This window comes from Pseudomonas sp. HLG18 (genome assembly GCF_051903985.1).
In the GTDB taxonomy this organism is placed as follows: Bacteria; Pseudomonadota; Gammaproteobacteria; order Pseudomonadales; family Pseudomonadaceae; genus Aquipseudomonas; species Aquipseudomonas fluorescens_BT.
In genome coordinates, this window is the sequence record NZ_CP195831.1 from 4,266,945 (window position 1) to 4,380,312 (window position 113,368).

Genomic DNA, 113,368 nt, shown 5'->3' on the forward strand with positions numbered 1-113,368 from the left:
AGCAGCCAGGGTAAGTGGCGTAGCAGGCTATTATTATTTTTCATTTTATTATTCCAGCCAGGGTGGACAAGAAAGACAGCCACCCCGAGTTTAGCGCTGTTGGCGCCAAAGGCCATACCCCGACATTGGTCGGACGCCCTGCCTGACTGGCAACACTCGACGTGGCGGGTCTATAGTCAGCGAACCGTCCAGAGGATTGCGCCATGAGCGAGCACCCGTCCGAGCGCCGCCGCTTCAAACGTATCGCGTTCCATGCCAGAACCGAATTGAGCCAGGGCGAGTACATCTGGCCGGTGAATCTGATCGACCTGTCGCTCAAGGGGCTGTTGATCGAGCGACCCGAGCCCTGGCTGGGCAATCCCGAGAAGGATTTTTTCGTCGACATTCATCTGAGCGAGGATGTGCACATCGAGATGGATGTGCAACTGGCTCATGAAGATCACGGCCAGCTCGGTTTCGTGTGTCGGCATATCAGCCTGGAGTCGATTCAGCGCCTGCGTCGCCTCATCGAACTCAATCTGGCCGACGAAACCGAACTGGAACGCGAGCTCGCGGCGCTGATTGACGTCTGATCACTCGAACAACGAGTCCAGCGCCTGCTCCAGACGCGTCACCGCAATGATCTGCAAACCCGGAGGCGCTTCCTTCGGGGCATTGCCCTTGGGCACGATCGCGCGCTTGAAGCCGTGCTTGGCGGCTTCCTTCAATCGCTCCTGACCGCTTGGCACCGGGCGCACTTCGCCGGACAGGCCGACCTCACCAAATACCAACAAGTCATGAGGCAACGGACGGTTGCGCAGGCTCGACATGACGGCGGCCATCAGCGCCAGATCGGACGCGGTTTCCAGCACCTTCACCCCGCCGACCACGTTGAGGAACACGTCCTGATCGTGGGTCGGAATGCCGCCATGACGGTGCAGCACCGCCAGCAACATCGCCAGACGATTCTGATCCAGCCCCAGGGTCACCCGGCGCGGGTTGGCAAGGTGGCTGTCATCCACCAGCGCCTGAACTTCCACCAGCATCGGCCGAGTGCCTTCCCACGTTGCCATCACCACACTGCCCGGGACTTCTTCCTGAGCGCGTGTGAGAAAAATCGCCGAAGGGTTGGAGACTTCTTTCAGACCCTTGTCGGTCATGCCGAACACGCCGAGTTCGTTGACCGCGCCGAAACGGTTTTTTACCGCCCGCAGCAGGCGCAACCGGCCATCGGACTCGCCTTCGAAATACAGCACGGTATCGACCATATGTTCCAGAACACGTGGCCCGGCCAGTGCGCCTTCCTTGGTCACGTGGCCGACCAGGAAAATCGCCGTGCCGCTTTGCTTGGCGTAACGCACCAGCAATGCCGCACTTTCACGCACCTGGGACACGCCGCCCGGTGCCGATTGCAGTTGTTCGGTGAAGATTGTCTGGATCGAGTCGATCACCATCACCTTGGGTTTTTCCTGGCGGGCAGTGGCGATGATGGTTTCGATACAGGTTTCGGTCATGACCCGCAGTTGATCCTGCGGCAAGCCAAGGCGACGTGCGCGCATCGCGACTTGTTGCTGGGACTCTTCACCGGTGACGTACAGCGCCGGCATGGTCTTGGCGAGGTTGCACAGGGTCTGCAAAAGGATCGTCGACTTGCCGATACCGGGATCACCGCCGATCAACACCACCGAACCGTCCACCAGACCACCGCCGAGCACCCGGTCGAGCTCGCCGGAGGCTGTGGAAAAACGCGGGATCTCTTCGATGCTGACTTCGGCCAGGGTCTTGATTTGCGCCTGTTGCCCCGCCCAGCCAGTGCGCCCGCTCGGGGCGGCGGCACCGCCGCTCTCGACCATGGTTTCGGTCAGGGTGTTCCAGGCGCCGCATTCGCCGCACTGCCCGGCCCACTTGGGAAAGGTTGCGCCGCACTCGGTGCAGCCGTACATGCGCTTGGCCTTGGCCATCTGAACCCCCGGCAAAAACCGCGATGATAACGCAGCTGTCGCCGATCAGCGCGGCGCGGCGGTACGGATTTCCCCGCTGGCCAGACGTGCGGCGCTGTTGCCCAACGGATCCTCTGTGTTCAGATCGGCGCCTCTTGCCTTGAGGGCTTCGAGCATTTCCGCGCGCTTGAACAGCCCGGCGTACATGGCCGCCGTCTGGCCGGCATCATTACGCTGATCCGGGTTGCACCGGGTAGCCATCAGACGCCGGGCAATCTGTACCTCTCCCTTGAAGATCGCCCCCATCAGGGCTGTGTTGCCACGCTGATCCCGGGCACAGGCATCGGCTCCGGCAGCCAGCAGCTTGTCCACAACCTCGCCCTCGCCGTGATACGCCGCCAGCATCAGTGCGGTGTAACCCTTGGGATCGCGCGTATCCAGCGAATAACCTGCCTCGATAAACGTATCGAGCATGGCGACATTCCCCTCCCTTGCAGCGTTGAAATAGTAGTCCTGCAGTTGCGCCTTGAGCGCCGCTGAATCCTGTTCGGCCGGTGCGGCAAGGGCCGCGAACGACAGACAGCCCAGCAACAGCGAAAGATAAATGCGCATGAGTCGCCTCCTTGTAAGGTGCGAGGCCCGTCACGGGCCTCGCGGTGCCTCTCAGTCGACCAGTTTTGCCGCCAAAGCCTTGACCCGGCCAAGGTCCCCCTTGGCCACCTTGGTCACACCGGCGCCATACTCCGGATCGGCCTTGTAGAGGAAAGACAGGATGATGTGCTTGCTTTCATCATCGGTGCTCGCCAGCGAACCGCCAAAGCTCTCGATCAGATCCTGACGTTCCTTCTTGCTGAAGGATCGATACAGATCACCGGCTTGCTTGAAGTTCTGCTCGCGCTGGATCTTCGCCTGCTGAGTGCTGCCTTGCAGGGACGACTGGCTATACCGTGCGCCTTGTGGCTCCTCACGCGGATGCAGGCGGCTCGGCTGGTAGTTAACGCCCGTGCTGCTGGCGCCGAAGTTCATCGCCCCATCCTGATTACCATTGTTCACCGCTACCTTTGGAGCGTTGACGGGTAATTGCAGGGCATTGGCACCCAGGCGATACATTTGAGTATCGGCATAAGAGAACACTCGACCTTGTAACAAGCGATCTTCCGAAGGTTCGATACCGGGAACAACATTGGCAGGTGCCATGGCAACTTGCTCAGTTTCCTGGAAGACATTCGAAGGGTTACGGTTCAACACCATTTGTCCAACTTTTCGCTCAGGAACATTGGGCCAGATCTTGGTTGCATCCAATGGATCGAAATCAAACTTGGACAAATCTTGCGAATTCAGAACTTGGACGTACAAGTCCCACTTCGGAAAATTGCCTTTACTGATATTCGCTACCAGGTCATTGGTCATATGACTGTAATCCTGACCCTGAACTTTTACGACTTGTTGCGGATCGAGATTCCTGATCCCCTGCAAACTTTTCCAGTGAAACTTCACGTAATGCACTTCGCCCTTGTCGTTGACCAACTTGTAGGCATGTACACCATTACCGTCCATCTCCCGATAACTGGCTGGCGTCCCTGAGTTGGAATACAGCTCGGTCAAAGTGCGGGTGGCCTCAGGGACATGGGAGAAGAAGTCGAAGCGACGGGAGTCATCATCAAGGTTGGTGCGCGGGTCCGGCTTGAACGCATGCACCATGTCCGGGAACTTGATCGCATCACGGATGAAGAACGTCGGAAAGTTGTTGCCCACCAGATCCCAGTTTCCGTCGGCGGTGTAGAACTTGGTCGCGAAGCCCCGCGGGTCGCGCAGGGTTTCCGGGGAGTGGTTGCCGTGCACTACGGCAGAAAAACGCACGAACACCGGCGTTACCTGCCCGGCGGCGAACACTTTGGCCTTGCTCAGATCGCTGAGATCGTTGGTTACAGTGAACGTGCCGTGAGCACCGGTGCCACGAGCATGCACGACGCGCTCGGGAATGCGCTCGCGGTCGAAGCGCTGCAGCTTCTGGATCAGTTGCACGTCCTGCAACAGCACCGGGCCGTTGGCACCGGCGGTTTGCGAGTTCTGGTTGTCGCCCACCGCTGCACCGTTATCCCGGGTCAGGGGCGCGGCGTGCACGGAAAAGGTCAGCAGGCTGGCGGCGAGTACGCCAAACGTACGGCGATGGGGAACAGCCCCGAGGCCAAGAGTGGAATTCATTTTCAGGCTCCTCTGTTTTTTGAGGCGCATCCAGGTGCGCCAGACAGAGGCTAGAAGCTCGATCAGCCAAACATAAATAGAAAGATCGTAACGCGATGATTGATTAATTTTTCTTCCAGATCAGCGGCTTGCAGCGTATTTCGCGCGCGATTAGTGGCACTTTGCAAACTAATGGCGAATCGATGTGTCGATAAATGCGGGCATTGTAAGAAGGTGTTTCGCGCAGGACGCGTTTTGCTGATTTACACTGCTGACACCAAACTCATCTGTAACAAGGAAATAACTATGGGCGTGCTTAGCGAGTTCAAGGCCTTCGCGGTCAAAGGCAATGTGGTCGACATGGCCGTCGGTATCATCATCGGCGCGGCCTTCGGCAAAATCGTTTCATCGTTTGTCGGTGACGTGATCATGCCGCCAATCGGCCTGCTGATCGGTGGGGTGGACTTCAGTGACCTGGCAATAACCCTGAAAGCCGCCGAGGGCAGCGCCCCTGCAGTCGTGATGGCCTACGGCAAGTTCATTCAGAGCATTCTGGACTTCGTCATCGTCGCGTTCGCGATTTTCATGGGCGTAAAAGCCATCAACCGCCTGAAGCGCGAAGAGGCCGTGGCACCTACCCTGCCACCGGTTCCGACCAAGGAAGAAGAGTTGCTGGGCGAGATACGCGACTTGCTCAAGGCCCAGAACAACCGGCCTTGAAGACTGAAACGGCACCCGAGGGTGCCGTTTCTTTACCAGTAGTTTTCCACCGCCACCTGCCCTGGCCGACGGGTCAGGCTGAGGCTCATGCCTCGTTGCTTGAGCAAGGCCCGAGTGTCATCGATCATCTGCGGATTGCCACACAGCATGACCCGAGAATGGAGCGGATCAAGGTTGACCCCGGCCGCGCGCTCCAGCTCACCGTTTTCAATCAGGGTGGTGATACGCCCGTTCAGGGCACCGGCATGCGACTCACGCGTCACGACCGGGATGAACTGAAACTTGTGCGCGTATTCGGCCAGGTAATCGCGCCGCGTGAGTTCGCCGATCAGCTGTTGATAAGCCAGTTCCCTGGCTTCCCGCACGCTGTACACCAGGATGATTCGCTCGAATCTTTCCCAGACCTCGAAATCCTGCAAAATCGATAGAAATGGAGCCACACCGGTGCCCGTGGATAACAGCCAGAGGTCGCGGCCATCGATGAAACGATCCAGCGTCAGATAGCCGAAGGCCTGGCGATCCACCAGCAATGTATCGCCCGCCTTGAGCCGGCTCAGCTCACTGGTGAACTCCCCGCCGGGTACCACGATGGAAAAGAATTCAAGGAACTCATCGAATGGCGAAGACACCATGGAGTAGGCCCGCCAAACCGTGCTGCCGTCATCCTTGGTCACGCCGAGCCTGGCAAACTGCCCGGCACGAAAGCGAAAGCCCGCGTCTCGGGTCGTACGCAATGTAAACAGGCTGGACGTCAGTGGTCGTACATCGATCAAGGTCTGGCGGCTGATTTTTTCTGCACTGGCGGTCATCGGTACCTCCCTGGGCCAAGGTCACAGTGTCCCGCAATAAAGCCCAATAAAAAACCGGACAATTAGTAGTGGTTAATGACGCAAATAACTACTGGCACAATGACATAGTTCAATTCTTGAAATTATGATCTGCATTTAATGATGCATAGGCGGCTAATCACAAACGACTAATTATCTCCAATCTAAGAGCGAAAAATTCCAAACACTTATGCAGGAAGCGTCCTACACTCGTTTTCGTGCACGAATATTGGATCCAAAATCGCACCCCAGCGAAAAATATCGGAGAATCTTCAAATGGAAATTTGGAAGGAGTCGCAGATAAAGCAGCTGACATTTGCCACGAGAATTGATACTGCTTACCCGATTCTGCTGACATTTGCCAAAAACATAGGCTTCCAGTTCTGCGGCATTTCAATCACTTCACCTGATCGAAATACACTGCAAAAGCCCTTGCGCTTCAATAACTACCCTCCAGCCTGGAATAAACAATATGAGGAGGAAAGCCACTGGGAGTTTGATCCGGTAGTCACACACTGCACTCGCTCAATGCTCCCCATTTCCTGGAGCAAAGAGTTATTTTCAAAAACACCACAGTTGTGGAAGTCGTTAAAGGACCAGGGACTGGAGCACGGCTGGTCGCAATCCTTTCATCACGAAGAAAGCGGTCTGTGCAGTATCCTCAGCCTGGCCCGGCCTCACTGCCCGATCACTTCGATCGAGTTGTACGAGCATTTTGGCTACATGCTCTACGTCACCCGCCATCTGAGCGAACTCTTCGCCAGTACGCTTCCTTCACGGCCCGAGAAGGCTCGACCGCCTCGCCTGTCTGCACGAGAGGTCGAAGTGCTGAAACTCTGCGCCTGTGGCAAGACAGCTTATGAAACCGCGAGAATCCTCAGCCTGAGTGAGCGCACCGTGAACTATCACGTGCAGAACGTGATCGTGAAAATGAACGTCTGCAACAAGATCTCTGCAGTCATTGCCGCCGCCAAGGCGGGGATCATCTAGTCGGGATCACCAAAAACAACCAAGTAATGCCGTCGAAAAAAAAGTACCATTTACGACCTTCCTGAGTGATGACGCCAAACTTCGCGCCGCTGTTCACCTGGACGGTTCCGCCGCACGACACTCAGGGCCGCGGTACACCCGTTGATTACCCAGAGTCCCCGCCCCATGCCTTTGCTCGATACGCCCTTCGCCCAGCTTGATCTGATCCGCCAGCCCGAACAGCAGAACGAACCGCTGCAAGCCTTCGACGCAGCCGACGAATACCTGCTCAATCATCTGGCCGAACAGAATCTGCCGGCGGATACCCGAGTATTGGTGCTCAACGACAGTTTCGGAGCGCTGGCCATCAGCCTCTCAGGCAAAGTGCAGGTCAGCACCAGCGGAGATTCGTTCCTGGCGTTTCAGGGCCTGGAAAAAAACCTGTTGCGCAATGGCCTGGCGTTCGATGCACTGCGCGGCACGCCAGCCAGCGAGCCGCTGGTCGGGCCATTTGACCGGGTGCTGATCCGTGTCCCGAAAACCCTGGCGCTGCTGGAGGAGCAACTGATTCGCTTGCAGGGCCAACTGGCCCCCGGCGCGCAAGTGGTGGCAGCGGCGATGGTCAAGCATTTGCCCCGTGCCGCCGGTGATTTGCTGGAACGCTACATCGGCTCGGTTCAGGCTTCGCTGGCAGTGAAGAAGGCACGATTGCTGATCGCCACGCCCGAGACCAAGGCCCCCGCCGTCTCGCCCTACCCGACCCGCTATCGCCTCGACGAGCCGGCCATCGAACTGCTCAACCACGCCAACGTGTTCTGCCGTGAAGGGCTGGACATCGGCACCCGCGCCTTCCTTCCGCACCTGCCGAAAAACCTCGGCTCAGCGCGAGTCGCGGATCTTGGCTGCGGCAATGGCGTACTGGCCATTGCCAGCGCCCTGCAAAACCCCGATGCGCATTACACGCTGGTGGACGAGTCGTTCATGGCCGTGCAATCCGCTGCCGAAAACTGGCGCGCGGCGTTGGGCGAGCGGGATGTAATCGTGCGCGCCGGTGACGGCCTGGCCGGACAGGAAGCGCAGTCGCTGGACGTAGTGTTGTGCAACCCGCCGTTCCACCAGCAACAGGTGGTCGGCGACTTCCTCGCCTGGCGCATGTTCCAGCAGGCCCGCGAAGCGCTGGTGGTCGGTGGTGCGCTGTACATTGTCGGCAACCGTCACCTGGGTTATCACAGCAAGCTGGCGCGGCTGTTCCGGGGTGTCGAGCAGGTCGCGGCCACACCGAAATTCGTGATCCTCAAGGCGCGCAAATAATCCGGGCAAAAAAAACCCTCCGGTCGGAGGGTCAAAAGTCCGTGCCGCAAGGCAGCGGGATGGGAAGTCTCAGTGCGTGGTCAGGCCTGCGGCGTTCATGAACATGCGCATCAGGCTGGCGACGATGAACAGTGCTCCGACGCTGCCGACCCAGATCATCGCCAACCAGCCGAGCCGCTGCCACAGCGGCTTTTTTTCGGCTTCTTCAATGTCGTGCAGGGAATGTTTGCCGGTCATGCTTTCATCCTCCAGTTGAGGGAGATGGCGCCGCTACCGGCGCCATCGTGATCACCACTAGTGATAACCGTCTTCATGGGTGACCTTGCCGCGGAACACGTAGTAGCTCCAGAAGGTGTAACCCAGGATGAACGGGATAATGAACAGCGTGCCCACCAGCATGAAGCCCTGGCTTTGCGGAGGCGCGGCGGCGTCCCAGATCGAGATCGACGGCGGTACGATGTTCGGCCACAGGCTGATGCCCAGACCGCTGTAGCCGAGGAAAATCAGCACCAGGGTCAGCAGGAACGGCATGTAGTTGGCATTGCGTGCCACTGCGCGAATCAGACCGTACATCGTCACCAGCACGAGGATCGGCACCGGCATGAACCAGAACAGGTTCGGCATGCTGAACCAGCGTGTCGCGATTTCCGGGTGGGCCAATGGCGTCCAGAGGCTGACGACACCGATCACCGCCAGCAGCACGAAGGCCAGCGGGCGTGCCAGGTCATGCATCTGCTCTTGCAGCTTGCCTTCGGTCTTCATGATCAGCCAGGTGCAGCCGAGCAAGGCGTAAGCCACCACCAATGCAGCGCCGCAGAACAGCGTGAACGGCGTCAGCCAGTCCAGTGAACCGCCGGCGTATTGCCGGTTGACCACAGGCAAGCCGTCGATGAACGCGCCAAGCGCCACACCCTGGAAGAACGTCGCCGCCACCGAACCACCGATGAACGCCTTGTCCCACAGGTGACGCTTGTCGTCTTTGGCCTTGAAGCGGAACTCGAACGCCACACCGCGGAAGATCAGCCCGATCAACATGAAAATCAGCGGCAAATACAGCGCCGACAACACCACCGAATAGGCCAGCGGGAACGCGCCGAACAACGCAGCGCCCCCCAGTACCAGCCAGGTTTCATTGCCGTCCCACACCGGGGCGACGGTGTTCATCATCACATCGCGGTCGGTCTTGCCGGGGATGAACGGGAAGAGAATCCCGATCCCTAGGTCGAAACCGTCCATGACCACGTACATCATGATCCCGAAGATGATGATCACGGCCCAGATCAGCGGAAGATCAATACCCATGACTCAAATCTCCTTGGTCAGGCTGCGGTCGTGTTCGGCGCCATCGTCGTCGGCAGCGGACAACGGACGGGCCGGCGTGCGTTTCTGGCCAGGACCACCCTCGTTGGTTTCCTTGCCCTCGTCGGTCTTCGGCCCTTTGCGCACCAGACGCATCATGTAGCCCAAACCCGCACCGAACAGTGCGAAGTACACCACCACGAACATGATCAGCGTGATGCTCATCTGCATGAAACTGTGGTTGGAAGACGCATCCGCCGTGCGCATCAGCCCGTAGACCACCCATGGCTGACGACCGATTTCAGTGGTGAACCAGCCCGCCAGAATCGCGATCAGACCGGACGGTCCCATCCACAACGCCAGATACAGGAACGGCCGCGATGTGTAGAGCGTGTCACGCTTGCGCAGCCACAGGCTCCAGAGACCGGTGAAGATCATCAGGAAGCCGAGGCCGACCATGATCCGGAACGACCAGAACACGATGGTCGAATTCGGCCGGTCTTCCGGCGGGAATTCCTTGAGCGCCGGGACTTGCTTGTCCAGCGAATGGGTCAGGATCAGGCTGCCGAGGTACGGGATCTCGACGGCGTATTTGGTCTTTTCTTCCTTCATGTCCGGCCAGCCGAACAGGATCAGCGGCGTCGCTTCGTTACCGACGTTTTCCCAGTGACCTTCGATCGCGGCGATTTTCGCCGGCTGGTGCTTGAGGGTGTTGAGGCCGTGGAAGTCGCCGATGACCGCCTGGATCGGTGCGACGATCAACGCCATCCACATTGCCATCGACAGCATGGTGCGGATCGCCGGGTTGTCCTTGCCACGCAGCAGGTGCCAGGCGGCCGACGAACCGACGAAGAACGCGGTTGCGACGAATGCCGCCGTCGCCATGTGCATCAGGCGATAGGGGAATGACGGGTTGAAGATGATTGCCAGCCAGTCGGTCGGGATCACTTGGCCGTTGACGATCTCGAAGCCCTGCGGCGTCTGCATCCAGCTGTTGGAGGCAAGAATCCAGAAGGTCGAAATCAGCGTGCCGATGGCCACCATGACCGTGGCGAAGAAGTGCAGCTTGCGCCCGACCTTGTTCCAGCCGAAGAGCATCACTCCGAGGAAACCGGCTTCAAGGAAGAACGCCGTGAGCACCTCGTAGGTCAGCAAAGGCCCTGTGACGGAACCTGCGAAGTCCGAGAAGCGGCTCCAGTTGGTGCCGAACTGGTAGGCCATGACCAGCCCCGAGACCACGCCCATGCCGAAGTTGACGGCAAAGATCTTCGACCAGAAATGGTAGAGATCGCGGTAGGTGTCGTTGCCGGTTTTCAGCCACAGGCCTTCCAGTACCGCGAGATAGCTCGCAAGACCGATGGTGATTGCCGGGAACAGGATATGGAACGAGATGGTGAACGCGAACTGGATTCGGGCGAGATCTAGTGCCTCTAAACCGAACATAAGCTTTCCTCTATCAGATAACGGTTCCAAGGCTGGCGGCCTTGAACCACTGCCCCCACGGGTATGGAGTGCGGCGAACTCGGATTCGTTCTTCTTTTTACAGGCATCGCGACGCAGGGAGTCTGCCGACGGATCACCGATCAGTTCCGCGAAGGGTCTTGATCTGGATCAATCAACGTAGAAAGAGTAGTCCCATTTCCGACGGGGAACCGCGTGGTCTTTTGCCGCGTGACAAGTTGCCTCACAGGCCTGGCAACGCCCCGAAATACATCCTTGGCCAGATCTGTTGTCCGGATACCGAAAAATCGATGTCTGGCTAACTAATTTTTTTGTTATGGCAACTTTCTGTTACAGACTGGTGATAATCTCGCGATTCCCCTCGATCAAGACCGGCCCGCAGATGCCCAGCCAAGAGCCCTTGCTGTTACGCCACCACCGTCCCTTTCTTGCGTTCTGGTTTGCCCGGATCTTCACCGCCAGCGGTTTTCAGATGCTCACCGTGGCGATCGGCTGGAACCTCTATCAACTGACCGGCAACGTGCTCGATCTTGGGCTGGTCGGGCTGGTGGAGTTCGCGCCGCGGGTACTGTTCATGCTGCACACCGGCCACGTTGCCGATCGCTACGATCGGCGCAAGGTCGCGGCGATCTGCCAGTCGCTGCAGGCCTTGATCGCCCTGGCACTGGCTATCGGCAGCGCTACCGATCAGGTCACCCGGGAAATGATCTTTATCCTGGCGTTCCTGCTGGGCGCCGCGCGCTCGTTCGAGATGCCGACCACCCAGGCGCTGCTGCCGAGCATCGTGCCCAGTGTGCTGTTCCCACGGGCGGTCGCCGCCGCGCAGTCCGCGCAGCAATCGGCCACCATCGTCGCCCCGGCCCTTGGCGGTCTGCTTTATGCCTTCGGCAGCGTCTGGGTGTATGGCCCGACCGTCGTTCTGTACGTCATCGCCTGCACACTGATGCTCAATCTGCCCGCGCGACAGACCCCGCTGAACAGAGGCAAGGCGACACTGGATTCGTTGTTGGCGGGGGTCCGTTTCATTCGCAGCCGCCCGGACATTCTCGGGGCGATTTCGCTGGACCTGTTCGCGGTGCTGCTCGGTGGCGCTACGGCATTGTTGCCGGTGTTCGCCAAGGACATTCTGCTGACCGGTCCATGGGGCCTGGGGTTGCTGCGTTCGGCGCCGGCGGTCGGGGCGTTGATGATGTCGCTGTTCCTGGCGCGCTTTGCCGTCGAGCGAAACGTCGGACGGGTGATGTTCACTGCCGTCGGTGTATTCGGTGTGGCTACCATCGCTTTCGGTCTGTCGACGTCGTTCTGGTTCTCACTGGCGGTATTGGTAGTGCTGGGCGCGGCGGACATGATCAGCATGGTGATCCGCGCCTCGTTCGTGCAACTGGAAACCCCGGACGAAATGCGCGGCCGGGTCAGCGCGGTGAACGGCCTGTTCATCGGCGCCTCGAACCAGTTGGGCGAATTCGAATCCGGCCTCACCGCCCACTGGTTCGGCACCGTGCCGGCGGTGGTGATGGGCGGGGTCGGCACGCTGGTGGTGACCGGAACCTGGATCAAACTGTTCCCGACCCTGGCCAACCGCGACCGGATGCATGTGCCGGTGGAAGAGGTGAAGGCCTAGCTACACGGGCTCCACCAGCGGGGCCATCCCCCAAGCACAAATAGCTCGAAAAGATGCGGTACATAGATACCGCATTGAGTGTAATGTATCGCCTTACACTCGCCGCATGATCAAATCCTTTCAGCACAAAGGCCTTCGCGGCTTCTATGAAACCGGTTCGACTCGCGGGATTCGTGCCGATCACGCCAAACGGCTGTCGCGCATGCTGCAGTTCATGGATCGCGCAGCGGCTCCCGGGGATCTGGACCTTCCCGGTTGGCGTCTGCATCCACTGAAAGGGGAGCTTTGCGAGTACTGGTCACTCAGTGTGTCCGGGAACTGGCGGGTTATCTTTCGATTTGCAGGTTCGGATATCGAACTGATCGACTATCTGGATTACCACTGACAGGAGGCAGGCTCATGCCCATGCACAACCCGCCACACCCCGGTGAAACACTGCTGATGGACGTATTGCCGGAACTTGGGATCAGCGTGACCGAATTGGCTCGGCATCTTGGATTCGCTCGTCCTCACCTTTCCCGTGTTTTGCACGGGCATGCGCCGATCAGCCCGGATCTGGCCGTGCGACTGGAACGCGCGGGGATTGGCAAGGCTCGCATGTGGCTAGGCGTTCAAACCGATTACGACCTTTGGCAAGCCGAGCACCGTGAGCAGCCAGCCATTCAACCAATCGCTGCTCACGCCTGACCTTCTCAGGCCAGCAACTCCCCCGCCACCTTCGCTCTAACGGCCTTGCCCGCCAGTTGCTCGACCAATGTCAGCGCAAATGCCAGCGCGGCGCCGGAACCCTGGGCGGTGATGCAATTGCCGTCGACCACCACCGGTTGATCAACAAAGGTGCAACCGGAGAGGTTATGGCTGGTGACGGGCAGGCAGGTCATGCGGCGTTGACGTAATACACCGAAGCTTTGCAGGGCGACCGCCGGGGCTTCGGCGATGGCGGCGAACAGGCGTCCGGCGCTGGCCTGGTCCTTGAGCAATTGTTGCAGAGGCTGGTGCGCGGCAAGATGTTGTGCGCCGACCGCTCCGCCGGGCAGGACGATCAGGTCGAAGGTCTGGGCCAGCACATCAATGAGCATGCCGTCGGCGGTCAATCGCGTGCCTCGGGCGCAGGTCAGCATGCGCCGGCCCTCAATGCTGGCCGCTACCACTTCGACGCCGGCCCGGCGCAGCACGTCGATCAGGGTCACGCTTTGCAGATCATCGATGCCCTCGGCGAGGGTAATCAGGGCTCTAAAGGTCATGGGCGCTTTCCGCTGGGTGATCTTTAAAGCGTAGTCAGCTTTGCCCTGCCCTGTTCGCGGCAGCCGTTACTTGATGTAAAGCTGGGTCGACATCGTGTTGCGCGGGGCGTTGATCGATGTATTGCTGAAGGTAAAGGTGCCTTCCTGACGGGCCGCCAGATCGAAGGTATACAGCGAGCCGACGGTTTTGCTGCCGGGCGTGCACTCGGTCAGATTGCCGTTATCAAAGGCACACACCGGGCTTCGCGTGCCGTTCACTTCAAAGCCGTCCAGTGCCGCTTGCGGCTGGCTCTGGCCATAGCCGATTTCCAGCACATAAACCTTGATGCCCGGCGCGCTGTGATCGCAGCGGGTCTGCACCTGACCATCGGTAATGTCTTCGAGCCCGCAGGACGCCGACTGAACCTTGATGACTTTCACCTCGCTCAATGGCGGTGCCGACGCCGCGAGTGCCGCCGGTACACCGGCCAGCAGCAAGGCCATCAGTCCAGCGGTCTTCATCCAACCCTTGCTCATGCGATCCATCCCCGAAAAAACAGCGCGCAGTATGGCGTACTTGGCCGTGGTGCAAAACTTCGCCGACGATCGATACCAACATCCGCCATATTCCTCACGCTGCTGGTATGATGCGCGGCTTTTTCCGGCCCACCACAATTTTCCAGGCGCTTGCGACGGTCTGTGCTTTGCTGTTGAGGTCGATACATTCACGGCGCCACGCGCGCCACGGGGAGCAGACATGCTGGAAAGGCTGTTTCAACTCAAGGCACACAACACCAACGTGCGGACCGAGATTCTGGCGGGCGTCACGACCTTCCTGGCCATGGCCTACATTCTGTTCGTCAACCCGAGCATCCTCGGCGAGACCGGCATGGACAAGGGCGCGGTGTTCGTCGCCACGTGTCTGGCAGCCGCCATCGGCTCCACGGTCATGGGTCTGATCGCCAACTACCCGATCGCCCTCGCACCCGGCATGGGCCTGAACGCCTTCTTTACCTACACCGTCGTGCTGCACATGGGCCACACCTGGCAGGTAGCGCTGGGCGCGGTGTTCATTTCGGCCGTGTGCTTCTTCCTGCTGTCGATCTTCCGCATCCGTGAATGGATCATCAACAGCATTCCGCTGCCGCTGCGTTCGGCGATTGCTGCCGGTATCGGTCTGTTCCTGGCACTGATCGCTCTGCACAACGCCGGCATCGTGGTCAGCAACCCGGCGACCATGGTTGGCCTCGGTGATCTGAAGCAACCGGCACCGATCCTCGCGACTCTCGGTTTCGCCCTGATCGTTGCCCTTGAAGCCCTGAAAGTGCGCGGCGCGGTGCTGATCGGCATTCTCGCGGTGACCATCGTTTCCATCGTGATGGGCTTCACCCCGTTCGGCGGCGTGACGTCGATGCCACCTTCGCTGGCCCCGACCTTCCTGCAACTGGACATCAAAGGCGCGCTGGACATCGGGCTGGTCAGCGTGATCTTCGCCTTCCTGTTCGTCGACCTGTTCGACAACTCCGGCACCCTGATCGGCGTCGCCAAGCGCGCCGGCCTGATGGGCAAGGACGGCCACATGCCGAAAATGGGCCGTGCGCTGATCGCCGACAGCACCGCGGCCATGGCCGGTTCGCTGCTGGGCACATCGACCACCACCAGCTACATCGAATCCGCAGCGGGCGTCAGTGCCGGGGGCCGCACCGGCCTGACCGCCGTCGTCGTTGCGATTCTGTTCCTGCTGGCGTTGTTCTTCTCGCCACTGGCATCGAGTGTTCCGGCCTTCGCCACCGCGCCGGCACTGCTGTTCGTCGCCGTGCTGATGACTTCGGGCCTGGCGGAAATAGACTGGGAAGACATCACTGTCGCCGCGCCGGTCGTGGTCACCGCCCTGGCGATGCCATTCACCTATTCCATCGCCAACGGCATCGCCTTCGGCTTCATCGCCTGGACTGCGATCAAACTGCTGTCCGGCCGCGCCCGTGAGCTGAACCCGGCGCTGGTGATCCTGTCGATTCTGTTCGTGATCAAGCTGGGTTGGTTCAACGCATGACTTTTGATTCCCAGGCCTACGCCGCACAACTCGAAGACAAGGTCACGCGCCTGCGTGACCTGCTGGCCCCGTTCGATGCACCGGAGCCAACGGTGTTCGACTCGCCGCTGCAGAACTTCCGCCTGCGCGCCGAATTCCGCCTGTGGCGCGAGGCCGGTGAACGGCATTACGCGATGTTCTCCCAGGACGACAAACGCACGCCGATCCTGATCGAAGAGTTCCCGATCGCCAGCCTGCGCATCAACCAGCTGATGCCGCAATTGAAAGCGGCCTGGCAGGCCAGCGCGGCGCTGAGCCACAAGCTGTTTCAGGTGGAGTTTCTGACCACCCTGGCCGGCGACGCGATGATCACCCTGTGCTATCACCGTCCGCTGGATGAGCACTGGCACGCGGCGGCCACCCAGCTGTCGGCGGATCTGGGCGTCAGCATCATTGGCCGCTCCAAGGGCAAACGCGAAGTGCTCGGCCTCGATTACGTGGTCGAGAAGCTCGACGTCGGCGGCCGCACGTTCAGCTATCGCCAGCCGGAAGGTGCGTTCACCCAGCCCAACGGCACCGTGAACCAGAAGATGCTCAACTGGGCATACGAAGCACTGGGCGATCGCAGCGACGATCTGCTGGAGCTGTACTGCGGCAACGGCAACTTCACCCTGCCACTGGCAACCCGCGTGCGCAAAGTGCTGGCCACCGAAATCAGCAAGACCTCAGTCAATGCCGCACTGAGCAACCTGGCCGAAAACGCTGTGGATAACGTCACCCTGGTACGTCTGTCCGCCGAAGAGCTGACCGAAGCCCTGAACGAAGTTCGCCCGTTCCGCCGCCTGCACGGCATCGACCTGAAAAGCTACGAATTCGGCAGCGTGTTCGTCGACCCGCCACGGGCCGGCATGGACCCGGACACCTGCGAACTGACCCGTCGCTTCGACAATATCCTGTACATCTCCTGCAACCCGGAGACTCTGGCGGCCAACATCGCCCAACTGCACGACACGCACCGCATCACCCGCTGTGCGTTGTTCGACCAGTTCCCGTGGACCCACCACATGGAATCCGGCGTGTTGCTGACTCGCCGTTGACGGCAGATGCCAGAGACAAGAAAGCCGTCCTGACCGACGGCTTTTTTGTGCCTGTTCATGACGCAGGATCAATCTTGCGCGGGCGCCCACCCTTCCTGCCGTTGGCCCGGGCAGCTTCAGCTTTCGCAGTGCTGCTCTGGCGACCGTTGCGCGAAGCGATCACCGAGGCGGCCATGGCCATCAAGGGCTGACTGGCCGAGATCATGCCGGCGATGGAAATCTGCAGGTCCTTGCCGTCGTGGCAGAGCGCGGTGCCGGCAAAGCCGACGTTCAACCTGTTGAAGTCTTCAGGTTCGAAATCATCGAATTCCCGGTAGAGATTCACCGGCAGCAATACGCCGCTGTCGTCCTCGAAGTGAATCACCAGGCATGGTTTCTGAAAGGCCACCGACACGGCTTGCAGGCTGCTGCGGCGACGCAGCCCTCCCCGCTCAACAGCTTCATCGAGGCGCTTTTCCGTTACCGGTCGATCAGCATGCAAACCGGCCTTTACTGTTTTCATAGTTCGATCTCCACACCTTCCTGAGCACCAACCAGGGCCAGCAGGGTTTTGTTTTCTTCTGGTTCGTAATATGCCGATCCGATTCTGAAGGTCGCTCTGGTGACTTCGCGCATGACCGCCACTTCGTTCGAGTCCCCGTCCCACCATTGGTTATCGAGACAGGCAGTCTGCAGACGAGTCCACCAAATTCGACGGGCCCGCCGCAGATGAACAGTTTCACGCAGCGATTGGCGCAGCCCCTCAAGCACTGCAATCGGTGGCCGACGCGAAAGGGGCACCACATCCCATAACTCCACGCCGTTGTGCCAGAAGCTGAATTTGAAACGGGCACTCCATGCACCTGAATCTACGTGCGCATGGGGCGGACAATGTTCGTCTCGCAACATGATCACCACCGACAATCCCTTGTAACTGCACACTTTCATGCTAACCCATCCGTTAGGTTAAAGAGTTTCGAAAACTGCCATTCCCTGACAATTCCGACCATCGGCATTGCTGCCTCAAATGGTCAGTACGTTTTCGAGCCTAGTGCGGGATTCAGGAAAGCCCTGGGCAAAATGGTAAGCAGTTCTTTCGCACCGGCCGCGCATTTGCTACATACGAAGATTCATTCCCCGGTGTAATCAATCATGCAGCGACACTTTGACGATCTTCAGCTGGGCAGCATCGAGTTGTTTTGCCTGGCTGCCGAGTGCGGCAGCTTCACCGGCGCGGCGCAGGCGGCTTCGGTGACGCCGGCAGCGGTGAGCCGCTCGGTGTCACGCATGGAGGAACGCCTGGGTGTACGCCTGTTTGCACGCACCACCCGCAGCGTGAAACTGACCGACAGCGGCCGACGCTACTACGAAGAATGCAGCCAGGCGCTGGCGCAACTGGTCGAGGCGCAACGGGAAGTCATGGGCCAGCAGCAGGAACCGTCCGGCACCTTGCGTATCAGTATTCCCACGACTTACGCCCATCATCGGATCCTGCCGCTACTGCCCGCGTTTCGTGCGCGCTTCCCACAGGTGAAGGTCGACATGCACATCAGCAATCGCAACATCGACTTCGTCGGCGAGGGCTACGACATGGCGATCCGCGTGCGAGCGATTCCCGATTCCGGTCTGATCGCCCGGCATCTGGAAGATGCGGCGCTGGTGATGGTCGCCAGCCCCGACTACCTCAAACGCGCCGGCACGCCGCAGACCCTCGAAGACCTCGAACAGCACGAATGCATTCAATACGAACTGCCCAGCAGCGGGCGGCGGATCACCTGGCTGTTTTACGACGAGGACGCGCCACGGGAAATCCTCGCCGAGGGCAATTTCTGCTGCTCGGACGATGTGCTCGGTGGCGTGACCCTGGCCAAACATGGCGCCGGGTTGTTCCAGACCTATCGCTTCATTGTCGAAAAGGAACTGGCCGACGGCTCGCTGGTGGAAGTGCTCAAACCCTACAGCGGACGCTCGCGACCGTTCACGTTGCTGTACCCGCAAAATCGCCACATGCCACTGCGTGTCAGGGCTTTCATCGATTTTCTGGTCGAGCAGTTGCCGCAGTGAATTGCACCAGTGTTCGATCACCGCACACAAAACCGGGCCGTCGATGCAGAGCAATTGATTAAAGTAACCAGCTAGTACAATTTAACTCCACAAGCCGAAACCCTCGGCCCAAGCCAAAAACAATAAGTGGAGTTTGTCCCCATGCCCCCTATCGTTCTGGTGCTCAACGGCCCGAACCTGAACCTGCTCGGCACCCGTGAACCGGCCACGTACGGTCACGAAACCCTGGCCGACATCTCTGCCCTGTGCGGGCGCGCCGCCGAAGAATTCGGCCTGGCCGTGGAGTTTCGCCAGACCAACCACGAAGGCGAACTGCTCGACTGGATTCACGGCGCCCGCCAGCGTTGCGCCGGCATCGTGATCAATCCGGCTGCCTGGACGCACACCTCGGTAGCGATCCGCGACGCCCTGGTCGCCAGCGAATTGCCGGTGATCGAAGTCCACCTGTCCAACGTCCACGCCCGCGAGCCGTTCCGTCACCACTCGTTCGTCTCGGCCATCGCCACGGCCGTGATGTGCGGCTTCGGCAGCCACGGTTATCGCCTGGCCCTGGAACATTTCCACCAGCGGTTGAAGGGGTGATCCGCATGAACCACAACAACGTGATACTCGCCGGGCTGATCGGCGCCGGCATCCAGGCGTCCCGTACTCCGGCGCTGCATGAACATGAAGGCGACGAACAGGGACTGCGTTACCTGTACCGGCTGATCGATCTCGATCAACTGCAACTGGACAGCAGCGCCCTGCCCGACCTGCTGTTGGCTGCCGAGCGAATGAACTACACCGGCCTGAACATCACCTTTCCGTGCAAGCAGGCAATCATCCCGCTGCTCGATGAGCTCTCACCCGAAGCCCGGGGCATCGGCGCCGTGAACACAGTGGTGCTGAAGGACGGCAAACGCGTCGGCCACAACACCGATTGTCTGGGTTTCGCCGAAGGATTTCGTCGCGGGCTGCCAGACGTTGCCCGCGAACGTGTGGTCCAGATGGGCGCCGGTGGTGCAGGCGCGGCGGTGGCCCACGCCTTGTTGAGCGAAGGCGTACAGCAACTGAGCATTTTTGATGTGGATGTCGAACGGGCCGAGAGCCTGGCGAACAACCTCAATCAACATTTCGATGCGGGCCGGGCCGTGGCCGGACACGATCTGTCGAGCGCGCTGAGTCATGCCGATGGCCTGGTGAACACCACGCCGATGGGCATGGCCAAATTGCCGGGCATGCCCGTGCCGGCCGCATTGCTGCGTCCAGAATTGTGGGTGGCGGAGATCGTGTATTTCCCGCTGGAAACCGAACTGCTGCGCAACGCCCGCGCCCTGGGTTGCCGAACCCTGGATGGCGGCAATATGGCGGTGTTTCAGGCAGTGAAGGCGTTTGAGCTGTTCAGCGGCAAGGTGCCGGATGCGCAGCGAATGCTCGCGCATTTTCAAAGCATGAACGGATAAACCCTGAGGGGGCGACGCCCCCTCGACTTCGGTCACGCCTGCAAGTAACGCAGCACCGACTCGCAAATCATCTCGCGATGACGCTGCTTGATGGTTTCATCCGGCAGGTCGATCTGAAAGATCTCACCGAACGTGTGGCGGTTGGATACGCGATAGAAACAGAACGAACTGATCAGCAGATGCACGTCCAGCGCGTCGAGCCCGGCACGGAACACACCTTCAGCGGCACCGCGCGCCAGGATCTCGCCCAGCGAATCGAGGATCGTGTTGTTCATCGCCTTGATCGCGTCGGAACGCTTCACGTACTCGGCGTTATGGATGTTTTCGATGCAGACGATCCGCACGAAATCGACGTTGCGATCGTGGTGATCGAAAGTGAATTCCACTAGGCGCCGGATCGCTTCCACTGGCGGCAACTCGGCCAGGTGCAGGCGGTTCTCGGTGTTGCGGATATCGCCGTAGAGCTTCTCCAGCACCTCGACGTACAACTGCTCCTTGCTGCCGAAGTAGTAATAAATCATGCGCTTGGAGGTGTGGATACGCTCGGCGATTGCATCGACGCGGGCGCCGGACAGCCCCTGCTGGACGAACTCGACGATCGCCTCCTGCAGGATATTCTCGCGGGTCTTTTCCGGGTTGTTCTTGCGACTCTTGCGCGGCTCTACCGCGGGTAGAACGGGAGCTGCGGGAAGTTCTGAAGTCATTGTCATTGCGGGCTCACGGCCATCACTGCACAGGCTGGCGATTATGGGCCGCGCGGCACAGTGAAGGAAGCCGCGCGGCCCGTGTTTAATCCCGCGTTTACGAATTTCCTACAACTTCGCCTGGCGAACGGCACCACTGCGTGCTTTGGCCATCGCAGCCAGCCGCACCGCGACGTTGGCCGCGCCATAACCGGCATAACCGTTCTTGCGCTGGATGATCTCGAAGAAGAAACGCCCCTCGAACGGCTCGGTGTAGACGTGGAACAACTCGCCACCTTGTGCATCGCGGTCGTACAGCACGTTGTAGTACGCCAGCTCGCTGAGGAATTCGTCGTCGAAATCGAAGCGCGCCGCGAGGTCATCGTAGTAGTTGAGCGGGATATCCAGCAGCGGGACACCCGCTTCTTTCGCCCGGCTGACCTCGGCGAAGATATCGTCACAATCGAAGGCAATGTGATGCACCCCGGAACCGCGATAACTCGACAGCGCGTGTGAGATCGCGGTGTTGCGGTTCTCGGAAATGTTCAGCGGCAGACGGATCGAACTGTCGCGGCTACGCAGCGCGCGACTCTTCACCAGACCGTACGGATCCGGCAGCACCACCTCGTCATCAGCCTCGAAATCCAGCAGGCTCTTGTAGAACAGCACCCAGCTGTCGAGGCTGTCTGCCGGCAGCGCCATGGCCATGTGATCGATGCGTTTGAGACCGCCGCGAGCCACAGCATCCGGCAGAAGATTGAAATCGGTGCCGTAGACATCCGCCTCTTCATCCACCAGATAAATCAGGCTGCCATCCGGCGCCCGCACCGCTGCCAACTCCAGTTCATTGGGGCCGACCAGCCCGCGATACGGCTGACCTTTATAGGCGACGGCGCGGGCCAGCGCACTGGCACTGTCCTTGACCCGTACGGCAGTGGCGCACAGCGACGGGCCGTGGGCTTCGAAAAAGCTGTGGCCGAACGAGTAAGGTTCAGAGTTGAGGATCAGGTTGATATCGCCCTGACGCAACAGGCTGACGCTCTTGGAGCGATGCTGGCCGGCCTTGACGAAACCCAGCCGTTCCAGCCAGTTCGACAGCTTGGCACCCAGGCTTTCATCCACCGCGAACTCAAGAAACTCGATGCCGTTGTATTCGCTGGCCTTCGGCGTCTCGAAGAGGATGTCGCGGTTATCCACAGGGCGGACTTCCTGCTCCAGACGCTGGCGGGTTTTCTCCTCCAGGTACAGCAGCGAACGCAGGCCGTCGGCGGCATTGGCCCGAGGCGGTGCGGCGCGGAAGCCGTCATTGAAGATTTCCAGCGACAGCGGCCCGGTGTAGCCGCTCTGGATAATCGGCGCGAGAAAACCCGGCAGATCGAATTCGCCCTGCCCCGGGAAGCAGCGGAAATGCCGGCTCCACTCCAGCACATCCATCGCCAGGATCGGCGCGTCAGCCATCTGCACGAAGAAGATCTTGTCGCCGGGAATCTCGGCAATCGCCCGTGGATCGCCCTTGAGCGACAGGGTGTGGAAGCTGTCGAGCAACACGCCGAGGGCCGGGTGATCGGCCTGACGCACGATGTCCCAGACCTGTTGATACGTGTTCACATGGCGGCCCCAGGCCAGCGCTTCATAACCGATGCGCAAGCCACGGGCGCCGGCGCGCTCAGCCAGCAGGCGCAGGTCATCAATCAGGATCTGCTGGTCGCCGACACTGTCTGGCGAGGCATTGCTGCAGACCAGCACCAGGTCGGTGCCCAGTTCCTGCATCAGGTCAAACTTGCGCTCGGCCCGCTCCAGGTTGCGCTCCAGACGATCGCGGCGGCAGCCTTCGAAATCGCGGAACGGCTGGAACAGGGTGATGGCAATCCCGAGGTCGGCGCACATCTGCCTGATTTCCCGGGGACTGCCGTCGTAATACAGAAGGTCGTTCTCGAAAATCTCCACCCCGTCGAACCCGGCGGCGGCAATGGCTTCGAGCTTTTCCGGCAGGGTTCCGCTCAAGGAAACGGTGGCAATGGATCGCTGCATGTTTCAACTCCCGGTGGAGACGTCGGCTACGGGGATTGCGCCGCTTTTATAAGATGAGCGAATTATTGGTCCCGGTTTTTCATTGAGCAATTTAAACTGTACTACCCGGTTAGTTTTGCGTGCGATTATCGAACACAATGCCGGTTTGGCGAATTGACGATTTTTCGTCCACTGCCCAACATCCCTTTCACCTTGAGTCCGGAACTGAACCACCGGTCGCAGCGTGCACAAAAAAAGCACACCAAATAACAAATCCAAAAACGGGTGGAACACATGATTCCTTCACAGACTTCCCGCATGGCTTCGGCCATGAGCACTGCCACGGGTGGCATCGGCGACAAGATCCGCGGCGCCATGGCCGTCGGCAAGACCCGTTGGGGCATGCTGGCGCTGGTGTTTTTCGCCACCACCCTCAATTACATCGACCGCGCCGCCCTCGGCGTCATGCAGCCGATCCTCGCCAAGGAAATGAGCTGGACGGCGATGGACTACGCCAACATCAACTTCTGGTTTCAGGTCGGCTACGCGATCGGTTTCGTGCTGCAAGGGCGGCTGATCGACCGGGTCGGCGTCAAACGCGTGTTCTTCTGCGCGGTGCTGCTCTGGAGCCTGGCCACCGGCGCCCACGGTCTGGCGACCTCGGCGGTGGGCTTCATGGTCTGCCGATTCATCCTCGGCCTGACTGAAGCGGCCAACTACCCGGCCTGCGTGAAGACCACGCGCCTGTGGTTCCCGGCCGGCGAGCGCGCCGTGGCCACCGGCATCTTCAACGCTGGTACGAACGTCGGCGCGATGTTCACCCCGATGCTGCTGCCGTTGATTCTTCACGTATGGGGCTGGCAAGCCGCGTTCCTGTGCATGTCGGCACTGGGCGGGATCTGGCTGCTGTTCTGGGGTCTTAAGTATTTCAACCCGGAAGATCACCCCAGCGTCAAACAGTCGGAACTGGACTACATCCAGAAAGAAGTCGAACCGGAGCAGGCCCGCGTACCGTTCTCGAAAATCCTGCGGATGCGCGGCACCTGGGCCTTCGCCCTTGCCTACTCGCTGACTGCGCCGGTGTTCTGGTTCTACCTGTACTGGCTGCCGCCGTTTCTCAATCAGCAATACAACCTGGGCATCAACGTTACCCAGATGGGCATTCCGCTGATCATCATCTACGTCACCGCTGACTTCGGCAGCGTGGGCGGCGGGATTCTGTCTTCGTTCCTGATCGGTCGCGGCATGAACTCGATCAAGGCGCGGCTGCTGTCGATGTTCCTGTTCGCCTGCTGCATCATCGGCGTGGTCATGGCCGCCGGCTCCGCCAACCTGTGGATCGCCGTCGCCGCCATCTCCCTGGCCATCGGCGCGCATCAGGCCTGGACCGCCAACATCTGGAGCCTGGTGATGGACTACACACCCAAGCACATGATGAGCACGGTGTTCGGTTTCGGCGGCATGTGCGCGGCGATCGGCGGGATGTTCATGACCCAGATCGTCGGCCATATCCTGACCGTCACCAACAACAACTACACCGTGCTGTTCACCCTGATTCCGGCGATGTACTTCATCGCACTGACCTGGATGTACTTCATGGCACCGCGCAAGATTCCTACCATCACCGAATAACCTTCCTGCACCGACCGGCCTGATTTCAGGCCGGTCACGTCTTCAGCGCCGGCTCTGCTGCCACGCTGCCGCCAGTCCGCTGCAACAGATCACCGCAATTCCGATCACTGTCATCAGGGTCGGCGTGTGAGCAAACAGCAGCCAGCCCAGCAACCCTGCAAACACAATCTGGCAATAACCGAACGGCGCCAGCAACGCCGGTGCGGCATGGCGGAACGCCTGTGTCAGAAACAGGTGCGCGGTCATCCCGCAACTGCCCAGCGCCAGCATCAACAACGCATGTCCCAAACTGGGCACCTGCCAGAAGAACGGCACCAGCGCACTCATCACCAGCGTGTTGCACAACCCGGCGAAAAAATTGCTGGTGGTCGGGCTGTCGACCTCGCTGAGCTTGCGGGTCAGCAACTGATAGAAGCAGAAAAACAGCGCCGAACAGAACGGCAGGAGAATCGCCGGGGTGAACAGGTCACCGCCCGGATGGACGATGATCAGCACACCGATGAACCCGCACACCACCGCGATCCACTGACCGCGCGTCACCCGCTCCTTGAGCAGCGGCACCGACAGCGCCGTCACCAGCACCGGCGCAAGAAAGTTGACCGCCGTGGCCTCGGCCAGCGGGATGTACAGCAACGCCGTGGTGAAAAACAGGCTGGTGCCCAACAGGCACAACGCCCGCGCCAACTGCCACAACGGACGCTTGGTGCGCAGCACGCGCAGTCCGGACTGCGGCAGGAAAATCCCCGCCATCAGCAGCGTGTGCACCAGATACCGCGCCCACACCACCATCACGATCGGATAAAAACCCGAGAGGTATTTCGACAGCGCGTCGTGACTGGAGAACAGGAAGGTTGCCACGACAATCAGCAAGATCCCCTTGAAGGGTTGGTTGACGCCGGAAAGCGGAGTGCTGACGGTCATGGGCTCTCTCTGAATGAAAAATAAACGGTGACGAGGACGCGTGCGCCTCGCCCCTTGAAGCAGACTTAAAGCCGGGCCAACAATTCCCGTGTCCGGTCGATCGCCATTTGCGCCCGCTGCAATCCACTCACGCCCTGCTCCAGCAATTTGACCGTGGGAATTTCCAGACTCAGGGGAAGGTTAGCCGGAAGGCAGCGCAATAAGCCGCTCAAGTCACAATCCCCCTCGCCAGGAAACCGTCGTTCATTGCGGGCCTGACGCAAGATCTCGGCCATGTCCGTCGGCCTCGGCCCGGCAACATCGCACAACTGTGCGTAGCGCAGCCGTGAGGACGGCACACCGGTCAGATCTTCCAGCCGCGATCCGGAACGGTCGAAGTGAAACGCATCGACCAGCACCGCACCGTTTTCGCGCCCGGCGTTGTCGACGATGCGCAACGCCTGCTCAAGATTGCGTGCATCGGTCCACGGCATGAACTCCAGATGCGGATGCAAACCGTAGGGCGCCGCCCGATCGCAGAGTGCCGCAAAATTATCGGTGAGCCGCTGCTCGTCAGGATCGTTTCCGGCGACCAGCAATTCACTGGCACCGAACTCCGCGCCGACGCTGAGCAGTGGCTCGAAATCCGCCACCACCGTGTGCGGTTTCAGACGCAGGATTTCCACGTCGAGCACGCCGATTCCGGTGTCACGCAAACGCGCCAGTGTCTGACGCCGCAAATCGCCATCGGCTACCAACGGAAAGTGATATTCCTCGGCCGTCGCCGGCTCCAGACGCAAGCCGACATGGCTGTATCCGGCACGGGCGGCGACCTCGACCATCTCGGGTGGCGACAACTCCAGCACGGTCAGGCTGGCCAGGGACAGAATTCGTTCGCTCATGTTCAGGCCTCGATCTGCGCAGGTTCGGTGGCGCGACCGCTGGCCGCTGCTCCACGGATAGCCTCGACCAGCGCCAGCGTGCGGGCGGCGTCGGCGGCACTCACCAGCGGTTCGACTTCCCGGCGTGCGACGCGGACGAAATGCTGCAATTGCAACCGCAGGGCTTCGTCAGGCGTGAACGGTTCATCGACCGCCAGCAACGGCTCGTGCCAACCGGCGTCCACCTGATCGGCGCGGTAATGCCAGCGCTTGAGTTGCGGAATGCTCAAGGCCCCGGCCGTTCCCGCCAGCAAGTAACAAGGCTGTTCGGCATGGCACGGATAGACCGGATTCTCCCCGGAGTTCAACTCCCAGCTCCACGGCGCCGCCACCGCATCGGAACCGGTCAGGGTGCCCAGCGTTCCGCCATCGAACTGCAGCAGGATTGCCGCGCTGTCTTCATTGGCAAAACCGCGCACCGAACGGTCGGTGATTGCCTGCACCGAACGTACTTCTCCGCACAGATGACGCAGCAGATCGAGGTCGTGAATCAGATTGGTCAGCAGCAGTCCGGCACCGGCTTCGCGCCGCCACGCGGTTTCAAAATAGTGGTCGGGTTTGCGCAACTGGAACAACGCAGTCACCAGCGTCAGCCGCCCCAATGCTCCGCCCTTGACCAGTTCATGGGCCCGCACGATCAACGGATTGTGCCGCCGATGATGACCAACCAACACCGGCACGCCGCTACGCTTCACCGCTGCCACCAGCTCCCGCGCCTCATCCAGATGCACACCCACCGGTTTTTCCAGCAACACCGGAACACCAGCGGCCAGGCAATCCAGTGCGGTGCTGACGTGCTGATTATTCGGATTGGCGACGATGACTGCGTCTGGCCGGTTCTGTTCCAGCATCTGACGGTGATCGGCGAAATGCGCCACACCCCACTCCGCCGCCAGGGCCGGTGCCTGAAGGCCGGGATCGGCCACGGCGCATAACGTGGCCTCAGTGAGATGTTTCAGGTGCCGGTAATGTTGCTGGCCCATACTACCGGCGCCGATCAAGGCGATGCGAAGGGGCGGGTTCAAGGTGCGATCCTCTTGTGATTGTTGTGGGAAAACTCACTCAACCAACAATTTAGAACCCGGTTCCAGATTCTCACACCCATGCGACTGAAAAGTGGGCGAACAGCGCACAGCTTTGCTTAAACGAACAACTCCGAGGCCAGGCTCGCCGCCGACAGCTCCGCGGTAAACGTCAGCAGCAACGGCGCCAGTTCATGCAATCGCGCCGCCGGCATCCGGGCGCTTGGGCCGGCGATGCTGAGCACGCCAATCACCCGGCCATCGGCGGGATGCTTCACCACGGCAGCAATCGCCGAAGTGCCCACCGCCGAACTTTCTTCCACACAGGCATAGCCCTGTTCCCGGGCCACGCGCAGGCGTTCGAGCAGTTCAATATTGGAGCGCGGCGCGTTGGGCCCGATATCCGCCGGCACCTCCGCGCCCTGGCGTTCGACCAGCGACAACGCCTCGGCGTCACTCATGCACGCCAGCCACGCATGGCCCGATGCGGTGTAGAACAGCGGCGCATCGCGGCCCATATCCGGGTCGTAACGCAGGCCGGTGCGGGCGCCCTGGGCTTTGGCGATCCAGGTCTGGCGTTCGCCGTCGATCACGCCCAGACGCACCAGCTCACCGGTTTCCTGGGCCAGCCGATCGAGCACCGGCTGCACGATATCGGCACCGCTGCTCGACAGGTACTGAAAGCCCATCGCAACCAGTTTGGTCGACAGGTGATAACGCAACGTTTCCGGATTCTGCCGCACGTAACCCAGGCGGATCAGCTCGGCGAGCAGGCGGTGCGTCGCGCTCTTTGGAATGTCCAGTTGCTCGGCCAGGGTCTGCATCGGCAGCCCGCGCGGATCACTGGTGAGGCTTTCCAGCACGCTGAAAACCCGTTCGATTTGACTGCCGGCCATGGTGCGCTCTCGGTGAAATTTCGCCGATTCTAGAAGACATCCCGAGGAATGCGAAATCTGGAACCTGACGTCCGATAACCGCCCACTTTGCGCGTCAGTCGGGTTGATCTGCTTCACTCGCACTGGTTATTTTCTGGAACATGATTCTAAAAATAATTGATAGCTGGAGCGTTTCCTGATGCCTGCCCTTCCCGATATCGACTGCGACGTTCTGGTGGTCGGCTCCGGCGCCGCCGGTTTGTCGGCCGCCGTCACCGCCGCCTGGCATGGCTTGAAGGTCATCGTGGTGGAAAAGGATCCGGTGTTCGGCGGCGCCACCGCCTGGTCCGGCGGCTGGGCGTGGGTGCCACGCAATCCGCTGGCCCGGCGCGCCGGGATCGTCGAAGACGTGGAACTGCCGCGCACCTACCTGCGCCACGAACTCGGCAAACACTACGACCCGGCCATGATCGACGCCTTCCTTGAAGCCGGCCCGCGCATGGTGGCGTTCTTCGAACAACACACTGCCCTGCAATTTGCCGACGGCAACGCCATCGCCGACATCCACGGCGAAACACCGGGCGCCGGCACCGGCGGACGCTCGGTGATTGCCGCGCCCTATGACGGACGAAAGGTCGGACGCCTGCTCAAACGTCTTCGTACAACCATGCGCGAAACATCGTTCATGGGCATGCCGATCATGGCCGGCGCGGACCTGTCGGCGTTTCTCAATCTGACTCGCTCGCTGTCGGCGGCCTGGCACGTGACCCGGCGTTTCACTCGCCACCTGCTGGACCTGGCGCTGCACGGCCGGGCGATGCAACTGGTCAACGGCGTGGCGCTGGTCGCTCGGCTGGCGAAATCCGCCGAAGACCTAGGCGTACTGCTGTGGGAATCGGCGCCAGTGACTGAACTGCTGCGCGACGAATCACGCATCACCGGCGCTCACGTGCACACCGCGAAAGGCCCGGTCACTGTCCATGCGCGCAAGGGCGTGGTGCTCGCGGCCGGCGGATTTGCCAACGACATCGAGCGGCGCAAGGCCTTGTTCCCGCGCACGCCCACCGGTCACGAACATTGGGCGCTGCCTCCGCTGGCAGTTAATGGCGATGGCCTGCGGATGGGTGAAAACGTCGGAGGCCGGGTCAACACCGATGTGGCCTCGCCCGTGGCGTGGGCGCCGGTCTCGCAGGTGCCACATTCCGACGGCAGCATCGGCCATTTCCCACACATCATCGAACGCGGCAAACCGGGCGTCATCGGCGTGCTGCGCAACGGCCAGCGCTTCGTCAACGAAGCCAACGGCTATTACGACTATGTCAGCGCCATGGTCGCCGCGGCCCCTGAAGGCGAAGAAGTCGCTTCGTGGCTGATCTGCACCCGCGCGTTCCAGCGCCGTTACGGGCTCGGCATGTCTCGGCCGTTTCCGGTTCCGGTGTCAGGTTTTATCCGCAGCGGCTATCTGAAAACCGGCAATACCCTTGAGGAATTGGCCACCGCATGCGGCATCGATCCGAACGGTTTACGCGCCACTCTGCATGACTACAACCACCATGCCCGGCACGGCGAAGACCCGCTGTTCGGTCGCGGCTCGACGCCGTACAACCGCAAACAGGGCGATCCGGCGCGACAGCCCAATCCGTGCGTGGCGCCTATCGAACAGGGCCCGTTCTACGCGGTGAAGGTGCAGCCGGGCTGCTTCGGCACCTTCGCCGGGCTCAAGGTCAACCCGCATGCGCAGGTGCTCGACGCCGAAGACCGGCCTATCCCCGGGCTGTACGCTGCCGGTGGCGACATGGCCAGCATCATGGGCGGGCATTATCCGGCGGGCGGGATCAACCTCGGCCCGGCGCTGACGTTCGGTTACATCGCAGCCCGGCACATGGCGGGCGTCACGGCTTTCGAACAGGAGAACGACCATGCAGCACATCGTTAACAGACAAGGACTGAACCTGCCAAAACTCGGCCTCGGCACCTGGCCGATGCTCGGCGACGAATGCACCCGCGCCGTGGAGCAAGCCCTGGAACTCGGTTACCGCCACATCGACACGGCAGCGGCCTACAACAACGAAGACGCAGTCGGACAGGCCCTGGCGAATACGCCGACACCCCGCGAGCAGATCCACGTCACCACCAAGGTCTGGTGGGACCAGTTGCAACCGGACGCCATGCGTCACTCGCTGGATCGCAGCCTCAAGGCCTTGCGCAGCGAGTACGTCGACCTGTTCATGATCCATTGGCCGACCACCGACTGGGATTTGCCGCGCACCCTCGAAACCCTCGCGTCGTTCAAAGAACAGGGGCTGGCTCGCAACATCGGTGTGGCGAACTTTCCGCTGCCGCTGCTGCGCAAAGTCGTCGAGGAATACGGCATTCCTCTGTCAGCCATCCAGGTCGAGTACCACGTCCTGCTCGGACAAAACGCCCTGCTCGGCTACGCCCGTCAACACGATCTGGCGCTGACGGCCTACACGCCGCTGGCGCGTAACAAGGTCTCGGAGATTCCACAGATTCAGCAGATCGCCGAAAAACACGGCGTGCTGCCGACCCAAATCGCGCTGAAGTGGCTGCTGGATCAGGACAACGTCGCGGCGATTCCCAAGGCCAGCAGCAAAACCAATCAACTGGCCAACCTGGCATCGCTGAAGGTCGAACTGGATGACGACGACCGAGCGCTGATCGCTGCGCTGCCCAAGCGCGAACGTCAGGTCAGCCCGGACTTCGCGCCGGTGTGGGATGCCTTCGACCGCTGACACCTGACTCGGCAAAAGAAAACCGCCGGCGGATTGAATTCCCGGCGCTCATGCTCGTCAATAACAGGCGCGCCCTCGTCACCCCGAGGCCGGGCCTTTGTGCCTGTGTGCGAATAGACGGACGACCGGACTGGCGCCACACTCACACACCAGCAACACTCATCACCACGATCAGACAGAGGATTCCCACATGCTATGGAAAAAAGGCCGACGCAGTGACAACGTCGTCGATGCCCGTGGCGATGACATGGGAGGTGGCGGCGGCATGCGTTTCGGCGGTGGCAAGGGCCTGAGCCTCGGCGCGATTCTGCTGATCGTCGGCATTGGCTGGATCACCGGGCAGGACCCGCTGCAGATTCTCGGCCAACTGACCGGGCAGATGTCCGAGCAACCAGCCCCTTCTTCGCAAACCCGCCAGGCGCCGCCGGCCAACGATGAACAGGCCGAATTCGTGCGCTCGATCCTTGGTGACACCGAAGACACCTGGGGCGCGATCTTCCAGCAGGCCGGCCGCCAATACAAAGACCCGACCCTGGTGCTGTTCAGCAACCGGGTCAATTCAGCCTGTGGCATGGCCACCTCGGCCACCGGCCCGTTCTATTGCCCGGCAGACCAGAAGGTCTATCTGGACATGGCGTTCTTCCAGGAAATGTCCCAGCGCTTCAAGGCGGCCGGCGACTTCGCCCAGGCCTACGTGATCGCTCACGAAGTCGGACACCATGTGCAGACGCTTCTCGGCGTCTCGGCGAAAATTCAGGCCGCCCGCCAGCAAGGCCGGCAGATGCAAGGTGATGGCGGTCTGCTGGTGCGTCAGGAACTGCAGGCCGATTGTCTGGCCGGCGTCTGGGCCTACAACGCGCAGAAACGTCTGAACTGGCTGGAACCGGGCGACATCGAAGAAGCCTTGAACGCGGCGAACGCCATCGGTGATGATCGCCTTCAACAACAGGGTCAGGGTCGTGTGGTACCGGACTCGTTTACCCACGGTACGTCGGCGCAAAGGGTGCGCTGGTTCAAAACCGGATTCGCCCAGGGCCAGGTCGGCCAGTGCGATACCTTTGCGGCGAAAAACCTGTAAATGCATAAATGGCTGCTGGCTTTACTGTTGATCGGCGGCACCGCGCAAGCGGCCGGCGTCGACGCAATCAGTCCCGGGCGCCTGCAATTGCAGGCCGGCGAAATGGCGGTGGGCATCGGTCCGGCGCCGGCGAAAATCGAGCGGGTGCTGATCGTCATTCATGGCAAGCTGCGCAACGCCGAAACCTATCGCAAAAGCGGCGAAGCCGCGGCGGAACTGGCCGGGCAAACCGTCAACACCCTGGTGATCGCCCCGCAGTTTCTCAACGAAAGCGATGTTGCTCTCTATTCGTTGCCCGCCAGCGTGTTGCGCTGGAAGGGTAATGAATGGATGGGTGGCGGGTTATCCACAGGGCCGAACCCGCTGAGTTCCTACGCCGCACTGGACGAAATCGTCGGGCGGCTGATCGATCGCAAGCAATTTCCAGACGTGAAGCAGATCGTGATCTTCGGCCACTCCGGCGGCGGTCAGGTGGTGCAGCGCTATGCCCTGCTCGCCCGCGAACAACCGGCACTCAAGGCTGAAGGCATTCGCTTGCGCTACGTGGTGGCCAATCCGTCGTCCTACGCCTACTTCAATGAGCAACGACCGGTGGCGTTCGATCATGCGCAGTGCCCGGGCTTCAACCGCTGGAAGTACGGTCTGGTGGATCCGCCGATCTACTCGGGTGGGCAAACGCCCGCACAGCTTGAAGGCAGTTACGTCAAACGCGAGGTGATTTATCTGCTGGGCCAGCAGGACACCGACCCGCAACACCCGGCGCTGGACAAGAGCTGTGCCGCCGAAGCACAAGGCGCCTATCGCCTGATGCGCGGAAAAATGTTTTTCAGCTATCTACTGCGCCGGCATCCGGAAGGGGTGAATCAGCGGCTGGTGGAAGTGCCCGGCGTCGGGCATAACGGCGACGGCATGCTGACCTCACCGGAAGGTCAGAAAGCTCTATTCGAGCAGTAAGTTGTTGGGTGGAGGGTCGGGCCTCTTCGCGAGCAAGCCGCTCCCACATTTGGAATGCATTCCCCTGTGGGAGCGGGCTTGCTCGCGAAAGCGTCCGTGCAGACAACGCAGGTCTCAGGCCAAAAGCATCTGCCGCAACTCCACACAATCCTTCGCGTGCCAGTCGGTCAGCTCCGGCCATGGATTATCCGGCAGGTTCACCAGCACCGTGTGCGTGCCCGCCGCCCGACCGCAATCAAGATCAAACCGGTAATCACCAACCATCACCATCTCGCTCGCCGGCACTTGCCAGGCTTCGGCCAGTTTCAGCAGACCACCCGGATGCGGTTTCGGCGGCGCTTCATCGCGGCCCAGCACATCGTCAACCGCGAAGCAGTCGGCCAGGCCGATGGCCTCCAGCGTCACATGGGCCAGCTCCCGCGCATTGCGGGTCAGGATGCCGAGGCGATAACCCCGAGCGTGCAGGTCGCGCACCAACTCCACCGCGCCGACCGCCGGGGTCGAGCCGAGCGCCAGATCCCGCTCATGTTCCAGCAGCCACGCGTGTTTTGCCGCCGCTTCTTCGGCAGGCAATGCTGCGAGATGCGTGAGGATGTCGTCCTCCGGCGGGATCGCCAGCGCCACGCGAATCGCCGCGAAGTCATGCACGGCCACGGTCAGGGTGCCGTCCATGTCGAACACCCAGTGCCGCACATCCGCCAGACTCATGCCCAGTCCTTGCGATGACGGATCAGGCCTTCCTGGGTCACCGACGCCACCAGTTGCCCGGCGCGGTTGAACACGCTGCCACGGGAAAAACCACGGGAATTGCCGGCCCACGGGCTGTCCATGGCGTAGAGCAACCAGTCATCGGCGCGCAGGTCGTTGTGGAACCACAACGCGTGGTCGAGGCTGGCGACCTGCATGTCTTTCTGCCAGACCGATTTGCCGTGCGGCAGCATCGAGGTGGTCAGCAGGCCGAAGTCCGAGGCATAGGCCAGCAGGTATTTGTGAAGCGCCGGAATGTCGGCCAACGCGCCATCCGCACGGAACCACACGTACTTGATCGGGTCCGCCGGTTGCGGGTTGTACGGGTCTTTTTCGGTGACCGGGCGCACTTCGATCGGTTTCGGGCACAGCAGCTTTTCGCGCATGTGTTCCGGAATCAGGTGCGCGCGTTGCTGGGTCAGTTCCAGCTCCGACGGCAGGTTTTCCGGGCCGACCACTTGCGGCATCTGGCTCTGGTGCTCGAAGCCTTCTTCGTCGTACTGGAACGAAGCGCTGCAGGTGAAAATCGGGTGGCCCTTCTGGATCGCGGTCACGCGGCGGGTGCTGAAACTGCCGCCATCCCGCACGCGGTCAACCGAGTAAACCACCGGCAACTTGGCATCGCCCGGACGCAGGAAATAACCGTGCATCGAATGCACATGACGGGTTTCTTCAACGGTCTGACTGGCCGCCGACAGCGACTGGCCGAGCACCTGGCCGCCGAACAACTGGCGAAAGCCCAGATCCTGACTGCGACCACGGAACAGGTTTTCCTCGATCGGTTCGAGGGTCAGCAGATCCACCAGATCTTCCAACACTTGGCTCATTCAGACTCTCCTCACACAAAGCAATGCCGCGCAGTCTTGGCTGCGGCGACCAATTCAGATTCTGGCGCGAGCCATGATCGCGCCATTGTAAACGTCCGTGTCGGCTTAGCCATGCAAGGTCTGCAGCCATTGCTCCCTGGTGATGCGGTACAGCAGATGTCGACGCAGCGGGTGATCAACCGCCAGTTTCGGGTGATCGAAATCATGGGCCGGGTCGTGATGCATGCCGATGGCCTGCATGACCTTTTCCGACGGCAGATTGCTCTGTGCGGTGAACGCCACAATCTCCTTCAGGGCCAACCGGTCAAAGCCGCAACGCAACGCAGTCCACGCCGCCTCGCTGGCATATCCCAGGCCCCAGTGTTCCTTCGCCAGACGCCAGCCGATTTCCACCGCCGGGGTGAACGGGGCATCGAAACCGACCACGCCGAGTCCGGTAAAGCCGATAAACTCACCGGTGTCCTTGCGCTCCAGTGCCCACAGGCCGAAGCCGTGTTCGGCAAAATGGCCGCGCACACGGCCGATCAGCGCCGCGCTTTCCAGCCGGCTCAAGGGCGCAGGAAAGTAGCGCATCACCTGCGGATCGGCGCACATCGCCGCAAATGCCGGCAGATCAGCGTCCTGCCACTGACGCATCAGCAGTCGCGCGCTTTCCAGCTCAAGTATCGGCTCCATCGTGCCCCTCCGTTTCCATGCCGCAAGTCTACATCGCTGGTAGGCTTTGCACTCTTTCCTACAGCCTTTATGAATAGTCCGCCATGCCATTGCCGCTGATCTACCACGAAGACTACAGCCCCGAGTTTCCGGCGGATCACCGCTTTCCCATGGACAAGTTCCGCCTGCTGCGCGATCACCTGGTGGACAGCGGCCTGACTCGCGACGAAGACCTGCTGCGCCCTGAACTGTGCCCTGCCGACATCCTCGCCCTGGCCCATGACCGCGGTTATATCGAACGCTACATGAGTGGCGAGTTGTCCCGCGAAGACCAGCGGCGCCTCGGTCTGCCGTGGAACGAAGCTCTGGCCCGACGCACCGTACGGGCGGTCGGCGGCTCGATTCTCGCGGCAGAGAAAGCCTTGGAGCATGGCCTGGCCTGTCACTTGGCCGGCGGTACTCATCACGCCCACTACGACTACCCCGCCGGGTTCTGCATCTTCAATGACCTGGCGATCATCAGTCACTACCTGCTGCAAAGCGCCCGGGTGAACCGGGTGCTGATCTTCGATTGCGACGTGCATCAGGGCGACGGGACTGCACGAATTCTGCACAACACCCCGGAAGCCATCACCGTTTCCCTGCACTGCGAAAAGAACTTTCCTGCACGCAAAGCCGAAAGCGATTGGGACATTCCGCTGCCCAACGGCATGGGCGACGCCGATTACCTGAAAGTCGTCGATGACGCGCTCAACTATCTGCTGCCGCTGTATCAGCCGGATCTGGTGCTGTACGACGCCGGCGTCGACGTGCACAAGGACGACGCCCTCGGCTATCTGCAACTGACCGACGAAGGCGTCGCCGCCCGCGACGAAAGCGTGATGCGCCATTGCCTGGGCCGCGACATCCCGGTGGTCGGCGTGATCGGCGGCGGTTACAGCAAGGATCGCCACGCCCTCGCCCGCCGTCACGGGATCCTGCATCACAGTGCGCAGCGCGTCTGGCAGTCATCGGGTTGTCATTGAGTTGTGCTGCGTTACCCACAATGGCTGTGGAACGGCCTGTGGATAACCTGAGCGAAAGGGACTACAGCCCACGCTGAACATGGCTTGCAGCGCACTGGTTGTTTTTTGATCAGTCCTGACGAGGGCCGCTGCTGCTAGAATGCGCGGCTTATTCCGCCACGCTATTGCCGCTGCCATGACCCAGACTTCCACCGCCCTTCCCGCTCACGTCGCCATCATCGGCGGTGGCCCCGCCGGCCTGATGGCCGCCGAAGTGCTGAGCCAGGCCGGAGTCAGCGTCGATCTGTACGACGGCATGCCCTCGGTGGGCCGCAAGTTCCTGCTGGCCGGGGTTGGCGGCATGAACATCACCCATTCCGAAGCCTGGCCGGCGTTCCTCTCGCGCTACGCCGAACGCGCCCCGAACATTGCCCCGCTGCTGCGCGCATTCGACGCCGACGCCCTGTGCCGCTGGATTCACGAACTGGGCATCGAAACTTTCATCGGCAGCTCCGGCCGGGTGTTCCCCACCGACATGAAAGCCGCGCCATTGCTGCGCGCCTGGCTCAAGCGCCTGCGCGACAGCGGCGTGGTTATCCACACCCGCCACCGCTGGCTCGGCTGGGACGAAAACGGCGCGCTGCGCATCGACAGCCCGGAAGGCGAGAAAACCCTTACCCCCGACGCCACCCTGCTCGCCCTCGGCGGCGGCAGTTGGTCGCGGCTGGGTTCCAACGGCGCGTGGATGCTGCCGCTGGAGCAACGCGGCGTAGGACTGGCGCCCTTGCAGCCAAGCAATTGCGGCTTCGAGGTGCAAGCCTGGAGCGAACTGATGGTCAGCAAATTCGCCGGCGCGCCGCTGAAAAATATCGCCATCGGTTTGAACGACGACGTTCCGCGTTTGGGCGAATGCGTGATTACCGCGACAGGGATTGAGGGCAGTCTGATCTACGCGCTGTCAGCTCCGATTCGTGAGGCGATCAACGTGTACGGTACAGCGACGATCCACATCGACCTGCTGCCCGGCCGGCCTGTGGATAAATTGCAGGCGGCGTTGAGCAAACCTCGGGGTTCGCGCTCGATGGCCAAGCATCTGCACAGTCAGGTCGGGATTGATGGGGTGAAAGCGGCGTTGCTGCGTGAACTCACTGATGCTGCGACGTTTGCCGATCCGGCACTGTTGGCTCGGGCGGTCAAGGCTTTGCCGCTGACGCTGGTGAAAACCCGGCCGTTGGATGAAGCGATCAGCAGTGCCGGTGGCGTGACGTTCGAAGCGATGGATGAGCGATTGATGCTCAAAGCGTTGCCGGGGGTGTTCTGTGCGGGGGAAATGCTGGATTGGGAAGCGCCGACTGGCGGGTATCTGCTGACGGCGTGTTTTGCCAGTGGCCGGGCGGCCGGAGCTGGAATGCTGGACTGGTTGAAACAGCGTAACTGATCGTTCCTGCATTGCGCGGGAACGACCCTTTCTGACGCTTAAGGCTTACGCTTACGCGGCCCGGTATTGAACACCGGCACTTTACGAACAGGCTTGATCGCCACCTCCGGCGCCGGGGTATCCCCGCTGTCCACCCACTTGCCCAGATTACGCTTGCCACCGCCGCCACCGGACGCTTTCGGCTTTTTCGGTTTCTTCGGCTTCTTGATCACCTGACCACTGGCATCGGTGTCCGGCACGCGGTGCTCGGGCACGAAATCCGGTTCAACCTCGCGCTTCAACGTGCTGCGGGTCAGCATTTCAATCGCCGACAACATATTCACTTCATCAGCGCACACCAGCGAAATCGCCTCACCGGTCGAACCCGCGCGGCCAGTGCGGCCGATACGGTGAATGTAATCCTCGGCCACGATCGGCAGATCAAAGTTGACCACCAGCGGCAGATCTTCGATATCCAGACCACGGGCAGCAACATCGGTCGCCACCAGAATCTGCACTTCGCTCAGTTTGAAACGATCCAACGCCCGCTGCCGGGTCGCTTGCGGCTTGTCGCCGTGGATGCCGTCGGCGTTCACGCCCAGGCCCTGGAGCTTCTCGACCAGCGCGTCCACACCATTACGGGTCTTGGCGAACACCAGCACTTGCTTCCACTTGTTCTTGCGCATCAGGTGCACGAACAGTTCCGGCTTGCGCTTCTTGTCCACCGTCACCACCCACTGCTTGACGGTGTTGGCGGCGACGTTACGCGGGCTGACTTCGATGCTCTGCGGATCGTTGAGCATCTGCCCGGCCAGCAGGCGGATGTCATCGGAGAAGGTCGCGGAGAACAGCAGCGTCTGACGTTTCTTCGGCAGCGCGCGGTAAATGTTCGCCAACTCCTCGGAAAAGCCCAGGTCGAGCATGCGGTCGGCTTCGTCCAGCACCAGGGTTTGCAGCTGGTTGAACTTCAGCGCGTTCTGGCGGAACAGGTCGAGCAGACGGCCCGGGGTCGCGACCAGCAGATCGACACCACCGCGCAGCTTCATCATTTGCGGGTTGATGCTGACGCCGCCGTACACCGCGTAAGTGCGCAATGGCAGGTTCTCGGCGTACTGGCGCACGGCTTCGTGGACTTGTTCGGCCAGCTCGCGGGTCGGCACCAGAATCAGCGCACGCACCGAGTTGGCGGTGACTTTCGGCCCTTCCATCGCCAGCAGTTGCAGCAGCGGCAAGGCAAAACCGGCGGTCTTGCCGGTGCCGGTCTGGGCCGCGGCCATCAGGTCGCGACCGGCCAGCACGGCCGGAATGGCTTGCGCCTGCACCGGCGTCGGGGTCTGGTAGCCGAGCTTCTCGAGGGAGCGCAGCAAGGGTTCGATCAGGCCAAGGGTGGCGAAAGTCATGGGAGTACCGTAGGAAAAAATCAGAGCATGTGTGCGATGACGCGCAGTTTACCCTAATTCCCACGCTGCTCCGTCGCTATGACCTTCGCTGCGGCAGCCGGCTCGCTGACCACCGGCGGCCGCGCCGGACGCCGCCACTGTGGCAGACTGATCAGCACCACCGCGCCGATAATCACCAGCATCGCCAGCGCCTCTTCGATGCCGATGGTCTCGCCGACAAACACGATCCCCAGCAACACCGCCACCGCCGGGTTCACGTAGGCATAACTGGTGGCCGCCGCCGGACGAACGTTTTTCAACAAGTACATGTAGGCGTTGAAGGCGATGATCGAGCCGAAGAAAATCAGGTACGCCAGCGCCAGCCAGCCTTCCAGCGGCGGCATGGCTTGCAAGTGTTCACCGCTGGCCGCGCTGCCGATCAACAGCACCACGCCGCCCACCAGCATTTCCACGGCACTGGCCATGGCGCCCTGGGGCAATGGCAGGTGTTTGCTCCACACCGAACCGAACGCCCAGCTCGCCGCCGCGAAAATCAGCAGTGCCGCACCCAGCGGACTCGATTGCAGGTTGGAGCCCATGTTGAGCATCGCGATACCGATAATCCCCATCACCACCCCGGCCCACTCCAGGCGGGTGTTGCGTGCGCCCCAGAAATAACCGCAGAGCAAAGTGAACAGCGGCACCGTCGCCACCGCCAGCGCAGCAACACCCGACGCCACGCCGCTGTGCTCGGCCAGCGTCACCGCGCCGTTGCCAAAACTGAGCAACAGAATCCCGATGATCCCCGCCGCTTTCCACTGCACCCAGGTCGGCGCCGGTGCCCCACGCCAGCGCAGGAACGCGTACATCAGCGTGCCGGCAATCACGAAGCGCACACCGCCGAGCATCAGCGGCGGCCAGTATTCGACGCCGATGCGGATCACCAGATAGGTCGATCCCCAAATCACGTACAACGCAAAAAACGCAGCGATCAAGGGCAAGGAAAAACGGCGCAAGGCAGACATGGGCAGCTCGAAAGTCAGACTCAGAGGATTGGTTATTCTAGAAAGGCCAACCGCTAAAAATAAGTTACAAAACCTGTTTATAGCGCCGGTACACTTTTGAAAACACGGAGATCGACGGCCAAAACCGCGATTTCGAAAGTCTGGCATTTTCAGGAGTCCGACCTTGGACAAATACGACCGCATGCTGCTCGGCGCCCTGCTCGAAAACGGTCGCGCGTCCTACGCCGACCTCGCCCGCAAAGTGAACCTCTCCGCCCCCGCCGTCGCCGAACGCGTGGCCAAACTCGAGGCAGCCGGAGTAATCACCGGGTATCAGGCGAACATCGACCTGTCGAAAATCGGCTTGCCGATCCAGTGCGTGATCGAATTGCGCCTCCACCAGAACGGCAGTCAAAAGGTCTACGACGAACTGGTGAAAATTCCGCAACTGACCGAGTGCTTTCGAGTGACGGGCGATCCGTGCGTGATCATGAAGGCCGCCGTGGGCTCGATGACCGAGCTGGAAGAGCTGATCAACCGGGTGGCGAAATTCGGCTTCAGCAAGACCTCGATCGTGTTGTCGAGCGCGATAGAGAAGCGGGTGCCGTTGGGGCATATCGAAGGGAATGGCAAACCCTGAGGCAAGCCCGCTCCCACAGGGAAATGTGTTTGCCTGAAAATCAGCGATAGCGCTGCAGGTGTTCGCCGACTTTGGCGGCCGGGACTTTCTGCAATTTGCACAGCAAGTCGTGCGACAGCTCGCGCACCCCATGCTTGTGCCGCAACTCATCCGCCAAATGCGCCAGCAGATTCGCCGCCATCTCCGCATCCGCCATCGCCCTGTGCGCCTGGCCGGTATGCGGTAACTGGGCAAAAGAGGTGAGCGTACCGAGCTTGTGGTTCGGCGCCGCCGGCATCAGGCGGCGGGCCAGCAGCAGCGAGCAGGCGAAGTTCTGCAGGCGGGTGCGTTTGATCCGGCCCAGTTCGAAGTCCCAGAACTTCTGGTCGAACGCGGCGTTGTGCGCCAGCAGGGGTGTGCAGCCGACGAATTCGTTGACTTCATTCATCACCTGTTCGGCCGGGGGCGCGGTGCGCAGCATGGCGTTGCTGATGCCGGTGAGTTGTTCGATGAAGGCCGGGATGCGGACGCCGGCGTTCATCAGGCTCTGGTAACGCTCGACGATGCGGCCGTTTTCCAGCATGACCACAGCGATTTCCGTGGCCCGGCAGCTGCTGCTCGGCGAGATACCGGTGGTTTCAAAGTCGATGACTGCAATGCGTTCCAAACCGGGTTCAACTCCGTTCAAATCAATTTTTAAGCAAAAGTGCGCCTTCAATCGGCACATAACGGCTGGCGGCGCGGATCAGCGAGTTGGCGGTCAGGCCGGGCACGCCGTAGGCCACCGCTTGCACGCCGTGTTTGTTGATGATGCGTTCGAGCAGCATGTCGAAGTCGCCATCACCGGAGGCCAGGACGACTTCGTCGACGTGGTCGGCGGCGTCCATGATGTCGAGGGTGATGCCCACGTCCCAGTCGCCCTTGGCCGAGCCGTCGCTGCGCTGGATGTAGGGTTTGAGTTTCACGGTGAAACCGAGGTTGCGCAGGATCTGCTGGAACTGCTGCTGTTTGCTGTCGCCCCGGTCGATCGCGTAGGCGTAGGCCTCGACAATCTGCCCGTGCTGGCTGACATCCGCCCACAGCGCCGCGTAGTTGAAGTGGCAACCATAGGCCTGGCGGACGGTGTAGTAGAGGTTCTGCACATCGGCGAACACTGCGATTTTTTTCACCGGAGTTCCTGTGAGCGCTGACGCGCATGAGCCGGATCAGGCACCAGGCCCGAAAAAGGCGCTCAGTATGCCAGCCCGAAGGAAGGTTCCGCGAATAATCGGCCCGGGGCGCTCAGGCGCCCCGGACGAATGGTGAGTCAGACGAAGGAATCGTCGTCATCAAAAAACGACGAGTTGTCATCGCTGTAGTCGGTGTCGGTGAAGCCACCCTGATTGTTGCCGAAGGAATCGTTGTTGGCCATGCGCTGGTCATCGCCCCAACCGTTATTACCTTGGTCGGCCACTTGCGCAGGCTCTTCCTTGATCACTTCGACGATTTCTACCGGCTGCTGGTTGTGATGGAACAGGCTGCTGATGCCTTGTGCCAGCATCACGCCACCCGCCACGCCGGCAGCGGTTTTCAGGGCGCCGCCGAGGAAGCTGCTGCCCGCAGCCGCGGCCGGTGCCGCTTGTTGCTGGCCATAACCCGGTGGTGGCGCGCCGAAGTTCTGTTGTGGCGCGGGTGCACCGAAGTTCTGCTGCGGAGCCGGTTCACGCCAACCGCCAGTGGACGCCGGGGCGCTCTGGGTCGGTGCCGGGCGTGAGCTGCTGCCGCCGAAGATGCTCGACAGGAAACCGCCGCCGCTCGGCGCCGGGGTTGCACTTTGCGCCTTGGCCGATTGCAGTTCGGCCTGCAGTTGCTGAACCTGTTGAGTCAATTGTTTGTTCTGTTCGTCGAGGCTCTTGATCGCGGCCTCCTGCACCAGAATCGCCTGGGTCATGAAATAGCCTGCGGCCGGCTGGCGCGTCAGGTGTTCCTTGATCCGCGCCTCGGCCAGGGCGTCGCGCGGGGCTGCCTCCGTTTCGGCCTGTTGCAGCCGGGAAAACAGTCCATCGATCAGGGTTTGCTCTTCGCTGTTCATGGCGACCTCGTAGATTGCCGGGGATAACGTTGCCCTCGTCCACGGTGGAGGAGGCGCACCTACGTAATGGAGGCAGTGACAGAATGTTTCAATGGTCTTTACCGAACGTTTACGTTTGCGCCCTTCAGCACATCATCGGTTAAAGTGAGCCACTGTTTTTGACCTGCGATACCGACTGATGAATGCCTTCGATGTGCTGCGTGACTCTCTGTATTTCTTTAAACGCAATCTGGCCCGGATCGTCCAGCTGTGCCTGCCGCTGGTGATCCTCGAAGCCGCGCTGCAACAGGTGGTCGATCACGCCAGCGACCCGGACGGTTATTCGGCCATCAGCGTGATCGTCGGCCTGCTGGTCTACCCGCTGTACACCGCTGCGCTGATCCTGTTTCTCGACGCCCGCACCCGTGGCGAATCCCCGCAAACCCTCGACTTGCTGGCGATGGCGGCGCGTTTGTGGCCGCGTTTTGCTGTGCTCACCGCACTCAACACGCTGCTGATCCTGCTCGGTCTGTCCCTGTATTTCCTGCCAGGCCTGTGGCTGATGGTCACCCTGGCCTTCGGTGAATACCTGCTGGTGCTGCGCGGCTACGGCCCGTTGCAGGCGATGAAGGAAAGCCTGCGCCTGAGCCGCGGGCATTTCCTGCGGATTCTGGTGTGCATCCTGTGTGTGATGGGGCCGTTGTGGCTGCTCAAGGGTCTGACTCTGCAGGTGTATCCCGATCCGCAGAATCCTTTGATCGCGGTACTGATCGACAGTGGTCACAGCTTCCTGCAGCTGTTCACCAGCGTGGTGCTGTTCCGCCTGTTCATGCTGATCAGCGAATTGCCCGACAAACGTGACGGAAGGGTCTGACCGCTCTGAGCTTGGGCTGAGCGACGGGTCTCGGGTATGCTCGGGACCACTTCCGTATCGCTATAAGCCGAGCCATGACCCGTCTACTGCGCTACATCCTGCTCTTCGTGCTGCTGGCCGTCGCCCTGATCGGCGTGATGATTTTCAGCCTGACCTGGCGCCCCGACGCCCGGGAGACCCTGCCGGTCAGTTGCATCGGGCAACCGCCAACACTGGTGCCCGGCCAGGCGCTGAAGGTCATGACCTGGAACGTGCAATACCTGGCCGGCAAGCGTTATGTGTTCTGGAACGACCTGGCCCACGGCGATGATGAGGCCCCGACTCAGGAAGACATGGCGTTCAGCCTTGACGAAGTGGCCCGGGTGATCCGCGACGAGCAACCCGACGTGGTGTTGATCCAGGAACTGGATGATGGCGCCAAGGCCAGCGACTATCAGAACCAGCTCAAGCTGTTGCAGGAACGCCTCACCGACCTCTACCCGTGCAGCGCCCACGCCTTCGACTGGAAGGCCGATTTCGTCCCGGATCCGCATATCTTCGGCAGCGTCGGCCGGCAACTCGCGACCCTCAGCCGCTACCGCATCGAACACGCCGAGCGCCTGCAACTGCCGGTGCAGCCGTCGAACATCATCAACCGTCAGTTCCAGCCGAAAAACGCCCTGCTCGCCACCACCCTGCCGCTCAGCGATGGCGGGCAACTGATGGTGTTCAACACGCATCTGGATCGCGCCGTGCAGCCGGACGAAACCTTGCAGGCGCAGGTGACGGCGGTGGCCAAGGTTCTCGACAAACACGAAAGCCAAGGCACGCCGTGGCTGATCGGAGGCGACTTCAACCTGTTGCCGCTCGGCCAGTACCGGCGCCTGCCGGTCGAACAGCGCACGCCCTACTCCGTGGACAGTGCGCTGCACCTGTTGTGGGACAAGTACCCGATGATCCCGACCAACAATGAAGCCAGCGGCATCGACCGCGCCAAATGGCTGACCCATTACCCCAACGACCCCGGCCTCAACGGCCCGGACCGCACGGTCGACTACCTGTTCTACAGCCCGAAGATCAAACGGGTCGAAGCCACGGTGCGTCAGGACGATACCCTGCGCATTTCCGATCATCTACCGGTGATTGCGCGGTTCCTCCTGCCACCCAACTGACCTCAGTGAGCCTCTTCGAGATCGTCGTGCAACAGCCCGAAGATCTGCCGTTTCATGTCGATGAACGAGCGCTCCATGACCATATCCAGCGTGCGCGGTCGTTCGATCGGCACATCCAGGATCTGCTTGATCCGTCCCGGCCGCGCGCCCATCACATACACCCGGTCGCCGAGCAGGATCGCCTCGTCGATATCGTGAGTGACGAACAACACAGTCTTCTTGCTGTTGCCCCACACCCGTAATAACAGCTGCTGCATTTGCAGGCGGGTCTGGCTGTCGAGGGCGCCGAAGGGTTCGTCCATCAGCAGGATCTGCGGGTCGTTGGCCAGCGCCCGGGCAATCGCCACCCGCTGCATCATGCCGCCGGACAGCTGCTTGGCGTAGTTGTCGGCGAAGCCGGACAAACCGACTTCGTGGACATAGTGATCGACGATCTCCTTGCGCCGCGCCGCCGGCATGCCCCGGCGCTTGAGGCCGAACTCGACGTTCTGCCGCACCGTCAGCCACGGGAACAGCGTGTAGCTCTGGAACACCATCCCGCGATCAGCGCCGGGGCCTTGCACCTGCTGGCCGCCAACATAGATCTCGCCAGAGGTCGGCTCGGCCAGGCCGGCGGTGAGGTACAGCAGGCTCGACTTGCCACAACCCGATGGCCCGACCAGCACTGCGAATTGCTGATCCGGCACTTCGAACGACACTTCTTCCAGCGCGGTGAACGTACCGCCGCCGGGTTTGCTGTAGCGCAGGCTGACCTTGTCCACCTGCAACCTTGGCGCGGCGAGTGCCGGTGCGGCGACCGGTTCGATGAAACGACGGTTGGCAGCGGTTACTGAGCCCATGCGGCAATCCTCAAACGCAAAAAGCGGAACAGTTGATCGGTGACCAGACCCAGCAGGCCGATGATCGCGATGGCGAGAAAAATCACGTCGACCTGAAAGCCGCGCATGGCCTTGAGGCTCAAGTAACCGAGGCCACTCGAGGCGGCGACCAGTTCGGCGACCACCAGATAGGTCCAGGCCCAGCCCATGGTCACCCGCAGGGTGTCGAGCACACCCGGCAACGACGCCGGGGCGATCACATGCAGCACCGCGTCACGCCGGTTGGAACCGAGGGTGTAGGAGGCGTTGATCAAGTCCTTGGAGATGCCTTTGGACACGTCCGCGATCATCACCAGTTGCTGGAAGAACACGCCGAAAATGATCACCGACACCCGTTGCTCCAGACCGATGCCGATCCACAGGATGAACAGCGGCACGAACGAGGTCACCGGCAGGTAGCGGATGAAGTTCACCAGCGGTTCAAGGAACGCCTGGACGATGCGAAAGCTGCCCATCAGCAGACCCAGGGGCACCGCCACCAGCGACGACACGATGAAGCCAACCATCACCACTTCGACACTGGCCCAGACATGCTGGCCGAGGGTGCCGTCGCGGCTAAGGCGCACCGCCGCTTCAACCACCGCACCGGGCGTCGGCAGAAACATCCCCGGCACGATGCCGCCGTAGGACAACCCGGCCCACAGGCCGACCAGCAACACCCAGGCCAGACCGCTGGCGCTCCATACCACCGGCACCGGCAATCCGGTCTTCGGCGTGATGCAGCGGCTCAGCCATGAATTGCGCTTGAACATGACCAGTCTCCTAGAGCGGGCTGACGAAACGGTTATCCACCAGATCGTCGTTGCTGACGTTGTAGGGCTTGCCCTGCAATTCACTGGCGGTTTCGTTGGCCAGTTTGATCAGCGGTGCGCTGTCACCCGGCTTGCCCGGCGAGCCAAGGAGTTTTTCGCTCATGGCCTGATCGTAGAAACGCACGCCCTGCGCGGCAGCGGCCAGTTCCTTCGGATCGGACAGGTAACCGCCGACGCCCTTGGCCATGATTTCGTAAGCTTGCTGTGGATGGTCCTTGGTGTACTGCACCGCTTTGTAGAGACCGGCGACCAGCGCCTTGACGTCTTCCGGCTGCTTCTCGATCACCGTGCAGTTGAGCGCCACCACATCGACGATCACCCCCGGCGTACTGCTGCTGTCGATCAGCACCTTGCCCTGCTGCTTGTCACGCACCATCGACAGATGCGGCTCCCAGGTCACGGCGGCCGGCACGCGACCGGCGATGAACGCGGTGGCGGCATCGTCGGCGGTCATGTTCTGCACGGTGATGTCGCTCATGCTCATGCCGTTCTTTTTCAGCAGGTACGAGAGCCAGAACTGCGAGGTCGACCCTTCGTTGACGGCCACGGCCTGGCCCTTGAGTTCTTGCAGGCTCTTCACGTTCTTGCCGACCAGCACGCCGTCGCCGCCATGGCTGTCATCCAGCGCGGCCACGGCCTTGAAGCAGAACTGCGGGCGGTACTTGAGCACTTCGTCGATGGTCGAGGCCGAGCCGGACAATTGCCCGGACGCCTGGGCGGCCATGTACATCGACGCTTCTTCGACCACCGGCAATTCGACGGTCAGGCCGTTCTCCTTGAAGTAGCCCAGATCCTGGGCCAGGTACAGGGTGCCGTAGCCGACCCACGTGGTGTGGCCGATCGACAAGGTGCCGGCCTGAGCGGCGGTGACGCAAAGGGCGGAAATCGCCAGAGGACCTGCAAGACGGGTAAACAAGGACTTGTTCATGGAGCACTCCCAACGCTGTTGATTTAGTTGTCATGGGCAGTACGGCCAGCCGTGGTGTCGCGATCGCACGCTGCGGTCTCTGCTGGACTCTGGCGGGCAATGCCTTGGCTGGCGAAATCGATGTTGACCCAGGCTTGGCGTCAGGAAAACGAGGAAATAGTTAGACGCGAACGATGAAAAAACTGGGTAGTGCGCACCGCGAAAGGGCGCGTCTGGCGGGGGTGCACGTAGGGGGTGCAAGACAGCAAAAACGATGTTGAATCGACTGACGCAATCGCGGGCAAGCCCGCTCCCACAGTTATCGAGGCGGATCACAATTTTGTGAACGACTGATAAACCTGTGGGAGCGAGCCTGCTCGCGATGGGGCCTTGAGCCCTACGAATACCTCAGAGCCGACCGTATTCCTGCGCCGTACGATCAACCGCTTTCAGGATCTTGCCCACCAGCTCGTCAATCTCTTCACGACTGGCAATCAGCGCCGGCGCCATGATCATCCGCCCCAGGGTCGAGCGAATGATCACCCCCTCCTCAAAACCAATCGTGCGGCAGCGCCAGGCGATGTCGTTCTCATTGGCGAAGCGCTTGCGCGTGGCCTTGTCTTCGGCCAGCTGCAACGCCGCGACCATGCCCGTGCCCTGGATATCGCCCACCAGCGGGTGATTGCCGAACACCTCGCGCAGGCACTGTTGCAGGTACGGGCCGATGTCGTCCTTGACCCGCGTCACCACGCCTTCATCGCGCAATGCCTTGAGGTTGGCAATCGCCACCGCCGCCGCCACCGGGTGCCCGGAATAAGTCAGACCGTGAGCGAACACACCGCCCTGCTCCACCAGCACGTCGGCCATTTTCTTCGACAGGATCAAACCACCCATCGGGATGTAACCGGAGGTCAGGCCTTTGGCGATGGACAGGGTGTCCGGCTCGAAACCGAAGTACTCGTGAGCGAACCACTCACCGGTGCGACCGAAGCCGCCGATCACTTCATCGGCGCACAACAGCACGTCGTATTTACGGCAGATGCGCTGGATTTCCGGCCAGTAGCTTTCCGGCGGGAAGATCATTCCGCCCGCGCCCTGGAACGGTTCGGCGATGAACCCGGCGACTTTATCCGCGCCCAGTTCGAGGATTTTCGCTTCCAGCTGCTGCGCCGCCCGCAGGCCGAACTCAGCCGGGGTCAGGTTGCCTTCGTGGGCGAAGAAGTACGGCTCGTCGATGTGCGCGATGTCGGGAATCATCCCGCCCATTTCGTGCATGAACTTCATGCCGCCGAGGGCCGTCGCGGCCAGGGTCGAACCGTGATAGCCGTTCCAGCGGCCGATCATGATTTTCTTCTCGGGCTTGCCCAGCACCTGCCAGTACCGGCGTACGGTACGGATCAGCACCTCGTTGGCCTCGGAGCCGGAGTTGGTGTAGATCGCGTGGCTGTAGTGCCCCGGCAGCAGGCTGAACAGCAGCTCGGAGAGCTCGATCACCTGCGGGTGGGTGGTGTGGAAAAACATGTTGTAGTACGGCAACTGCTCCAGCTGCCGGCTCGCCGCCGCGTTCAGATCCTTGCGCCCGTAACCGAGGTTGGTGCACCACAGCCCGGACATGCCGTCGAGGTAGCGCCGGCCGTCGTTGTCCCACAGGTGCAGGCGATCACCGCGCACCATCACCCGTGGGCCTTCGTCGTTGAGGGCCTTCTGGTCGACGAACGCATGAATGTGGTGCGCTGCATCGGCGGCCTGGTAGTCGCGGGTTTCACGTGAGGTGGTCATCGCCGGATCTCCTTTTTTGTTGTGAGCGGCTGTCATGAGCGCAGTTGAAACCAGGTGGTTTTCAACTGGGTGTATTTGTCGAACGAGTGCAGCGACAGATCGCGGCCGAAACCGGATTGCCTGCCACCGCCGAACGGCACGGTCACGTCCAGCGCATCGACGCTGTTGACCGACACCGTTCCGGCTCGCAATTGCCGCGCCACCCGGTGCGCGCGGTGCAGATCATCGGTCCACAGCGATGCCGCCAGACCGTAGACGCTGTCGTTGGCCAGTTGCACGGCGTGGGCCTCGTCATCGAACGGCATCACCGCCAGCACCGGTCCGAAGACTTCTTCGCGAAACAGGGTCATGTGCGGCCGCACGTCGGTGAAAATCGTTGGCTGAACGTAGTTATCCGAACCGTTGAAACTCAGCTGTCGCCCGCCACAGACGCGGGTCGCACCTTCGCGTTCGGCCTGATGGATGAAGCGCAGAATGCTTTCGGTCTGACGGCTGTCGACGATCGCCCCGGCCGCACTCGCCGGGTCCAGCGGATCGCCCGGCTGCCATTGTTCGACCTGAGCCCTCAGGCGTTCGACGAACTCGTCATGAATCGAGCGTTCCACCAGCAACCGCGAGTTAGCCGAGCAGACTTCGCCCTGATTGAAGAAGATCCCGAACGCGGCTTTCTGCGCCGCCAGATCCAGATCCTTGCAGTCGGCGAACACCAGGTTGGCGCTCTTGCCGCCGCACTCCAGCCACACCTGCTTGAGGTTCGACTGCGCGGAGTACTGCATGAAATATTTGCCGACCTGGGTCGAGCCGGTGAACACCAGGCAATCGACATCCGGGTGCAGCCCCAAGGCTTTGCCGGTCTGCTCGCCGAGTCCCGGCAGCACGTTCAGCACGCCGGCCGGCAACCCGGCCTCCAGCGCCAGCTCGGCCAGACGCAATGCGGAAAACGGTGATTGCTCGGCGGGTTTGAGAATGACCGAGTTGCCCGCCGCCAGCGCCGGCGCGAGTTTCCACGCGGCCATGTCCAGCGGGAAATTCCACGGCACCACGGCGGCGACCACGCCCAGCGCTTCGCGGGTGATGGTCGCCAGCACATTCGAGGCGCTTGGCGCGACTTGATCGTAGAGTTTGTCGAGGCTTTCGGCGTACCAGCGAAACACCCCGGCGGCACCCGGCACGTCGATGTTGTAAGCGTCCATCACCGGTTTGCCCATGTTCAGCGAATCGAGCAGCGCCAGCTCTTCGCGATGGGCCAGAATCAGATCCGCCAGACGCAGCAGCACTTGCTTGCGCTCGGTCGGTGAACGCCCGGCCCAGGTGCCGGCTTCGAACACCTGCCGCGCATTTTTCACCGCCGCATCGACATCCTCTTCACCGCACGCGGCGACGTTTGCCAGCAGTTGGCCGGTGGCCGGGTTGATCGCGGCAAAGGTCTGCCCCGACTGCGCCGCACGCCGTTTGCCGTCGATCACGGCCTGATTGGGAAAACTCAATTCAGCGGCCTTGCGCTGCCAGTCTGCAAGCTCGAACACGGTGGTTGCTCCTTGGACCTTTATTCTTTTGAGAACAGTGCGGGGTCGATAGTCGCTCAGGCCCGTGCGCGCTAAAACCAGTAAAAATGTCTTCCCAGACAATAAAAAAGGTAACCAGCCGATGGCCCCTTCGCGCGCGTATGGGGCTATTGTTCAGGGACAAAAAAACCGCCGACAGAACGGAGGCCGGCGGCGTACAAATTGCTTGGATGTGAAATCCGTTCGCTTTGAGGTTCACCGTGGCCGCTTACAACCTGCGTCAGTTGAAATACTTCATCACCACCGTCGAATGCGGCAGCGTCGCCGAAGCATCGCGCAAGCTGTACATCGCACAACCGGCGATTTCCACGGCAATCAAGGGGCTGGAAGACAGCTTCGGCGTGCAACTGCTGATCCGTCATCACGCTCAGGGCGTGTCCCTGACACCCAGCGGCGCGCGATTCTTCCGCAAGGCTCAGGAACTGCTGCGCATGGCCAAGGAGTTCGAACAGAACGCCCTCGCCGACAACGACGTGGTGGCCGGGCAGATCGATATCGGCTGTTTCGAAACCGTCGCGCCGCTGTACCTGCCGCAACTGATTGCCGGCTTCTCGGCGCTGTATCCGGGGGTGAAAATCCGCATTCGCGACGGCGAACAGCAGGAACTGGTGCAAGGCCTGACGTCGGGCACTTTCGACCTGGCGATCCTGTACAAACACGACCTCGACGCCACCATCGAAACCGAGCCGCTGATGCCGGCCCAACGGCCTTACGCCCTGCTCCCGGCAGATCACCGCTTCGCCCAGCTCAAGCAGGTTTCGCTGCGGGATCTGTGCCTGGAACCGATGATCCTGCTCGACGTGCAACCGAGCCGCACCTACTTCGTCAGCCTGTTCGAAGAACTCGGCCTGTCGCCGCGCATCGAGTTCAGCTCGCCGTCGATCGAAATGGTGCGCGGCATGGTCGGCCAGGGTTTCGGCTTCTCGATCCTGGTCACCCGCCCGCATTCGGAATGCACCTACGACGGCAAGAAAGTCGTGTGCGTCGACATCGTCGAAGACGTCACCGGCTCAGGCCTGGTGGCCGCGTGGCTCAAACGCGGACAACTGACCAAACCGGCGCAGTTGTTTGCCGATTATTGCCGGGAGCAGCTGACGGCGAAGGCCAGCCGCTGAGTTTCACGTACCCCGCGGTTTGGCCCGCGCAGTGGCTTCAGCCACCAGCGGATCATCCGGCCAGTAATGCTTCGGATACCGCCCCTTCAGATCCTTCTTCACTTCGGCATAGGTGCTGCGCCAGAAGTTGGCCAGATCCTGGGTCACCTGCACCGGGCGCCGTGCGGGCGACAGCAGGTGCAGTTTGACCACTTGCCGGCCGCCGGCGATGCGCGGTGTGTCGGCAAGGCCGAACAGCTCCTGCAAACGCACGGCGAGAATCGGTGGCTGCTCGCTGTAGTCGAGGCGAATGGAGGAGCCTGACGGCACGCTCAGGTGATGCGGTGCCTGCTCATCGAGTTGTTGCGGCAGCGGCCAAGGCAGCAGATTTCGGACGATGCTCGACAGGTCGAGGTTGGCGAAATGGCTGAGGCGCGAGACCTTGCCCAGATAAGGCATCAGCCACTCTTCGAGGGTTTTCAGCAGTGTGGCGTCGCTGACATCCGGCCATTGGCTGTCGCCCTTGGCGTCCAGGTCGAGCTGACGCAGCAACGCGACTCGCGCCTGCCACTGGCGCAGTTCCGGGGTCCACGGCAGCAGTTCCAGACCTTTGCGCCGCACCAGATTGACCAGCGCCTGGCTGCGGGCGTTTTCGTCGAGACCGGTCAGCGGCTCGCGGCTGAGGATCAGTTCGCCGACCTTGCGTTGGCGCTCGGCGCGCAGCACGCCTTCGCGTTCGTCCCAGTCCAGTTGATCGACGTTGTGCACCTGCTCGGCCAGCACCGAATCGAACAGCGCCGGATCGAAATCTGCCGCCAGATAAATCCGCTCTTCGCGCTGGCCCTGACGGCTGCCGAGGTCGGCGATCACGATCCACGGTTCCTTCATCAGACTGTCGGCTTCGGCGAACAGCGCCGCACGGCCGTTGGCCAGACGATATTCGGCACCACCAGCACGCCGCTGCTGAGCGACGCGGTCCGGGTAGGCCAGCGCCAGCAGAGCACCGAGCCAGCGCGGGTGATCGGGATCGCTGACCGGTTCGCTCGGTTGCCCGCGCAGGTATCCACGATATTGCCGCGACAGTTGCCGGGCGCGCTGCACGCCGCCCTGGGCACCACGGGCCGCACGTTCTTCACCGGACAGCAGTGCCAAACGACTGTGAAGATCGGCCCCGGCGCCACGCAAAATATCCCGCTCGCCGAGCAACGCGGCGACGTCGCACGCCATGGTCGCCAGCCCCAATGCCTGACCGCGCAACAGCAAATGAGCGATGCGCGGGTGGGCCGGCAATTCAGCCATGGCCTGACCGTGGCGATTCAGAGTTTCACCGTCCAGCGCACCGAGGCGCTGCAACAAGTCCTGCGCCTGTGCGTAAGCGGCGGCGGGCGGTACGTCCAGCCAGATCAGATCACTGGGCGCCACGCCCCAGCGTCCGAGTTGCAAGGCAAGACCCGCAAGATCCGCCGAAAGGATTTCCGCACTGCCATAAGCCGCCAGTTGTTCATGCTGATCTTGCGACCACAGGCGATAACACACGCCTGGTTCCAGACGCCCGGCCCGGCCCGCGCGCTGGGTGGCGCTGGCCCTGGAGATGCGCTGGGTGTCGAGGCGGGTCATGCCGCTGCCCGGGTCGAAACGCGGCACCCGTGCCAGCCCGGCGTCGATCACCACGCGCACACCGTTGATGGTCAGGCTGGTTTCGGCGATGTTGGTGGCCAGCACCACTTTGCGCTGTCCTGCCGGGGCCGGGTCGATGGCGGCGCGTTGTGCGTTCAGGTCGAGTTCGCCGTGCAGCGGGCAGAGCAAGACGTCGCTGCGCTCACCGATGGCGTCCGCCAGTTGCTGATGAACCCGCCGGATTTCCGCCTGCCCCGGCAGGAACACCAACAGGCTGCCGGTTTCGTCGTGCAGGGCTTCAAGCACCGTTTGCGTGACGCGTTGATCGATGTATTCGCCGGGCTGGAAAGGCCGGCCCCAGCGCATCGTCACCGGGAACATCCGGCCTTCGCTGCGCAGGATCGGCGCGTCGTCGAGCAACCCGGCCAAACGTTCACCTTCAAGGGTGGCGGACATCAGCAGAATCTTCAGCGGTTGTTCAGCTCGAAACAGCTCCCGACCGTTCAGACTGAGGGCCAGCGCCAGATCGGCGTCGAGGCTGCGTTCGTGAAATTCGTCGAAGATCAGCAGGCCCACGCCTTCCAGCGCCGGGTCGTCCTGCAAACGCCGGGTGAGAATCCCTTCTGTGACCACTTCGATGCGCGTGTTCGGGCCGACCTTGCTGTCGAGGCGGATGCGATAACCGACGGTTTCACCGACCTTCTCGCCCAGCTCGCTGGCCAACCGTTCTGCGGCTGCACGCGCGGCCAGTCGACGGGGTTCGAGCATGAGAATGGTCTGCCCGTTCAGCCACGCTTCATTGAGCAGGGCCAAGGGCACGCGGGTGGTTTTACCGGCGCCGGGCGGTGCTTCGAGCACGGCTTCGTGGCGTGTCGCGAGGGCTTCACGCAGGGCGGATAAAACGTCATCGATCGGCAAAGAAATCATGCTGGCTCCCAAACAGAGCGGCGAGTATAACGGCGAACTGCTGAGCGTTCGTCAGGGTCTTAACTTCACACGATGACGCTTCGTTAACAGATGACTCAGGAGATTCCCATGCGCTTACCTTTTCGCCTGATCGGCGGTGTACTGGTTGCCACCCTGCTCACTCAGATCACTGCGTGCGGTTCGATTTTCTATCCCGACCGGCGCGGCCAGATCGACGGCAAGATCGACCCGGCGATTGCCGTGCTCGATGCCGTGGGCCTGTTGTTCTACATCATTCCCGGCCTGATCGCGTTTGCCGTGGACTTCACCACCGGCGCGATCTATTTCGAACCGGGCCACACGGCGCAGGTCGATCCGGCCAAGCTCAAGCAAGCCATCGGCCCGGACGGTCAGGTCGATAACCTCAAGTTGCAGGCTATTCTCGAAACTGAATTGGGCCGCAACCTGCCGCTGGACGACCCACGGCTGATCCAGCACAAGGGCAGCACCCAGCAACTGGCGATGTTCGGCCTGCAACCTGCCGCATAAGGAATTGACGAACCCATGACCCCCAGCCCCGAACACGCCCGCCTGCTGCGGCTGGCGACCCGCGCCTCGGTAGCGGTGGCCTGTACGCTGATCATCGCCAAAGCCATCGCCTGGTGGCTGAGCGGTTCGGTGAGCATGCTCGCCGGCCTCACCGACTCGGCCCTCGATGGCGTCACTTCGTTGCTCAATCTGCTGGCGGTGCATTACGCGCTGCGCCCGGCGGATAACGATCATCGTTATGGCCACGGCAAGGCCGAATCCCTGGCGGGCATGGCGCAGGCGCTGTTCATTGGCGGCAGTGCGACACTGATTGCGTTTCAGGCGTATGAGCGCATTCAGCAGCCTGAGCCGCTCGGCGCGCCGTGGATCAGTATCGGCGTGATCGTGTTTTCGCTGGTGCTGACAGCGGCGCTGTTGATGCTGCAGCACCGGGTGATCAAGCAGACCGGCTCCAACGCGGTGCGCGCAGACTCGCTGCATTACCGTTCGGACATGTTGCTCAACGGCAGCATCCTGATCGCGCTGATCCTGGCGGGTCTGGGCTTTCATCAACTGGATGCCTGGTTCGGTCTGGGGATCGCCGTGTACATCCTGTGGAGCGCGATCCAGATCGCCCGGGAAAGTTTTTCGGTGCTGATGGATGAAGAGCTGCCGACGGATGTCAGTCAGCACATGCTCGAACTGGCGTGCGGCGTACCGGGCGTGCTGGGCGCGCATGATCTGCGCACGCGGATTTCCGGCAATCACTGGTTCGTGCAGTTGCACCTGGAATTGCCGGGAGAGCTGACGCTGTCAGTCGCCCACGGCATCAGCGATCAGGCTGCCGATGCGATCCACGCTGCCTACCCACGGGCCGAAGTGCTGGTGCACGCCGACCCGCAGGAAGTGGTGAAAGCCGCCCGCGCTCAGTAATTGACCTGATAACCGCGACTGCTCAGGCAATTGCCCTGGGCCTGGCGGTAGGCCTGCACCACTTCGGGCGCCGGCTGATAGGTTGCAGTGCGCGGATCGAAACCGCTTTGCTGCACCGCGTATTGATAGCACTGGTAGCCGTCCTGCTGGACTTGTTCCGGCGACTGGCCGTTTGCCGGATAGGCTTCCACGTCATAACCGTTGTTGGCCGGTTGCGGCGGTTGCTGCACCGGCGGCTCGACCACCACGTAATCCTGGGTCGCTTCCTGATAGGCGTAGTACGAGCCTGCCGCCAGGAACAACAGCGAACCGCCGATCCACACTTCACGGGCATAATCCGGCAGGTACTGGATGCGAATTCCCCGTGGCGGCTGAACCACGATGTAACGCGGGCCTTGCGGGCGATACCAGTAGCCGCCGGAGTAGAAGTAATCCTGGCCGCGATACGGAACGCGGAAGTCACGATCCGGGAAGCGGTCGATCACATGGCCCGGCCGGTACTGCGGGCCGGGGCCCCAGCCGTTGCCATGCCCGTCGGGGCGACCCGGCCAGCGACGGTCATCGGGTCGATTGCCGGTCTGCCAGTTCTGGTGGTAGCCATTCTGCGGGCGCTCGTCGCGGTAGTAGCCCTGACGCGGCTCCTGGGTCTGGCGCACAGTGTCGGGGCGTGGCTGGATCGGCAGACTGTTGGCCGGCAGTTGTGGCGGCGGTGGCGGCTGGCGGACCGGATTGGGGTTGTAGGCCGGACGGTTCTGGTCGTGGTTCTGCCACTGCCCATTGTTGTGCTGCTGGCCGTTGTGTTCGAACTGGCGGCTGTTGTCGCCACGAATGATTTCGTTGTTCTGCGGCCGAGGCTGATTCTGCTGAGGCTGGTTTTGTGGACGTGGCTGGTTGCCGCCGCCGTGCTCTTGATTGTTGCCCCAATGCTCCCGCTCGCGTCCGCCGCCCTCGGGGCCGCGATTCTGCGGCTCATCGGCCAGTACCTGCGCACAGACACTCACACACAGCAAACCAACACTGGCCACACGCCAGATACGCGACTTCATGAAATTCCTCACTGCGGGCTGGACCCTGTAATTAAGAAGGGCTTGTAGCTAAGACCGGAAAGGGGCACACCGGGTTCTGCAACAGGTTATCAGTCACGCCATTTATTTATTGAGTGTGTGAGGTCAAATCGCGGGCAAGAAAAAAGGGAGACCCGTCGGCCTCCCTTCCAGAGAACTTCGTCCTGGCTCGACGCTTTTGACGTCGGCTCACCTCACGCCGTCTTCTGGACAGTGTGCAGCTCGGGGGCCGGCACGTCCCCGGTGGGGGCGGCGGCCGCGGCGGGCCTGATTGGGCGGGCCGCAGTGGACTGTGTTACCGAGCAGTGATTCTGGTGATAAGGATAGGCTCGAGCCCGCGACAGATGATTGCGAAGATTGCTCAATTAAACATCACTTGCGCAATTTTTAACCCTGGATAGATAATCCGCCGCAATAGTTAGAACAAAGGACAGATTCATGAGCAAACTCGACCGTTATGACCTGAGCATTCTGGCGGAATTGCAGCGCGACGCCCGCATCTCCAACCAGGAACTGGCCGAGCGCATCGGTCTGTCACCATCCCCTTGCTCGCGCCGGGTCAAGCAGCTGGAGGACGACGGCTACATCTCCCGTCAGGTCGCCCTGCTGGATCGCAAGATGCTCGGCCTGAGCCTGACCGCCTACGTGCTGATCGGCATGGACCGGCACACACCGGAGCGCTTCGAGAACTTCGAAGCGGCGATCCGCACCTTGCCGCAGGTGCTGGAATGCAGCCTGGTGACCGGGGTCGATGCCGACTATCAACTGAAAGTGGTGGTGCCGGACATGGATCACTATCAGAAACTGCTGCTGGGGCATCTGACGCGGATTGAAGGCGTGACCAGTGTGCGCTCGAGCTTTGTGCTGAATCAGGTGCTCAACAGCACTGAATTGCCTCTCACGCATCTGCGTAGCTGATCAGAGCTGCCCTCACCCCCAGCCCTCTCCCGGAGGGAGAGGGGGCCGACGGTGGGTTGCTCGAGAAGTACGCCGACCTGAACGCCCTGCTGTGAATCCATAATCGACTGGAAATTTCAGGTCGATGTATGACGCCAGACACCTCGGTCAGTCCCCTCTCCCCCCGGGAGAGGGTTAGGGTGAGGGCCAGTCGTCGGATCAGACCCAGATCAATGCCACCCCGCCCCCCTTGGCGTATACTCGCCGCGCCCTTTTAGCCCCGTGCGTGCCGGAGAACCCGATGGATCCAGCAGTATTTGAAGAGTGGATGATGACCGGTCTGGTCAGCATCCTGATCATTTTCATGGGTTTCATCGTCTGGGATTTGGCGAAGAAGTCCAAGGCCGGGCGCTTCGGATCGTTCATTCTGTTCTTCGTGCTGGGCCTGGGCGTGGCCGCGTTCATCATCAAGAGCGTGGTGATCGGCCTGATCGAATCCGGCGCCTTATAAGCGCGCCGGCACTTCTTTCCACTGGCCCTGATCGAGCCCTTCGATCGTCCAGTCACCAATCCTGACCCGCACCAGCCGCAACGTCGGCAACCCGACTGCCGCCGTCATCCGCCGCACCTGACGGTTGCGCCCTTCGCGAATCACCAGTTCCAGCCAGGTGGTCGGAATGGTTGCGCGAAAGCGCACCGGCGGATTGCGCGGCCACAGCTCGGGCTCATCCAGTTGCCGCGCTTGCGCGGGCAAGGTCATGCCGTCATTCAATTCAACGCCGTCACGCAGCCGCTGCAACTGCTCGGCCGTCGGCACACCTTCGACCTGCACCCAATAGGTTTTCGCCAGCTTGTGTTTGGGGTCGGCGATCCGCGCCTGCAACTGACCGTCGTTGGTCAGCAGCAGCAAACCTTCGCTGTCGCGATCCAGCCGTCCGGCCGGGTAGATGCCCGGAACGTCGATGTAATCCTTGAGCGTCGCCCGCCCTTCACCGTCACTGAATTGCGTCAGCACATCGAACGGCTTGTTGAACAGGATCAGCTTCGGCTCGGCCGGTGGTGCCTTGGCGACACGGCGAGGAGCTGAAGAAGCTGGCTTCGCGCCGGGGCGGCGGGAAGGCGGACGTTGGGGACGGGACATAAGTGCACAGGCATTTGGCGATCAGGGCTGACAATGCTAGTGCCCCGACCGCCAAATGACCACGACTAACCGTTAGCGGAACGGCGGCTCGTCGAAGCTGCGCAGTTTGCGCGAGTGCAGCGAATTGAGTTCGGTGCGCAGCAGGTCCACCGCTTCGATGCCGATCTTCAAGTGCTGACTGACCGCACGTTCGTAGAACGCATTGGCCGAACCCGGCAACTTGATTTCACTGTGCAGCGGCTTGTCCGATACACACAGCAACGTGCCGTACGGCACCCGCAGACGATAGCCCTGGGCGGCGATGGTGCCGCTTTCCATGTCCACCGCCACGGCGCGGGACAGGTTGATCAGTGGTCGCTCCTGAGCCCAGCGCAATTCCCAGTTACGGTCGTCATAGGTCAGCACGGTGCCGGTGCGCAGACGTTTCTTCAGCTCTTCGCCTTTTTCGCCGGTGATGTTGGCCGCCGCTTGTTGCAGCGCCAGCTGCACTTCGGCCAGTGCCGGGATCGGAATGTTCGGTGGCACCACCCGGTCGAGAATCCCGTCGCGACGCATATAAGCGTGGGCCAGCACGTAGTCGCCGATGGTCTGCGACTGACGCAGGCCGCCGCAGTGACCGATCATCAGCCAGCAATGCGGACGCAACACGGCCAGGTGGTCGGTGATGTTCTTGGCGTTGGACGGGCCGACACCGATGTTCACCAGTGTCACGCCGTGACCATCGCTGGCGATCAGGTGATAGGCCGGCATCTGGTAGCGATGCCAGACCACACCGGCGGCAATTGCCGAGGCTTCGCCGTGATCCATGCCTTTTTCGATGATCACATTGCCCGGCAGCACCATGCGCACGAAGCGCGGGTCGCGGCGCAGTTGCTCCAGGCCATGGACGATGAACTGGTCGACATAACGGTGGTAGTTGGTCAGCAGAATCCACGGCTGCACATGGCGCCAGTCGCTGCCGGTGTAATGCACCAGACGGCGCAGCGAGAAGTCGACGCGGGCCGCATCGAACAGCGCCAGCGGCAGCGGATCGGTGTTTTCCCAGTCGTAGAGGCCGTCGGCGATGCCATCGGTGGCGGCGGACAGGTCGGTACTCGGGAACACCCGCGCCAGCACCGCAGCGGTGACACCGGAGCCGGCCAGTTCATCGCCCTGCTCGACCACGTACGGGTACGGAATGTTCTGCTCGCTGACCCCGACTTCAACGGTCACGGTAAAGTCATGCATCAGCGGAGTGAGCTGCTCGAGCAGGTATTTGCGAAACGCCGCCGGATGGGTGACGGTCACGCTGTAGGTGCCCGGCAGCTGCACTTTGGCGTAGGCGCGGGTGGTCTGCGGGACTTCGCCCTGGCAGTGGTAGGTCAGACGCAGTTCGGGATAACGGAACAGGGCACGTTGTTCGGCGTCGGGCTCGACGCGATCCTTGAGATAACGCTTGAGCGCCGAGTTCAGCGCCGTGGTGGCCCGCTCATGCAGCTCGGCGAGACGATCCACGGCCTGTTCGGCGGTTTGAACGACAATAAACGCTTCGGTCACGATCAGCTTCCTGTGTTCTGACTTGCAGAGCTTCATCTTGCCTGCATCGTGGCGTCACGGAAACAGTGGCGTTGTGGCTATTCATCAATCTGACAGGCATATGCGGTCCCTGTGGGAGCGGGCTTGCCCGCGAAGGCGTCAGCACAGCCAACATTGATGTTGAATGTACCGGCCCCTTCGCGAGCAAGCCCGCTCCCACAGGGATGCTTTAGAAACCTTGCGGGGTGGAACGGGCGACGATGGCTTCAACATCCAGCCCACGCGGCAACGCGCCGTAGGCCCGACCGCCACCGCTCAGGCGACTGGCGATAAAGGCATCGCTGACTGCCGTATTACCGGCCTCCAGCAACAGCTTCGCTTGCAGCCCCAGCGCGATGTCTTCGGTCAATTGCCGCGCCCGGTACTGAATGTCGCTGGTGTCCTTGAACGACGCCTGCAATTGCTGGATATGCGCTGCCAGCCGTTTGTCGCCATGGCCATCGCCCAGCTCGTTGAACAGCACGTCGAGCACGCCCGGCTCCTTCGACAGCGCGCGCAACACATCGAGGCATTGCACGTTGCCGGAGCCTTCCCACGTCGAGTTCACCGGTGCCTCGCGGTACAGCCGCGGCAGGATGCTGTCCTCGACATATCCCGCGCCGCCCATGCATTCGGCGGCTTCGTTGATCATCGCCGGTGCGCGTTTGCAGATCCAGTATTTGCCCACCGCCGTCACCAGTCGGGCGAACTGCGCTTCATGGCGATCATTCAGATGATCCAGCGCCTTGCCCATACGCAGGCTCAGGGCCAGCGCGGCTTCGCTTTCCAGGGCCAGATCGGCCAACACATTCTGCATCAACGGTTGTTCGCTGAGCAGTTTGCCGCCGACTTTGCGATGGGCGCAGTGATGGCTGGCCTGGGTCAGCGCCTGACGCATCAGCGAGCTGGAGCCGACCATGCAATCGAAGCGGGTCATGGCCACCATCTCGATGATGGTCGGCACGCCGCGCCCTTCTTCACCGACCATCCACGCCAGCGCGCCACGGAACTCCACTTCGCTGGAGGCGTTGGACTGGTTGCCAAGCTTGTTTTTCAGGCGCTGGATGTAGAACTGATTGCGCGTGTCGTCCGGGCGATGGCGCGGCAGCAGGAAACAGGTCAGGCCCTTGTCGGTCTGCGCCAGCGTCAGGAACGCATCGCACATCGGCGCCGAGCAGAACCACTTGTGCCCCACCAGCTCATAAGCCTGGCCCGGGCCGCTGGCGCCGACCGGATAGGCCTTGGTGGTGTTGGCGCGCACGTCGGTGCCGCCCTGTTTCTCGGTCATCGCCATGCCGATGGTGACGCCAGCCTTGTGGGCCATGCCGACATTGCGCGGGTCGTATTCGGTGGCGAGGATCTTCGGCAGCCACTGTTCGGCCAGGTCCGGCTGCAAGCGCAGCGCGGGAACACTGGCGAAGGTCATGGTCAACGGGCAACCGCTGCCGGCCTCGGCCTGGCTGTGCAGATAGCTCATGGAGGCACGGGCAACATGGGCGCCGTCCTGTGGGTGAGCCCAGGGCAACGACGTCAGGCCATGTTCGATCGCCGTGCGCATCAGCTCGTGATACGCCGGATGAAACTCCACCAGATCGATGCGATGACCGTAGCGGTCATGGCTGGCGAACACCGGTTTGTTCTGGTTGGCGAGGAACCCGGCCTCCATCAGCGGCCCGCCGGCCAGCGCGCCGTAAGCGTCGATCCGCGACTCGGCCCAGCCGGCACCGAACCGCCGCGACCACTCCTGCAACGGCAGGTCGATGCGGTACAGGTTGGTACCGTCCAGCGACGGTGGCTGGTTGGTGACTTCGTGGGTTTCGGCGAACTGATGCAGGTTCATGACGGGGCTCCTTGATCGGCCAGAGCTTCAGTTAAGCACCGCCCCCAAGCCGATCAAAGTGTCATATCGGCCTAAATGCCGGCGCTTTCACCCTGTCAGCAACTCAATACCCGACGCTGCATCGCGACCTGCAAGTCTTCGAATTTCACCGGTTTGCTCAGGTAATCGATCGAGCCGGCGGAAGCGCAATGCTCTCGATCCGCCCCCAGCGCGATCACGAACACCGGCAGGTTGGCGCAGCCCGGCAGGTCGTGGATCTGGCAACACAGTGACGCGCCATCGAGCGGCGGCAACTGGCAATCGATCAGCACCGCATGGAACGGCTCGCGCTGCAGGTATTCGATGGCGGCGGCACCATGGTCGGCGGTACGCACGCGGAAACCGAGCTTGAGCAGCATGCCGCGCATCACCAATTGATTGACGCTGTTGTCGTCCACCAGCAACACGGTGCAGTCCTGCGGTGCGCGCATGGCATCGCGAATGAGCGTCGGCGCCGCTTCGACGGCCGGCAATTCAAACTCGACGTCCAGTTGGAAACGACTGCCGCGCCCCGGCTCGGAGCGATGGGTCAATTTGCCGCCGAGCAGTTCCACCAGTTGTCGGCAGATCGCCAGCCCCACGCCCAGGCCGCCGTACTCGCGGGTCATCGAGCCGTCGAGCTGGAAGAAGCGCTGATACAGGGTCGCCTCGTCCAGATCGGTAAAACCGATGCCGGTATCGATCACCGCAAAGGACAGCGCCATTCGATTGTCCGTCGACGGCTTGCCGGTGACCCGCAAGGCGAGGCCGCCGACGCGAGTGAACTTGATCGCGTTATCCAGCAGGCACTCCAGGCATTGCGCGAGTTTGGCGCTGTCGCCCTGCAGGCGATCCGGCAGGGTCGCCAGCACGTCGACCTTGAAGTCCAGCGATTTGCTCGAGGCGTTGCCGTCGAACTGCACGCGCAGCGCCTCGACCACGGCCCGCAGGCTGAAACTGCCCGGTGTGGCTTTGAGCTTGCCGGCCTGCAATTCGGTCAGGGTCAGGATGCCGTTGACCATGCGCATCATGTCCCGCGCCGAACCGGCGGCGGTCTGCTGGTATTGCTCCAGTTCCGGATCGAGTTCGACGGTCTGCATCAGCTCCAGCGAACCGATCACCCCGTTCATCGGCGTGCGCAGTTCATGGGTCAGGGTCGCCAGGAACTCGTCCTTGAGCTTGTTGCTGTGGGCCAGTTGCTGGTTCAGCACTTCGAGTTTCTGGCCGGCGTCGAACAGGGTCTGCGCCTGTTGCTCACGCATCGCGTTGATGCGGTCGGCCAGCGCCAGCGACAGCAGCGCCACCTCGATGGCCGAGCCGATCTGGCTGGCGTACATGGTCAGGAACACGTTGGGCAGCAGGCCCAGCACCATCATGGTGTTGACGATCCCGCCGAGCAGAAAAGCCGACCAGGCGATGATGAAATAGCGCGCCACCCGCAGCCCGCGCCACCAGGCGAGGATCCCGGCAGCGAAGATCACCACGGTAAAGGTCAGCGCCAGGGTCGTCGCCAGGCGCAGGGCCAGGGCATAACTGGTCATCAGCGACAGACCAATCACCAGTGCACCGAACGCGATCAGGGCGATCAACAGCCGGTCGAGCCAGGGACTGTGGTTCCTGGTCTGCAGGAAACTGCGGGCGAACTGGCTGCCGAACAGCCCTGCGCAACCGATGAAAAACGGCGTGGCGGCGTTGGCCCACCACGGGTTGTCCGGCCAGAAATACTCGACTGCCGCGCCGTTGACCGACAGCTGATAGAGGCCGAACGATGCGATATAGAAGATGTAATAGAGGTAACTGGTGTCGCGCACGCTGAGGTAGATGAACAGGTTGTAGACCAGCATTCCCAGCAGCACGCCATAAATGATCCCCAGCACGTACAGGCGCACCGGCTGGTCTTCGAGGTACGCGGTGCTCGACCACAACGTCACCGGCGCCTGGATTGAGCCTTCGCTGGACAGCCGCAAATAGACGGTCTGTTGCTGGTCTGGCTTGAACGTGAGGTTGAACAGGTAGTTGTTCTGCCGGATCTCGCGACTGGCGAACGGCAACGCGTCCCCGGTCTGGCGCACCAGACGGAAGTCGCCGGCGGCGTCGGGCAGATACAGATCGAGGTGATCGAGCGGCGGATAGGCCAGCTCCAGCAGCCAGGTACGCTGCGCCGCCGGATTGCTCGGGCGGTAATGCAGGTCGATCTTCAGCCAGAACGCCGAGCGCGAGTAACCGGCATTGAGCGTGGCTTTATCGTGGGCCTTGAATTGTCCGGCAGCGGCTTGCGCGCGGACGTCGGCAATGCTCGCCTGACCGCTCGGGTCTTCGAACACTTGCAGGGATCGACCCAGCGGGAGACTCTGGGTGAACTCGTCGAATTCGACGGCGTTTGCCAGGAGGGGCAAACAGAACAGCAACATCAACAAATAGCGCATTGAAGCCCCAGCGTGGCTTGTCCGGTTGTGTCAGGAAGCCCCCCATTCCCTTTGAGATGACGTAAAACCGGTATTACCTGTTATTGGTTTGGATCCACTCTAGCATAGCCGTTGATGGCCATTGAGTACCATGGAAATTTTTCCTACAAAGGCTCTAGAACGGGCGTTTCAGAGCAAAGCACCGGGCTAGAGCTGTTGGCTCGGTCAGTTTGTGAAATGCCGTACGGATCCAGATACCGAGGTTATCGGTCAGGCGCCGTGCCACAACACCCGAAAAACAGGTTTGGTGGTAAGCTCGCGCACCATGAATATCTACAGCTCACGCCCCGTTGTCCTCTGTCTCTCCGGCCACGACCCCAGTGGTGGCGCCGGCTTGCAGGCAGATATCGAAGCCCTGCTCGCTCAGGGTTGCCATGCGGCTCCGGCCGTCACCGCCCTGACCGTGCAAGACACGGTCAACGTCACTGACTTTCGCGTCCTCGACCGTGAGTGGGTACTGGCCCAGGCCAATGCCGTACTCAACGATTCCGAAGTCGCGGCAGTGAAACTGGGCATGCTCGGTTCCCTGGAAATGGTCGACACCGTCGTCGAACTGCTTCAGGCGCACCCGCACTTGCCAGTGGTCTGCGACCCGGTGCTGCGCGCCGGCGGCGGCGGACGCCTGGGCAAGGACGAAGTCGGCTACGCCATGCGCGAACGCCTGCTGCCACTGTCGATCATCGCCACCCCCAACCTTCCCGAAGCCCGGATCCTTGCCGAACTGCCGGAAGGCACCGCGGACGAGTGCGCTGAAAAACTGTTGCCGTACATCAAGAACCTGCTGATCACCGGCGGCCACGGCGACGAAACCGAAATCCACAATCGCCTGTACAGCCGTGACGGCCTGCGCGAAACCTTCAAATGCCAGCGTCTGCCCGGCAGCTACCACGGTTCCGGCTGCACCCTGGCCAGCACCCTCGCCGGCCGCCTGGCACTGGGTGAAAACCTGGCCAGCGCCGTGCGTACCGCGCTGGATTACACCTGGCGCACCCTGCGCGATGCCGAACAGCTGGGCAAAGGCCAGTTCGTGCCGCGTCGTCTGCCGCTGGATTTCTGTTCCTGATGTTCCGAGCCTGAGGTCTGCGCGATGAAACTACGTGGCCTGTATGCCATCACCGACAGCCAGTTGCTCGCCGGCAAGTTTCTGTCCTACGTGGAGGCGGCGCTGGAAGGCGGTGTCACCCTCCTGCAATACCGCGACAAGAGCAGCGACGAGGCCCGGCGCCTGCGTGAGGCCGAAGCCCTGCGCGATCTGTGCGAGCGCTACAAGACGCAACTGATCATCAACGATGACGCCGAACTGGCCGCACGCCTGAATGTCGGCGTGCACCTGGGGCAGACCGACGGCCCGCTGTCGCCGACCCGCGCCTTGCTTGGTTCAAAAGCGATCATCGGTTCGACCTGCCACGCACAGCTCGAACTGGCCGCACAGGCCGCCAAAGAAGGCGCGAGTTACGTCGCCTTCGGTCGCTTCTTCAATTCCAATACCAAACCCGGTGCGCCGAGTTGCAGCCTCGATCTCCTCGACGAGGCCAAACGCACCCTGCACCTGCCGATCTGCGCGATTGGCGGCATCACCCTCGATAACGCGGCGCCACTGGTGGCCCACGGTGTCGATCTGCTGGCCGTGGTCCATGGCCTGTTCGGCGCAGACAGCACCGCCGAGGTGACCCGCCGCGCCCGCGCGTTCAACGAATTACTTAAAGTCTGATTTGAGAGCCCGATCATGTCTCGTTCCGAAACCCTGTTTGCCAACGCCCAGAAACACATCCCCGGTGGCGTGAACTCGCCGGTTCGCGCGTTCAAGAGCGTCGGCGGCACGCCGCTGTTCTTCAAGCACGCCGAAGGCGCCTACGTCACCGACGAAGACGACAAGCGTTATGTGGATTACGTCGGTTCCTGGGGCCCGATGATTCTCGGCCACAGCCACCCGGACGTACTGGACGCGGTGCGCAACCAGTTGCAACACGGTCTGTCCTACGGCGCGCCGACCGCGATGGAAACCGAGATGGCCGATCTGGTCTGCTCGCTGGTGCCATCGATGGAGATGGTGCGCATGGTCAGCTCCGGCACCGAAGCGACCATGAGCGCAATCCGTCTGGCCCGCGGTTTCACCGGCCGCGACAGCATCATCAAGTTCGAAGGCTGCTACCACGGCCACTCCGACAGCCTGCTGGTCAAGGCCGGCTCCGGCGCACTGAGTCAGGGCGTGCCAAGCTCGGCCGGCGTACCGGCAGCGTTCGCCAAACACACCCTGACCCTGCCGTTCAACGACATCGACGCGGTTGAAAAAATGCTCGCCGAAGTCGGTCAGGACGTCGCGTGCATCATCGTCGAGCCCGTGGCCGGCAACATGAACTGCGTACCGCCGGCACCGGGTTTCCTCGAAGGCCTGCGCAGCCTGTGCGACAAGCACGGCGTGGTGCTGATTTTCGATGAAGTGATGACCGGTTTCCGCGTCGCCCTCGGCGGCGCCCAGGCTTACTACGGCGTGACCCCGGACCTGACCACCTTCGGCAAGATCATCGGCGGCGGCATGCCGGTCGGCTGCTTCGGCGGCAAGCGTTCGATCATGGAGCGCATCGCACCGCTGGGTCCGGTCTATCAGGCGGGCACCCTGTCGGGCAACCCGCTGGCGATGGCCGCCGGCCTGACCACCCTGCGCCTGATCAGCCGTCCGGGCTTCCACGCCGAGCTGACCGATTACACCACTCGCCTGCTCGATGGCCTGCAACAGCGCGCCGATGCGGCGGGCATTCCGTTCGTCACCACCCAGGCCGGCGGTATGTTCGGTCTGTACTTCAGCGGTGCCGACGACATTGTGACTTTTGAAGACGTAATGGCCAGCGACGCAGCACTGTTCGGCCGCTTCTTCCACCTGATGCTGGAAGGTGGCGTGTACCTGGCACCGAGCGCTTTCGAAGCCGGTTTCACCTCGATCGCCCATGGCGAAGCCGAACTGAAACTCACCCTCGATGCCGCCGAACGCGCCTTCGCCCAGTTGAAGTAAAACGTCCCGCCGCTGACGTTGGCCATTGCCAGCGTCAGCGTTCTCCTACATCTGCACGCCTTTTCCGACACGTCTGCCAAAAATCTCCCATAAAGTGGGCGATATATTTCCCGCGCAGCAGAAAATCGAGTAAAGACTTTGTAAGGATGGCCCTGCTTATTTCATAATGCGCGCTTATTGGATCCCTCGACGGGTCCGCGCGCCCTTCAGAGGTAAGTCGATTCCCATGAACCGCACCGGCCGCACCCTTGCCTTGGGCTGCCTGTTGCTCCTTCAGCCGCTGCTCGCACATGCACAAGCAGGCGGCAACTCGTTGTTGATCCCGGCGATGGGTCGTTGCACCCTCAATACTCAGCCGCAAGATGTCACGCAGGCTCTCGCCGCCTGCCAAAAGGCAGCGGATGAAGGGGATGCGCAAGCGCAATACGAGTTGGGTGAGTTCTACTACGACGGCAAGAACGTGCCGCGCGACCTCAATCAAGCCCTGAGTTATTTCGAAAAGGCTTCGCTGCAGGGCCACGCCCAGGCGCAATTCAAGCTCGGCACCATGTTCTTCCACGGTGAGGGTGTGCAGGCCAACAACATCCAGGCCTACATCGTGCTGAAGATGGCCGCGGTCAACGGCGCCGAAGACGCACTCGACACCGCCGACGAAGTGTCCGAAAAGATGTCCCGCGAAGACCTGGAAACCGCAACCCAGGTGCTCGGGCAAATTTTCCGTAAATACCTGATGGAACTGCAGAACGCCGACGGACGTACGCCGTTCTCGCCCCTGCCTTAGCTCCTTTTCCCGCCCCGCTTACTTTTCGGGCATCGGTACCGGAAACGGCATCACATTGCCAACCCCGCCACGGGCTTCGCTGATCTTCGGCGTACCGAGACGCTCCACTTCGTCGATGCGCACGATCGAATGCATCGGCACAAAGCTGCGCACCACGCCTTCGAACTGCGCCTTGAGCTTCTCTTCGCTCGGGTCGACGACCACCTGGGTGCGCTCGCCAAAGACGAACTCTTCCACTTCCAGAAAACCCCACAGATCACTTTGATAGATCTGCTTTGCGTACATTTCGTACACCTGGCCCTGGTTGAGGAAAATCACCTTGTAGATTGGAGCTTCGCGTTTGGTCATGGCGGGCGGACAACACATCGGGGTAAAAATGAGGGCGCAAACTATAGCATAGCCACTGGACGCGCAACGGTAGGAACCTGGGGACATGTTCCCTATAATGCGCGGTTCTTTGAACCACGTGACGACCCTATTCCATGGCCAAGAAGCTTTACATCGAAACCCACGGTTGCCAGATGAACGAGTACGACAGCTCGCGCATGGTCGATCTGCTGGGCGAACACCAGGCCCTGGAAGTCACGGCGCGCGCCGAAGATGCCGACGTGATCCTGCTCAACACCTGTTCGATCCGCGAACGCGCCCAGGACCGGGTGTATTCCCAGCTCGGTCGCTGGCGCGAACTGAAACTGGCCAACCCGGACATGGTAATCGCCGTCGGCGGTTGCGTGGCCAGCCAGGAAGGCGCGGCGATCCGTGATCGCGCCCCGTACGTCGACGTGGTGTTCGGCCCGCAGACCCTGCACCGCCTGCCGGAAATGATCGACGCCGCACGCATCAGCAAGCTGCCGCAAGTCGACGTCTCGTTCCCGGAAATCGAAAAGTTCGACCACCTGCCCGAGCCGCGCATCGATGGCCCAAGCGCCTACGTGTCGGTGATGGAAGGCTGCAGCAAGTACTGCACGTTCTGCGTGGTGCCTTACACCCGCGGCGAAGAGGTCAGCCGGCCGTTCGACGACGTGATCGCCGAGATCATTCACCTGGCCGAAAACGGCGTGCGTGAAGTGACCCTGCTGGGCCAGAACGTCAACGGTTATCGCGGCCTGACCCACGACGGGCGTCTGGCGGACCTGGCCGAACTGATCCGCGTTGTCGCGGCGGTTGATGGCATCGACCGCATCCGCTACACCACCTCGCACCCGCTGGAATTCTCCGACAGCCTGATCCAGGCCCACGCCGAAGTGCCGGAACTGGTCAAGCACCTGCACTTGCCGGTGCAGTCGGGTTCGGACCGGATTCTGGCGGCGATGAAGCGCAACCACACGGCACTGGAGTACAAATCCAAGCTGCGCAAACTGCGCGCTGCCGTCCCGGGTATCTGCATCAGCTCGGACTTCATCGTCGGCTTCCCGGGGGAAACCGAGAAAGATTTCGAACAGACCATGAAGCTGATTGCCGACGTCGGCTTCGACTTCTCTTATTCGTTCGTCTACAGCCAGCGCCCGGGGACTCCGGCTGCCGACCTGGCCGACGACACCCCGGAAGAACTGAAGAAAGAACGCCTGAACGCCTTGCAGCACCGTTTGAACCAGCAAGGGTTCGAGATCAGCCGACAAATGGTCGGTTCGATCCAGCGGATTCTGGTGACCGATTATTCGAAGAAGGATCCGGGCGAGCTGCAAGGGCGCACCGAGAATAACCGTATCGTCAACTTCCGCTGCGATAATCCGACCCTGATCGGCCAGTTCGCCGACGTCCACATCGACGCGGCGCAACCGCACTCGCTGCGTGGCTCGCTGATCCAGTAACACCGCAAGAAGACCCCGCCAGACGGCTGAATCGATGCGAGGCTTTTTAAGAGCTTTCGCACCCACGCCACTGGCGTTATCCTTGATTTCATCCCAATTGCCCCAGGGCGGCTAAATACGACCTTGAACGCACCCATAGAACCTCATCGTTTCATCCTCGAGCCTTTTGAGGCTCGCCGCTTCGCCAATCTGTGCGGACAGTTCGACGAACACCTGCGCCTGATCGAACAACGCCTGGCCATCGAGATCCGCAACCGCGGCAATCAGTTCGAGCTGATCGGCGAACCCAAGCACACCACTTCCGCGGAAAACCTGATTCGCCGCCTGTACCGGGAAACCAAGGGTTCAGAGCTGTCGCCGGATACGGTTCACCTGTTCCTCCAGGAATCGGCCGTCGAGCAGCTGGACAACCACGCTCCCGCCGAAGCCTCCGTAGCCCTGCGCACCAAGAAAGGCATGATTCGCCCTCGGGGCTTGAATCAGCTGCGCTACGTGAAGGAAATCCTCGGCAACGACATCAACTTCGGCATCGGCCCGGCCGGTACCGGCAAGACCTACCTGGCTGTCGCCTGCGCCGTCGATGCGCTGGAGCGCGAGCAGATCCGTCGCATCCTGCTGGTGCGTCCGGCGGTCGAAGCGGGTGAAAAACTCGGCTTCCTGCCCGGCGACCTGTCGCAGAAGATCGACCCGTACCTGCGCCCGCTCTACGACGCGCTCTACGAGATGCTCGGCTTTGAATACGTGGCCAAGCTGATCGAGCGTCAGGTGATCGAAGTCGCGCCGCTGGCCTACATGCGCGGTCGTACGCTGAACAACAGCTTCATCATTCTCGATGAAAGTCAGAACACCACCGTCGAGCAGATGAAGATGTTCCTGACCCGGATCGGTTTCGGCTCCACGGCCGTGATCACCGGCGACATCACCCAGGTCGACCTGCCGCGCGGCACCAAGTCCGGACTTCATCACGTCATCGAAGTCCTGAAGGATGTGCCGGGCATCAGCTTCACTCACTTCCAGCCCAAAGACGTGGTGCGCCATCCGTTGGTGCAACGCATCGTCGAAGCCTACGAGCGCTTCGAGACGCGTTTGGCCGATGAAGCGCCAAAGGACACCCGCCACGATGCTTGAGCTTGACCTGCAAATCGCGACCGAAGCGTCTGCGCCGACCGAAGCCGAATTCCGCCAATGGTGCGAACTGGCCCTGCGCCAGCGCACCGCCGACTCGGAAATGACCATTCGTCTGGTGGACGAGGAAGAAGGCCGCGAGCTGAATCACACCTGGCGCCACAAGGATTACGCGACCAACGTCCTGTCCTTTCCCGCCGAAGTGCCCGACGAGTTTCTCGACATTCCCTTGCTGGGCGATCTGGTGATCTGCGTGGCCGTGGTTGAGCGTGAGGCCGCCGAACAGGGCAAGGAACCAAAGGCCCACTGGGCACATCTGGTCATTCACGGCTGCTTGCATCTGCTTGGTTACGACCATATAGATGACGAGGAGGCCGAAGAAATGGAAGCACTGGAACGCGAGTTGCTTGCCGAATTGGGTTATCCCGATCCGTACGCGGACGACGAAACCGAAACATCCCCTATCGTTACAACAAAGGATTCAGAGTAATCGCTATGAGCGAAGATCGATCGAGCAACGGGCAGAAGTCCTGGCTGGGTAAACTGACCCAGGCTTTTGCCCACGAGCCGAAGAACCGCCAGGAGCTGCTGGAGCTGCTGCGCGATGCACATCAGAACAAACTGCTGGACAGCGAAGCGCTGGCCATCGTCGAAGGCGCCATCCAGGTGGCTGACCTGCAGGTTCGCGACATTATGGTGCCGCGCTCGCAGATGATCAGCATCAAGGCGACCCAGACACCCCGCGAATTCCTCCCTGCCGTGGTCGACTCGGCCCACTCGCGCTACCCGGTCATCGGCGAAAGCCATGACGACGTGATGGGCGTGCTGCTGGCCAAGGATCTGCTGCCGCTTATCCTCAAGGAGAACGGCGACAGCTTCAACATCAAGGATCTGCTGCGCCCGGCCACCTTCGTGCCGGAGTCCAAGCGCCTGAACGTGTTGTTGCGTGAATTCCGCGCCAACCACAACCACATGGCCATCGTGATCGACGAATACGGCGGCGTGGCCGGTCTGGTGACCATCGAAGACGTGCTCGAGCAAATCGTCGGCGATATCGAAGACGAGCATGACGTCGAAGAAGACAGCTACATCAAGCCGCTGCCCAGCGGTGATTTCCTGATCAAGGCCCTGACGCCGATCGAGAACTTCAACGAGTTCTTCGACAGCGAATTCTCCGACGACGAGTTCGATACCGTCGGCGGGCTGGTGATGAGCGCGTTCGGGCACTTGCCAAAACGCAACGAAATCACTGAAATCGGCGCCTATCGTTTCCGCATCCTGAACGCCGACAGCCGTCGGATTCATTTGCTGCGACTGACCCCTATCGCCCGGTAAAAAATCTAAGGATTGAAATGCGCTGGACTACCCGCCCCGGCTGGCCCGGTAACCTGCTGGCCGTGGCGGCCGGTGCAATCACCACCTTCGCGCTGGCACCGTTCGATCTCTGGCCGCTGGCGTTGCTGGCGGTCGGCCTGTTCTACGCCGGCCTGCGCGAGCTGAGCCCGCGCCAGGCACTGGGTCGTGGCTGGTGCTTCGGTTTCGGCCTGTTCGGCGCCGGCACCAGTTGGATCTATTACAGCATCCACCACTTCGGCGGTGCTTCAGTGCTGCTGGCCGGGTTCCTGATGCTGATCTTCACGGCGGCCATTGCCTGGTTCTTCGCCCTGCCCGCGTGGCTGTGGGCGCGCTGGCTGCGCCGGAACGAAGCACCGCTGGCCGATGCCCTGGCCTTCGCGGCTCTGTGGGTTGGACAGGAAGCCTTTCGTGGCTGGTTCCTCACCGGTTTCCCGTGGCTGTACTCCGGTTACAGCCAGCTCGATGGCCCGCTGGCCGGGCTCGCGCCGCTGGGCGGCATGTGGCTGGTGTCGTTCGTCCTGGCACTGACCGCCGCGCTGATCTACAACGCACCGCGCCTGCTGCAGACCGGTCGCAAGGGCTTTATCGCTGCCGGGCTGGTATTGCTGATCGGCCCATGGGCGGCGGGCATTGCATTGAAGGGCCACGCCTGGACCAGTCCCTCCGGCGCACCACTGACCGTTGCGGCCATTCAAGGTAACGTCGAGCAAAGCATGAAATGGGACCCGGCGCAGCTCAACGCGCAACTGGCGTTGTACCGCGACCTGAGTTTCCGTTCGAAATCGGTGGATCTGCTGATCTGGCCGGAAACCGCCGTCCCGGTGCTCAAGGAGTCCGCCGAGGGTTACCTGAACATGATGGGCACCTTTGCCGCCGAGCGTAAATCGGCGCTGATCACCGGCGTGCCGATTCGCGAAATGGTTCACCACGAGAGACGCTTCTACAACGGCATCACCGTGGTCGGCGAAGGCGATGGCACCTATCTCAAGCAAAAACTGGTGCCGTTCGGCGAGTACGTCCCCTTGCAGGACCTGCTGCGCGGGCTGATCGCGTTCTTCGATCTGCCGATGTCCGACTTCGCCCGTGGCCCTGCGGATCAGCCGCTATTGCAGGCCAAGGGTTATCAGATTGCACCGTTCATCTGCTACGAAGTGGTGTACCCGGAGTTTGCTGCCGGTCTGGCAGCACGCAGCGACCTGTTGCTGACCATCAGCAACGACACCTGGTTCGGCACCTCCATCGGCCCGCTGCAACACCTGCAGATGGCGCAGATGCGCGCTCTTGAAGCAGGGCGCTGGATGATTCGTGCGACCAACAACGGCGTGACCGGCCTGATCAATCCGTTCGGGCAGATCACCGAGCGCATTCCGCAGTTCGAACAAGGCGTGCTCTACGGTGAAGTGGTGCCGATGCATAACCTGACGCCGTATCTGCAATGGCGCTCGTGGCCGCTGATCATCCTGTGCGTGGTGCTGTTTGGCTGGGCGCTGATGGCCAACCGGATGTCCAAGACTCTCTGAAAACCGATCACTCCCGCGCCCTGCGCGGGAGTGATCAATCGGCGCTGTCACCCCCTCGGTAGAACAGTGAATAGCCGATCTGCCCCACCGCCTCGTTCAACAACTGCCCGCTCTGCCAGATCGACTTGAACTCCGGCATCCAGCCGCCAAACGGCCGGGCGTTGTCCGTGCCGAGGAAGCCGACTGGTGCCGGCACTACTTCGAATCCAGCCTGTTGATAACTCCACACCGCACGGGGCATGTGCCAGGCCTGGGTCACCAGCACGATACGTTTGACGCCCTCCGGCAACAGCACTTTGGCGCTGAATTCGGCGTTCTCCCACGTGGTGCGGCTTTCCCCTTCCTGCCAACGCACGGTCACACCGAAATCATCGCGCAGTGAATCGGCCATCAGCTTCGCTTCGGTCGGTGGCGTGCCGTAATGCAGGCCGCCACTGGTCAGAATCGGCAACCCTGACGCCTTGGCCAGGCGCGCCGCATAACGCTGCCGCTCGAGCCCGACGCCCGTCGGTTGATCCTCACCCCAGGCCAGATCGCCACGCTCGCGCCCGGAGCCCAGCACCACAATCGCATCGGCGCGCTGCGCAAGGCTTGTCCATGAGTCCCGGGGCAGCGGCGGCTCGCGCTCCAGGGCCTTGGCGCCCCATTGCACGACCACCGGCAGGCTCATCAGCAAGAACCCGCCAAAACCCAGGGCAAAACACAGGCCGGCCAGTCGCGGTCGCGAACGTCGCAACCACCAGGCGACGAGCAACAGCAACAAGAGCAGGCCGGGCGGCAATAGAAGTTGTTTAATGAAATAACGAAAAGGCATCGAGCATCTCCAGAGATGCCCGAAGCCTAAGTGGGTTGATACGACGCGACAACCAGTAGGGTCGGATCCTGTTGAAAAAGATCCGTTTTTTGACCTGCCATGCGTTTACTTTGCCTGCAGAGTGCGCACCTTGACGGGGTCTCTGCCAGGCGCCTTGTCCTTGAGCCAGACGACCTTGGCCGAGTGGGCTGCATCGAGTTGCTTCACTGCCTGTGACAGGTATCCGTGGGTTTCACGCTCACTGCGATCCAGATAAGCCTTGACCAGATTGAACTCGGCGGGGCTCAAGCCACGCAATTCCAGCTCCAGGGGGCGCTCGTCGCGCAGCCGTCCAGCGGTTTTTGCAGCGTCCAGGGCCATTCCCAGACGATCGATCAACCGCTCGTACAACTCCGGTTTGCTTATGTTTCTTTGCTGTGACTCCACCATCCCTCACCTCATTGAAGATAAGACTCACTCCCCAGTTAGAGCTTAGCTTCGCTGCACAAACCGGCTGCACGCCGCGACCAACGGCCCTCGCCGCGATTTCAACGGGTAACACGGCTGCAATCAGGGTTTCCCTAGGCCAAGCGCGGTCATGTATGCTACGGCGCTTCCTGTAACTCCACTTCCAGCCCGTCCGGCCCGCTCCGGATGTCGCATTGAAGAGGATTAGGCCACCCCTATCCAGTACAAAAGTAGCCATGCACGAACAATATCAGCCCCGTGAAATCGAAGCCGCCGCCCAGTCGTTCTGGGACGAGCAAAAGTCCTTTGAAGTCAGTGAACAGCCAGGCAAGGAGACTTACTACTGCCTGTCGATGTTCCCTTACCCCAGCGGCAAGCTACACATGGGGCACGTGCGCAACTACACCATCGGCGACGTCATCTCCCGCTACCAGCGCATGCTCGGCAAGAACGTCCTGCAACCGATGGGTTGGGACGCCTTCGGCATGCCGGCGGAAAACGCCGCGATGAAGAACAACGTAGCCCCGGCCAAGTGGACCTACGAAAACATCGCCTACATGAAATCCCAGCTGCGCAGCCTGGGCCTCGCGGTGGACTGGTCCCGCGAAGTCACCACCTGCAAACCGGATTACTACCGCTGGGAACAGTGGCTGTTCACCCGCCTGTTCGAAAAAGGCGTGATCTACCGCAAGAACGGTACCGTGAACTGGGACCCGATCGACCAGACCGTTCTGGCCAACGAACAGGTGATCGACGGTCGCGGCTGGCGCTCCGGCGCGCTGATCGAAAAGCGCGAAATCCCGATGTACTACTTCAAGATCACCGCCTACGCGGATGAGCTGCTGGAGAGTCTCGACGAATTGACTGGCTGGCCGGAACAGGTCAAGACCATGCAGCGCAACTGGATCGGCAAGTCCCGCGGGATGGAAGTGCAGTTCCCGTACAACGTCGATTCGATCGGCGAAAGCGGTACCCTGAAAGTCTTCACCACCCGTCCGGACACCCTGATGGGCGCAACCTATGTTGCCGTGGCGGCCGAGCACCACCTGGCCGCTCTCGCCGCCAGGAACAACCCTGAGCTGCAAGCGTTCATCGCCGAATGCAAGGGCGGCAGCGTCGCCGAAGCCGACGTCGCCACCCAAGAGAAGAAGGGCCTGCCGACCGGCCTGTTCGTCGAGCATCCGCTGACCGGTGAAAAACTGCCGGTGTGGGTCGCCAACTACGTGCTGATGCACTACGGCGACGGCGCGGTCATGGCTGTGCCGGCTCACGACGAACGCGATTTCGAATTCGCCCACAAGTACAACCTGCCGGTCAAATCCGTGGTTCGCACCAGCTCCGGTGAAACCAACCCGGCGCCATGGCAGGATGCCTACGGCGAGCACGGCACGCTGATCAACTCCGGCGAGTTCGACGGCCTGGACTTCGCCGGCGCGTTCGACGCCATGGAAGTTGCCCTGATCAAGAAAAACCTCGGCGCCTCGCGCACCCAGTTCCGGCTGCGCGACTGGGGCATCAGCCGTCAGCGCTATTGGGGCTGCCCGATTCCGATCATCCACTGCGATACCTGCGGTGACGTGCCGGTACCGGAAGACCAGTTGCCTGTCGTACTGCCGGAAGACGTGGTGCCGGACGGCGCCGGTTCGCCGCTGGCACGCATGCCCGAGTTCTACGAGTGCACCTGCCCGAAATGCGGTCAGCCTGCCAAGCGTGAAACCGACACCATGGACACCTTCGTCGAGTCGTCCTGGTACTACGCCCGTTACGCCTCGCCGCACTTCGAGGGCGGTCTGGTGGAAAAATCCGCAGCCGACCACTGGTTGCCGGTGGATCAGTACATCGGCGGTATCGAACACGCCATTCTTCACCTGCTGTACGCGCGCTTCTTCCACAAGCTGATGCGCGACGAAGGCCTGGTGAGCTCCAACGAGCCGTTCAAGAACCTGCTGACTCAAGGCATGGTGATTGCCGAGACTTACTATCGCCGCGAAGCCAACGGCGCCTATACCTGGTTCAACCCGGCGGACGTCGATCTCGAACGCGACGGCAAGGGCAACGTCACCAGCGCCAGACTGAAAACCGACGGTCTGCCGGTGGAAATCGGCGGCACCGAGAAAATGGCCAAGTCGAAGAACAACGGCGTCGACCCTCAATCGATGATCGACCAGTTCGGCGCGGACACCTGCCGCCTGTTCATGATGTTCGCCTCGCCGCCCGACATGAGCGCCGCGTGGTCAGACTCCGGCGTTGAAGGCTCGCACCGCTTCCTCAAGCGCGTCTGGCGTCTGGCTCAGGCCCACGTCACTCAGGGCCTGCCGGGCAAACTGGACATCGCCGGCCTGAACGACGAGCAGAAAGCCGTTCGTCGCGCGATCCACCAGGCCATCAAGCAGGCCAGCCACGATGTTGGCCAGAACCACAAATTCAACACCGCCATCGCCCAGGTGATGACGCTGATGAACGTGCTGGAAAAAGCGGCACAATCCACCGAACAGGATCGCGCGCTGGTTCAGGAAGGTCTGGAAGCCGTTACGCTGTTGCTGGCTCCGATCACCCCGCACATTTGCCACGAACTGTGGAATCAACTGGGCCACGCCGATCCTGTGATCGACGCCGGCTGGCCAGTGGTGGATGAAAGCGCACTCGTTCAGGACAGCCTGACCCTGGTGATCCAGGTCAACGGCAAACTTCGCGGCCAGATCGAAATGCCGGCTGCCGCGACCCGTGAAGAAGTCGAAGCGGCAGCCCGCGCCAACGAGAACGTGCTGCGTTTCGTTGACGGCCTGACGATTCGCAAAGTGATCGTAGTGCCCGGGAAACTGGTCAATATCGTCGCCAGCTAATTGGATCGGGCGTCAGGTGTGCCTGACGCCCTGTAAAACCTTTCGGGCCGCAGGGTCGGCCCACATGGTTTCAAGGGGAGCAACACAATGATCAAACGCAATCTGCTGGTGATGGGCCTCGCCGTCCTGTTGAGCGCCTGCGGTTTCCAGCTGCGCGGCACCGGCACCAACGAACTGTCGATCAAAGAGCTCGATCTGAGCGCCCGCAACGCCTACGGCGAGACCGTGACGCAACTGCGTCAGGTGCTGGAGGCCAGCGGCGTCAAGGTCGTCTCCGGCGCACCGTACAAGCTGTACCTGGCCGATGAGCAGGAAAACCAGCGCATCCTCAGCTACGCCGGCGCCGGTCGTACTGGCGAATATCAGGTGAGCACCGTGCTCAGCTATGACATCCGCGGTGAAAAAGGCCTGTTGCTCAAAAGCGACAAGCTTGAAGTGCAGAAAGTGTTCATCCACGACGGCAACAACCTCGTGGGTTCCGATCAGGAAGCCAACGATGCGCGTCGTGAAACCCGCCGCGAACTGGTTCAGCGCATGATGCTGCGTCTGCAACAGCTGACACCGGCGCAGCTGGACGCTCTGCAGCAAACCGCCAATGCCCGTGCCAAGGCAGAGGCCGACGCCCTGGAAGCGGCGCAGAAGGCTGAAGCGGAAACCCCGCGTCAGTCGCCGCTCGAACTGCCGCAGCAGTAAGCCGTTCGGGGCGCGCAGGCGCCCCGTTCGCCCTCTCTTATGAAGCTCGCTCCCGCCCAACTCGGCAAACACCTGCAAGGCGCCCTTGCGCCGGTCTACATCATCAGCGGCGATGACCCGTTGCTGTGTCAGGAAGCTGCCGACGCCATTCGCACCGCTGCCCGTCAGCAAGGGTTCGACGAACGCCAGGTGTTCGCCGCCGATGCCAATTTCGATTGGGGTACGTTGCTGCAGGCCGGTGCCAGCATGTCGCTGTTCGCCGAAAAACGCTTGCTGGAGCTGCGCCTGCCCTCCGGCAAGCCTGGCGACAAAGGCGCTGCCGCACTGATCGAATACTGCTCGCGCCCTGCCGAAGACACGGTACTGCTGATCAGCCTGCCCAAGCTGGACGGCAGCGCGCAGAAGACCAAGTGGGGCAAGGCGCTGGTCGAAGGTCCGCAGACCCAGTTCATTCAGATCTGGCCTGTGGATGCCAACCAGTTGCCGAGCTGGATTCGCCAACGACTGTCTCAGGCCGGCCTCTCGGCCAGTCAGGACGCGGTCGAACTGATTGCCGCGCGGGTCGAAGGCAACCTGCTTGCCGCGGCGCAGGAGATCGAGAAGCTCAAGCTGATGGCCGAAGGCGGTCAGATCACCGTCGAAACCGTACAGGCGGCCGTGGCCGACAGTGCGCGCTTCGACGTGTTCGGCCTGACCGACGCGGTGCTCAACGGCGAACCGGCTCACGCCCTGCGCATGCTCGAAGGGCTGCGCGGTGAAGGGGTCGAGCCGCCAGTGATCCTCTGGGCCCTGGCCCGTGAGTTGCGCCTGCTGGCCAACATCTCGCTGCAGTACAGCCAGGGCACACCGCTGGACAAGTGCTTCAGTCAGGCCAAACCGCCGGTCTGGGACAAGCGCAAACCGCTGATGAGCAAGGCCCTGCAACGCTACTCGGCACAGCGCTGGGCGCAGTTGTTGCTTGAAGCCCAGCGCATCGATGCGCAGATCAAGGGCCAGGCAGCCGGTTCGCCGTGGATGAGCCTCAGCCGTTTGGCGCTGTTGATGGCGGGTCAGCGTCTGACATTACCTGCCGAATGAAACCCGGGATCGCATACTGCGATCCCGTTTTTTTTGCACAGACCATTTCCTACAGCACATCTCGCCTTCAGTCCTATAGACAGAAGCTCGACATCGGCAGATCATTTACCGCGCAAAACTCACTCACTCGCGAGACCCCTCATGAGCAAAAAGCCATCGAAACATGGCCACAACAAGGCCAAATCCATCGTCGCCCAACCCCTGTTCCGCAGCCGCCAGGAACGACCAACCAAGGGTAAAGGCAGCTACCGCCGCGAAGCCTTCCAGTCTGACAGCTGGGAGGCTTCTTACTTTCTGGCCGCTTGAAGCGCAGCACCCCTTCCTCATGTTAAGGTCTGCACCTGATTCGTATCCCCTGGACCTGTGCATGCCCCTCAGTCTTTCCCGTCGTTGGCCCGTTCGCCAACTGATCGCTGCCACAAGTTTCATACTGCTTGTCGCCTGCGCGGAGAAACCCACCGCCGCCGACGCGCAACCGCTTCAGACTGCTCCCATTGCCACGGCCCCTGCGATCGTCCCGCCGGTAGTGCCGTCCGGTGACGACCTCGATCTGCAACCAACCCAGACTTTCGCCGAGTGGCAGGCAGGTTTCCGCAAGGACGCCCTGGCCGCCGGAATTCGCGCTGACGTCTTTGACCGTGCCTTCGCCAACGTCAGTTTCGACGCCAGCGTGATCCGCGCCGACCGCAGCCAGCCGGAGTTCGCCCGGCCGGTCTGGGAATACCTGGACGGCGCCCTGTCGCCGCTGCGAGTACGTAAAGGCCAGGCCCTGATCAACCAGTACGCCGATATCCTGCAGCGCATCGAGCAACGTTACGGCGTCGATCGCCAGGCACTGGTATCGGTATGGGGGATGGAGAGCAATTTCGGTCAGTTCCAGGGCACCAAATCGGTGATCAACTCCCTGGCGACCCTGGCCTACGAAGGTCGCCGCCCGGGCTTTGCCCACGCGCAACTGATCGCGGCGCTGCAAATCCTGCAACAGGGCGACATCACACCGGAGAAAATGCTCGGCTCCTGGGCCGGTGCCATGGGCCAGACCCAGTTCATCCCGACCACCTACAACACCCACGCCGTGGATTTCGATGGTGACGGCCGCCGTGACATCTGGGGCAGCCCGGCTGACGCCTTGGCATCCACCGCGCATTACCTGCAAAGCTCCGGCTGGCAGCGTGGCCAGCCTTGGGGCTTCGAGGTGCAGCTGCCGAGCGGTTTCAACTACACCCTGGCAGATGGCGCGATTCGCAAGAGCGTCGCCGAATGGCGGCAACTGGGTGTGATTCTGCCCAACGGCGGCCAGGCACCAGCCGGCTCCGAACAGCTGTCAGCCGCCCTGCTGTTGCCGGCCGGCTATCGTGGCCCGGCGTTCCTGATACTCGATAACTTCCGAGCGATCCTCAAATACAACAACTCGTCGTCCTATGCTCTGGCGGTGAGTCTGTTGTCCGAACGCTTCAACGGTGCCGGGCTGATCAATGGCAGTTGGCCGAAAGATGACCTGCCGCTGAGTCGTACCGAGCGCATCGAGCTGCAAAACCTGCTGACCGCGCGCAACTACGACGCGGGCACCGCTGACGGCATCATCGGTGCCAATACGCGCAAGGCGATCCGCAGTGCGCAGCAGTCCTTGGGCTGGCCCGCAGATGGCTATCCGACGCACAAACTGCTCGAAAGCCTGCGCAACCAGTAAAAGCATCGCGGGCAAGCCCGCTCCCACAGGTTTAGAGGTGATCGCAGTATCTGCGTACAACCTGAAAACCGTGGGAGCGGGATTGCCCGCGATGACTGACTATGAGGCGATCAGTCTCTACGCCTTGATCACCACATCCTGTTCCAGCATCAACTCCTTCTTTCCTGCATCCAGTCGAACCAATGCCCCCAGCGGCAACGTCAGGTTCGGATCGCAGTGCCCGCTGCGCCAGCCTGACAGCACCGGAATCCGCAGTGGTGCAAAGGTCTGCTTGAGCAAGCGGTTCAAGGCCTCGACATCCACGCCCGCCACATCCCCGACCAGCACGCCGCGCAATCTGGCCAACTTGCCCGCCAGACGCATCTGAGTCAGCAAGCGGTCGATCCGGTACAGCGGCTCGTTGATGTCCTCGATGAACAGAATCACCCCTTCGACGTCGATTTCGTAAGGCGTACCCAGGGTCGCGGCGATCATTGCCAGATTGCCACCCAGCAGACGCCCGTGGGCAATGCCGGGCTCAACCGTGGTCAACGGATAAGCCGCCGGATGACTCAGTACACTGCCGGTCTTCAATTGACCGCGCAGCATGGCGAAGAACGACGTCACCGTTGGTGGCTCCTTGTCACCCAGCAGATCGGCATTCAACAGCGGCCCGTGAAAGGTCACGAACCCTGCGTAGCGACTGATCGCCAGATGCAGTGCAGTGATGTCGCTGTAGCCGACGAACGGCTTGGCATGACGCGCCAGCAGATCGTAGTCGATTTGATCCAGCAGGCGCGGCGTGCCGTAACCGCCACGCAGACAGATGATTGCGTCAACCTCGGGATCAGTGAACGCCGCGTGCAGATCGTTCAGTCGCACCTCGTCGCTGCCGGCCAGATAGCCATCTTTCTCGTAGACGCCAGGGAACACCCGCAAACCGTAACCCCGGGCGCGCATCCACTGAACGGCTTTTTCAGTCTCCAGTGTGCCGGGACCGGCAGGTGCAATGACACCTATCAGCCCTTCCGACGGCAGCGCCGGCACAGGCTTGTGCGGAAAAAGGGTGTGGGTCGGTCGAACGGTCATCCATGGATCTCCCTGTGTGAAGTCATGCTCACACAGTAGTCAGGAACGGCGACAAACAGAAGAGGTTCGGCTGCGCCGCAGTTTGCAGGAAAAGTCGATAACGAGTGTAGGCCGGACAAAAAAATGCCCGCCGGGCGGTAAACCCCGGCGGGCATTTTCTCATTCAGCGCTGAATCAGGAACCGAGCAGCTCGGCCTTGACCAGTTTCGCTTGCTCGTCGGCGTGGTACGAAGAACGCACCAACGGGCCGGACGCGACGTTCTTGAAGCCCATCTTGTAACCTTCCTCGGCGAACCAGGCGAAGGTGTCCGGGTGTACGAAACGCTGCACCGGCAAGTGGCTGCGGGACGGTTGCAGGTACTGGCCCAGGGTCAGCATGTCGATGTCGTGTTCGCGCATGCGCTTCATGACCTCGATGACTTCGTCATCGGTCTCGCCCAGACCCAGCATCAGGCCGGACTTGGTCGGAATGTGCGGCATCATCTGCTTGAAGCGTTGCAGCAGGGTCAGCGACCACTGGTAGTCCGAACCCGGACGCGCAGCCTTGTACAGACGCGGCACGGTTTCCAGGTTGTGGTTGAACACATCCGGCGGCTCGGCCGCGGTGATTTCCAGGGCGATGTCCATGCGGCCACGGTAGTCCGGGACCAGGGTCTCGAGCTGCACGTTCGGCGACAGTTTACGGATTTCGCGGATGCAGTCGGCAAAGTGCTGGGCACCACCGTCACGCAGGTCGTCGCGGTCCACCGAGGTGATCACCACGTACTTGAGCTTCAGGTCGGCGATCGCGATGGCCAGGCTTTGCGGCTCGTTGACGTCCAGTGGTTTCGGACGACCGTGGCCGACGTCGCAGAACGGGCAGCGACGGGTGCAGATGTCACCCATGATCATGAAAGTCGCAGTGCCGCCGGAGAAGCACTCGCCCAGGTTCGGGCAGGAGGCCTCTTCGCAGACGCTGTGCAGCTTGTGCTTGCGCAGCAGGCTCTTGATGCGGTCGACTTCCGGCGAAACCGGGATGCGCACGCGGATCCAGTCGGGTTTCTTCGGCAGTTCGGTGGTCGGAATGATCTTCACCGGGATGCGTGCAACCTTCTCGGCGCCGCGCAGCTTGACGCCCGCTTCAACCTTGGGACGCGGGGCCGGGCGCTCGGTCACGTCGAGCGTCGGGATCATGGTTTGCACTGCATCAGTAGTCATATCAGTCGATTCCGCCCGTCAGGGTCGTCTGCTCAGCATAGTCGAGGTGTTTGACGAGCTGCGCGCGCAGCCGGGCACTTACCTCGGCAAATTCAATCGATCCTGCGTGATCGCTCAGCTGGGTCATCGCCAGCCCGGCATAGCCGCAGGGATTAATCCGTCGAAACGGCTCCAGGTTCATGTCCACGTTCAGGGCCAGGCCATGAAAGGAACAACCGTGGCGAATCCGCAAACCCAGAGAAGCGATTTTCGCTCCGTCGACATAGACGCCGGGAGCATCTGGCTTGGCCACTGCGGTGACGTCATAGCTGGCCAGCAGCTCGATCAGGCACCGCTCCATGCGCGTGACCAGGTCGCGGACGCCAAAACCCAGTTTGCGCACATCCAGCAGCAGGTACGCCACCAGTTGGCCGGGGCCATGGTAAGTCACCTGCCCGCCGCGGTCGACCTGCACCACCGGGATATCTCCCGGCAGCAACAGATGTTCAGCCTTGCCGGCCTGCCCCTGGGTGAACACCGGAGGGTGCTCGACCAGCCAGATTTCGTCGGCGGCATCGCTGCCGCGTTCGTTGGTGAAGCGTTGCATGGCATGCCAGACCGGCTCGTAAGCCATCTGGCCAAGTTCGCGAAAGCCCAGCGTGCCCGGCATCACAACACCATGTGTACGAAGCCGGTCGCCCGCAGTTCGCTGTTGATGTTGTACAGCTGATCCTGGTCGGTCGCGACGATGTGCAACTGGATGGTGGTGTACTTGCCGTTGCTGCTTTGACGCTCGTCCACACGCTCATCGTTGATCTTCGCGTGTTTCTTGACGATGTCGATGATCTTGTCTTTGTTGCCGACGCCCGTATCGCTGATCACCTTAACCGGATAATCAACCTGGGGGAATTCGATCTTTGGCGCCTTTACTTCGGTGTCGGTCATGGCGTAACGGCCTCGTAAGCGTAAGCCCGGTAACGAACAAGGCCCCGCTCCGGAAGGGAACGGGGCCATGCAGGTCAACTCGTATCAGTTGAACAAGCCGTAGAAGAATAGACGGATGCTATCCCACATGCGGCGGAAGATACCACCCTCCTCGACAGCGTCCAGAGCGATCAGATCGGCGCTGTGCACCACCTTGTCGTCCAGTTTCACTTCGACTTTACCGATCACGTCGCCCTTGGCGATTGGCGCGGTCAGTTGCGGGTTCATGGTCATGCTGGCAGCGAGCTTCTTCAGCTGGCCTTTCGGCAGGGTCATGGTCAGGTCTTGTGCCAGGCCGGCCTTGACCTGGCTGGTGGTGCCTTTCCATACCGGGGCCTGAGCCAGTTCGGTGCCCTTCTGGTAGAAGGTCTGGGTTTCGAAGAAGCGGAAACCGTAGGTCAGCAGCTTCTGGGTTTCGGCGGCACGAGCCACTTCGCTGTTGGTACCGAACACCACGGCGATCAGGCGCATGCCGTCACGTACGGCCGAGGACACCATGCAGTAGCCGGCTTCGTCGGTGTGACCGGTTTTCAGACCGTCAACGGTCTTGTCGCGCCACAGCAGCAGGTTGCGGTTAGGCTGTTTGATGCCGTTCCAGAAGAACTCTTTCTGCGAGTAGATCGCGTAGTGAGCCGGGTCTTCGTGGATGATCGCGCGAGCCAGGATCGCCATGTCGTGAGCCGACGAGTAGTGCTCTGGGTTCGGCAGACCGGTCGGGTTCATGAAGTGGGTGTTGGTCATGCCCAGATCGGCGACGGTCTTGTTCATCAGGTCGGCGAAGGCATCTTCGCTGCCGGCGATGTGTTCAGCCACCGCGACGCTGGCGTCGTTGCCGGACTGGATGATGATGCCGTGCAGCAGGTCGCTGACAGTCACCTGCGAGCCGACCTTGATGAACATCCGCGAACCGCCGGTGCGCCAGGCGTTTTCGCTGACGGTCACCGGGTCGTTTTCACCGATCTGGCCGCGACGGATTTCCAGCGTGGCGATGTACGCGGTCATCAGTTTGGTCAGGCTGGCCGGCGGCAGACGCTGGTCACCGTTGTTCTCCACCAGCACGTTGCCGCTGTTGGCATCCATGAGCACGTAGGCTTTGGCGGCCAGTTGTGGTGGCGACGGCATCATCTCGGCCGCGAAGGCGGCTGGCGAGAGGAGCAGCGGGACTAGCAGACACAGGCGTTTGGCAAAGGTGGTGATGTTCATCCGTCTCTCGAAATCGCTAATGGAAACTGCCCGAAGGCAAAATTAATCAGATGGCTTTCTAACGGGCCATCGCGTGTTCAGTTGCTCACTCCAGTCACCCTTTGCCGGGCTTTTGTTCTTCGACGAGCCAACAACCTGGCTCACCCCCCAATCGCTGGTGAACCGTCAATCAAGTGCTACGTATTGCTTACTCGGTGACCACGCTTGGCGAACCAAGGTTGGCGGAGCGCACGCTGTTCTGTACCTGGGCAATTTCACCCGGCGAGCCGATCGGTCCCAGGCGTACCCGGTGCAGGGTCTGCTGATTGCGCACGATCGAGCTGATGAACACCGGAGCGCTCACCATCCCGCTGAGCTTCGACCTCAGGAGTTCTGCAGCGTCCGGGTTGGCGAACGCGCCCACCTGCAGATACTGGCCAGACGCTGGTGCAGAAGCGTTTTTTTTTGCGCTGATCTGTACAGGTACAGTGTCAGAGGCATGTTGCTGCGGCGGTGGAGTCCACTGCTCGATGGTACCGGCCGAAGCCGTGATCACCGGCGCGCTATTCTGCGCGACTTGCGGCTCGTTGAGCATCAAAGGCGCCGGACGGCCCTTGGCGGCCCACCATTGTTGCGGGTCGATGCCCTCGACCTTGACCCGCGCGGTGCCGATTTCGGCATAACCGAGCTTTTTGGCCGCGGCGTAGGAGAGGTCGATGATCCGGTCCGAGTAGAACGGCCCGCGGTCGTTCACCCGCAGGATCACGCTCCTGTTGTTGTCAAGGTTGGTCACCCGAACGTAACTTGGCAGCGGTAAGGTCTTGTGGGCGGCACTCATGCCGTACAGGTCATAGACCTCGCCATTGGCGGTGTTCTGACCGTGGAACTTGGTGCCGTACCAGGACGCGGTGCCCGAGGCCACGTAGGTCTTGGATTCCTGCAACGGGAAGTAGGTCTTGCCCAGCACGGTGTACGGGTTGGCCTTGTACGGGCCGGTGTGCAGGGTCGGCGTGGCGTCCGGAATGCGCGACACGTCGACGTCCCACCACGGCGCGCCGTCCTTGTGGGCCCGGTTGATGTCCAGACCCGGCTGGGCACGAACGGTGTTGGAGGCGTATTTCTGAGTGGGCGCACGACTGGTCGAGCAACTGGCGACCAGGACCGCCAACGCGGCGAATGCCACCAGCTTCAGGGGTTTGTTGATAGGCAATGCCTGCATTACTTGACGCCCCGTGCTTTTACCAGCTCTTCAGACAGTTGATGTACAGCCATGGCGTACATCACGCTGCGGTTATAACGCGTGATCGCGTAGAAATTCTTCAGGCCCATCCAGTATTCCGGGCCATTGTCGCCTTCCAGGCGAAATGCAGTAACCGGCATATCATCGCGCAGCGCATCATGACTTGACCAGCCCAGCGCTCGCAACTCCCCGACGGTTTTCGTCGGCTCAATGCCAGTGGTCAGGCCCTCATCCACCTGTTCGCCGCGCACATCGGCACGACTGACCACCGGCTCGCCGGCCACCCAGCCGTGACGCTTGAAGTAGCTGGCGACGCTGCCGATCGCATCATCCGGGTTGTTCCAGATATTGATGTGGCCATCGCCGTCGAAATCCACCGCGTAGGCGCGAAAACTGCTCGGCATGAACTGCGGCAGGCCCATCGCCCCGGCGTAGGACCCCTTGAGGGTCAGCGGGTCGACCTGTTCCTCGCGAGCCAGCAGCAGAAACTCACGCAGCTCCTTGCGGAAAAATTCGGCACGGGGAGGATAGTCGAAACCCAGCGTGGACAAGGCATCGATCACCCGGTAATTGCCGGTATTACGTCCGAAAAAGGTCTCGACGCCGATGATCGACACGATCACCTGAGCCGGAACGCCGTACTCCTGCTCGGCACGTGCCAGTACCGCCTCGTGCTGGCGCCAGAAGTCCACACCCCGGGCAATGCGCGCGTCGGTGATGAACATCGGCCGATATTCTTTCCACTGTTTGACGCGTTCGGCGGGTTTGGAAATCGCGTCGAGAATCGCCTGCTTGCGCTGGGCCTCGCGGAACACCGCCATCAGTTGCTCGCCGGCGAAGCCGTAGTCGCGGGTCATTTCACCGACGAATTCGGCCACTTGGGGCGAGCCTTCGTAATCGCCGGCCAGCGCTTCCTGCGCGCTGCCAAGGATGCCTACCAGGCCGAGCCACGGTGCGTATCGTGTCGCCCAGTCACGCATTACTTGCATTGAACTCTTCACCTTATTCAAACCTGTGCGATCCACTTGCGATGCGTATGGATCGACATCAAAACCCCAAACGCTGACAGCAGCGTCACCAGCGAAGTTCCGCCGTAGCTAATGAACGGCAACGGCACCCCTACGACCGGCAACAGGCCACTGACCATACCGATGTTGACGAAAACATAAACAAAAAACGTCATCGTCAAGGCGCCGGCGAGCAATTTGCCGAACAGTGTCTGCGCCTGGGCGGTAATCACCAGGCCGCGACCGATCAACAGCAGGTAGATCAGCAGCAGCGCACAGATGCCCACCAGTCCGAACTCTTCGCCCAGCACCGCAATGATAAAGTCGGTATGGCTTTCCGGCAGGAAATCCAGGTGCGACTGGGTGCCCAGCAGCCAGCCCTTGCCGAACACGCCGCCGGAACCGATGGCAGCCTTCGACTGAATGATGTTCCAGCCGGTGCCCAGTGGATCGCTTTCCGGGTCGAGGAAGGTCAGGATCCGCTGCTTCTGGTAATCGTGCATGATGAAGAACCACATGGCGATCGCCACGGGTACGGCGGCGGCCAGCACGCTGAGGATCCAGCGCCAGCGCAATCCGCCCATGAACAGCACGAACGCTCCGCCGGCCAGAATCAGCAGCGAAGTACCCAGATCCGGCTGACGCACGATCAGAATGAACGGCACACCGATCAACATGAGACTGATCCCGACGTGCTTGAGCTGCGGCGGCAGGGTGCGCTTGGACAGGTACCAGGCGATGGTCGCCGGCATCAGGATCTTCATGAATTCCGACGGCTGGAAGCGGATCACTCCGGGAATGTTGATCCAGCGGGTCGCGCCCATGGCGTTGTGGCCCATGATGTCCACCACCATCAGCAGCACCACCCCGACCACATAACCGAGCGGCACCCAGCGGGCCATGAACCGTGGTTCGAACTGGGCGATGACGATCATCGACACCAGGCCGATACCGAACGAAGTGGCCTGCTTGGCCAGCAGGTCCCAGCTCTTGCCGCTGGCCGAATACAGCACGAACAGGCTGCCGGCGGCGAGGATCAGCAACAGGACCAGCAAAGGTCCGTCGATATGCAGACGTTGCAACAGCGTCGCCCGGCGACGCATCACATCCTCGCTGGAGAGCATGCGATCGAAATTATTCTTCACGGGCCGTAGCCTCCGCACTGATTGGGCTGGCGTATTCGGCCTTCAAGCGTCCGTCCTGATCCAGCAGCCAGGCGTCCATCACCTGACGCACCACGGGCGCGGCGACGCCGGAACCGGACTCACCGTTCTCGACCATCACCGACACCACGATTTTCGGGTTGTCGGCCGGTGCAAAACCGACGAACAGGGCGTGGTCGCGGTGGCGTTCCTGCACCTTGGAGCGATCGTATTTCTCGCCTTGCTTGATCGCGACCACCTGGGCCGTACCCGACTTGCCGGCGATCCGGTATTGCGCGCCGATCGCCGCCTTGCGCGCCGTACCCCGGGCACCGTGCATCACCTGCTGCATGCCGTGATTGACCTTGTTCCAGTCCGACGGATCGCGCAGGACGATGTCCGGCATCGGGTTTTCATCCTTCGGCTTCTCGCCTTCGATGGTCTTGGCCAGGTGCGGACGGTTCCACACACCCTTGTTGGCCACCAGCGCGGTGGCCTGGGCCAGTTGCAACGGGGTCGACTGCATGTAGCCCTGGCCGATCCCGAGGATCAGGGTCTCGCCCGGGAACCACGCCTGCTTGCGGGTGGCGCGTTTCCACTCGCGCGAAGGCATCAGCCCTGGAGATTCTTCGAACATGTCCAGCGAGACCTTCTGGCCGATGCCGAACTTGTTCATGTAGGCCGACAACCGGTCGATGCCGAGCTTGTGCGCCAGGTCATAGAAGTAGGTGTCGTTGGACCGCATGATCGCCGTATCGAGGTCGACGAAGCCGTCCCCGGTGCGGTTCCAGTTGCGATATTTGTGGTCATAGTTGGGCAGCATGTAGTAACCCGGGTCGAACACCCGGCTCGACGCCGTCACCACGCCGGCGTCCAGACCGGCAATCGCCACCGCCGGTTTGATCGTCGAACCCGGCGGGTACAGACCGCGCAGCACGCGATTGAACAGCGGCCGGTCGATAGAATCACGCAGTTCGGCATACGCCTTGAAGCTGATGCCGGTGACAAACAGATTCGGGTCGAAGCTCGGCTGACTGACCATGGCCAGCACCTCACCAGTACTCGGGTCCAGCGCCACCACCGCACCGCGTCGCCCGCCCAGCGCGGCCTCGGCGGCTTCCTGCAACTTGATGTCAAGGCTCAGGACGATGTCCTTGCCCGGCACCGGGTCGGTACGCTTGAGTACCCGCAGTACGCGGCCCCGGGCGTTGGTCTCGACCTCTTCGTAACCCACCTGACCGTGCAGTTCGGCTTCGTAGAAACGCTCGATGCCAGTCTTGCCAATATGGTGAGTGCCGCTGTAGTTGACCGGATCGAGGGTCTTCAGCTCTTTCTCGTTGATCCGCCCCATGTAACCCACCGAGTGCGCAAAATGCGCGCCCTGCGGATAGTGACGAACCAGTTGCGCCACCACTTCCACCCCGGGCAGCCGGAACTGATTCACCGCGATCCGGGCGATCTGCTCCTCGGTCAGCTCGAACAGGATCGGCACCGGCTCGAACGGCCGACGCCCCTGGCGCATGCGCTTTTCGAAGATCACCCGGTCTTCCGGCGTCAGCTCCAGCACTTCGACGATCACGTCGAGTACCTGCTGCCAGTCGCCGGAGCGTTCCCGGGTCATACTCAGGCTGAAGCTCGGACGGTTGTCCGCCACCACCACGCCGTTGCGGTCGTAAATCAGGCCACGGGTCGGCGGAATCGGCTGGACATGGACGCGGTTGTTTTCCGAGAGGGTCGAGTGATACTCGTACTGAATCACCTGCAGGAAATACAGCCGCGCAATCAGCACACAGATCAGCAGCACCACCGCAATGGCCCCGAACACGACGCGGCTACGCACCAGACGGGCGTCTTTTTCGTGGTCCTTGATGCGGATCGGCTGGGACATGAGGGCAGGATTACTTGTGGTAAGGGTGGCCGGACAACACGGTCCAGGCACGATACAACTGCTCGCCGATGAGGATGCGCACCAACGGGTGTGGCAGCGTCAACGGCGACAACGACCAGCGCTGGTCGGCGCGGGCACAGACTTCCGGCGCCAGCCCTTCCGGGCCGCCGACCATGAAATTGACCGTGCGCGAGTCCAGCCGCCAACGGTCCAGTTCGCCCGCCAGCTGCTCGGTGCTCCAGGGCTTGCCGTGCACTTCGAGGGTGACGATCCGCTCGTTGTGCCCGACCTTGGCCAGCATGGCTTCGCCTTCCTGACGGATGAAGCGGGCCACGTCGGCATTCTTGCCACGGGTATTGAGCGGAATTTCCACCAGTTCCAGTGCCAGCTCGGACGGAAGACGCTTGGCGTATTCATGCCAGCCTTCTTCCACCCACTTGGGCATGCGTGAACCGACGGCGATCAGTCGCAGTCGCACAGCGCGGCCCTTACAGCTGGTCTTTGTTGAGCTTGGTGAAGTGCTCGTGGGTGTTTTCCGGGCTGTGGTGCTTGGCGTCCGCCGCACGGCTTTGCTCGGCACCGGCCCACAGGCGCTCCAGGTCGTAGAACTGACGAGCCGAGGCGGTCATCATGTGCACGATCACCAGGTCCAGGTCCAGCAGCACCCAGTCGCTGTCGCCCTTGCCTTCTTCGCCCAGCGGCCTGGCGCCCTGCTTTTTCACTTCTTCGCGAACCTTGTCCAGCATCGCGTTGATCTGGCGGTTGGACGTACCGGTGGCGATGATCATGTAGTCAGTGATGCTCTGCTTGTCGCGCACATCGATGATCTGGATGTCCTGGGCCTTGACGTCTTCCAGGGCGGCCACGGCAATCTTGACCAGCTCGTCACCTTTCAGCGGCTCGCTGGTGTTGACCGGCTCTGGCAGCGGAGCGCTCTTGAACGTGCCTTTGCGCTTTACTTTGGTTTGGTCTTTGTCAGTCATATAAAACTCGTTTTGCTCATGTATTCGGCGTCTCGTCCCACGATGATCGTGTTACTTGAGCACGCCTTGTTCAGTTCGACGCACGGTACAGACCGTGCGCATCGATGTAGGCCAGGACCGCGTCGGGCACCAGGAAACGTACCGACTTACCGCTGGCCAGCAGTTGACGGATCTGGGTGGCGGAGACCGCGAGCGGTGTCTGCCAGACGAATGCAATCTGTCCGCTCGGCCCTTTCAGGGCCAGCGGGTCGCTCACCGAACGCGCTGCCAGCAGGTTGCGCAAGGCATCCGGCGGTTCGCTGTCGGCGTCCGGGCGCTGTAGCACCAGGATGTGGCAATGCTGGAGCAACTCCTCCCAGCGGTGCCAAGTGGGCAGGCCGCAAAATGCGTCCCAGCCCAAAAGCAGAAAAACCTGGGTCCCGGCGGCCATTTCGGCACGCAGCGACTCCAGGGTATCGATGGTCCAGGACGGCTTGTCCCGCTGCAGTTCGCGGGCGTCCACCACCAGCGGCGGCACACCGGCCACCGCACATTCAACCATTGCCAACCGATCCTGCGCCGACACCTGCGGGGTATCGCGATGCGGCGGCCGGGCGCTGGGCATCATGCGCAGCTCATCGAGGGCCAGCGCTTCGGCAACTTCCAGCGCGCCACGCAAATGGCCGACATGCACCGGATCGAACGTACCGCCCAGAACGCCAATGCGCTGGGGACGAGACTTTCTGCCGGACTTCGGCGTTTTCAGGTCGAGGTCGGACAAGTCAGACCGTCGCCTGGCCGCGCAACTGGCCATCACCGACCACGATGTATTTCTCGCAGGTCAGTCCTTCGAGGCCCACCGGGCCACGGGCGTGCAGCTTATCAGTAGAAATGCCGATCTCGGCACCCAATCCGTATTCGAATCCATCGGCGAAGCAGGTCGGGGTGTTGATCATCACCGACGCCGAGTCGACCTGAGCCACGAACTGGCGGGTGTCGGCGAGATTTTCGCTGACGATCGAATCGGTGTGGTGGGAGCCGTAATGGTTGATATGTTCGATAGCCTGGTCCAGACCGTCGACCACGCGGATCGACAGAATCGGCGCCAGGTACTCGGTGCTCCAGTCTTCTTCGCTGGCCGGCACGGCATCGATGATCGCCCGGGTGCGCTCGCAGCCACGCAGCTCGACGCCTTTTTCGCGGAACTGCTTCGCCATCGACGGCAGGAAACCCTTCGCAACACTTTGATCGACCAGCAGAGTCTCCATCGCGCCGCAGATGCCATAGCGATAGGTCTTGGCATTGAAGGCAATGCGCTGGGCTTTCGGCAGGTCGGCGTGCTCGCCGACATAGACGTGGCAGATGCCGTCCAGGTGCTTGATCACCGGCACCCGCGCGTCGCGGCTGATGCGCTCGATCAGGCCACGACCACCGCGCGGCACGATCACATCGACGTACTCGGGCATGGTGATCAGCGCCCCAACGGCGGCGCGGTCGGTGGTTTCCACCACTTGCACCACGGCGGCCGGCAGTTCGGCTTCGGCCAGACCGCGCTGGATGCAGGCGGCAATCGCGCGGTTGGAATGAATCGCTTCGGAACCACCGCGCAGGATGGTCGCGTTGCCGGATTTCAGGCACAGGCTCGCGGCATCGATGGTCACGTTGGGACGGGATTCGTAGATGATCCCGATCACGCCCAGCGGCACACGCATCTTGCCGACCTGAATGCCCGACGGACGGAAGCTCATGTCGCGGATCGCACCGACCGGGTCCGGCAGCGCTGCGACCTGACGCAGACCGACGATCATGCCGTCGATGCGCGCCGGGGTCAGTTCCAGACGCTCCAGCAGTGCAGGCTCCAGACCGTTGGCGCGACCGGCGGCCAGATCCTGTTCATTGGCTGCTGCAAGCTCGGCGCGGGCGGCATCCAGGGCATTGGCGGCAGCCAGCAGGGCGCGGTTTTTCTGCGCGGTGCTGGCACGGCCGATGACCCGGGAAGCTTCGCGGGCGGCGCGACCCAATCGGGTCATGTAGTCAAGAACGGACTCAGTCATGGTCTGCTGGGGTCTTGGCAAAGAGGAAAGCGGCAGATTATAGCTGTCGCGTCCCGGGACTAACAGCGGTGACGGGCGGATGGTCGAAATGGACGGCGATTTGCCGATGTTCAGCCGTAATTAAGGCTCGGATTGTTATCATCACGACCTCTTTCACCTGGATAAACACCGTTTGCCATGTCCAATCTGACCGTTCGTGCCCACGCCGAGCGCCTGCCGATGGGCCTTCCGGACGCTTTTTTCGACCGTGACGCCCAGACGCTTGCCCGGGATCTGCTCGGCAAAGTCATCCGCCATCGCGTCGGCGACCTGTGGCTCAGCGCCCGGATCATCGAAACCGAAGCGTATTACTGCGAAGAAAAAGGCAGCCACGCGTCCCTCGGCTACACGGAAAAGCGTAAAGCTTTGTTTCTGGATGGTGGCCACATCTATATGTACTACGCCCGTGGTGGCGATTCGTTGAATTTCAGTGCCCAGGGGCCTGGCAATGCGGTGTTGATCAAATCGGCCTATCCATGGGTCGACGAGATCAGCGGCCCGGCCAGTCTCGCGCAAATGCTGCTGAACAATCCCGATGCTCAGGGCCACCCGCGCCCCTCGCAGAAACTCTGTGCCGGGCAGACTCTGCTGTGCAAGGCACTGGGACTGAAGGTGCCGGTGTGGGACGCCAAGCGCTTCGACCACGAAATACTGCTGGTGGAGGACACCGGCCCTGCGCCGGGGCACATCATCCAGACCACCCGCCTGGGCATCCCCCGTGGGCGCGACGAGCACCTGATGTATCGCTTCGTCGACGCAGCCTACGCCCAGTGGTGCACCCGGAACCCGTTGCGCCGGGGTCAGGTCGAAGGGCGTGATTACTTTCTGCTGTGAAATTCCCCTCTGCGGTACGCCGACCTGGGACATCAATGAAATGGAGTGCTTTGTATGGGCCCATGGCTCGATAGCGTGACCGGATGGCTGGCCGCCAACCCGCAGTGGCTGGCCGCTGCGGTATTCATCGTGGCCTTAGTCGAGTGCCTGGCGATTGCGGGGATCATCGTTCCCGGCACAGTGCTGCTGTTCGCCGTGGCGGCACTTGCCGGCAGCGGCGCGTTGTCACTGAGCGAGACCCTGTTGCTGGGCTTTCTCGGCGGGATTCTTGGCGACCTGGTTTCGTATTTCCTCGGACGCCACTTCCATCAGAACATCCGGCGCCTGCCGGGCCTGCGTCATCACCCGGAGTGGATGGCCGGCGCGGAGACCTATTTCCAGCGCTACGGTATTGCCAGTCTGCTGGTCGGGCGTTTCATCGGTCCGCTAAGGCCGATGCTGCCAATGGTCGCCGGGATGTGCGACATGCCCTTCCCGCGCTTCGCTGCCGTCAGCCTGCTGGCGGCGGCGGGCTGGAGCATTGCCTACCTGCTGCCGGGCTGGGCCACCGGGGCGGCGATTCGTCTGCCGTTGCCGGAAGGCTTCTGGCTGCAGGCAGGAATCGTCGCCGGCAGCATCGCGGTGATGGTCGGCCTGAGCGCCAACAGCAGCCTGCGCCGCCATCGCCGGGCGACGGTCTGGATCAGCAGCATGAGCCTGTTGATCCTGATCGCGCTGTTCATCGGTTATCCGTATCTGACAGCACTCGATCAAGGCGTCATGACCCTTGTGCAGGAACACCGCAGTGCGGCGCTCGACGAAGTTGCGGTGGTTTTCACCCTGATCGGCGAATTCCGCAACATGCTGGTGTTCAGCATTCTGCTGACCGGCCTGTTGCTGCTGTGCCGCCAGTGGCGTCAGGCGATCTTCGCCGGCAGTACCTTGCTCGTCACCGCACTGGCCAACACCGGAACCAAACTGTTTTTCGCCCGGGTACGCCCGGAAGTGCTGACCGACCCGATCACCAGTTACAGCATGCCCAGCGGCCACGCGTCCGGGTCGTTCGCGCTGTTTTTGACACTGGCGGTGCTGGCCGGACGCGGGCAACCGCCAAGACTGCGCCTGACCTGGCTGTTGATCGGCTGCATTCCGGCGCTGGCGATTGCTCTGTCGCGGGTGTATCTGGGGGCACACTGGCCGACGGATGTCCTGGCCGGTGCCATGCTCGCCGCCTGCGTCTGCGCAGCGAGCCTGTGGCTGACTCAGCGCCGCTCCCCGCTTGAAGCGATGCCGCAAAAGGTCTGGTGGCTGGTGCTGCCTGCGCTGGTCGCCCTGTTCGGTTTTTTTGTATTGCGGCATTTGCCACACACCTTGTTGCGATATGCCTACTGAGCCCGCGCTCAATGCTCATCGGTGCATCCGGCGCCGATGAGCGTCATCAAACATTTGGCAAAGCAAATGCTCATGAACAAGTCCGTGTCCCATGCCACATTCCGGCAGCAGCACCACAAACGGACTTGTGAAAAGAACCATGACTTTGACGAATCAATTGAACCCTGTTTCACGGACTGACCGACCGCCAGCTCCGATCAAAATATCCGACCTGAACATCCAATCGGAGCCCCCCCTTCAGGCCTCGGGCCAAAAGCCCGGGCTTGCGGATATCGACACCCTGTTCGGCCCTCTGCGCATCGGAGAGTTCAGCGTCAGTCGCCAGACGCTTCAGGCCTTGGGTGGCCGAATCCACGGGCAAGCCCTCTCGGCGAGCAGCACCTACTTTTCCGAACCTGACCAAGCGTTCATCGATGCACTGGAATTCGATACGACTCAGATCGAACAGCGCATGAGATCCGTTCCCTCACCGGAAAACGCTCAGATCCCGCCCCTGCTGTACGAAATCGTCACCCAGCGCTCTCCCGATGCCCCACCACTCATGCGTGAGATGCCCACCGGTGAGTTCGCTGACGCCATGAACAAGATCAACCACCTGCTGAACGCCACCCAACGCCTGGACATTCGTCGGGACCCGTTGCCCGAACACTTGCCGGACTGGGTCGATAAAACCAAAAGCCGCGGGATGGCCAGCATGGGCGTCGGGCTGCAGGCGTACGGACTCTACAGCGCTTACATCGGCGCCATCGACGCGTTGAAGAAAGGTGACACGACTGAAGCGCTGATCAACCTTGGCGGAGGTCTCTCGGAAATCACTTCACTGGGGGTCGAATACGCCCTGAGCAAGACCGGCGAGCAAATGATCCGCCAGGGATCCATGGCCTTCGAACAATTCGGCAAGACCTCCATGGGCAAGTGGCTGTGTCGTGGAGCCGGGTTGATCGCCAGCGTGCTGACACTGCCCTTCGATATCTATACCGCCATCAAATCCTTCACCGATGCGGCCAAGGCCCAGGGCAAGGAAGCGCAGGACCTGTATGTCACCGGCGGGCTGAGCGTGTTCAGTGGCGCGCTGTCCCTGGCCCTTGGCTGCGCAGCACTGGCGGGATTCCAGGCGGCAGGCCCGGTGGGTATCGCCGCCGCCGCAATCATGATTGTCGGATCAAAAATCTATGGTGCGGTGCGGGCGGTCGACGATATTGACGACTACATCGAACTGACCGTGAACGAACGCTGGCGTGCCGGCTGGTTTGCGTTCACCGGACAGCGTCAGGACAAGGCGCTCATGGATCGCTATCTGGTCGCCAAGACCACCGACGACTACGCCAAAGCCCTGAAGACGCGCAGCCTTCGATGGCTGGACAACGAATTCAGGGAAACCGTCGACGTCATTGTCAACGGTCGATTCGAGGTGACGCTGCAACCCACCCGTCTCTATCGTTACCAATGGGACGAAGACAAGGGCGAAACGCCCTACACCATCGAAAACCTGCCCATCATCAAAGACACAGACGACTCGAATGACGCGCGTGACGGTTTACCGGATTCGGATTCCGTCGTCTCCATAACGAAAAGTGACCCTGCCAAAGGGGTTTTCTGGAGTCTGGGCGGTGGCCATGACACGGTGCAGGGTGTTAAGGAAAAGCCGAATTTCTTCAGCTACACCACAGGCCGCAAAACCCTGAGCGGTGGCGACAAGAACGACTCCTTTGTGTTTCAGTCGGCGTCAGAAGCACTCTCGTACGACCCGATTAAGGCCAGCGAACTGTCGGGTGGAGAGGGAATCGATCTATTGTGGCTTCAAGGCACGCACAAGCACCTCGACCATATTCCCGACCCACCCCGCCACCTCGGTTATGACATTGATCTGAAACGCGGAAGGCTGGCGTTGCGCCCCGCGAGCCCGGGACTTGAACCGGTACTGCATTCGACGCTCAAGTCCATCGAAAAGGTCGAGACACTTGCCGGCGCAACCAATCGGGTCATCGGCTCCGATCAGGCGGACATCATTGCAGCCAATGGTAACGATCACGTCGAGGCCGGTGCCGGGGATGATCAGATATCCGTACGTGGTCTGAATGCCACAGTCGATGGCGGTCCCGGCAGTGATATCTATTATCTGGACCCGATGTGCCACAGGATCTCCATCACCGAGGACGGTCTGGAGCCGAGCATGGTCTATCTGGGCGTATCGCTTGAAGCCATCCAGCGCTGGTTCGTCCGGGAGAACGCGCTGGTGATCGAGTCACTTCGAGACGATGATCCCGGGTCGCCCAGGCGCGAACTGATACTGGAAAACGCTTACCGGACCATGGATGGCAAACGCATCCTGCACCACGAAAAATGGGCGTTCATTACCCAGGACGGTTTCCACTTGCAGCCGGACTGGCCCACCGAGATTCTGCAGTCCGGCGATCTGCCCGTCAGCGTCACCATCCGAACGTCAGGCACACCCAAGGCGTCTCCGGTGCAGATCAACGATCATCCGCACGTACTGTCGGCTCAAGCACACTCTCACTATTTCGTTTCCCGCCAGATCCGTCGCGCCGCCCTGTTCGCCCCGAAGGACAGCCTCCCTTCGCACAGCACCGTGTACGTCGATTTCGACAGTGAAGAAATTGTCAGGGTCAGCGCCACTTATGTCGTGAGCATCACGGAAATGGAGGCGTTCACATTCCTCGATTACGACAATGTCCATTTCACCCTGACGTTCGCTCGGGGAGCCCGGCTCTCGCTGCATGGAAACGTGATCGGGAACCGGACCCGAAAGAGCGACATGGGCGCCGGCAACATGGCCGCAGGGTGGGCGATGAATCATCCCTTGACCCTGGTGATGCGCGATGGCGTCTCCTACCACCTGGACTTCCCCCGCAATAACTATCTGGAAGATGCAAAGAATCCGGGTTACCGGCTCATTGAAAGCCGAGCCTCACTGCGCGAGCGAGCGGGCCGATACCTGTTCGTCAGCCCCTTTGTCAGCAAGCGCGCCTTGAAGAACACCCCGCAACGGGTCGACTTTCTGGCCACCGAGCACAACGCGACCTATTGGCTGGAAGGAAGATCGGCAAGCTATGAGCTTTTCCCCGCCAGCAATCTCTCCATCCGCCTGTCCACCGCCGAAGCTGACGTCAGACTCTCCGGTTCATCCACCTGGCTCATTCACACGCATCTCCTGCCGGAAAAAATCACCCTGCGCGACCTGAGCATCAAGAACGACCTGATCAAAATCGGCAGCGTTCACATTCACCTGCCGGACAGTAACGATCCACTATTGCCCCTGGAAACCGTCGAGGTAGCGATCTCGTCCGGGAACCGTTACCGGATCAATAACCTGTTCGAGGTGATTGGTCTCTGCGTGGCGGATGCTCGGGCGTACTCGACAATCGATGCGCTTGTTCAGGACGCGAGGGACCACCAGCATCGCGACGAACTTGAAAACACTGATTTGCAGGTTCTGAACCTGCGCTTGCGCGATGCCACTTCCGGCAGGATTTTCTACAACGTTGCCACCGACACCTGGAGACTCGAAAGCGAGCCGTCCCGTGTGATATCGGCCGAACACCTGTCCATCGTCAAGGAATGACACCATGCGCCCCAAACCACCCTCAATGCCAACCCCGTCCAGGATCGACACGTCCGCCGACCCTTCGATTCAACCTCCCCGGCTGCGGCCACAGGGGCAGATACCACCGTCACATGATTCACTTTCCGATCCGGTCATATCAGGCAATCGCCCCCCGGGGCATCAACTGCCATCCACCGCTATCACCACCCCTTCCAGAGTCGAGTTCTCGGACTTGCCTGAGCGGTCCCGGGAATCGGCAACCCTGTTGAGCCGCTATCTGTTGAGCCCCGGCTTGCTGCGCAACATGCAACCGGCCAATGAAGAGGGCTTGCGTTATGTCGTCGGACGCAAGTTCGTCGATGTCAAAGACAGCGGCACCGTGCATGTGGAGTTCGACCCGAACCTGGGCACGTATCGGGCCATGGATCTGTACCGAAAGCTTGCGCCGGGACCTGCGCTCTACAGAAACGCCGGCGAATCAACCTGGAGCCCTGCTCGACAGACCGATACAGCCCATCCGCTCAAACGACCGAGTGCGGATAACCGTGCCGCAGAAGCGGCGGTGCCGACAAGACAGCCGCGAATCACGTTGGTGCCAGCCCAGTTGAAAGCAGCCACGTCCGAACTGCTGGGTACGCATTTCGCAAGGCTGTACCCGCAGATGACTCACGGTGAGCGGGTCATGCAATTGCGTTCATACAACCTTTCTCCGCTCCAGCACGTTCGACTGCGCGACGATCTGATCGCCCATCCGTCAGAGCTCCCGGAATGGGTCGTGCAGCACAAGACACGATCCCTGAACACTGACGACCCTGGACGCTACGACGCGCTCCATCAGGAAATAGAACCCCTGCTCCTTCCCCTGAGAAACGGCAAGCTGCTGCTCAGTCGTCTGGGCGATTATGGTGATTTCAGCGAGAGCGTCAGCCGCGAATTTCTCGACGGATTCATTGCGAAGCTGGGGTACCTGCGCAACGACAGCGACTGCCTGTACCGGACGGACATTCCGGCCCTGTTCCGGGCTGATGAACGGACACCGTTCGAGTTCTACAACGATGACCGGATGTTGCCGCGATTGAAGCATCCTCGTGGAGCAACCACCGAGAAACCGGTCAGCGCAACCGTCAGCCTGAAACTGGTTCATGCATATGCCGGCAAAGGCATCGATTCGCCCGATCCGGTATACCTGCTCTACAACAACCAGAAAAACAAGTACCCCGGACGCAAGCCCGGCGATCCCGCCAATGAGTCAGGGGAATCTGACAATGACTGGTCCGAAGCGTCGGACGTAGAGCTCGACCCCGAACGCAATTACGAAACCGTCCGGCACGATCAAAAGATCATATTCGCCTACATCATCGACACACGAAAAATGGAAGTCGTTCTTAGAGAGGAGAATCACCTGCTCAATGCCGCGGCCAGGGACAAGGGTGCGTGGTTCCCGGAGGATGAGCTTGAGGCGCTGATTTCAGCATCGAAACGGGGCATCGATTCGAATCGCCTCTGGCTGCTCGACTCGACCCTGACTCGCGCCGCAAAAGTCGAAGACATTGCTGATGAGGCCGGATATCAGTCACGAATAGACATGGAAGAGCGAACCCATCGAGGCGCCTACAATCGATACGAATATGATGCTCTGATCGACAAGGCAGCCCAGGCCGGCAAACCGATACTGACACTGGGCAAGGACAAGGAGTGGTTCGCCAACGACATCATCTGGCCGCAATAGCGATTTCGACTCTAGGCAAACAACTCGCCCTGCAACTCGTCGAGCAGCGCCTGGATCGCATCCAGTCGCTGCTGCGGGTCATCGAGTTGCAGCAAGTCGATCTTGTCTTCCTCGGCAAACGGCAGCAGATACGCCAGCTGATTGGCCAGCGACTGCTGCCCTGCCGCTTCGGTGCCCATGTTCAGCGCCTCAACCATCGGATGCTCGGCCAGAGCCTTGAGCAACGCCACCAGATCGGCGTCCTCATCCTGCAAGGGTTGCTCAGGCTCTTCGTCCAGCCACTCGACCTCGGCGACGATCAGTTGATCGCGCTGCACTTCGGTGCGCTGCACGATGAACCGGCGTCCGCCCTGCACCCGGATGCCCAGCAGTCCGTTGTCCTGCTGCTGGAAGTCAGTGATCCGCGCTTCGCAACCGACCATGGCGAAACCTTCGGGGGCAGCGCCGACTTCATGGCCTTCGAGAATGCACACCACGCCGAAACCGCCGCCCTGTTTCATGCAGCGGCCGATCATGTCCAGGTAGCGCGCCTCGAAGATCTGCAAATCCAGGTTGCAGCCGGGAAACAGCACCGTGTTCAGCGGAAAAAGCGGCAGACTCATAGACATTTCCTTACACCACCATCGACACCGCCAACGGCAGGAACACCGCCGTGGCCACGCCCATCAGACTCATCGCCAGTGCCGCGAAGGCGCCGCACTCGTCACTTTCCTGCAACGCCACCGACGTACCGACCGCATGCGCCGTCATGCCCAGCGCCATGCCGCGCGCCTCGGGACTGTGCACACCGAGGCGGGTCAACAACGCCGGGCCGAAGATCGCGCCGATCACCCCGGTGATCAACACGAACACTGCGGCCAATGCCGCGACACCGCCAATCTGCTCAGCCACCAGCATCGCGATGGGTGAGGTCACCGATTTGGGTGCCATGGTCATCAGGATCATATGATCGGCACCAAACCACCAGCCCAGCGCCACGCCCATGCCCGTGGCGACCACCCCGCCTATCACCAGCGTAGTAAAAATCGGCCAGAACAATTGGCGGATGCGCCGCAGATTCAGATACAGCGGCACCGCCAGCGCGACGGTTGCCGGGCCCAGCAGAACGCTGAGGATCTCCGTGCTCTTGCGATACTCGACGTAAGTCAGGCCGCAACCGACCAGCACGCCGATCACCAGCAGCATCGACACCAGCACCGGTTGCAGAAAGATCCAGCGGGTTTTCTCGAACGCCGCCAGTACCAGTTGGTAAGCCCCCAAGGTGATACCGATGCCGAACAGCGGGTGATGAATCACCGAAGCCCAGGCGCCTTGCCAGTCAAACAGCATCAGGATTCCTCCGAATGCGGTGCGTGGCGCTTGACCAGGCGCTGCATCAACACCCCGGCGAAAGCCATGGACAGAATCAGCGACACCACCAGCGCACCGACGATCGCCCAGAAATCCGCGGCAATCGCCGTGGCATAGACCATCACGCCCACCGCCGGCGGCACCAGCAGCAACGGCAGGTAACGCAGCAGACTGCCGGCCGCAAGATTCAGCGGCTCGCCGACTTCACCGCGCACGATCAGGAATGCCAGCAACAGCAAAAGGCCGATGATCGGCCCCGGCAGCACAGGCAACAGCAAATGATTGAGGGCCGTGCCGAGCAATTGAAACAGCACCAGCCACGTCAGGCCGCGTAGCAACATCCGTCATCTCCGTCTTACTTTCCAACCCGCAAGTCGTCGGCATTATAAGCACGCCTGCGCTATGGATCGGCATTCGCCAAAAGCATGGTCGGTTGACCTGAGCAAATCGCCATGATGATCTACAGTGGTTCGCAGGGCGGTCAAATCCCCCACCTGAAAAACTATAAAACCGATGAACCCAAGGAGAGTCTCAATGCCCTATGTTCCAGTTGCAGAGCTCAAAGATTATGTCGGCAAGGAACTCGGACGTTCCGAATGGCTCACCATCGATCAGGAGCGCATCAACCTGTTCGCCGAAGCCACCGGGGATTATCAGTTCATCCATGTCGACCCGGTCAAAGCCGCGCAAACGCCATTTGGCAGCACCATTGCACACGGTTTCCTGTCGTTGTCGCTGATCCCCAAACTGATGGAGGACATCCTGATCCTGCCGCAAGGCGTGAAGATGGTGGTCAACTACGGTCTGGACAGCGTGCGCTTCATCCAGCCGGTCAAGGTCAACTCCAAAGTCCGGCTCAAGGTCGACCTCGGTGAAGTGACCGAGAAGAAACCCGGCCAGTGGCTGCTCAAGGCCACCGCCACCCTGGAGATCGAAGGCTCGGACAAACCGGCCTACATCGCCGAACCGCTGTCGCTCTGCTTCGTCTGAGTGCCGGGATGCGAAGCCGCTCACGCGGTTTCGCATCCACTCCTCCCTGCCGGCTGTATAAGGTCACATAGCTGCGGCATACTCGGTCGCCTAATTGCCCGGATCCCGCTATGCGCCAACTTGCTGCTCTTGCACCGCTTGCCCTGACCCTGATGCTCACCGCTTGCGGCGACGGCGAATCGCTGTTGCCCCCGGACGCACGCCTGCCCGACGGCGGACGCTATCGCGGCGAGCTGGTCAACGGTCTGCTGCAAGGCCAGGGCCGGGTCGACTACCCCAACGGCAGCTGGTACGCCGGCACGTTCGACAAGGGGCAGTGGCACGGTCAGGGCGAATGGCACGGCAGCAATGGCGAAGTCTATCGCGGCAATTTCCAGCAAGGCCTGTTCGACGGCCAGGGCACGCTGACCACCCACGGCGGCAGCTACACCGGCGGCTTCAAGCTCGGCCGGCGCGAGGGCGAAGGCACCCTGAAGGAAAACGCGATGACCTATCGCGGCGAATTCAAGGACGATCAGTATTCCGGCCTGGGTCGCCTGGAACTCGACGACGGCAGTTCCTACCAGGGTCAGTTCGCCCACGGCAAACCCAACGGTGAAGGCCAGCGCGGCGACGCCAGCGGCAATCAGTTCAGCGGCCACTTCATCAATGGCCAGCTCGAAGGCAACGGTACCTTCAACAGCGCCGACGGCGACATCTATGTCGGTGGCTTCAAGAACAATCAACTGCACGGCAAGGGCCGCTACGAGAACGCCGATGGCGACGTCTGGCTCGGCCAGTTCAAGGAAGGCGCGCTGACTGGCAAGGGCGAACTGATCGGTGCCGACGGCAGCCATTACATCGGTTATTTCAACGACTGGCGTTTCAGTGGCCAGGGCCGCTTGAATCTGTCCGACGGCAGTTTCTACATCGGCGGTTTCGACAGCGACAGCTACGCGGGACGCGGCACGCTGGTGCTGACTGACGGCACCGTGCTCAGCGGCACCTGGATCAATGGCCAGCGCGTGCGCGATGCAGACGGCAAATTGCTGCCCGACACCCTCGAACTCGGCCTGCTGGCCCAGGGCCGCCTGCTCGACGAAGCGTTGGCCAACGTGCCAGCCTCGACCCCGGCGGTAGAGTTGTACACCCTGACCCTCGGCGGCGACGGCAAGCAAAGCGTGTTCCTGCGCGAATCCGACTACGTGGCCAACATGCTCGCCAGCCGTTTCGGCGCCTTTGGCCAGATTCGCCTGGTCAACCATCGCGATCACCTGGGCGATCGACCGATGGCCACCCGCGAAAACCTGCGCCGAGCAGCACTGACCCTGGCCGAACGCACTGGCCCGGAAGACCTGGTGTTTATCTATCTGACCAGCCACGGCACCGCCGAGCACGAACTGGTCCTCGATCAGCCGCGCATGGAGCTTGCCGACCTGCCCGCCGACGAACTCGCCGCCGTGCTCGCGCCGCTGAAAAACCGCGACAAGATCATCGTGATTTCCGCGTGCTATTCCGGTGGTTTCATTCCGGCGCTGAAGGACGAAAGAACGCTGATCATGACCGCCTCGCGCGCCGACCGCGTGTCATTCGGCTGCTCCGAGGAGGCCAACTTCACCTATTTCGGCGATGCCCTGTTTGCCCAGGCACTGAACCAGACCGACGACCTGGAGCAAGCCTTCAAACTGGCCAAGGCCACGGTTGCCGAGCGCGAGCTGGCGGACAACTTCGAAGCTTCTGAACCGCAGATCTGGGCACCGAAAACCGTGCTTGCGCACTGGCAGCTACTGCGCAAGCAACAGGCGAGAAAAGCGTTGCAAAGTGCTGCGTTGAACGACGGAGCGACAAACAGCAACTAAGCTGAACAGTATCAAGGGAGAGACACTATGTACTTGACGCCTCAGCATGTATTGCTTGCCGGAGCCACCGGGCTGACCGGTGAACATCTGCTCGACCGTTTGCTCAACGAGCCGACGATTACCCGTGTCCTGGCCCCTTCACGCCGGCCGCTGGCCGAACATCCGCACCTGGAAAATCCGGTCGGTGATCCACAGACATTCCTTCCACAACTGGCCGGTCGGGTCGACATCGCCTATTGCTGCCTCGGCACCACCATCAAGCAGGCCGGCTCCGAAGAGGCGTTTCGCGCCGTGGATCTGGACATGGTCGTAGCGTTCGCCAAGCGTGCCCGGGAAATGGGCGCACGACACCTGATCGTGATCAGTGCCCTGGGGGCCGATCGCCGATCCTCGATTTTCTACAACCGGGTCAAAGGCGAGATGGAATATGCATTGCGCGCGCAGGACTGGCCGCAACTGACCATTTGCCGGCCATCGCTGTTGCTTGGCGAACGCAGCGAGCCACGCCTGGGCGAACAACTGGCCGCCCCCTTCTCGAAACTGATTCCCGGCAAGTACCGCGGCATCGAAGCCTGCCAACTGGCCCGTGCCATGTGGCGCCTTGCGCTGGAAGAGCAGGACGGGGTGCGGATCGTCGAGTCGGATGAGTTACGCAAACTCGGCAAGTAAGCTCCCTCACCCTGCAGTTCAACGCGGATCCGGACGGCCATTTCCAATGGAGTCCGAGGATCTCGCGTTGAACGGCCCGACAGTTGAAACGAACTGAATCGAATCAGTAACCACGTCCTATCTATTTACCTCATTCGCCTTCCCTTCCATGGATAACGTGCCTGCCGGCACGCCTGCGCCTGCTGTCATCCCCACATGAGACGGCAGCACGTCGGGCAATCATTGAAAGGATTCCCAGATGGCACCCAAAAACCCAACGCCGAAAAACACCGGCACACCCCACAACCCCGTTGATTCATCACCCCCTCCGTCAGTTCCGCGTTTTGAGATCCCGGGGCTGGTTCGCCTCGAAGGACCGGAACTCTCTCTGCCCAACCAGCAACCGGGAACCACACTGCCCGCCGTTACAAGCGACAGATTGCCCGCGATGCAGGTCAGGGACTTGGTAAACCCTGTCGCCGAGAACCCCGGAGCCTCGCTCCTCGATCCCCGCTCGACCGAATCGATTCGCCAATATGAAGTGCCATCCCAGGCAAGACCCCTTTTGCCTGCCGTGGGGCCCGAAGGGTTACGCGTCCACAAAGGGCGCATTTACGCCGAGGTGCAGTACACCTCGACCGCAACGGTCATGGTGGCCTGGGACGAGAGCATCGGAACCTACCGCCCCATCCTTCCACAGGAAGCGCACCCCTCTGGCCCTGCCCTGTACTTCGACCCCGAGAGCAATACCTGGCGGATCGGCAGGCCGCAAATTGTCAGCCGTTCGATTGAACCGACGATACATCAGCCGGTAGTCGACGCAGACGACAGCCTGGCACAGGCATTCCAGCCACAACCGGGGCGACCGCCTCAGCCGCAATCGGTCACTCCCGTCGTGTACGTCGATACCCGACATTACGTATGGGACGAAGCCACCCGCCATCACCATGGTTATGTGCTCATGCACCGAAAAATGCGGCTGGACGACTCGGTTGGCCCTCCGTTGCACCACGCGTTCAGGGACGATAGCGGCGCGTTCGTCAGTGTCGAGCCCCCCGCTCACCCCATCGATCAGCCAGCCGAACTGCTGCCTGCCTGGACAGATCGCGACATCTGGGATCTCTACGGCATACAGGGTGCAGACATCGCCCGTTTTCGCGCCGAAGCAGAGCGCACCGGCAAGAAACCTCAGTGGGCCCATGTTCGCGCACGACGGATGGAAAACACCTACCTGTTTGACGAGCTACGTCGCTGGCTGGGGCCGGAGATGGACCGCAACATGTTCAACCGCCTCCTGGACCATCAGAAACGCCCCCCTGCCAAGTGGGCCGAACATCTCGAAACCGTCACTTTGCACCGCCCCGCACCACCCCCTCGAACGCCTTTACCAGAGCTGCCGACGCCCGACTCGTTGCCGCGCCTGTCGAAACCCGGCACACCAGAAAACCCGGACGCCACACCGGTTTACGGTGACAAGAGTCACTACACCTGGGATCTCGAAAAACCAGACCCTCATGGTTACGTCGAAATGCGGCGCAAACCTGGCCTGGACGACAGTCACGGCCCGCTCACTCAAGTGGCGTTCCCCGAAGGATCCGGCCTGACTGTCGTCAGGCCTGTGAAGTATTCAGCGGAACAACGGGCATTCCGACCCTACTGGCGGGACATCGATATCTGGAACCTGTACAGGATCGAAGGAGACGACCTCGTGCGCTTTCGTCGGGACGTTGCGATCTCCGGGAAACCACCCGCATGGATCAAACAACGTGAAGCGCCTTCCCGGCGCGAACAGTTGATCGAATACCTGCGGTTGTGGACACGCCCTTATTCTCAGCTCGACTCAAAGGAACAGGTCATTGCCCGCTTCCAGCCGTACAATCTGTCCACCCTGCAACTGGCGCGACTGTGCAAGGAGATATCGCCGACCGGGCAGTTCAAGAATCTGATCAACGATGAGCTGCCCACGTGGGCAAAGACACATCGAGATCGCACGCGACTCGTAGCCAACCCAAAACTCTACGATCCGTTTCTGCCGGAAATTCGTGCCGAAATGATCAGTTTGAGAAATCAGGGGGAAGGCACCAGCATTCTGAAAGCCAGCCTGACGGCCCCCTTCTTTCAAGAATTGCTGGTACACAGTGGCTATAAACGCAACAAGCATAACTACCTGTACAGAACCGACATCCCCGCCGTGTTCAAAGTAGACGAGCGGATGCCCTTCGAAATTGCCCGGCCCGCCGCCATGGTTCCACAACGGTTATCGACCGTAGGCTCCACGAGCGAGACTCCCGTCAGCGCGGTGTTCAGTCTCAAGACTGCCATGGATTTCGCGAATGAGGTCGTCCGGACAGAGGATCCGCTGGCGGGTAGCGAATCGCGCCAGAACAGTCACGCCGGCCTGGCGCCCCACCCGCGACGTATCAGATTCTGCTACCTGCTCGACACTCGCAATGTGGAGGTCGTTCCGGGACAGGAAAATCGCGCCTACAATCCAATGCGGCCCAACCAGAGCCTCGCTGACGGCAAAATCCTGTTCCCGAGCATGAAAATGGAGGGGCATGTCTCGACGTCTCCGATCGGGCTCACCTCCAGACGCGTCTGGCTCGTCAACTCGACCATGACCCGCGCGGCCACAGTGGAGGATATCTATCTGCAGGCACAGTCACGCGCCACCGGATCGAATCAGAACCACACTGATGCCATCGAGGCCCGTACGCGTGCAGGAGACTTGAACCGTGACGAATATGACGCGCTGATCGATGAAGTGGCGAGCGCCGGCAAGCGCGTTATCGAGTTGCCGACGGGACAGGACATCTTCTCCGACGACATCGTCTTTCCACCCGAAACGATCACGTTGTAGGCAGTTTCAATGGCTCGATCCTGCGTGGTCGAGCCATTGATTTTCACAGTCCGCCAGTGGCCTGAAACCCTACGCCCAGCACCGTCAGCAGCGACAACGGCAACAGCAGCGTATCGAGCAATGCGCTGGCCGGCAGATCCACTGCGGGATAGCTCGGCGCTTCGGCGCCGAATCGATCCATCGCGCAACAGCCACCATTCATGGCGTACAAGTCCAGTCGGGTGCCGGAATACACCACCGGCGCGCCGGGCTTGGCGGCATCGAGCGTGCGCGCCGTGGCACAGCCGGTCAGTTGCAAGATCAGCAGGATCGCCAGCAGCTTATTCATCGCTGCTCAGATGGTGTTCGCCCCAACGCGGCAGCATGTCCTGGGGAATGCCCAGCAGATTGAGAATCCGCGCCACCACGAAATCGATCAGGTCATCGATGGTCTGGGGCTGGTGATAGAAACCTGGCGAGGCCGGCAGGATGGTCACGCCCATATTCGACAGCTTGAGCATGTGCTCCAGATGAATGCTCGAATACGGCGCTTCGCGTGGCACCAGAATCAACTGGCGACGTTCCTTCAGCGTCACGTCTGCTGCCCGTTCGATCAGGTTGTTGCAGGCGCCGGTGGCGATGGCCGACAAGGTGCCGGTCGAGCACGGCACCACCACCATCGCGGCCGGGGCACCGGAGCCCGAGGCCACCGGCGACATCCAGTCTTCCTTGCCGTATACACGGATCTGCCCGGCAGCGGCGCCGGTGTATTCAGTGAGGAACGCCTGCATCAATTGCGGCTTGGCCGGCAGCGACACGTCGGTCTCGGTGGCCATCACCAGTTGCGCGGCCCTGGAGATCAGGAAATGCACCTCGCGATCCTCGCGCACCAGACAGTCCAGCAGGCGCAAACCGTAGTGGGCGCCGGACGCGCCGGTCATCGCCAGCGTGATGCGTTCAGGGCCATTGCTCTGCAGACGAGTGTTCATTTCAGCGCCTCGGCGAGTTTGCCGTGCAGGCCGCCGAAGCCGCCGTTGCTCATGATCACTACATGAGTGCCGGGCTGGGCCTGGCTCTTGACGCGTTCGATGATGCCTTCCAGCGAATCGCTGACGATCGACGGCACAGTGCACAACGCGGCGGTGCCTGCCAGATCCCAGCCGAGGTTGGCCGGGGCGTACCAGATCACTTGATCGGCATCGACCACGCTGTCCGGCAGGCCGTCACGGTGCGCGCCGAGCTTCATCGAGTTGGAGCGCGGTTCGATGATCGCGATCAGCGGCGCATCGCCAATGCGTTTGCGTAGACCGTCGAGGGTGGTGGCAATCGCGGTCGGGTGGTGAGCGAAATCGTCGTAGATGGTGATGCCGCGCACTTCCGCGACTTTTTCCATCCGGCGTTTGACGCTCTTGAACGCACTCAAACCGGCAATACCCATCGACGGCACAACCCCGACGTGACGCGCGGCGGCCAGAGTGGCCAAAGCGTTGGCGACGTTGTGCTGCCCCGTCAACTCCCACTCGACGACGCCTTGGGACACGCCTTCGAACATCACTTCGAACGCCGAGCCGTCGTCTTTGAGCAATTTGACCTGCCACTGACCGCCGGCACCGGTGGTTTGCACAGGGGTCCAGCAGCCCATCTCGATCACGCGCTGCAAGGCCGGCTCGGTGGTCGGGTGGATCACCAGGCCTTCGCTCGGAATGGTCCGCACCAAGTGGTGGAACTGCCGCTCGATGGCCGGCAGATCAGGGAAGATGTCAGCGTGATCGAACTCGAGGTTGTTGAGGATCGCCGTGCGCGGACGGTAATGGACGAACTTCGAACGCTTGTCGAAGAACGCGCTGTCGTATTCGTCGGCCTCGATCACGAAGAACGGCGTGCCGCCCAGACGCGCCGACACCGAGAAGTTCTGCGGAACGCCACCGATCAGGAAGCCCGGGCTCATGCCGGCATGCTCCAGTACCCAGGCGAGCATGCTGCTGGTGGTGGTCTTGCCATGAGTACCGGCAACCGCCAGCACCCAGCGACCTTGCAACACGTGATCCGCCAGCCACTGCGGGCCGGATACATACGGCAGGCCTTTGTTCAGCACATATTCCACTGCCGGGTTGCCGCGGGACATGGCATTGCCGATCACCACCAGATCCGGTGCCGGATCAAGCTGGGCCGGGTCGTACCCCTGAGTCAGCTGAATGCCCTGGGCTTCGAGCTGGGTGCTCATCGGCGGATAGACGTTGGCATCGGAGCCGGTCACGTGATGGCCCAGCTCTTTGGCCAGAACCGCCATCGAGCCCATGAAAGTCCCGCAGATACCCAGAATATGAATGTGCATAGTCGACCTCGTAAAACATGGCCGCAGGTTAGCGCAGGGAGGGGGAAATCGCACTCTTTAGCTGATCACCCGACATGATCGTTCCCACGCTCTGCGTGGGAATGCAGCACAGGACGCTCTGCGTCCAAAAGCGGACGCAGAGCGTGGGAGCGATCGGCAGGAGTATTCAGGCGGTTCGGGCAATCCCGTGCTTGCGCAACTTTCTATAGAGCGTATTGCGGCTCACGCCGAGCTGTTGCGCCGTGTGGGTCATGTGCCAGCGCGTGTGTTCCAGCGCATTGAGCAACGCCAGCCGCTCGGCATCTTCCAGTGGATGTTCGGACGACGCGTCATCGACGTTGACCAGCAGCGGCTGCACCTGCCGGAGCATCGCCGGCAAGTCCTCCAGCCCGATCCGCCCTTCATCGCACAACGCCGCCAGTGTGCGCAGCACATTGCGCATCTGCCGCACATTGCCCGGCCAGTTGAACCCGAGCAAAGCCCGGCGCGCCGGCTCGTCAATCAGGATCCTTTCCCCGCCCGCCTCTTCGGCCAGCAGAAAATCCAGCAACTGCGACTTGTCACTGCGCTCGCGCAACGGCGGCAGCGCCACTTCCAGCCCGTTGAGCCGGTAATACAAATCCTCCCGGAAACTGCCGCCGCCAACCCGTTCCAGCAAATTGCGGTGAGTGGCACTGATGATCCGCACGTTGACCGCTTCGGGCTCGCCACCGATCGGCACCACCTGCCGGTCTTCCAGCACTCGCAACAGCCGGGTTTGCAGTGCCAGCGGCATGTCGCCGATTTCATCGAGAAACAACGTACCGCCATCGGCCTGCTGCAGCTTGCCGCGCATGCCGTCCTTGCGCGCGCCGGTGAAGCTGCCGCCGCGATAGCCGAACAACTCGCTCTCGATCAGGCTTTCAGGTATCGCTGCGCAGTTGAGGGCAACGAAAGCCTTGCTCGCACGTTGACTGGCCTGATGCACAGCCTTGGCAAATGCTTCCTTGCCGGAGCCTGTCTCGCCATTGATCAGCAGCGGCACGTCGCGCTCGAACACCCGCAGGGCCTTGCGAAAAGCCGCTTGCAGCCCGGCATCGCCCAGGCAAATGCCGGACAGGCGTGGCGCCTCGGGAACTGCCGGTTTCGGCAGCACGGGAGACGGCTTGCGCGCTTCTGCGCGCAACACCGCAAACAGATGCCGCCCGTCTCGGGTGCGCAGCGGCCAGCTTGCGCTGGCATGGGCACTGGCGCGCCCCAG

Annotated in this window: 109 protein-coding genes (2 of these 109 only partly in view); 49 read left to right on the forward strand and 60 right to left on the reverse strand. The window is 61.5% G+C overall.

Going from position 1 to position 113,368, the window contains the following annotated elements:
* Nucleotides 1–44 carry the 5' end (the start) of a carbon starvation CstA family protein gene (locus ACSPX5_RS19605; protein ID WP_439820110.1) on the reverse strand. Its footprint begins 2,023 nt before the window's first position, so only the first 44 of its 2,067 coding nucleotides appear in the window; it begins with the start codon at nt 42–44; the stop codon falls past the left edge of the window.
* A 159-nt stretch (nt 45–203) separates the two neighbouring features.
* Between ACSPX5_RS19605 and ACSPX5_RS19610 the strand changes: the two genes are divergently transcribed.
* Entirely contained in the window at nt 204–572 is a 369-nt protein-coding gene (locus ACSPX5_RS19610) for a PilZ domain-containing protein (RefSeq protein ID WP_169432000.1), read from the forward strand.
* Here ACSPX5_RS19610 and radA read toward each other — a convergent pair whose 3' ends face one another.
* The 3 genes from radA to katB are packed head-to-tail and all read right to left on the reverse strand — an operon-like array spanning nt 573 to nt 4,124.
* Entirely contained in the window at nt 573–1,940 is a 1,368-nt protein-coding gene (gene radA, locus ACSPX5_RS19615) for a DNA repair protein RadA (RefSeq protein ID WP_039771749.1), read from the reverse strand. It abuts the gene before it with no gap.
* 45 nt (nt 1,941–1,985) lie between these two features.
* Nucleotides 1,986–2,531 (reverse strand): ankyrin repeat domain-containing protein, encoded by a 546-nt coding sequence (locus tag ACSPX5_RS19620; protein ID WP_439820111.1) that lies wholly within the window; start codon nt 2,529–2,531, stop codon nt 1,986–1,988.
* Nucleotides 2,532–2,582: 51 nt separating this feature from the next.
* On the reverse strand, nt 2,583–4,124 hold the full coding sequence (katB, locus tag ACSPX5_RS19625; protein WP_439820112.1) for a catalase KatB: 1,542 nt from the start codon (nt 4,122–4,124) through the stop codon (nt 2,583–2,585).
* 285 nt (nt 4,125–4,409) lie between these two features.
* On the opposite strand from katB, the gene mscL reads away from it, so the two are divergent.
* Nucleotides 4,410–4,823, forward strand: coding sequence for a large-conductance mechanosensitive channel protein MscL (mscL, locus tag ACSPX5_RS19630; RefSeq protein WP_102354481.1), 414 nt, complete (start codon nt 4,410–4,412; stop codon nt 4,821–4,823).
* A 32-nt stretch (nt 4,824–4,855) separates the two neighbouring features.
* Here the strand turns inward: mscL and ACSPX5_RS19635 are convergent, their stop codons facing one another.
* Nucleotides 4,856–5,632 carry a ferredoxin--NADP reductase gene (locus ACSPX5_RS19635; protein WP_323161200.1) on the reverse strand — a complete coding sequence of 259 codons (777 nt, stop codon included), beginning with the start codon at nt 5,630–5,632 and terminating at the stop codon, nt 4,856–4,858.
* A gap of 294 nt (nt 5,633–5,926) precedes the next feature.
* Here ACSPX5_RS19635 and ACSPX5_RS19640 point away from each other — a divergent pair, with 294 nt between their 5' ends.
* Both ACSPX5_RS19640 and ACSPX5_RS19645 read left to right on the forward strand, forming a co-directional pair.
* Nucleotides 5,927–6,640: an autoinducer binding domain-containing protein gene (locus ACSPX5_RS19640; RefSeq protein WP_169432004.1), complete on the forward strand. Its 714-nt coding sequence runs from the start codon at nt 5,927–5,929 to the stop codon at nt 6,638–6,640.
* 165 nt (nt 6,641–6,805) lie between these two features.
* Complete coding sequence (locus ACSPX5_RS19645; protein WP_439820113.1) at nt 6,806–7,930, forward strand: methyltransferase; 1,125 nt, start codon at nt 6,806–6,808, stop codon at nt 7,928–7,930.
* A 69-nt stretch (nt 7,931–7,999) separates the two neighbouring features.
* Here ACSPX5_RS19645 and ACSPX5_RS19650 read toward each other — a convergent pair whose 3' ends face one another.
* Genes ACSPX5_RS19650 through ACSPX5_RS19660 form a run of 3 tightly spaced genes read right to left on the reverse strand, consistent with a single transcriptional unit; the run spans nt 8,000 to nt 10,672 of the window.
* Nucleotides 8,000–8,167, reverse strand: coding sequence for a DUF2474 domain-containing protein (locus tag ACSPX5_RS19650; protein WP_007950992.1), 168 nt, complete (start codon nt 8,165–8,167; stop codon nt 8,000–8,002).
* Nucleotides 8,168–8,224: 57 nt separating this feature from the next.
* Nucleotides 8,225–9,232: a cytochrome d ubiquinol oxidase subunit II gene (cydB, locus tag ACSPX5_RS19655; RefSeq protein WP_169432006.1), complete on the reverse strand. Its 1,008-nt coding sequence runs from the start codon at nt 9,230–9,232 to the stop codon at nt 8,225–8,227.
* Between the two features lie 3 nt (nt 9,233–9,235).
* On the reverse strand, nt 9,236–10,672 hold the full coding sequence (locus tag ACSPX5_RS19660) for a cytochrome ubiquinol oxidase subunit I (RefSeq protein ID WP_169432007.1): 1,437 nt from the start codon (nt 10,670–10,672) through the stop codon (nt 9,236–9,238).
* 400 nt (nt 10,673–11,072) lie between these two features.
* Between ACSPX5_RS19660 and ACSPX5_RS19665 the strand changes: the two genes are divergently transcribed.
* The 3 genes from ACSPX5_RS19665 (at nt 11,073) to ACSPX5_RS19675 (ending at nt 12,998) form a co-directional block, all read left to right on the forward strand.
* Nucleotides 11,073–12,311, forward strand: coding sequence for an MFS transporter (locus ACSPX5_RS19665; RefSeq protein WP_439820114.1), 1,239 nt, complete (start codon nt 11,073–11,075; stop codon nt 12,309–12,311).
* 106 nt (nt 12,312–12,417) lie between these two features.
* Nucleotides 12,418–12,696, forward strand: a complete 279-nt coding sequence (locus ACSPX5_RS19670; RefSeq protein ID WP_085747693.1) for a type II toxin-antitoxin system RelE/ParE family toxin — start codon at nt 12,418–12,420, stop codon at nt 12,694–12,696.
* 14 nt (nt 12,697–12,710) lie between these two features.
* Entirely contained in the window at nt 12,711–12,998 is a 288-nt protein-coding gene (locus ACSPX5_RS19675) for a HigA family addiction module antitoxin (protein ID WP_045121630.1), read from the forward strand.
* Between the two features lie 5 nt (nt 12,999–13,003).
* On the opposite strand, the gene ACSPX5_RS19680 is transcribed toward ACSPX5_RS19675, so the two are convergent.
* Together ACSPX5_RS19680 and ACSPX5_RS19685 are read right to left on the reverse strand one after the other, a co-directional pair.
* Entirely contained in the window at nt 13,004–13,555 is a 552-nt protein-coding gene (locus ACSPX5_RS19680; RefSeq protein WP_439820115.1) for a DJ-1 family glyoxalase III, read from the reverse strand.
* 66 nt (nt 13,556–13,621) lie between these two features.
* Nucleotides 13,622–14,071: a DUF4879 domain-containing protein gene (locus ACSPX5_RS19685; protein ID WP_169432010.1), complete on the reverse strand. Its 450-nt coding sequence runs from the start codon at nt 14,069–14,071 to the stop codon at nt 13,622–13,624.
* A 220-nt stretch (nt 14,072–14,291) separates the two neighbouring features.
* On the opposite strand from ACSPX5_RS19685, the gene ACSPX5_RS19690 reads away from it, so the two are divergent.
* Nucleotides 14,292–15,587, forward strand: coding sequence for an NCS2 family permease (locus ACSPX5_RS19690; RefSeq protein ID WP_207864712.1), 1,296 nt, complete (start codon nt 14,292–14,294; stop codon nt 15,585–15,587).
* Complete coding sequence (trmA, locus tag ACSPX5_RS19695) at nt 15,584–16,663, forward strand: tRNA (uridine(54)-C5)-methyltransferase TrmA (RefSeq protein ID WP_169432012.1); 1,080 nt, start codon at nt 15,584–15,586, stop codon at nt 16,661–16,663. Before ACSPX5_RS19690 ends, trmA begins: the two co-directional genes overlap by 4 nt.
* Nucleotides 16,664–16,718: 55 nt before the next feature.
* Here the strand turns inward: trmA and ACSPX5_RS19700 are convergent, their stop codons facing one another.
* Both ACSPX5_RS19700 and ACSPX5_RS19705 read right to left on the reverse strand, forming a co-directional pair.
* Complete coding sequence (locus ACSPX5_RS19700) at nt 16,719–17,165, reverse strand: DUF2442 domain-containing protein (protein WP_439820116.1); 447 nt, start codon at nt 17,163–17,165, stop codon at nt 16,719–16,721.
* Nucleotides 17,162–17,590 carry a DUF4160 domain-containing protein gene (locus ACSPX5_RS19705; RefSeq protein ID WP_439820117.1) on the reverse strand — a complete coding sequence of 143 codons (429 nt, stop codon included), beginning with the start codon at nt 17,588–17,590 and terminating at the stop codon, nt 17,162–17,164. Before ACSPX5_RS19705 ends, ACSPX5_RS19700 begins: the two co-directional genes overlap by 4 nt.
* A 204-nt stretch (nt 17,591–17,794) precedes the next feature.
* Between ACSPX5_RS19705 and ACSPX5_RS19710 the strand changes: the two genes are divergently transcribed.
* The 3 genes from ACSPX5_RS19710 (at nt 17,795) to ACSPX5_RS19720 (ending at nt 20,148) form a co-directional block, all read left to right on the forward strand.
* A complete protein-coding gene (locus tag ACSPX5_RS19710) occupies nt 17,795–18,706 on the forward strand; it encodes a LysR substrate-binding domain-containing protein (RefSeq protein WP_439820118.1) in 912 nt (303 codons plus the stop codon).
* Nucleotides 18,707–18,847: 141 nt separating this feature from the next.
* Nucleotides 18,848–19,288, forward strand: coding sequence for a type II 3-dehydroquinate dehydratase (gene aroQ / locus ACSPX5_RS19715; protein ID WP_169432015.1), 441 nt, complete (start codon nt 18,848–18,850; stop codon nt 19,286–19,288).
* 5 nt (nt 19,289–19,293) lie between these two features.
* On the forward strand, nt 19,294–20,148 hold the full coding sequence (locus ACSPX5_RS19720; protein ID WP_169432016.1) for a shikimate dehydrogenase: 855 nt from the start codon (nt 19,294–19,296) through the stop codon (nt 20,146–20,148).
* Between the two features lie 32 nt (nt 20,149–20,180).
* Here the strand turns inward: ACSPX5_RS19720 and ACSPX5_RS19725 are convergent, their stop codons facing one another.
* Both ACSPX5_RS19725 and quiC read right to left on the reverse strand, forming a co-directional pair.
* On the reverse strand, nt 20,181–20,858 hold the full coding sequence (locus tag ACSPX5_RS19725) for a TetR family transcriptional regulator (RefSeq protein WP_439820119.1): 678 nt from the start codon (nt 20,856–20,858) through the stop codon (nt 20,181–20,183).
* A gap of 102 nt (nt 20,859–20,960) precedes the next feature.
* Nucleotides 20,961–22,862, reverse strand: coding sequence for a 3-dehydroshikimate dehydratase QuiC (gene quiC, locus ACSPX5_RS19730; RefSeq protein ID WP_207864700.1), 1,902 nt, complete (start codon nt 22,860–22,862; stop codon nt 20,961–20,963).
* A 273-nt stretch (nt 22,863–23,135) separates the two neighbouring features.
* On the opposite strand from quiC, the gene ACSPX5_RS19735 reads away from it, so the two are divergent.
* Nucleotides 23,136–24,473, forward strand: coding sequence for an MFS transporter (locus tag ACSPX5_RS19735; RefSeq protein ID WP_439820120.1), 1,338 nt, complete (start codon nt 23,136–23,138; stop codon nt 24,471–24,473).
* Nucleotides 24,474–24,515: 42 nt separating this feature from the next.
* Here ACSPX5_RS19735 and ACSPX5_RS19740 read toward each other — a convergent pair whose 3' ends face one another.
* The 4 genes from ACSPX5_RS19740 to ACSPX5_RS19755 all read right to left on the reverse strand — a co-directional run bounded on the left by ACSPX5_RS19740 (nt 24,516) and on the right by ACSPX5_RS19755 (nt 28,232).
* Nucleotides 24,516–25,394: a DMT family transporter gene (locus tag ACSPX5_RS19740; protein ID WP_169432020.1), complete on the reverse strand. Its 879-nt coding sequence runs from the start codon at nt 25,392–25,394 to the stop codon at nt 24,516–24,518.
* 65 nt (nt 25,395–25,459) lie between these two features.
* A complete protein-coding gene (locus ACSPX5_RS19745; protein ID WP_169432021.1) occupies nt 25,460–26,275 on the reverse strand; it encodes a sugar phosphate isomerase/epimerase family protein in 816 nt (271 codons plus the stop codon).
* A 2-nt stretch (nt 26,276–26,277) separates the two neighbouring features.
* Nucleotides 26,278–27,339 carry a Gfo/Idh/MocA family protein gene (locus ACSPX5_RS19750; protein ID WP_439820121.1) on the reverse strand — a complete coding sequence of 354 codons (1,062 nt, stop codon included), beginning with the start codon at nt 27,337–27,339 and terminating at the stop codon, nt 26,278–26,280.
* A gap of 116 nt (nt 27,340–27,455) precedes the next feature.
* Nucleotides 27,456–28,232 (reverse strand): IclR family transcriptional regulator, encoded by a 777-nt coding sequence (locus ACSPX5_RS19755; protein WP_169432024.1) that lies wholly within the window; start codon nt 28,230–28,232, stop codon nt 27,456–27,458.
* A gap of 178 nt (nt 28,233–28,410) precedes the next feature.
* Between ACSPX5_RS19755 and ACSPX5_RS19760 the strand changes: the two genes are divergently transcribed.
* From ACSPX5_RS19760 to ACSPX5_RS19775, 4 genes are all read left to right on the forward strand, one after another.
* Nucleotides 28,411–30,147: an FAD-dependent oxidoreductase gene (locus ACSPX5_RS19760; RefSeq protein ID WP_439820122.1), complete on the forward strand. Its 1,737-nt coding sequence runs from the start codon at nt 28,411–28,413 to the stop codon at nt 30,145–30,147.
* Complete coding sequence (locus tag ACSPX5_RS19765; RefSeq protein ID WP_169432028.1) at nt 30,131–30,964, forward strand: aldo/keto reductase; 834 nt, start codon at nt 30,131–30,133, stop codon at nt 30,962–30,964. Before ACSPX5_RS19760 ends, ACSPX5_RS19765 begins: the two co-directional genes overlap by 17 nt.
* 190 nt (nt 30,965–31,154) lie before the next feature.
* Nucleotides 31,155–32,042, forward strand: coding sequence for a KPN_02809 family neutral zinc metallopeptidase (ypfJ, locus tag ACSPX5_RS19770; protein WP_169432029.1), 888 nt, complete (start codon nt 31,155–31,157; stop codon nt 32,040–32,042).
* Nucleotides 32,043–32,996 (forward strand): alpha/beta fold hydrolase, encoded by a 954-nt coding sequence (locus tag ACSPX5_RS19775; RefSeq protein WP_439820123.1) that lies wholly within the window; start codon nt 32,043–32,045, stop codon nt 32,994–32,996.
* Nucleotides 32,997–33,110: 114 nt separating this feature from the next.
* Here ACSPX5_RS19775 and ACSPX5_RS19780 read toward each other — a convergent pair whose 3' ends face one another.
* From ACSPX5_RS19780 to ACSPX5_RS19790, 3 genes are all read right to left on the reverse strand, one after another.
* Nucleotides 33,111–33,704, reverse strand: coding sequence for an HAD family hydrolase (locus ACSPX5_RS19780; RefSeq protein ID WP_439820124.1), 594 nt, complete (start codon nt 33,702–33,704; stop codon nt 33,111–33,113).
* Entirely contained in the window at nt 33,701–34,570 is an 870-nt protein-coding gene (tesB, locus tag ACSPX5_RS19785) for an acyl-CoA thioesterase II (RefSeq protein ID WP_085712241.1), read from the reverse strand. The genes ACSPX5_RS19780 and tesB overlap by 4 nt, the downstream gene beginning before the upstream one ends.
* A gap of 105 nt (nt 34,571–34,675) precedes the next feature.
* Entirely contained in the window at nt 34,676–35,245 is a 570-nt protein-coding gene (locus ACSPX5_RS19790; RefSeq protein WP_169432032.1) for a GNAT family N-acetyltransferase, read from the reverse strand.
* Between the two features lie 83 nt (nt 35,246–35,328).
* On the opposite strand from ACSPX5_RS19790, the gene ACSPX5_RS19795 reads away from it, so the two are divergent.
* Together ACSPX5_RS19795 and ACSPX5_RS19800 are read left to right on the forward strand one after the other, a co-directional pair.
* Complete coding sequence (locus tag ACSPX5_RS19795; protein WP_439820125.1) at nt 35,329–36,249, forward strand: histone deacetylase family protein; 921 nt, start codon at nt 35,329–35,331, stop codon at nt 36,247–36,249.
* A 175-nt stretch (nt 36,250–36,424) separates the two neighbouring features.
* Complete coding sequence (locus ACSPX5_RS19800; RefSeq protein WP_439820126.1) at nt 36,425–37,666, forward strand: TIGR03862 family flavoprotein; 1,242 nt, start codon at nt 36,425–36,427, stop codon at nt 37,664–37,666.
* A 38-nt stretch (nt 37,667–37,704) separates the two neighbouring features.
* Here ACSPX5_RS19800 and ACSPX5_RS19805 read toward each other — a convergent pair whose 3' ends face one another.
* Entirely contained in the window at nt 37,705–39,045 is a 1,341-nt protein-coding gene (locus tag ACSPX5_RS19805; RefSeq protein WP_163976544.1) for a DEAD/DEAH box helicase, read from the reverse strand.
* A gap of 53 nt (nt 39,046–39,098) precedes the next feature.
* Nucleotides 39,099–40,049 carry a drug/metabolite exporter YedA gene (gene yedA, locus ACSPX5_RS19810; RefSeq protein WP_439820127.1) on the reverse strand — a complete coding sequence of 317 codons (951 nt, stop codon included), beginning with the start codon at nt 40,047–40,049 and terminating at the stop codon, nt 39,099–39,101.
* 163 nt (nt 40,050–40,212) lie between these two features.
* Between yedA and ACSPX5_RS19815 the strand changes: the two genes are divergently transcribed.
* Nucleotides 40,213–40,668 carry an Lrp/AsnC family transcriptional regulator gene (locus tag ACSPX5_RS19815; RefSeq protein ID WP_169432036.1) on the forward strand — a complete coding sequence of 152 codons (456 nt, stop codon included), beginning with the start codon at nt 40,213–40,215 and terminating at the stop codon, nt 40,666–40,668.
* Nucleotides 40,669–40,708: 40 nt separating this feature from the next.
* Here ACSPX5_RS19815 and ACSPX5_RS19820 read toward each other — a convergent pair whose 3' ends face one another.
* The 3 genes from ACSPX5_RS19820 to ACSPX5_RS19830 form a co-directional block, all read right to left on the reverse strand.
* Nucleotides 40,709–41,314, reverse strand: a complete 606-nt coding sequence (locus ACSPX5_RS19820; protein WP_323161187.1) for a 3'-5' exonuclease — start codon at nt 41,312–41,314, stop codon at nt 40,709–40,711.
* Between the two features lie 22 nt (nt 41,315–41,336).
* On the reverse strand, nt 41,337–41,816 hold the full coding sequence (locus ACSPX5_RS19825; protein ID WP_439820128.1) for a LabA-like NYN domain-containing protein: 480 nt from the start codon (nt 41,814–41,816) through the stop codon (nt 41,337–41,339).
* A gap of 137 nt (nt 41,817–41,953) precedes the next feature.
* On the reverse strand, nt 41,954–42,718 hold the full coding sequence (locus ACSPX5_RS19830; RefSeq protein ID WP_439820129.1) for a DUF2076 domain-containing protein: 765 nt from the start codon (nt 42,716–42,718) through the stop codon (nt 41,954–41,956).
* A 178-nt stretch (nt 42,719–42,896) separates the two neighbouring features.
* Between ACSPX5_RS19830 and ACSPX5_RS19835 the strand changes: the two genes are divergently transcribed.
* Together ACSPX5_RS19835 and ACSPX5_RS19840 are read left to right on the forward strand one after the other, a co-directional pair.
* Nucleotides 42,897–43,571, forward strand: coding sequence for a YciC family protein (locus ACSPX5_RS19835; RefSeq protein ID WP_169432040.1), 675 nt, complete (start codon nt 42,897–42,899; stop codon nt 43,569–43,571).
* A gap of 74 nt (nt 43,572–43,645) precedes the next feature.
* Nucleotides 43,646–44,722: an endonuclease/exonuclease/phosphatase family protein gene (locus ACSPX5_RS19840; protein ID WP_439820130.1), complete on the forward strand. Its 1,077-nt coding sequence runs from the start codon at nt 43,646–43,648 to the stop codon at nt 44,720–44,722.
* Nucleotides 44,723–44,724: 2 nt separating this feature from the next.
* Here ACSPX5_RS19840 and ACSPX5_RS19845 read toward each other — a convergent pair whose 3' ends face one another.
* The 5 genes from ACSPX5_RS19845 to ACSPX5_RS19865 all read right to left on the reverse strand — a co-directional run bounded on the left by ACSPX5_RS19845 (nt 44,725) and on the right by ACSPX5_RS19865 (nt 50,624).
* Nucleotides 44,725–45,561 carry an ABC transporter ATP-binding protein gene (locus tag ACSPX5_RS19845; protein WP_064382153.1) on the reverse strand — a complete coding sequence of 279 codons (837 nt, stop codon included), beginning with the start codon at nt 45,559–45,561 and terminating at the stop codon, nt 44,725–44,727.
* Complete coding sequence (locus ACSPX5_RS19850) at nt 45,549–46,352, reverse strand: ABC transporter permease (protein ID WP_007958721.1); 804 nt, start codon at nt 46,350–46,352, stop codon at nt 45,549–45,551. The genes ACSPX5_RS19845 and ACSPX5_RS19850 overlap by 13 nt, the downstream gene beginning before the upstream one ends.
* Before the next feature lie 10 nt (nt 46,353–46,362).
* A complete protein-coding gene (locus ACSPX5_RS19855; RefSeq protein WP_169432042.1) occupies nt 46,363–47,340 on the reverse strand; it encodes an ABC transporter substrate-binding protein in 978 nt (325 codons plus the stop codon).
* A gap of 387 nt (nt 47,341–47,727) precedes the next feature.
* Entirely contained in the window at nt 47,728–49,098 is a 1,371-nt protein-coding gene (locus tag ACSPX5_RS19860) for an aspartate aminotransferase family protein (protein WP_439820131.1), read from the reverse strand.
* 32 nt (nt 49,099–49,130) lie between these two features.
* Nucleotides 49,131–50,624 carry an aldehyde dehydrogenase gene (locus tag ACSPX5_RS19865; RefSeq protein WP_439820132.1) on the reverse strand — a complete coding sequence of 498 codons (1,494 nt, stop codon included), beginning with the start codon at nt 50,622–50,624 and terminating at the stop codon, nt 49,131–49,133.
* Nucleotides 50,625–50,863: 239 nt separating this feature from the next.
* On the opposite strand from ACSPX5_RS19865, the gene ACSPX5_RS19870 reads away from it, so the two are divergent.
* Nucleotides 50,864–51,778, forward strand: a complete 915-nt coding sequence (locus tag ACSPX5_RS19870; RefSeq protein ID WP_007958716.1) for a LysR family transcriptional regulator — start codon at nt 50,864–50,866, stop codon at nt 51,776–51,778.
* A gap of 3 nt (nt 51,779–51,781) precedes the next feature.
* On the opposite strand, the gene hrpB is transcribed toward ACSPX5_RS19870, so the two are convergent.
* On the reverse strand, nt 51,782–54,301 hold the full coding sequence (gene hrpB, locus ACSPX5_RS19875) for an ATP-dependent helicase HrpB (protein WP_439820133.1): 2,520 nt from the start codon (nt 54,299–54,301) through the stop codon (nt 51,782–51,784).
* Between the two features lie 108 nt (nt 54,302–54,409).
* On the opposite strand from hrpB, the gene ACSPX5_RS19880 reads away from it, so the two are divergent.
* Complete coding sequence (locus tag ACSPX5_RS19880; protein ID WP_169432047.1) at nt 54,410–54,829, forward strand: polyribonucleotide nucleotidyltransferase; 420 nt, start codon at nt 54,410–54,412, stop codon at nt 54,827–54,829.
* Between the two features lie 15 nt (nt 54,830–54,844).
* A complete protein-coding gene (locus tag ACSPX5_RS19885; RefSeq protein WP_169432048.1) occupies nt 54,845–55,741 on the forward strand; it encodes a cation diffusion facilitator family transporter in 897 nt (298 codons plus the stop codon).
* Here the strand turns inward: ACSPX5_RS19885 and ACSPX5_RS19890 are convergent.
* Entirely contained in the window at nt 55,735–56,787 is a 1,053-nt protein-coding gene (locus tag ACSPX5_RS19890; protein WP_169432049.1) for a DUF6515 family protein, read from the reverse strand. The two genes, ACSPX5_RS19885 and ACSPX5_RS19890, sit on opposite strands and share 7 nt — an antisense overlap.
* Nucleotides 56,788–57,243: 456 nt before the next feature.
* Here ACSPX5_RS19890 and ACSPX5_RS19895 point away from each other — a divergent pair, with 456 nt between their 5' ends.
* Entirely contained in the window at nt 57,244–57,723 is a 480-nt protein-coding gene (locus tag ACSPX5_RS19895) for an Lrp/AsnC family transcriptional regulator (RefSeq protein WP_007909658.1), read from the forward strand.
* A 280-nt stretch (nt 57,724–58,003) separates the two neighbouring features.
* Nucleotides 58,004–58,213 (forward strand): DUF2788 domain-containing protein, encoded by a 210-nt coding sequence (locus ACSPX5_RS19900; RefSeq protein ID WP_003228500.1) that lies wholly within the window; start codon nt 58,004–58,006, stop codon nt 58,211–58,213.
* On the opposite strand, the gene ACSPX5_RS19905 is transcribed toward ACSPX5_RS19900, so the two are convergent.
* From ACSPX5_RS19905 to ACSPX5_RS19920, 4 genes are all read right to left on the reverse strand, one after another.
* Entirely contained in the window at nt 58,208–58,843 is a 636-nt protein-coding gene (locus tag ACSPX5_RS19905; RefSeq protein WP_439820134.1) for a pseudouridine synthase, read from the reverse strand. The two genes, ACSPX5_RS19900 and ACSPX5_RS19905, sit on opposite strands and share 6 nt — an antisense overlap.
* Before the next feature lie 72 nt (nt 58,844–58,915).
* Nucleotides 58,916–60,415, reverse strand: a complete 1,500-nt coding sequence (amn, locus tag ACSPX5_RS19910; protein ID WP_162130486.1) for an AMP nucleosidase — start codon at nt 60,413–60,415, stop codon at nt 58,916–58,918.
* Nucleotides 60,416–60,587: 172 nt separating this feature from the next.
* Nucleotides 60,588–62,237 (reverse strand): acyl-CoA dehydrogenase family protein, encoded by a 1,650-nt coding sequence (locus ACSPX5_RS19915; protein WP_439820135.1) that lies wholly within the window; start codon nt 62,235–62,237, stop codon nt 60,588–60,590.
* Between the two features lie 95 nt (nt 62,238–62,332).
* The gene (locus ACSPX5_RS19920; RefSeq protein ID WP_439820136.1) at nt 62,333–64,681 is read right to left on the reverse strand and encodes a hybrid sensor histidine kinase/response regulator; all 2,349 of its coding nucleotides are present in this window, start codon (nt 64,679–64,681) and stop codon (nt 62,333–62,335) included.
* Nucleotides 64,682–64,985: 304 nt separating this feature from the next.
* On the opposite strand from ACSPX5_RS19920, the gene ACSPX5_RS19925 reads away from it, so the two are divergent.
* From ACSPX5_RS19925 to ACSPX5_RS19940, 4 genes are all read left to right on the forward strand, one after another.
* Complete coding sequence (locus tag ACSPX5_RS19925; protein ID WP_007958699.1) at nt 64,986–65,783, forward strand: hydroxymethylpyrimidine/phosphomethylpyrimidine kinase; 798 nt, start codon at nt 64,986–64,988, stop codon at nt 65,781–65,783.
* Nucleotides 65,784–65,807: 24 nt separating this feature from the next.
* Nucleotides 65,808–66,431: a thiamine phosphate synthase gene (thiE, locus tag ACSPX5_RS19930; RefSeq protein ID WP_169432052.1), complete on the forward strand. Its 624-nt coding sequence runs from the start codon at nt 65,808–65,810 to the stop codon at nt 66,429–66,431.
* Nucleotides 66,432–66,446: 15 nt separating this feature from the next.
* Complete coding sequence (gene hemL, locus ACSPX5_RS19935; protein ID WP_439820137.1) at nt 66,447–67,730, forward strand: glutamate-1-semialdehyde 2,1-aminomutase; 1,284 nt, start codon at nt 66,447–66,449, stop codon at nt 67,728–67,730.
* A gap of 226 nt (nt 67,731–67,956) precedes the next feature.
* Nucleotides 67,957–68,511, forward strand: coding sequence for a tetratricopeptide repeat protein (locus tag ACSPX5_RS19940; RefSeq protein WP_439820138.1), 555 nt, complete (start codon nt 67,957–67,959; stop codon nt 68,509–68,511).
* An 18-nt stretch (nt 68,512–68,529) separates the two neighbouring features.
* On the opposite strand, the gene ACSPX5_RS19945 is transcribed toward ACSPX5_RS19940, so the two are convergent.
* Nucleotides 68,530–68,859, reverse strand: a complete 330-nt coding sequence (locus ACSPX5_RS19945; RefSeq protein WP_169432054.1) for a DUF1820 family protein — start codon at nt 68,857–68,859, stop codon at nt 68,530–68,532.
* 134 nt (nt 68,860–68,993) lie between these two features.
* On the opposite strand from ACSPX5_RS19945, the gene miaB reads away from it, so the two are divergent.
* From miaB to lnt, 5 genes are all read left to right on the forward strand, one after another.
* Nucleotides 68,994–70,322 (forward strand): tRNA (N6-isopentenyl adenosine(37)-C2)-methylthiotransferase MiaB, encoded by a 1,329-nt coding sequence (miaB, locus tag ACSPX5_RS19950; RefSeq protein ID WP_064382169.1) that lies wholly within the window; start codon nt 68,994–68,996, stop codon nt 70,320–70,322.
* Between the two features lie 123 nt (nt 70,323–70,445).
* The gene (locus tag ACSPX5_RS19955) at nt 70,446–71,450 is read left to right on the forward strand and encodes a PhoH family protein (RefSeq protein WP_011336084.1); all 1,005 of its coding nucleotides are present in this window, start codon (nt 70,446–70,448) and stop codon (nt 71,448–71,450) included.
* On the forward strand, nt 71,443–71,937 hold the full coding sequence (gene ybeY / locus ACSPX5_RS19960) for an rRNA maturation RNase YbeY (protein WP_169432055.1): 495 nt from the start codon (nt 71,443–71,445) through the stop codon (nt 71,935–71,937). The genes ACSPX5_RS19955 and ybeY overlap by 8 nt, the downstream gene beginning before the upstream one ends.
* A 5-nt stretch (nt 71,938–71,942) precedes the next feature.
* Complete coding sequence (locus ACSPX5_RS19965; RefSeq protein WP_007909641.1) at nt 71,943–72,782, forward strand: HlyC/CorC family transporter; 840 nt, start codon at nt 71,943–71,945, stop codon at nt 72,780–72,782.
* 17 nt (nt 72,783–72,799) lie between these two features.
* A complete protein-coding gene (gene lnt, locus ACSPX5_RS19970; protein ID WP_439820139.1) occupies nt 72,800–74,323 on the forward strand; it encodes an apolipoprotein N-acyltransferase in 1,524 nt (507 codons plus the stop codon).
* Nucleotides 74,324–74,357: 34 nt separating this feature from the next.
* On the opposite strand, the gene ACSPX5_RS19975 is transcribed toward lnt, so the two are convergent.
* Nucleotides 74,358–75,137 carry a YdcF family protein gene (locus tag ACSPX5_RS19975; RefSeq protein WP_169432057.1) on the reverse strand — a complete coding sequence of 260 codons (780 nt, stop codon included), beginning with the start codon at nt 75,135–75,137 and terminating at the stop codon, nt 74,358–74,360.
* Nucleotides 75,138–75,242: 105 nt separating this feature from the next.
* Nucleotides 75,243–75,566: a hypothetical protein gene (locus ACSPX5_RS19980; RefSeq protein WP_169432058.1), complete on the reverse strand. Its 324-nt coding sequence runs from the start codon at nt 75,564–75,566 to the stop codon at nt 75,243–75,245.
* A gap of 254 nt (nt 75,567–75,820) precedes the next feature.
* On the opposite strand from ACSPX5_RS19980, the gene leuS reads away from it, so the two are divergent.
* From leuS to ACSPX5_RS20005, 5 genes are all read left to right on the forward strand, one after another.
* The gene (gene leuS / locus ACSPX5_RS19985; protein WP_323161175.1) at nt 75,821–78,427 is read left to right on the forward strand and encodes a leucine--tRNA ligase; all 2,607 of its coding nucleotides are present in this window, start codon (nt 75,821–75,823) and stop codon (nt 78,425–78,427) included.
* Nucleotides 78,428–78,514: 87 nt separating this feature from the next.
* The gene (locus ACSPX5_RS19990; RefSeq protein ID WP_169432060.1) at nt 78,515–79,120 is read left to right on the forward strand and encodes an LPS-assembly lipoprotein LptE; all 606 of its coding nucleotides are present in this window, start codon (nt 78,515–78,517) and stop codon (nt 79,118–79,120) included.
* Nucleotides 79,121–79,159: 39 nt separating this feature from the next.
* The gene (gene holA / locus ACSPX5_RS19995; protein ID WP_439820140.1) at nt 79,160–80,197 is read left to right on the forward strand and encodes a DNA polymerase III subunit delta; all 1,038 of its coding nucleotides are present in this window, start codon (nt 79,160–79,162) and stop codon (nt 80,195–80,197) included.
* A 141-nt stretch (nt 80,198–80,338) separates the two neighbouring features.
* On the forward strand, nt 80,339–80,503 hold the full coding sequence (gene arfA / locus ACSPX5_RS20000; protein ID WP_007958672.1) for an alternative ribosome rescue factor ArfA: 165 nt from the start codon (nt 80,339–80,341) through the stop codon (nt 80,501–80,503).
* 61 nt (nt 80,504–80,564) lie between these two features.
* Complete coding sequence (locus tag ACSPX5_RS20005) at nt 80,565–81,887, forward strand: lytic murein transglycosylase (protein WP_169432061.1); 1,323 nt, start codon at nt 80,565–80,567, stop codon at nt 81,885–81,887.
* A 117-nt stretch (nt 81,888–82,004) separates the two neighbouring features.
* Here ACSPX5_RS20005 and ACSPX5_RS20010 read toward each other — a convergent pair whose 3' ends face one another.
* The 13 genes from ACSPX5_RS20010 to ACSPX5_RS20070 form a co-directional block, all read right to left on the reverse strand.
* On the reverse strand, nt 82,005–82,955 hold the full coding sequence (locus tag ACSPX5_RS20010; RefSeq protein WP_323161173.1) for a S66 peptidase family protein: 951 nt from the start codon (nt 82,953–82,955) through the stop codon (nt 82,005–82,007).
* Nucleotides 82,956–83,129: 174 nt separating this feature from the next.
* Nucleotides 83,130–84,128, reverse strand: a complete 999-nt coding sequence (gene lipA / locus ACSPX5_RS20015) for a lipoyl synthase (RefSeq protein WP_169432710.1) — start codon at nt 84,126–84,128, stop codon at nt 83,130–83,132.
* 25 nt (nt 84,129–84,153) lie between these two features.
* Complete coding sequence (gene lipB / locus ACSPX5_RS20020) at nt 84,154–84,801, reverse strand: lipoyl(octanoyl) transferase LipB (protein WP_169432063.1); 648 nt, start codon at nt 84,799–84,801, stop codon at nt 84,154–84,156.
* Nucleotides 84,801–85,076 (reverse strand): DUF493 domain-containing protein, encoded by a 276-nt coding sequence (locus ACSPX5_RS20025; RefSeq protein ID WP_007958664.1) that lies wholly within the window; start codon nt 85,074–85,076, stop codon nt 84,801–84,803. Before ACSPX5_RS20025 ends, lipB begins: the two co-directional genes overlap by 1 nt.
* 84 nt (nt 85,077–85,160) lie before the next feature.
* Nucleotides 85,161–86,318: a D-alanyl-D-alanine carboxypeptidase family protein gene (locus ACSPX5_RS20030; RefSeq protein WP_169432064.1), complete on the reverse strand. Its 1,158-nt coding sequence runs from the start codon at nt 86,316–86,318 to the stop codon at nt 85,161–85,163.
* A gap of 187 nt (nt 86,319–86,505) precedes the next feature.
* Entirely contained in the window at nt 86,506–87,516 is a 1,011-nt protein-coding gene (locus tag ACSPX5_RS20035) for a septal ring lytic transglycosylase RlpA family protein (protein ID WP_207864638.1), read from the reverse strand.
* The gene (gene mltB, locus ACSPX5_RS20040; protein WP_085712282.1) at nt 87,516–88,526 is read right to left on the reverse strand and encodes a lytic murein transglycosylase B; all 1,011 of its coding nucleotides are present in this window, start codon (nt 88,524–88,526) and stop codon (nt 87,516–87,518) included. The genes ACSPX5_RS20035 and mltB overlap by 1 nt, the downstream gene beginning before the upstream one ends.
* Before the next feature lie 17 nt (nt 88,527–88,543).
* On the reverse strand, nt 88,544–89,647 hold the full coding sequence (gene rodA, locus ACSPX5_RS20045) for a rod shape-determining protein RodA (RefSeq protein ID WP_085712360.1): 1,104 nt from the start codon (nt 89,645–89,647) through the stop codon (nt 88,544–88,546).
* Between the two features lie 31 nt (nt 89,648–89,678).
* Nucleotides 89,679–91,574: a penicillin-binding protein 2 gene (gene mrdA / locus ACSPX5_RS20050; RefSeq protein WP_169432066.1), complete on the reverse strand. Its 1,896-nt coding sequence runs from the start codon at nt 91,572–91,574 to the stop codon at nt 89,679–89,681.
* Between the two features lie 10 nt (nt 91,575–91,584).
* On the reverse strand, nt 91,585–92,052 hold the full coding sequence (rlmH, locus tag ACSPX5_RS20055; protein ID WP_169432067.1) for a 23S rRNA (pseudouridine(1915)-N(3))-methyltransferase RlmH: 468 nt from the start codon (nt 92,050–92,052) through the stop codon (nt 91,585–91,587).
* Nucleotides 92,053–92,062: 10 nt separating this feature from the next.
* On the reverse strand, nt 92,063–92,557 hold the full coding sequence (rsfS, locus tag ACSPX5_RS20060) for a ribosome silencing factor (protein ID WP_169432068.1): 495 nt from the start codon (nt 92,555–92,557) through the stop codon (nt 92,063–92,065).
* A gap of 70 nt (nt 92,558–92,627) precedes the next feature.
* Nucleotides 92,628–93,350, reverse strand: a complete 723-nt coding sequence (gene nadD, locus ACSPX5_RS20065) for a nicotinate-nucleotide adenylyltransferase (protein WP_249314343.1) — start codon at nt 93,348–93,350, stop codon at nt 92,628–92,630.
* Nucleotides 93,319–94,590 carry a glutamate-5-semialdehyde dehydrogenase gene (locus ACSPX5_RS20070; protein WP_169432069.1) on the reverse strand — a complete coding sequence of 424 codons (1,272 nt, stop codon included), beginning with the start codon at nt 94,588–94,590 and terminating at the stop codon, nt 93,319–93,321. The genes nadD and ACSPX5_RS20070 overlap by 32 nt, the downstream gene beginning before the upstream one ends.
* A 177-nt stretch (nt 94,591–94,767) precedes the next feature.
* Here ACSPX5_RS20070 and ACSPX5_RS20075 point away from each other — a divergent pair, with 177 nt between their 5' ends.
* From ACSPX5_RS20075 to ACSPX5_RS20090, 4 genes are all read left to right on the forward strand, one after another.
* On the forward strand, nt 94,768–95,463 hold the full coding sequence (locus ACSPX5_RS20075; protein WP_169432070.1) for a DNA-3-methyladenine glycosylase: 696 nt from the start codon (nt 94,768–94,770) through the stop codon (nt 95,461–95,463).
* Nucleotides 95,464–95,517: 54 nt separating this feature from the next.
* A complete protein-coding gene (locus ACSPX5_RS20080) occupies nt 95,518–96,834 on the forward strand; it encodes a bifunctional DedA family/phosphatase PAP2 family protein (protein ID WP_323161171.1) in 1,317 nt (438 codons plus the stop codon).
* 139 nt (nt 96,835–96,973) lie between these two features.
* Nucleotides 96,974–100,417: a calcium-binding protein gene (locus tag ACSPX5_RS20085; protein ID WP_439820141.1), complete on the forward strand. Its 3,444-nt coding sequence runs from the start codon at nt 96,974–96,976 to the stop codon at nt 100,415–100,417.
* A gap of 247 nt (nt 100,418–100,664) precedes the next feature.
* The gene (locus tag ACSPX5_RS20090; protein ID WP_439820142.1) at nt 100,665–102,128 is read left to right on the forward strand and encodes a hypothetical protein; all 1,464 of its coding nucleotides are present in this window, start codon (nt 100,665–100,667) and stop codon (nt 102,126–102,128) included.
* An 11-nt stretch (nt 102,129–102,139) separates the two neighbouring features.
* Here ACSPX5_RS20090 and ACSPX5_RS20095 read toward each other — a convergent pair whose 3' ends face one another.
* Genes ACSPX5_RS20095 through ACSPX5_RS20105 form a run of 3 tightly spaced genes read right to left on the reverse strand, consistent with a single transcriptional unit; the run spans nt 102,140 to nt 103,819 of the window.
* Nucleotides 102,140–102,730 carry an LON peptidase substrate-binding domain-containing protein gene (locus ACSPX5_RS20095; RefSeq protein WP_169432074.1) on the reverse strand — a complete coding sequence of 197 codons (591 nt, stop codon included), beginning with the start codon at nt 102,728–102,730 and terminating at the stop codon, nt 102,140–102,142.
* 10 nt (nt 102,731–102,740) lie between these two features.
* A complete protein-coding gene (locus tag ACSPX5_RS20100) occupies nt 102,741–103,457 on the reverse strand; it encodes an LrgB family protein (protein WP_169432075.1) in 717 nt (238 codons plus the stop codon).
* A complete protein-coding gene (locus tag ACSPX5_RS20105) occupies nt 103,457–103,819 on the reverse strand; it encodes a CidA/LrgA family protein (protein ID WP_169432076.1) in 363 nt (120 codons plus the stop codon). The genes ACSPX5_RS20100 and ACSPX5_RS20105 overlap by 1 nt, the downstream gene beginning before the upstream one ends.
* Before the next feature lie 193 nt (nt 103,820–104,012).
* Here ACSPX5_RS20105 and ACSPX5_RS20110 point away from each other — a divergent pair, with 193 nt between their 5' ends.
* The 4 genes from ACSPX5_RS20110 (at nt 104,013) to ACSPX5_RS20125 (ending at nt 109,814) form a co-directional block, all read left to right on the forward strand.
* Complete coding sequence (locus ACSPX5_RS20110) at nt 104,013–104,468, forward strand: MaoC family dehydratase (protein ID WP_007909575.1); 456 nt, start codon at nt 104,013–104,015, stop codon at nt 104,466–104,468.
* A gap of 110 nt (nt 104,469–104,578) precedes the next feature.
* Nucleotides 104,579–106,306 carry a C13 family peptidase gene (locus ACSPX5_RS20115; RefSeq protein ID WP_169432077.1) on the forward strand — a complete coding sequence of 576 codons (1,728 nt, stop codon included), beginning with the start codon at nt 104,579–104,581 and terminating at the stop codon, nt 106,304–106,306.
* A gap of 27 nt (nt 106,307–106,333) precedes the next feature.
* Nucleotides 106,334–106,975: an oxidoreductase gene (locus tag ACSPX5_RS20120; RefSeq protein WP_169432078.1), complete on the forward strand. Its 642-nt coding sequence runs from the start codon at nt 106,334–106,336 to the stop codon at nt 106,973–106,975.
* A 238-nt stretch (nt 106,976–107,213) separates the two neighbouring features.
* Complete coding sequence (locus ACSPX5_RS20125; RefSeq protein WP_439820143.1) at nt 107,214–109,814, forward strand: hypothetical protein; 2,601 nt, start codon at nt 107,214–107,216, stop codon at nt 109,812–109,814.
* Between the two features lie 43 nt (nt 109,815–109,857).
* Here ACSPX5_RS20125 and ACSPX5_RS20130 read toward each other — a convergent pair whose 3' ends face one another.
* The 4 genes from ACSPX5_RS20130 to ACSPX5_RS20145 form a co-directional block, all read right to left on the reverse strand.
* Complete coding sequence (locus ACSPX5_RS20130; protein WP_169432080.1) at nt 109,858–110,142, reverse strand: YceK/YidQ family lipoprotein; 285 nt, start codon at nt 110,140–110,142, stop codon at nt 109,858–109,860.
* Nucleotides 110,135–110,782, reverse strand: a complete 648-nt coding sequence (gene ubiX / locus ACSPX5_RS20135) for a flavin prenyltransferase UbiX (protein WP_439820144.1) — start codon at nt 110,780–110,782, stop codon at nt 110,135–110,137. The genes ACSPX5_RS20130 and ubiX overlap by 8 nt, the downstream gene beginning before the upstream one ends.
* Entirely contained in the window at nt 110,779–112,128 is a 1,350-nt protein-coding gene (mpl, locus tag ACSPX5_RS20140) for a UDP-N-acetylmuramate:L-alanyl-gamma-D-glutamyl-meso-diaminopimelate ligase (RefSeq protein WP_007958628.1), read from the reverse strand. The genes ubiX and mpl overlap by 4 nt, the downstream gene beginning before the upstream one ends.
* Before the next feature lie 166 nt (nt 112,129–112,294).
* A protein-coding gene (locus ACSPX5_RS20145) for a sigma-54-dependent Fis family transcriptional regulator (RefSeq protein ID WP_439820145.1) crosses the window boundary here: on the reverse strand, nt 112,295–113,368 show its 3' portion. It continues 843 nt past the right edge of the window; the window shows 1,074 of its 1,917 coding nt (coding positions 844–1,917); its start codon lies off the right edge, out of view; the stop codon is at nt 112,295–112,297.

Coding starts and splice junctions, on each gene's coding strand:
- ACSPX5_RS19610 (WP_169432000.1), top strand. CDS start 204: ATGAGCGAGCACCCGTCCGAGCGCCGCCGCTTCAAACGTATCGCGTTC.
- radA (WP_039771749.1), bottom strand. CDS start 1,940: ATGGCCAAGGCCAAGCGCATGTACGGCTGCACCGAGTGCGGCGCAACC.
- ACSPX5_RS19620 (WP_439820111.1), bottom strand. CDS start 2,531: ATGCGCATTTATCTTTCGCTGTTGCTGGGCTGTCTGTCGTTCGCGGCC.
- katB (WP_439820112.1), bottom strand. CDS start 4,124: ATGAATTCCACTCTTGGCCTCGGGGCTGTTCCCCATCGCCGTACGTTT.
- mscL (WP_102354481.1), top strand. CDS start 4,410: ATGGGCGTGCTTAGCGAGTTCAAGGCCTTCGCGGTCAAAGGCAATGTG.
- ACSPX5_RS19635 (WP_323161200.1), bottom strand. CDS start 5,632: ATGACCGCCAGTGCAGAAAAAATCAGCCGCCAGACCTTGATCGATGTA.
- ACSPX5_RS19640 (WP_169432004.1), top strand. CDS start 5,927: ATGGAAATTTGGAAGGAGTCGCAGATAAAGCAGCTGACATTTGCCACG.
- ACSPX5_RS19645 (WP_439820113.1), top strand. CDS start 6,806: ATGCCTTTGCTCGATACGCCCTTCGCCCAGCTTGATCTGATCCGCCAG.
- ACSPX5_RS19650 (WP_007950992.1), bottom strand. CDS start 8,167: ATGACCGGCAAACATTCCCTGCACGACATTGAAGAAGCCGAAAAAAAG.
- cydB (WP_169432006.1), bottom strand. CDS start 9,232: ATGGGTATTGATCTTCCGCTGATCTGGGCCGTGATCATCATCTTCGGG.
- ACSPX5_RS19660 (WP_169432007.1), bottom strand. CDS start 10,672: ATGTTCGGTTTAGAGGCACTAGATCTCGCCCGAATCCAGTTCGCGTTC.
- ACSPX5_RS19665 (WP_439820114.1), top strand. CDS start 11,073: ATGCCCAGCCAAGAGCCCTTGCTGTTACGCCACCACCGTCCCTTTCTT.
- ACSPX5_RS19670 (WP_085747693.1), top strand. CDS start 12,418: ATGATCAAATCCTTTCAGCACAAAGGCCTTCGCGGCTTCTATGAAACC.
- ACSPX5_RS19675 (WP_045121630.1), top strand. CDS start 12,711: ATGCCCATGCACAACCCGCCACACCCCGGTGAAACACTGCTGATGGAC.
- ACSPX5_RS19680 (WP_439820115.1), bottom strand. CDS start 13,555: ATGACCTTTAGAGCCCTGATTACCCTCGCCGAGGGCATCGATGATCTG.
- ACSPX5_RS19685 (WP_169432010.1), bottom strand. CDS start 14,071: ATGAGCAAGGGTTGGATGAAGACCGCTGGACTGATGGCCTTGCTGCTG.
- ACSPX5_RS19690 (WP_207864712.1), top strand. CDS start 14,292: ATGCTGGAAAGGCTGTTTCAACTCAAGGCACACAACACCAACGTGCGG.
- trmA (WP_169432012.1), top strand. CDS start 15,584: ATGACTTTTGATTCCCAGGCCTACGCCGCACAACTCGAAGACAAGGTC.
- ACSPX5_RS19700 (WP_439820116.1), bottom strand. CDS start 17,165: ATGAAAACAGTAAAGGCCGGTTTGCATGCTGATCGACCGGTAACGGAA.
- ACSPX5_RS19705 (WP_439820117.1), bottom strand. CDS start 17,590: ATGAAAGTGTGCAGTTACAAGGGATTGTCGGTGGTGATCATGTTGCGA.
- ACSPX5_RS19710 (WP_439820118.1), top strand. CDS start 17,795: ATGCAGCGACACTTTGACGATCTTCAGCTGGGCAGCATCGAGTTGTTT.
- aroQ (WP_169432015.1), top strand. CDS start 18,848: ATGCCCCCTATCGTTCTGGTGCTCAACGGCCCGAACCTGAACCTGCTC.
- ACSPX5_RS19720 (WP_169432016.1), top strand. CDS start 19,294: ATGAACCACAACAACGTGATACTCGCCGGGCTGATCGGCGCCGGCATC.
- ACSPX5_RS19725 (WP_439820119.1), bottom strand. CDS start 20,858: ATGACAATGACTTCAGAACTTCCCGCAGCTCCCGTTCTACCCGCGGTA.
- quiC (WP_207864700.1), bottom strand. CDS start 22,862: ATGCAGCGATCCATTGCCACCGTTTCCTTGAGCGGAACCCTGCCGGAA.
- ACSPX5_RS19735 (WP_439820120.1), top strand. CDS start 23,136: ATGATTCCTTCACAGACTTCCCGCATGGCTTCGGCCATGAGCACTGCC.
- ACSPX5_RS19740 (WP_169432020.1), bottom strand. CDS start 25,394: ATGACCGTCAGCACTCCGCTTTCCGGCGTCAACCAACCCTTCAAGGGG.
- ACSPX5_RS19745 (WP_169432021.1), bottom strand. CDS start 26,275: ATGAGCGAACGAATTCTGTCCCTGGCCAGCCTGACCGTGCTGGAGTTG.
- ACSPX5_RS19755 (WP_169432024.1), bottom strand. CDS start 28,232: ATGGCCGGCAGTCAAATCGAACGGGTTTTCAGCGTGCTGGAAAGCCTC.
- ACSPX5_RS19760 (WP_439820122.1), top strand. CDS start 28,411: ATGCCTGCCCTTCCCGATATCGACTGCGACGTTCTGGTGGTCGGCTCC.
- ACSPX5_RS19765 (WP_169432028.1), top strand. CDS start 30,131: ATGCAGCACATCGTTAACAGACAAGGACTGAACCTGCCAAAACTCGGC.
- ypfJ (WP_169432029.1), top strand. CDS start 31,155: ATGCTATGGAAAAAAGGCCGACGCAGTGACAACGTCGTCGATGCCCGT.
- ACSPX5_RS19775 (WP_439820123.1), top strand. CDS start 32,043: ATGCATAAATGGCTGCTGGCTTTACTGTTGATCGGCGGCACCGCGCAA.
- ACSPX5_RS19780 (WP_439820124.1), bottom strand. CDS start 33,704: ATGAGTCTGGCGGATGTGCGGCACTGGGTGTTCGACATGGACGGCACC.
- tesB (WP_085712241.1), bottom strand. CDS start 34,570: ATGAGCCAAGTGTTGGAAGATCTGGTGGATCTGCTGACCCTCGAACCG.
- ACSPX5_RS19790 (WP_169432032.1), bottom strand. CDS start 35,245: ATGGAGCCGATACTTGAGCTGGAAAGCGCGCGACTGCTGATGCGTCAG.
- ACSPX5_RS19795 (WP_439820125.1), top strand. CDS start 35,329: ATGCCATTGCCGCTGATCTACCACGAAGACTACAGCCCCGAGTTTCCG.
- ACSPX5_RS19800 (WP_439820126.1), top strand. CDS start 36,425: ATGACCCAGACTTCCACCGCCCTTCCCGCTCACGTCGCCATCATCGGC.
- ACSPX5_RS19805 (WP_163976544.1), bottom strand. CDS start 39,045: ATGACTTTCGCCACCCTTGGCCTGATCGAACCCTTGCTGCGCTCCCTC.
- yedA (WP_439820127.1), bottom strand. CDS start 40,049: ATGTCTGCCTTGCGCCGTTTTTCCTTGCCCTTGATCGCTGCGTTTTTT.
- ACSPX5_RS19830 (WP_439820129.1), bottom strand. CDS start 42,718: ATGAACAGCGAAGAGCAAACCCTGATCGATGGACTGTTTTCCCGGCTG.
- ACSPX5_RS19835 (WP_169432040.1), top strand. CDS start 42,897: ATGAATGCCTTCGATGTGCTGCGTGACTCTCTGTATTTCTTTAAACGC.
- ACSPX5_RS19840 (WP_439820130.1), top strand. CDS start 43,646: ATGACCCGTCTACTGCGCTACATCCTGCTCTTCGTGCTGCTGGCCGTC.
- ACSPX5_RS19845 (WP_064382153.1), bottom strand. CDS start 45,561: ATGGGCTCAGTAACCGCTGCCAACCGTCGTTTCATCGAACCGGTCGCC.
- ACSPX5_RS19850 (WP_007958721.1), bottom strand. CDS start 46,352: ATGTTCAAGCGCAATTCATGGCTGAGCCGCTGCATCACGCCGAAGACC.
- ACSPX5_RS19855 (WP_169432042.1), bottom strand. CDS start 47,340: ATGAACAAGTCCTTGTTTACCCGTCTTGCAGGTCCTCTGGCGATTTCC.
- ACSPX5_RS19860 (WP_439820131.1), bottom strand. CDS start 49,098: ATGACCACCTCACGTGAAACCCGCGACTACCAGGCCGCCGATGCAGCG.
- hrpB (WP_439820133.1), bottom strand. CDS start 54,301: ATGATTTCTTTGCCGATCGATGACGTTTTATCCGCCCTGCGTGAAGCC.
- ACSPX5_RS19880 (WP_169432047.1), top strand. CDS start 54,410: ATGCGCTTACCTTTTCGCCTGATCGGCGGTGTACTGGTTGCCACCCTG.
- ACSPX5_RS19885 (WP_169432048.1), top strand. CDS start 54,845: ATGACCCCCAGCCCCGAACACGCCCGCCTGCTGCGGCTGGCGACCCGC.
- ACSPX5_RS19890 (WP_169432049.1), bottom strand. CDS start 56,787: ATGAAGTCGCGTATCTGGCGTGTGGCCAGTGTTGGTTTGCTGTGTGTG.
- ACSPX5_RS19895 (WP_007909658.1), top strand. CDS start 57,244: ATGAGCAAACTCGACCGTTATGACCTGAGCATTCTGGCGGAATTGCAG.
- ACSPX5_RS19900 (WP_003228500.1), top strand. CDS start 58,004: ATGGATCCAGCAGTATTTGAAGAGTGGATGATGACCGGTCTGGTCAGC.
- ACSPX5_RS19905 (WP_439820134.1), bottom strand. CDS start 58,843: ATGTCCCGTCCCCAACGTCCGCCTTCCCGCCGCCCCGGCGCGAAGCCA.
- amn (WP_162130486.1), bottom strand. CDS start 60,415: ATGAAGCTCTGCAAGTCAGAACACAGGAAGCTGATCGTGACCGAAGCG.
- ACSPX5_RS19915 (WP_439820135.1), bottom strand. CDS start 62,237: ATGAACCTGCATCAGTTCGCCGAAACCCACGAAGTCACCAACCAGCCA.
- ACSPX5_RS19920 (WP_439820136.1), bottom strand. CDS start 64,681: ATGCGCTATTTGTTGATGTTGCTGTTCTGTTTGCCCCTCCTGGCAAAC.
- ACSPX5_RS19925 (WP_007958699.1), top strand. CDS start 64,986: ATGAATATCTACAGCTCACGCCCCGTTGTCCTCTGTCTCTCCGGCCAC.
- thiE (WP_169432052.1), top strand. CDS start 65,808: ATGAAACTACGTGGCCTGTATGCCATCACCGACAGCCAGTTGCTCGCC.
- hemL (WP_439820137.1), top strand. CDS start 66,447: ATGTCTCGTTCCGAAACCCTGTTTGCCAACGCCCAGAAACACATCCCC.
- ACSPX5_RS19940 (WP_439820138.1), top strand. CDS start 67,957: ATGAACCGCACCGGCCGCACCCTTGCCTTGGGCTGCCTGTTGCTCCTT.
- ACSPX5_RS19945 (WP_169432054.1), bottom strand. CDS start 68,859: ATGACCAAACGCGAAGCTCCAATCTACAAGGTGATTTTCCTCAACCAG.
- miaB (WP_064382169.1), top strand. CDS start 68,994: ATGGCCAAGAAGCTTTACATCGAAACCCACGGTTGCCAGATGAACGAG.
- ybeY (WP_169432055.1), top strand. CDS start 71,443: ATGCTTGAGCTTGACCTGCAAATCGCGACCGAAGCGTCTGCGCCGACC.
- ACSPX5_RS19965 (WP_007909641.1), top strand. CDS start 71,943: ATGAGCGAAGATCGATCGAGCAACGGGCAGAAGTCCTGGCTGGGTAAA.
- lnt (WP_439820139.1), top strand. CDS start 72,800: ATGCGCTGGACTACCCGCCCCGGCTGGCCCGGTAACCTGCTGGCCGTG.
- ACSPX5_RS19975 (WP_169432057.1), bottom strand. CDS start 75,137: ATGCCTTTTCGTTATTTCATTAAACAACTTCTATTGCCGCCCGGCCTG.
- ACSPX5_RS19980 (WP_169432058.1), bottom strand. CDS start 75,566: ATGGTGGAGTCACAGCAAAGAAACATAAGCAAACCGGAGTTGTACGAG.
- leuS (WP_323161175.1), top strand. CDS start 75,821: ATGCACGAACAATATCAGCCCCGTGAAATCGAAGCCGCCGCCCAGTCG.
- ACSPX5_RS19990 (WP_169432060.1), top strand. CDS start 78,515: ATGATCAAACGCAATCTGCTGGTGATGGGCCTCGCCGTCCTGTTGAGC.
- holA (WP_439820140.1), top strand. CDS start 79,160: ATGAAGCTCGCTCCCGCCCAACTCGGCAAACACCTGCAAGGCGCCCTT.
- arfA (WP_007958672.1), top strand. CDS start 80,339: ATGAGCAAAAAGCCATCGAAACATGGCCACAACAAGGCCAAATCCATC.
- ACSPX5_RS20005 (WP_169432061.1), top strand. CDS start 80,565: ATGCCCCTCAGTCTTTCCCGTCGTTGGCCCGTTCGCCAACTGATCGCT.
- ACSPX5_RS20010 (WP_323161173.1), bottom strand. CDS start 82,955: ATGACCGTTCGACCGACCCACACCCTTTTTCCGCACAAGCCTGTGCCG.
- lipA (WP_169432710.1), bottom strand. CDS start 84,128: ATGATCCCGACGCTCGACGTGACCGAGCGCCCGGCCCCGCGTCCCAAG.
- lipB (WP_169432063.1), bottom strand. CDS start 84,801: ATGCCGGGCACGCTGGGCTTTCGCGAACTTGGCCAGATGGCTTACGAG.
- ACSPX5_RS20025 (WP_007958664.1), bottom strand. CDS start 85,076: ATGACCGACACCGAAGTAAAGGCGCCAAAGATCGAATTCCCCCAGGTT.
- ACSPX5_RS20030 (WP_169432064.1), bottom strand. CDS start 86,318: ATGAACATCACCACCTTTGCCAAACGCCTGTGTCTGCTAGTCCCGCTG.
- ACSPX5_RS20035 (WP_207864638.1), bottom strand. CDS start 87,516: ATGCAGGCATTGCCTATCAACAAACCCCTGAAGCTGGTGGCATTCGCC.
- mltB (WP_085712282.1), bottom strand. CDS start 88,526: ATGCAAGTAATGCGTGACTGGGCGACACGATACGCACCGTGGCTCGGC.
- rodA (WP_085712360.1), bottom strand. CDS start 89,647: ATGCGTCGCCGGGCGACGCTGTTGCAACGTCTGCATATCGACGGACCT.
- mrdA (WP_169432066.1), bottom strand. CDS start 91,574: ATGTCCCAGCCGATCCGCATCAAGGACCACGAAAAAGACGCCCGTCTG.
- rsfS (WP_169432068.1), bottom strand. CDS start 92,557: ATGACTGACAAAGACCAAACCAAAGTAAAGCGCAAAGGCACGTTCAAG.
- nadD (WP_249314343.1), bottom strand. CDS start 93,350: ATGGCCAGTTGCGCGGCCAGGCGACGGTCTGACTTGTCCGACCTCGAC.
- ACSPX5_RS20070 (WP_169432069.1), bottom strand. CDS start 94,590: ATGACTGAGTCCGTTCTTGACTACATGACCCGATTGGGTCGCGCCGCC.
- ACSPX5_RS20075 (WP_169432070.1), top strand. CDS start 94,768: ATGTCCAATCTGACCGTTCGTGCCCACGCCGAGCGCCTGCCGATGGGC.
- ACSPX5_RS20080 (WP_323161171.1), top strand. CDS start 95,518: ATGGGCCCATGGCTCGATAGCGTGACCGGATGGCTGGCCGCCAACCCG.
- ACSPX5_RS20085 (WP_439820141.1), top strand. CDS start 96,974: ATGACTTTGACGAATCAATTGAACCCTGTTTCACGGACTGACCGACCG.
- ACSPX5_RS20095 (WP_169432074.1), bottom strand. CDS start 102,730: ATGAGTCTGCCGCTTTTTCCGCTGAACACGGTGCTGTTTCCCGGCTGC.
- ACSPX5_RS20100 (WP_169432075.1), bottom strand. CDS start 103,457: ATGCTGTTTGACTGGCAAGGCGCCTGGGCTTCGGTGATTCATCACCCG.
- ACSPX5_RS20105 (WP_169432076.1), bottom strand. CDS start 103,819: ATGTTGCTACGCGGCCTGACGTGGCTGGTGCTGTTTCAATTGCTCGGC.
- ACSPX5_RS20110 (WP_007909575.1), top strand. CDS start 104,013: ATGCCCTATGTTCCAGTTGCAGAGCTCAAAGATTATGTCGGCAAGGAA.
- ACSPX5_RS20115 (WP_169432077.1), top strand. CDS start 104,579: ATGCGCCAACTTGCTGCTCTTGCACCGCTTGCCCTGACCCTGATGCTC.
- ACSPX5_RS20120 (WP_169432078.1), top strand. CDS start 106,334: ATGTACTTGACGCCTCAGCATGTATTGCTTGCCGGAGCCACCGGGCTG.
- ACSPX5_RS20125 (WP_439820143.1), top strand. CDS start 107,214: ATGGCACCCAAAAACCCAACGCCGAAAAACACCGGCACACCCCACAAC.
- ACSPX5_RS20130 (WP_169432080.1), bottom strand. CDS start 110,142: ATGAATAAGCTGCTGGCGATCCTGCTGATCTTGCAACTGACCGGCTGT.
- ubiX (WP_439820144.1), bottom strand. CDS start 110,782: ATGAACACTCGTCTGCAGAGCAATGGCCCTGAACGCATCACGCTGGCG.
- mpl (WP_007958628.1), bottom strand. CDS start 112,128: ATGCACATTCATATTCTGGGTATCTGCGGGACTTTCATGGGCTCGATG.